Source organism: Mangrovivirga halotolerans (assembly GCF_026241165.1).
GTDB classification, from domain to species: Bacteria; Bacteroidota; Bacteroidia; order Cytophagales; family Cyclobacteriaceae; genus Mangrovivirga; species Mangrovivirga halotolerans.
Genome location: NZ_JAPFQN010000003.1, coordinates 288,358 through 403,700, shown reverse-complemented (window position 1 = coordinate 403,700; position 115,343 = coordinate 288,358). Strand labels below are relative to the sequence as shown.

The 115,343-nt window shown below is 34.5% G+C and carries 128 protein-coding genes (2 of these 128 only partly in view); 106 read left to right on the top strand and 22 right to left on the bottom strand.

Going from position 1 to position 115,343, the window contains the following annotated elements:
• The 5 genes from OO013_RS05790 to OO013_RS05770 all read left to right on the top strand — a co-directional run.
• On the top strand, positions 1-151 hold the 3' end of the coding sequence (locus OO013_RS05790; protein ID WP_266055745.1) for a metallophosphoesterase family protein. It extends 515 nt beyond the left edge of the window; the window shows 151 of its 666 coding nt (coding positions 516-666); its start codon lies off the left edge, out of view; its stop codon occupies positions 149-151.
• Positions 152-256: 105 nt separating this feature from the next.
• The gene (gene trxA / locus OO013_RS05785; RefSeq protein ID WP_266055744.1) at positions 257-613 is read left to right on the top strand and encodes a thioredoxin; all 357 of its coding nucleotides are present in this window, start codon (positions 257-259) and stop codon (positions 611-613) included.
• Between the two features lie 220 nt (positions 614-833).
• The gene (locus OO013_RS05780) at positions 834-1,322 is read left to right on the top strand and encodes an MlaD family protein (RefSeq protein WP_266055743.1); all 489 of its coding nucleotides are present in this window, start codon (positions 834-836) and stop codon (positions 1,320-1,322) included.
• A gap of 55 nt (positions 1,323-1,377) precedes the next feature.
• Positions 1,378-2,136, top strand: a complete 759-nt coding sequence (locus tag OO013_RS05775; RefSeq protein ID WP_266055742.1) for a hypothetical protein — start codon at positions 1,378-1,380, stop codon at positions 2,134-2,136.
• A gap of 228 nt (positions 2,137-2,364) precedes the next feature.
• A complete protein-coding gene (locus OO013_RS05770; RefSeq protein WP_266055741.1) occupies positions 2,365-3,063 on the top strand; it encodes a hypothetical protein in 699 nt (232 codons plus the stop codon).
• Positions 3,064-3,142: 79 nt separating this feature from the next.
• On the opposite strand, the gene OO013_RS05765 is transcribed toward OO013_RS05770, so the two are convergent.
• Positions 3,143-4,354 carry an alpha-hydroxy acid oxidase gene (locus tag OO013_RS05765; RefSeq protein WP_266055740.1) on the bottom strand — a complete coding sequence of 404 codons (1,212 nt, stop codon included), beginning with the start codon at positions 4,352-4,354 and terminating at the stop codon, positions 3,143-3,145.
• 262 nt (positions 4,355-4,616) lie between these two features.
• Between OO013_RS05765 and OO013_RS05760 the strand changes: the two genes are divergently transcribed.
• The 9 genes from OO013_RS05760 to OO013_RS05720 all read left to right on the top strand — a co-directional run bounded on the left by OO013_RS05760 (position 4,617) and on the right by OO013_RS05720 (position 11,807).
• Complete coding sequence (locus OO013_RS05760) at positions 4,617-4,946, top strand: DUF6249 domain-containing protein (protein WP_266055739.1); 330 nt, start codon at positions 4,617-4,619, stop codon at positions 4,944-4,946.
• Complete coding sequence (locus OO013_RS05755) at positions 4,946-5,458, top strand: RNA polymerase sigma factor (protein WP_266055738.1); 513 nt, start codon at positions 4,946-4,948, stop codon at positions 5,456-5,458. The genes OO013_RS05760 and OO013_RS05755 overlap by 1 nt, the downstream gene beginning before the upstream one ends.
• Positions 5,455-5,760: a hypothetical protein gene (locus OO013_RS05750; protein WP_266055737.1), complete on the top strand. Its 306-nt coding sequence runs from the start codon at positions 5,455-5,457 to the stop codon at positions 5,758-5,760. The genes OO013_RS05755 and OO013_RS05750 overlap by 4 nt, the downstream gene beginning before the upstream one ends.
• A gap of 87 nt (positions 5,761-5,847) precedes the next feature.
• Positions 5,848-7,497 (top strand): DUF4932 domain-containing protein, encoded by a 1,650-nt coding sequence (locus OO013_RS05745; RefSeq protein WP_266055736.1) that lies wholly within the window; start codon positions 5,848-5,850, stop codon positions 7,495-7,497.
• Positions 7,498-7,746: 249 nt separating this feature from the next.
• The gene (locus tag OO013_RS05740; RefSeq protein ID WP_266055735.1) at positions 7,747-8,232 is read left to right on the top strand and encodes a hypothetical protein; all 486 of its coding nucleotides are present in this window, start codon (positions 7,747-7,749) and stop codon (positions 8,230-8,232) included.
• A 50-nt stretch (positions 8,233-8,282) separates the two neighbouring features.
• The gene (locus OO013_RS05735; protein ID WP_266055734.1) at positions 8,283-8,876 is read left to right on the top strand and encodes a hypothetical protein; all 594 of its coding nucleotides are present in this window, start codon (positions 8,283-8,285) and stop codon (positions 8,874-8,876) included.
• Between the two features lie 40 nt (positions 8,877-8,916).
• Complete coding sequence (locus tag OO013_RS05730; protein ID WP_266055733.1) at positions 8,917-9,741, top strand: SMI1/KNR4 family protein; 825 nt, start codon at positions 8,917-8,919, stop codon at positions 9,739-9,741.
• 457 nt (positions 9,742-10,198) lie between these two features.
• Positions 10,199-10,624, top strand: a complete 426-nt coding sequence (locus OO013_RS05725; RefSeq protein WP_266055732.1) for a hypothetical protein — start codon at positions 10,199-10,201, stop codon at positions 10,622-10,624.
• A gap of 508 nt (positions 10,625-11,132) precedes the next feature.
• Complete coding sequence (locus tag OO013_RS05720) at positions 11,133-11,807, top strand: hypothetical protein (protein ID WP_266055731.1); 675 nt, start codon at positions 11,133-11,135, stop codon at positions 11,805-11,807.
• 168 nt (positions 11,808-11,975) lie between these two features.
• Here the strand turns inward: OO013_RS05720 and OO013_RS05715 are convergent, their stop codons facing one another.
• The gene (locus OO013_RS05715; protein WP_266055730.1) at positions 11,976-12,194 is read right to left on the bottom strand and encodes a hypothetical protein; all 219 of its coding nucleotides are present in this window, start codon (positions 12,192-12,194) and stop codon (positions 11,976-11,978) included.
• Positions 12,195-12,331: 137 nt separating this feature from the next.
• On the opposite strand from OO013_RS05715, the gene OO013_RS05710 reads away from it, so the two are divergent.
• From OO013_RS05710 to OO013_RS05695, 4 genes are all read left to right on the top strand, one after another.
• Entirely contained in the window at positions 12,332-14,458 is a 2,127-nt protein-coding gene (locus OO013_RS05710) for a penicillin acylase family protein (protein WP_266055729.1), read from the top strand.
• A gap of 340 nt (positions 14,459-14,798) precedes the next feature.
• A complete protein-coding gene (locus tag OO013_RS05705) occupies positions 14,799-15,101 on the top strand; it encodes a hypothetical protein (protein WP_266055728.1) in 303 nt (100 codons plus the stop codon).
• On the top strand, positions 15,101-15,580 hold the full coding sequence (locus OO013_RS05700; RefSeq protein WP_266055727.1) for a hypothetical protein: 480 nt from the start codon (positions 15,101-15,103) through the stop codon (positions 15,578-15,580). The genes OO013_RS05705 and OO013_RS05700 overlap by 1 nt, the downstream gene beginning before the upstream one ends.
• A gap of 192 nt (positions 15,581-15,772) precedes the next feature.
• Positions 15,773-16,096, top strand: coding sequence for an NIPSNAP family protein (locus OO013_RS05695; RefSeq protein ID WP_266055726.1), 324 nt, complete (start codon positions 15,773-15,775; stop codon positions 16,094-16,096).
• A 69-nt stretch (positions 16,097-16,165) separates the two neighbouring features.
• Here OO013_RS05695 and OO013_RS05690 read toward each other — a convergent pair whose 3' ends face one another.
• Entirely contained in the window at positions 16,166-16,321 is a 156-nt protein-coding gene (locus OO013_RS05690; protein ID WP_266055725.1) for a hypothetical protein, read from the bottom strand.
• 110 nt (positions 16,322-16,431) lie between these two features.
• Between OO013_RS05690 and OO013_RS05685 the strand changes: the two genes are divergently transcribed.
• Positions 16,432-17,388: a calcium/sodium antiporter gene (locus tag OO013_RS05685; RefSeq protein WP_266055724.1), complete on the top strand. Its 957-nt coding sequence runs from the start codon at positions 16,432-16,434 to the stop codon at positions 17,386-17,388.
• A 355-nt stretch (positions 17,389-17,743) separates the two neighbouring features.
• Positions 17,744-18,217, top strand: coding sequence for a nuclear transport factor 2 family protein (locus tag OO013_RS05680; RefSeq protein WP_266055723.1), 474 nt, complete (start codon positions 17,744-17,746; stop codon positions 18,215-18,217).
• Positions 18,218-18,235: 18 nt separating this feature from the next.
• Here the strand turns inward: OO013_RS05680 and OO013_RS05675 are convergent, their stop codons facing one another.
• Positions 18,236-19,288, bottom strand: a complete 1,053-nt coding sequence (locus tag OO013_RS05675; protein WP_266055722.1) for a flavin monoamine oxidase family protein — start codon at positions 19,286-19,288, stop codon at positions 18,236-18,238.
• A gap of 345 nt (positions 19,289-19,633) precedes the next feature.
• Between OO013_RS05675 and OO013_RS05670 the strand changes: the two genes are divergently transcribed.
• The 9 genes from OO013_RS05670 (at position 19,634) to OO013_RS05630 (ending at position 26,872) form a co-directional block, all read left to right on the top strand.
• On the top strand, positions 19,634-20,080 hold the full coding sequence (locus OO013_RS05670) for a hypothetical protein (RefSeq protein WP_266055721.1): 447 nt from the start codon (positions 19,634-19,636) through the stop codon (positions 20,078-20,080).
• A 53-nt stretch (positions 20,081-20,133) separates the two neighbouring features.
• Complete coding sequence (locus OO013_RS05665) at positions 20,134-21,045, top strand: PD-(D/E)XK nuclease family protein (RefSeq protein WP_266055720.1); 912 nt, start codon at positions 20,134-20,136, stop codon at positions 21,043-21,045.
• 12 nt (positions 21,046-21,057) lie between these two features.
• On the top strand, positions 21,058-21,567 hold the full coding sequence (locus OO013_RS05660; protein WP_266055719.1) for a hypothetical protein: 510 nt from the start codon (positions 21,058-21,060) through the stop codon (positions 21,565-21,567).
• Positions 21,568-21,752: 185 nt separating this feature from the next.
• Positions 21,753-22,592, top strand: coding sequence for a class D beta-lactamase (blaOXA, locus tag OO013_RS05655; protein WP_266055718.1), 840 nt, complete (start codon positions 21,753-21,755; stop codon positions 22,590-22,592).
• 158 nt (positions 22,593-22,750) lie between these two features.
• Positions 22,751-23,440 carry a helix-turn-helix transcriptional regulator gene (locus OO013_RS05650; protein WP_266055716.1) on the top strand — a complete coding sequence of 230 codons (690 nt, stop codon included), beginning with the start codon at positions 22,751-22,753 and terminating at the stop codon, positions 23,438-23,440.
• 52 nt (positions 23,441-23,492) lie between these two features.
• The gene (locus tag OO013_RS05645; RefSeq protein ID WP_266055715.1) at positions 23,493-24,491 is read left to right on the top strand and encodes a BtrH N-terminal domain-containing protein; all 999 of its coding nucleotides are present in this window, start codon (positions 23,493-23,495) and stop codon (positions 24,489-24,491) included.
• A gap of 298 nt (positions 24,492-24,789) precedes the next feature.
• On the top strand, positions 24,790-25,212 hold the full coding sequence (locus OO013_RS05640; protein WP_266055714.1) for an SRPBCC family protein: 423 nt from the start codon (positions 24,790-24,792) through the stop codon (positions 25,210-25,212).
• 48 nt (positions 25,213-25,260) lie between these two features.
• Positions 25,261-26,352 (top strand): carboxypeptidase-like regulatory domain-containing protein, encoded by a 1,092-nt coding sequence (locus tag OO013_RS05635; protein ID WP_266055712.1) that lies wholly within the window; start codon positions 25,261-25,263, stop codon positions 26,350-26,352.
• 169 nt (positions 26,353-26,521) lie between these two features.
• The gene (locus OO013_RS05630) at positions 26,522-26,872 is read left to right on the top strand and encodes a DUF7670 domain-containing protein (RefSeq protein WP_266055711.1); all 351 of its coding nucleotides are present in this window, start codon (positions 26,522-26,524) and stop codon (positions 26,870-26,872) included.
• Positions 26,873-27,269: 397 nt separating this feature from the next.
• On the opposite strand, the gene OO013_RS05625 is transcribed toward OO013_RS05630, so the two are convergent.
• Positions 27,270-27,929 carry a hypothetical protein gene (locus OO013_RS05625; protein WP_266055710.1) on the bottom strand — a complete coding sequence of 220 codons (660 nt, stop codon included), beginning with the start codon at positions 27,927-27,929 and terminating at the stop codon, positions 27,270-27,272.
• 277 nt (positions 27,930-28,206) lie between these two features.
• Here OO013_RS05625 and OO013_RS05620 point away from each other — a divergent pair, with 277 nt between their 5' ends.
• The 5 genes from OO013_RS05620 to OO013_RS05600 all read left to right on the top strand — a co-directional run bounded on the left by OO013_RS05620 (position 28,207) and on the right by OO013_RS05600 (position 32,538).
• Positions 28,207-29,154 (top strand): alpha/beta fold hydrolase, encoded by a 948-nt coding sequence (locus tag OO013_RS05620; RefSeq protein WP_266055709.1) that lies wholly within the window; start codon positions 28,207-28,209, stop codon positions 29,152-29,154.
• On the top strand, positions 29,151-29,792 hold the full coding sequence (locus OO013_RS05615) for an alpha/beta fold hydrolase (RefSeq protein ID WP_266055708.1): 642 nt from the start codon (positions 29,151-29,153) through the stop codon (positions 29,790-29,792). Before OO013_RS05620 ends, OO013_RS05615 begins: the two co-directional genes overlap by 4 nt.
• A gap of 142 nt (positions 29,793-29,934) precedes the next feature.
• The gene (locus tag OO013_RS05610) at positions 29,935-30,852 is read left to right on the top strand and encodes an AraC family transcriptional regulator (protein ID WP_266055707.1); all 918 of its coding nucleotides are present in this window, start codon (positions 29,935-29,937) and stop codon (positions 30,850-30,852) included.
• Between the two features lie 29 nt (positions 30,853-30,881).
• Entirely contained in the window at positions 30,882-31,514 is a 633-nt protein-coding gene (locus OO013_RS05605) for a Crp/Fnr family transcriptional regulator (RefSeq protein WP_266055706.1), read from the top strand.
• Positions 31,515-31,581: 67 nt separating this feature from the next.
• Positions 31,582-32,538, top strand: coding sequence for a ketopantoate reductase family protein (locus OO013_RS05600; RefSeq protein ID WP_266055705.1), 957 nt, complete (start codon positions 31,582-31,584; stop codon positions 32,536-32,538).
• 90 nt (positions 32,539-32,628) lie between these two features.
• On the opposite strand, the gene OO013_RS05595 is transcribed toward OO013_RS05600, so the two are convergent.
• A complete protein-coding gene (locus OO013_RS05595) occupies positions 32,629-33,846 on the bottom strand; it encodes an OmpA family protein (RefSeq protein ID WP_266055704.1) in 1,218 nt (405 codons plus the stop codon).
• Positions 33,847-34,064: 218 nt separating this feature from the next.
• On the opposite strand from OO013_RS05595, the gene OO013_RS05590 reads away from it, so the two are divergent.
• The 13 genes from OO013_RS05590 (at position 34,065) to OO013_RS05530 (ending at position 43,633) form a co-directional block, all read left to right on the top strand.
• A complete protein-coding gene (locus OO013_RS05590; RefSeq protein ID WP_266055703.1) occupies positions 34,065-34,709 on the top strand; it encodes a class I SAM-dependent DNA methyltransferase in 645 nt (214 codons plus the stop codon).
• 45 nt (positions 34,710-34,754) lie between these two features.
• Positions 34,755-35,408 (top strand): DUF998 domain-containing protein, encoded by a 654-nt coding sequence (locus OO013_RS05585; protein ID WP_266055702.1) that lies wholly within the window; start codon positions 34,755-34,757, stop codon positions 35,406-35,408.
• Entirely contained in the window at positions 35,374-35,745 is a 372-nt protein-coding gene (locus tag OO013_RS05580) for a nuclear transport factor 2 family protein (protein ID WP_266055701.1), read from the top strand. Before OO013_RS05585 ends, OO013_RS05580 begins: the two co-directional genes overlap by 35 nt.
• Position 35,746: 1 nt before the next feature.
• On the top strand, positions 35,747-36,100 hold the full coding sequence (locus OO013_RS05575; RefSeq protein ID WP_266055700.1) for a hypothetical protein: 354 nt from the start codon (positions 35,747-35,749) through the stop codon (positions 36,098-36,100).
• A gap of 304 nt (positions 36,101-36,404) precedes the next feature.
• The gene (locus OO013_RS05570) at positions 36,405-37,133 is read left to right on the top strand and encodes a CPBP family glutamic-type intramembrane protease (protein ID WP_266055699.1); all 729 of its coding nucleotides are present in this window, start codon (positions 36,405-36,407) and stop codon (positions 37,131-37,133) included.
• Positions 37,134-37,519: 386 nt separating this feature from the next.
• Complete coding sequence (locus OO013_RS05565) at positions 37,520-38,692, top strand: acetyltransferase domain-containing protein (RefSeq protein ID WP_266055698.1); 1,173 nt, start codon at positions 37,520-37,522, stop codon at positions 38,690-38,692.
• A gap of 153 nt (positions 38,693-38,845) precedes the next feature.
• Positions 38,846-39,343: a DUF2703 domain-containing protein gene (locus OO013_RS05560; RefSeq protein ID WP_266055697.1), complete on the top strand. Its 498-nt coding sequence runs from the start codon at positions 38,846-38,848 to the stop codon at positions 39,341-39,343.
• The gene (locus tag OO013_RS05555) at positions 39,324-39,878 is read left to right on the top strand and encodes a sigma-70 family RNA polymerase sigma factor (protein WP_266055696.1); all 555 of its coding nucleotides are present in this window, start codon (positions 39,324-39,326) and stop codon (positions 39,876-39,878) included. The genes OO013_RS05560 and OO013_RS05555 overlap by 20 nt, the downstream gene beginning before the upstream one ends.
• 33 nt (positions 39,879-39,911) lie before the next feature.
• On the top strand, positions 39,912-40,706 hold the full coding sequence (locus OO013_RS05550) for a cation efflux transmembrane domain-containing protein (RefSeq protein ID WP_266055695.1): 795 nt from the start codon (positions 39,912-39,914) through the stop codon (positions 40,704-40,706).
• A 67-nt stretch (positions 40,707-40,773) separates the two neighbouring features.
• On the top strand, positions 40,774-41,403 hold the full coding sequence (locus OO013_RS05545) for a DKNYY domain-containing protein (protein ID WP_266055694.1): 630 nt from the start codon (positions 40,774-40,776) through the stop codon (positions 41,401-41,403).
• Positions 41,404-41,546: 143 nt separating this feature from the next.
• Positions 41,547-42,248, top strand: a complete 702-nt coding sequence (locus OO013_RS05540; protein WP_266055693.1) for a DUF2490 domain-containing protein — start codon at positions 41,547-41,549, stop codon at positions 42,246-42,248.
• Between the two features lie 42 nt (positions 42,249-42,290).
• Entirely contained in the window at positions 42,291-42,992 is a 702-nt protein-coding gene (locus OO013_RS05535) for a DUF6624 domain-containing protein (RefSeq protein ID WP_266055692.1), read from the top strand.
• Between the two features lie 170 nt (positions 42,993-43,162).
• Positions 43,163-43,633 carry a hypothetical protein gene (locus OO013_RS05530; protein ID WP_266055691.1) on the top strand — a complete coding sequence of 157 codons (471 nt, stop codon included), beginning with the start codon at positions 43,163-43,165 and terminating at the stop codon, positions 43,631-43,633.
• 70 nt (positions 43,634-43,703) lie between these two features.
• Here the strand turns inward: OO013_RS05530 and OO013_RS05525 are convergent, their stop codons facing one another.
• Positions 43,704-44,006, bottom strand: coding sequence for a hypothetical protein (locus OO013_RS05525; RefSeq protein WP_266055690.1), 303 nt, complete (start codon positions 44,004-44,006; stop codon positions 43,704-43,706).
• A gap of 165 nt (positions 44,007-44,171) precedes the next feature.
• On the opposite strand from OO013_RS05525, the gene OO013_RS05520 reads away from it, so the two are divergent.
• Positions 44,172-45,005: an FkbM family methyltransferase gene (locus OO013_RS05520; protein ID WP_266055689.1), complete on the top strand. Its 834-nt coding sequence runs from the start codon at positions 44,172-44,174 to the stop codon at positions 45,003-45,005.
• A gap of 170 nt (positions 45,006-45,175) precedes the next feature.
• Here the strand turns inward: OO013_RS05520 and OO013_RS05515 are convergent, their stop codons facing one another.
• Complete coding sequence (locus tag OO013_RS05515; protein WP_266055688.1) at positions 45,176-46,186, bottom strand: fasciclin domain-containing protein; 1,011 nt, start codon at positions 46,184-46,186, stop codon at positions 45,176-45,178.
• 426 nt (positions 46,187-46,612) lie between these two features.
• Between OO013_RS05515 and OO013_RS05510 the strand changes: the two genes are divergently transcribed.
• The 4 genes from OO013_RS05510 to OO013_RS05495 all read left to right on the top strand — a co-directional run bounded on the left by OO013_RS05510 (position 46,613) and on the right by OO013_RS05495 (position 51,894).
• Positions 46,613-47,533 carry a hypothetical protein gene (locus OO013_RS05510; RefSeq protein ID WP_266055687.1) on the top strand — a complete coding sequence of 307 codons (921 nt, stop codon included), beginning with the start codon at positions 46,613-46,615 and terminating at the stop codon, positions 47,531-47,533.
• Between the two features lie 115 nt (positions 47,534-47,648).
• A complete protein-coding gene (locus OO013_RS05505) occupies positions 47,649-48,332 on the top strand; it encodes a DUF4919 domain-containing protein (protein ID WP_266055686.1) in 684 nt (227 codons plus the stop codon).
• Positions 48,333-48,446: 114 nt separating this feature from the next.
• Entirely contained in the window at positions 48,447-50,177 is a 1,731-nt protein-coding gene (locus OO013_RS05500; protein WP_266055685.1) for an FAD/NAD(P)-binding protein, read from the top strand.
• 283 nt (positions 50,178-50,460) lie between these two features.
• Positions 50,461-51,894 carry a S41 family peptidase gene (locus OO013_RS05495; protein WP_266055684.1) on the top strand — a complete coding sequence of 478 codons (1,434 nt, stop codon included), beginning with the start codon at positions 50,461-50,463 and terminating at the stop codon, positions 51,892-51,894.
• A gap of 12 nt (positions 51,895-51,906) precedes the next feature.
• On the opposite strand, the gene OO013_RS05490 is transcribed toward OO013_RS05495, so the two are convergent.
• Positions 51,907-52,905 (bottom strand): DNA topoisomerase IB, encoded by a 999-nt coding sequence (locus tag OO013_RS05490; RefSeq protein WP_266055683.1) that lies wholly within the window; start codon positions 52,903-52,905, stop codon positions 51,907-51,909.
• Between the two features lie 143 nt (positions 52,906-53,048).
• Between OO013_RS05490 and OO013_RS05485 the strand changes: the two genes are divergently transcribed.
• Positions 53,049-53,756 carry a ZIP family metal transporter gene (locus OO013_RS05485; RefSeq protein WP_266055682.1) on the top strand — a complete coding sequence of 236 codons (708 nt, stop codon included), beginning with the start codon at positions 53,049-53,051 and terminating at the stop codon, positions 53,754-53,756.
• Between the two features lie 39 nt (positions 53,757-53,795).
• On the top strand, positions 53,796-54,167 hold the full coding sequence (locus OO013_RS05480; protein WP_266055681.1) for a hypothetical protein: 372 nt from the start codon (positions 53,796-53,798) through the stop codon (positions 54,165-54,167).
• Positions 54,168-54,498: 331 nt separating this feature from the next.
• On the opposite strand, the gene OO013_RS05475 is transcribed toward OO013_RS05480, so the two are convergent.
• From OO013_RS05475 to OO013_RS05450, 6 genes are all read right to left on the bottom strand, one after another.
• Positions 54,499-55,194 carry a DUF4253 domain-containing protein gene (locus tag OO013_RS05475; RefSeq protein ID WP_266055680.1) on the bottom strand — a complete coding sequence of 232 codons (696 nt, stop codon included), beginning with the start codon at positions 55,192-55,194 and terminating at the stop codon, positions 54,499-54,501.
• Positions 55,195-55,354: 160 nt separating this feature from the next.
• The gene (locus tag OO013_RS05470) at positions 55,355-56,050 is read right to left on the bottom strand and encodes a DUF1963 domain-containing protein (protein ID WP_266055679.1); all 696 of its coding nucleotides are present in this window, start codon (positions 56,048-56,050) and stop codon (positions 55,355-55,357) included.
• A 27-nt stretch (positions 56,051-56,077) separates the two neighbouring features.
• The gene (locus tag OO013_RS05465; protein WP_266055678.1) at positions 56,078-56,494 is read right to left on the bottom strand and encodes a DUF3592 domain-containing protein; all 417 of its coding nucleotides are present in this window, start codon (positions 56,492-56,494) and stop codon (positions 56,078-56,080) included.
• 91 nt (positions 56,495-56,585) lie between these two features.
• Entirely contained in the window at positions 56,586-56,936 is a 351-nt protein-coding gene (locus tag OO013_RS05460) for a DUF2200 domain-containing protein (RefSeq protein ID WP_266055677.1), read from the bottom strand.
• Between the two features lie 77 nt (positions 56,937-57,013).
• Positions 57,014-57,526, bottom strand: a complete 513-nt coding sequence (locus OO013_RS05455; RefSeq protein ID WP_266055676.1) for a hypothetical protein — start codon at positions 57,524-57,526, stop codon at positions 57,014-57,016.
• Between the two features lie 158 nt (positions 57,527-57,684).
• Positions 57,685-58,254, bottom strand: a complete 570-nt coding sequence (locus OO013_RS05450) for a GrpB family protein (RefSeq protein WP_266055675.1) — start codon at positions 58,252-58,254, stop codon at positions 57,685-57,687.
• Positions 58,255-58,455: 201 nt separating this feature from the next.
• Between OO013_RS05450 and OO013_RS05445 the strand changes: the two genes are divergently transcribed.
• The 14 genes from OO013_RS05445 to OO013_RS05380 all read left to right on the top strand — a co-directional run bounded on the left by OO013_RS05445 (position 58,456) and on the right by OO013_RS05380 (position 71,856).
• On the top strand, positions 58,456-60,438 hold the full coding sequence (locus tag OO013_RS05445) for a S9 family peptidase (protein WP_266055674.1): 1,983 nt from the start codon (positions 58,456-58,458) through the stop codon (positions 60,436-60,438).
• A 71-nt stretch (positions 60,439-60,509) separates the two neighbouring features.
• On the top strand, positions 60,510-61,142 hold the full coding sequence (locus OO013_RS05440) for a hypothetical protein (protein ID WP_266055673.1): 633 nt from the start codon (positions 60,510-60,512) through the stop codon (positions 61,140-61,142).
• A gap of 6 nt (positions 61,143-61,148) precedes the next feature.
• Positions 61,149-61,916 (top strand): hypothetical protein, encoded by a 768-nt coding sequence (locus tag OO013_RS05435; protein WP_266055672.1) that lies wholly within the window; start codon positions 61,149-61,151, stop codon positions 61,914-61,916.
• A 75-nt stretch (positions 61,917-61,991) separates the two neighbouring features.
• Positions 61,992-62,768, top strand: a complete 777-nt coding sequence (locus OO013_RS05430; RefSeq protein WP_266055670.1) for a TspO-related membrane protein — start codon at positions 61,992-61,994, stop codon at positions 62,766-62,768.
• Positions 62,769-63,478: 710 nt separating this feature from the next.
• Complete coding sequence (locus OO013_RS05425) at positions 63,479-63,925, top strand: META domain-containing protein (protein WP_266055669.1); 447 nt, start codon at positions 63,479-63,481, stop codon at positions 63,923-63,925.
• Between the two features lie 111 nt (positions 63,926-64,036).
• Positions 64,037-64,954, top strand: a complete 918-nt coding sequence (locus OO013_RS05420) for an oxidoreductase (protein ID WP_266055668.1) — start codon at positions 64,037-64,039, stop codon at positions 64,952-64,954.
• Between the two features lie 75 nt (positions 64,955-65,029).
• Positions 65,030-66,373, top strand: coding sequence for a DUF418 domain-containing protein (locus tag OO013_RS05415; RefSeq protein WP_266055667.1), 1,344 nt, complete (start codon positions 65,030-65,032; stop codon positions 66,371-66,373).
• A 2-nt stretch (positions 66,374-66,375) separates the two neighbouring features.
• On the top strand, positions 66,376-66,876 hold the full coding sequence (locus OO013_RS05410) for an SRPBCC family protein (protein WP_266055666.1): 501 nt from the start codon (positions 66,376-66,378) through the stop codon (positions 66,874-66,876).
• Positions 66,877-66,929: 53 nt separating this feature from the next.
• Entirely contained in the window at positions 66,930-67,787 is an 858-nt protein-coding gene (locus tag OO013_RS05405) for a pirin family protein (RefSeq protein ID WP_266055665.1), read from the top strand.
• 169 nt (positions 67,788-67,956) lie between these two features.
• Positions 67,957-68,472: a DUF4199 domain-containing protein gene (locus tag OO013_RS05400; protein ID WP_266055664.1), complete on the top strand. Its 516-nt coding sequence runs from the start codon at positions 67,957-67,959 to the stop codon at positions 68,470-68,472.
• Complete coding sequence (locus OO013_RS05395) at positions 68,469-69,740, top strand: OmpP1/FadL family transporter (RefSeq protein ID WP_266055663.1); 1,272 nt, start codon at positions 68,469-68,471, stop codon at positions 69,738-69,740. The genes OO013_RS05400 and OO013_RS05395 overlap by 4 nt, the downstream gene beginning before the upstream one ends.
• On the top strand, positions 69,741-70,316 hold the full coding sequence (locus OO013_RS05390; protein ID WP_266055662.1) for a helix-turn-helix domain-containing protein: 576 nt from the start codon (positions 69,741-69,743) through the stop codon (positions 70,314-70,316).
• 128 nt (positions 70,317-70,444) lie between these two features.
• The gene (locus OO013_RS05385) at positions 70,445-70,723 is read left to right on the top strand and encodes a TIGR03643 family protein (protein ID WP_266055661.1); all 279 of its coding nucleotides are present in this window, start codon (positions 70,445-70,447) and stop codon (positions 70,721-70,723) included.
• Positions 70,724-70,848: 125 nt separating this feature from the next.
• The gene (locus OO013_RS05380) at positions 70,849-71,856 is read left to right on the top strand and encodes a DUF481 domain-containing protein (RefSeq protein ID WP_266055660.1); all 1,008 of its coding nucleotides are present in this window, start codon (positions 70,849-70,851) and stop codon (positions 71,854-71,856) included.
• A gap of 35 nt (positions 71,857-71,891) precedes the next feature.
• Here the strand turns inward: OO013_RS05380 and OO013_RS05375 are convergent, their stop codons facing one another.
• Both OO013_RS05375 and OO013_RS05370 read right to left on the bottom strand, forming a co-directional pair.
• The gene (locus OO013_RS05375; RefSeq protein ID WP_266055659.1) at positions 71,892-72,560 is read right to left on the bottom strand and encodes a ubiquinol cytochrome C oxidoreductase; all 669 of its coding nucleotides are present in this window, start codon (positions 72,558-72,560) and stop codon (positions 71,892-71,894) included.
• 109 nt (positions 72,561-72,669) lie between these two features.
• On the bottom strand, positions 72,670-73,518 hold the full coding sequence (locus OO013_RS05370; protein ID WP_266055658.1) for a LytTR family DNA-binding domain-containing protein: 849 nt from the start codon (positions 73,516-73,518) through the stop codon (positions 72,670-72,672).
• Positions 73,519-73,724: 206 nt separating this feature from the next.
• Here OO013_RS05370 and OO013_RS05365 point away from each other — a divergent pair, with 206 nt between their 5' ends.
• The 18 genes from OO013_RS05365 (at position 73,725) to OO013_RS05285 (ending at position 88,799) form a co-directional block, all read left to right on the top strand.
• Positions 73,725-74,513 (top strand): hypothetical protein, encoded by a 789-nt coding sequence (locus OO013_RS05365; protein ID WP_266055657.1) that lies wholly within the window; start codon positions 73,725-73,727, stop codon positions 74,511-74,513.
• A 153-nt stretch (positions 74,514-74,666) separates the two neighbouring features.
• A complete protein-coding gene (locus OO013_RS05360; RefSeq protein WP_266055656.1) occupies positions 74,667-75,698 on the top strand; it encodes a c-type cytochrome in 1,032 nt (343 codons plus the stop codon).
• A gap of 26 nt (positions 75,699-75,724) precedes the next feature.
• Positions 75,725-76,417 (top strand): Tat (twin-arginine translocation) pathway signal sequence containing protein, encoded by a 693-nt coding sequence (locus tag OO013_RS05355; RefSeq protein ID WP_266055655.1) that lies wholly within the window; start codon positions 75,725-75,727, stop codon positions 76,415-76,417.
• A gap of 19 nt (positions 76,418-76,436) precedes the next feature.
• Positions 76,437-76,850, top strand: coding sequence for a DsrE family protein (locus OO013_RS05350; RefSeq protein WP_266055654.1), 414 nt, complete (start codon positions 76,437-76,439; stop codon positions 76,848-76,850).
• A gap of 124 nt (positions 76,851-76,974) precedes the next feature.
• A complete protein-coding gene (locus OO013_RS05345; protein WP_266055653.1) occupies positions 76,975-77,640 on the top strand; it encodes a DUF6503 family protein in 666 nt (221 codons plus the stop codon).
• A 139-nt stretch (positions 77,641-77,779) separates the two neighbouring features.
• Entirely contained in the window at positions 77,780-78,310 is a 531-nt protein-coding gene (locus OO013_RS05340) for a GNAT family N-acetyltransferase (protein WP_266055652.1), read from the top strand.
• Between the two features lie 338 nt (positions 78,311-78,648).
• Positions 78,649-79,119 carry a hypothetical protein gene (locus OO013_RS05335; RefSeq protein ID WP_266055651.1) on the top strand — a complete coding sequence of 157 codons (471 nt, stop codon included), beginning with the start codon at positions 78,649-78,651 and terminating at the stop codon, positions 79,117-79,119.
• A 175-nt stretch (positions 79,120-79,294) separates the two neighbouring features.
• Positions 79,295-80,317 (top strand): HAD family hydrolase, encoded by a 1,023-nt coding sequence (locus OO013_RS05330; protein ID WP_266055650.1) that lies wholly within the window; start codon positions 79,295-79,297, stop codon positions 80,315-80,317.
• Between the two features lie 349 nt (positions 80,318-80,666).
• Positions 80,667-81,236 (top strand): hypothetical protein, encoded by a 570-nt coding sequence (locus OO013_RS05325; RefSeq protein WP_266055649.1) that lies wholly within the window; start codon positions 80,667-80,669, stop codon positions 81,234-81,236.
• Between the two features lie 64 nt (positions 81,237-81,300).
• The gene (locus OO013_RS20255; RefSeq protein ID WP_369414879.1) at positions 81,301-81,654 is read left to right on the top strand and encodes an SdpI family protein; all 354 of its coding nucleotides are present in this window, start codon (positions 81,301-81,303) and stop codon (positions 81,652-81,654) included.
• Positions 81,655-81,661: 7 nt separating this feature from the next.
• A complete protein-coding gene (locus tag OO013_RS05320) occupies positions 81,662-82,423 on the top strand; it encodes an META domain-containing protein (RefSeq protein ID WP_266055648.1) in 762 nt (253 codons plus the stop codon).
• 29 nt (positions 82,424-82,452) lie between these two features.
• Positions 82,453-82,914: a 3-oxoacyl-ACP synthase gene (locus tag OO013_RS05315; RefSeq protein WP_266055647.1), complete on the top strand. Its 462-nt coding sequence runs from the start codon at positions 82,453-82,455 to the stop codon at positions 82,912-82,914.
• Between the two features lie 125 nt (positions 82,915-83,039).
• A complete protein-coding gene (locus OO013_RS05310) occupies positions 83,040-84,155 on the top strand; it encodes an LVIVD repeat-containing protein (RefSeq protein WP_266055646.1) in 1,116 nt (371 codons plus the stop codon).
• A gap of 214 nt (positions 84,156-84,369) precedes the next feature.
• Positions 84,370-84,750 (top strand): BlaI/MecI/CopY family transcriptional regulator, encoded by a 381-nt coding sequence (locus OO013_RS05305; protein ID WP_266055645.1) that lies wholly within the window; start codon positions 84,370-84,372, stop codon positions 84,748-84,750.
• A 151-nt stretch (positions 84,751-84,901) separates the two neighbouring features.
• Positions 84,902-86,182 carry an N-acetylmuramoyl-L-alanine amidase gene (locus OO013_RS05300; protein WP_266055644.1) on the top strand — a complete coding sequence of 427 codons (1,281 nt, stop codon included), beginning with the start codon at positions 84,902-84,904 and terminating at the stop codon, positions 86,180-86,182.
• Positions 86,183-86,273: 91 nt separating this feature from the next.
• Positions 86,274-86,744: a GyrI-like domain-containing protein gene (locus tag OO013_RS05295; protein ID WP_266055643.1), complete on the top strand. Its 471-nt coding sequence runs from the start codon at positions 86,274-86,276 to the stop codon at positions 86,742-86,744.
• Between the two features lie 42 nt (positions 86,745-86,786).
• Positions 86,787-87,695: a hypothetical protein gene (locus tag OO013_RS05290; protein ID WP_266055642.1), complete on the top strand. Its 909-nt coding sequence runs from the start codon at positions 86,787-86,789 to the stop codon at positions 87,693-87,695.
• Between the two features lie 54 nt (positions 87,696-87,749).
• Positions 87,750-88,799: an MBL fold metallo-hydrolase gene (locus OO013_RS05285; protein WP_266055641.1), complete on the top strand. Its 1,050-nt coding sequence runs from the start codon at positions 87,750-87,752 to the stop codon at positions 88,797-88,799.
• 59 nt (positions 88,800-88,858) lie between these two features.
• Here OO013_RS05285 and OO013_RS05280 read toward each other — a convergent pair whose 3' ends face one another.
• Complete coding sequence (locus tag OO013_RS05280) at positions 88,859-90,391, bottom strand: SulP family inorganic anion transporter (protein ID WP_266055640.1); 1,533 nt, start codon at positions 90,389-90,391, stop codon at positions 88,859-88,861.
• Positions 90,392-90,676: 285 nt separating this feature from the next.
• Here OO013_RS05280 and OO013_RS05275 point away from each other — a divergent pair, with 285 nt between their 5' ends.
• The 12 genes from OO013_RS05275 to OO013_RS05220 all read left to right on the top strand — a co-directional run bounded on the left by OO013_RS05275 (position 90,677) and on the right by OO013_RS05220 (position 100,250).
• Entirely contained in the window at positions 90,677-91,597 is a 921-nt protein-coding gene (locus OO013_RS05275; RefSeq protein ID WP_266055639.1) for a glutaminase, read from the top strand.
• 76 nt (positions 91,598-91,673) lie between these two features.
• Positions 91,674-92,903, top strand: coding sequence for a hypothetical protein (locus OO013_RS05270; RefSeq protein ID WP_266055638.1), 1,230 nt, complete (start codon positions 91,674-91,676; stop codon positions 92,901-92,903).
• A 46-nt stretch (positions 92,904-92,949) separates the two neighbouring features.
• Positions 92,950-93,318, top strand: a complete 369-nt coding sequence (locus OO013_RS05265; protein ID WP_266055637.1) for a hypothetical protein — start codon at positions 92,950-92,952, stop codon at positions 93,316-93,318.
• A 104-nt stretch (positions 93,319-93,422) separates the two neighbouring features.
• The gene (locus OO013_RS05260; RefSeq protein ID WP_266055636.1) at positions 93,423-94,382 is read left to right on the top strand and encodes an RDD family protein; all 960 of its coding nucleotides are present in this window, start codon (positions 93,423-93,425) and stop codon (positions 94,380-94,382) included.
• A 144-nt stretch (positions 94,383-94,526) separates the two neighbouring features.
• The gene (locus OO013_RS05255) at positions 94,527-94,988 is read left to right on the top strand and encodes an ankyrin repeat domain-containing protein (protein WP_266055635.1); all 462 of its coding nucleotides are present in this window, start codon (positions 94,527-94,529) and stop codon (positions 94,986-94,988) included.
• A 64-nt stretch (positions 94,989-95,052) separates the two neighbouring features.
• Positions 95,053-95,616: a helix-turn-helix domain-containing protein gene (locus tag OO013_RS05250; protein WP_266055634.1), complete on the top strand. Its 564-nt coding sequence runs from the start codon at positions 95,053-95,055 to the stop codon at positions 95,614-95,616.
• A 21-nt stretch (positions 95,617-95,637) separates the two neighbouring features.
• The gene (locus OO013_RS05245) at positions 95,638-96,549 is read left to right on the top strand and encodes an alpha/beta hydrolase (RefSeq protein ID WP_266055633.1); all 912 of its coding nucleotides are present in this window, start codon (positions 95,638-95,640) and stop codon (positions 96,547-96,549) included.
• A 244-nt stretch (positions 96,550-96,793) separates the two neighbouring features.
• Positions 96,794-98,089, top strand: a complete 1,296-nt coding sequence (locus tag OO013_RS05240; protein WP_266055632.1) for a DEAD/DEAH box helicase — start codon at positions 96,794-96,796, stop codon at positions 98,087-98,089.
• 112 nt (positions 98,090-98,201) lie between these two features.
• On the top strand, positions 98,202-98,420 hold the full coding sequence (locus OO013_RS05235) for a hypothetical protein (RefSeq protein ID WP_266055631.1): 219 nt from the start codon (positions 98,202-98,204) through the stop codon (positions 98,418-98,420).
• A 161-nt stretch (positions 98,421-98,581) separates the two neighbouring features.
• Positions 98,582-98,968, top strand: coding sequence for a hypothetical protein (locus OO013_RS20330; RefSeq protein ID WP_439651820.1), 387 nt, complete (start codon positions 98,582-98,584; stop codon positions 98,966-98,968).
• A 204-nt stretch (positions 98,969-99,172) separates the two neighbouring features.
• Positions 99,173-99,661: an RNA polymerase sigma factor gene (locus tag OO013_RS05225; RefSeq protein ID WP_266055630.1), complete on the top strand. Its 489-nt coding sequence runs from the start codon at positions 99,173-99,175 to the stop codon at positions 99,659-99,661.
• Positions 99,645-100,250: a hypothetical protein gene (locus OO013_RS05220; protein WP_266055629.1), complete on the top strand. Its 606-nt coding sequence runs from the start codon at positions 99,645-99,647 to the stop codon at positions 100,248-100,250. The genes OO013_RS05225 and OO013_RS05220 overlap by 17 nt, the downstream gene beginning before the upstream one ends.
• Positions 100,251-100,352: 102 nt before the next feature.
• On the opposite strand, the gene OO013_RS05215 is transcribed toward OO013_RS05220, so the two are convergent.
• The gene (locus tag OO013_RS05215) at positions 100,353-100,823 is read right to left on the bottom strand and encodes a GNAT family N-acetyltransferase (RefSeq protein WP_266055628.1); all 471 of its coding nucleotides are present in this window, start codon (positions 100,821-100,823) and stop codon (positions 100,353-100,355) included.
• A gap of 189 nt (positions 100,824-101,012) precedes the next feature.
• On the opposite strand from OO013_RS05215, the gene OO013_RS05210 reads away from it, so the two are divergent.
• Both OO013_RS05210 and OO013_RS05205 read left to right on the top strand, forming a co-directional pair.
• The gene (locus OO013_RS05210) at positions 101,013-104,177 is read left to right on the top strand and encodes an AsmA-like C-terminal region-containing protein (protein WP_266055627.1); all 3,165 of its coding nucleotides are present in this window, start codon (positions 101,013-101,015) and stop codon (positions 104,175-104,177) included.
• 146 nt (positions 104,178-104,323) lie between these two features.
• The gene (locus OO013_RS05205) at positions 104,324-104,734 is read left to right on the top strand and encodes a hypothetical protein (RefSeq protein WP_266055626.1); all 411 of its coding nucleotides are present in this window, start codon (positions 104,324-104,326) and stop codon (positions 104,732-104,734) included.
• 75 nt (positions 104,735-104,809) lie between these two features.
• On the opposite strand, the gene OO013_RS05200 is transcribed toward OO013_RS05205, so the two are convergent.
• Entirely contained in the window at positions 104,810-105,196 is a 387-nt protein-coding gene (locus OO013_RS05200; RefSeq protein WP_266055625.1) for a hypothetical protein, read from the bottom strand.
• A 400-nt stretch (positions 105,197-105,596) separates the two neighbouring features.
• Between OO013_RS05200 and OO013_RS05195 the strand changes: the two genes are divergently transcribed.
• From OO013_RS05195 to alr, 3 genes are all read left to right on the top strand, one after another.
• Entirely contained in the window at positions 105,597-106,817 is a 1,221-nt protein-coding gene (locus OO013_RS05195) for an ATP-grasp domain-containing protein (protein ID WP_266055624.1), read from the top strand.
• A 92-nt stretch (positions 106,818-106,909) separates the two neighbouring features.
• On the top strand, positions 106,910-108,904 hold the full coding sequence (locus tag OO013_RS05190; RefSeq protein WP_266055623.1) for a hypothetical protein: 1,995 nt from the start codon (positions 106,910-106,912) through the stop codon (positions 108,902-108,904).
• Complete coding sequence (alr, locus tag OO013_RS05185) at positions 108,898-110,064, top strand: alanine racemase (RefSeq protein ID WP_266055622.1); 1,167 nt, start codon at positions 108,898-108,900, stop codon at positions 110,062-110,064. The genes OO013_RS05190 and alr overlap by 7 nt, the downstream gene beginning before the upstream one ends.
• A gap of 48 nt (positions 110,065-110,112) precedes the next feature.
• On the opposite strand, the gene OO013_RS05180 is transcribed toward alr, so the two are convergent.
• Positions 110,113-112,809, bottom strand: a complete 2,697-nt coding sequence (locus tag OO013_RS05180) for a DEAD/DEAH box helicase family protein (protein WP_266055621.1) — start codon at positions 112,807-112,809, stop codon at positions 110,113-110,115.
• A gap of 130 nt (positions 112,810-112,939) precedes the next feature.
• On the opposite strand from OO013_RS05180, the gene OO013_RS05175 reads away from it, so the two are divergent.
• A complete protein-coding gene (locus OO013_RS05175) occupies positions 112,940-113,626 on the top strand; it encodes a Yip1 family protein (RefSeq protein WP_266055620.1) in 687 nt (228 codons plus the stop codon).
• Between the two features lie 42 nt (positions 113,627-113,668).
• Here OO013_RS05175 and OO013_RS05170 read toward each other — a convergent pair whose 3' ends face one another.
• Complete coding sequence (locus OO013_RS05170) at positions 113,669-114,295, bottom strand: DedA family protein (protein WP_266055619.1); 627 nt, start codon at positions 114,293-114,295, stop codon at positions 113,669-113,671.
• A 278-nt stretch (positions 114,296-114,573) separates the two neighbouring features.
• Between OO013_RS05170 and OO013_RS05165 the strand changes: the two genes are divergently transcribed.
• A complete protein-coding gene (locus tag OO013_RS05165) occupies positions 114,574-115,155 on the top strand; it encodes a DNA polymerase ligase N-terminal domain-containing protein (protein ID WP_266055618.1) in 582 nt (193 codons plus the stop codon).
• A gap of 3 nt (positions 115,156-115,158) precedes the next feature.
• On the top strand, positions 115,159-115,343 hold the beginning of the coding sequence (gene ligD, locus OO013_RS05160) for a non-homologous end-joining DNA ligase (RefSeq protein ID WP_266055617.1). The gene runs 799 nt beyond the window's last position; 185 of the gene's 984 nt are visible here — the first part of the coding sequence; the start codon lies at positions 115,159-115,161; the stop codon falls past the right edge of the window.

Sequence of the window (115,343 nt, the reverse complement as noted above, 5' to 3'; positions counted from 1 at the left end):
CAGAAAAGACGGTAAGATCGCTGATTTTGGCCATACGATCTGCATCGACACCTTTGCTCATGGTGGTGGATGGCTCACCTGCCTAAACGTAGATACTAATGAATATATCAAGGCGAATAACAGGAGAGAAATTGACCAGGGTCAACTTTAAAGGTATGCAATCGTGTACTATAGTAAGGATTATGCCTTGCACAATGTAACCAGAGTTACAGAAATGCAGTCCTCTAACAGGTAACTTTACAAAAAACAAAGAGCAATGGCTACAATACAACTAACAACAGAAAAATTTAAAGAAGAAATATTCGATTATACAACAAAACAAGAATGGGAATATAAAGGAGACGTTCCCGCGATAATTGACTTTTACGCAGACTGGTGCGGACCCTGCAAGATGGTCGCTCCGATCCTGGAAGAATTAGCCGAAGAATACGATGGCAAGGTAAACATCTACAAAGTGGATACCGAGGCCGAGGAAGAACTTTCTGCGGTATTCCAGATCAGAAGTATTCCGAGTATGTTATTCATACCGACGGAAAAGCAACCGATGATGCAGGCAGGAGCACTACCAAAAAATACGTTGGAAGAAATTATCAATAAAGAACTTATTAATTAAGTGCTATAACAGTAATAAGAGAAGGTAAGAGGAAGCAAAACTGCTTCCTTTTTTTTTTATTTGAAGGAATTTCAAATCAGTATGAATAAGTTTGAAATTGATCCAAAAACAGGTACTTTCGTACCTTTCATGGGATTTATTCATATCGAAAACTATAATGTAATGAAGTAACAGAAGTGCGGAGTGCTTCATATAAAGTCTTATATCTTCAATTAGAAAAATGAAACGGCATCTAATAACAATATTGGCTTTTACAGGACTATTTTTCTCCTGTATACATGACGAAAAGGCAATTTATCTCAAAGCTGAAAAAATCAAAGGAATCACTACAAAAGCCAATGTGACCTTAAATGGATTTGAAATTGGACAGGTGGATGAAATCAGCCTTAATAAACATGGAAAGTTCTTAATAAAGCTCCGGTTTGACAAACAACCAGAAATACCCATAGATTCAAAATTCTTGATCGAAAATCGAAACTTGCTCGGATTGAAAGGAATTTCAGTTCAACTTGGAGAAGAAAATGAAACTATTGAAATTGGAGATACAATTGAATTAAAAGAAGAGCCACATCTATTTCAAAGTGATTCCATATTAAATAAGGTACAAGAAATTTTTGAACATTTCACTGAACCTAACCAACAGGATTCAATACTGATAGAACTTAGGCGTTTGAACAAAAATTTAGAAGAGCTTAAGAAAGAAAAATAGAAAAAAGGATATCAACATTAATAACTAACCAAATTTCCAGAACTAAGCACAAAAAATGAAAAAACATTTTTTAATATATCTCCTTCCAGTTCTTTTCATCTTTCTTACCGGATGCCATAACAAAAAAGCTGATGAGCAGAAAACTTCTAAACAAGTAAACCTTTCTACTGAGAAGACAACTAATGAAGATAGTTTTATTGTTAAAGAAAATCTATCCGAAGAAAATCCGACTGAGGTGAAAATCCATGAAAATTGCTATTGCAATGGTGTTTATGCTTCTCCTAAAGAACACTTGAAATTCAATGATGATTTAGTTGAATTATGTTCCTTCGATTATGATTCAGTTTCGGGTGTCACATATGAATTTGGTATTTTTGATAAAAACAAAAAATTAATGTTTGAGGGTTCTATACCTTCTTTATTTAAAGTCAAAGAGGATAAAAAAGGCCTTTATTTAATTCAAGAAACCGAATTACCTTCAGGAAAGAGCAATAATTGGAAGTATACACCGGTTATACGACATGATATAGTTGTAGCAGACTCAACAGCCCATATCTCCTCCACAAATATTTATAAAAGATCAAACCTGAAAATAAACAGGGATTCAGTATTGGAATACTTTGAAACTCAGAGCAAAAACCGCCAGCGTTCAATTGAGAACAATTTTGCTAAGCTTTTTATACTGACCTTAGAAAATGACACTAAAGCAATGAAACTAATGGACTCCATAAACCATAACGTTAATTTTGATGCATCTATGGGGCAGTTACAATCCGAATTATCCGGTATCCTGGAATTATTGAATAAAAATTGAATATTAATACCCGGTAGAAAAAGGGTTTGAGTGAATTATTAGGGCTGTTGAATAAATCAGGTGGTTTTCTTAGCTACCAGTCAGCACATTTTCTATACTTTTATCATTTCTACCAAAATTGATTGAAATACAATTGACTTTAACAGATCATTGTATAATATTTATGATCAATTATAATTTTTCGTTATTAAAACACCACTTTCAACCAAATAGCTAATTCAAAAAACTTTGAAGATTAATAAGCAGAACTGGAAAAAATATACAATTGAATTCCTGTCAATATTTATTGCGGTAATTTCAGCCTTCGCCCTTAACAATTGGAATGACAACCGAAGGGATAATACTGCTGAGACTAAAATATTATCGGAAATATTAAATGGCTTAATAAAGGATTCTGAAGATGTTAAGTTGAATGTAACCGGACATCAACAGGGAATTAAATCTGTCATATACTGGAAGGATGTAATCAATGGTAAAAGTTTTAATACCGATTCGTTAGCACAACACTATTACATGTTAACCCGTGACTTTATTTCTCTTCAAAATACATCAGGTTACGAAACGCTAAAATCAAGGGGCTTTGAGTTAATAAAAAATGATTCCCTGAGATCGGAAATCATTTCTCTATACGAATTTGATTACCAGACATTAAAAAAATTAGAAGAGGACTATCCAGAAGCGCAGTTTCATAGCTCCTATTTCAAGCAAATAAACGAAACTATCACTCCCAATTTTATATTTGATCCAAAAGGCAACATTATCGATATCAACCTGCCATTGGATATCAGTGAGAGTGACAAAAAAATTCTTTTAATTAATCTTTGGAAGATTTATGTGAACAGAACTTTTATCCTGAAAATGTATGGTGAGGTGGAGAAAAATATCGAAAGTCTTAAGAAAAAGATTCGCACTGAGTTAAACCAATAACACAGATCTTTTTTCTATCCCTGTCATTTGATCTAATTTGTGTGAGAATGAATTAAGATTTAAGCAGAGAAAAACCATTTTACATCACCAATGAATCTTTATTGATCTCTTCTATTTTGCTCACCCCCGTCTGCTTCATCACCAGCTTAAACTCCTCCTTTAATATCTTCAATACCATTTCGACTCCCGGTTGACCAAATGCTGCAAGTCCCCATAAATAAGGCCTTCCAATACCCACTGCTGTTGCGCCTAGCGCCAGGGCCTTGTAAATATCTCCACCTCTTCGAATGCCACCATCCAGAATAACCGGGATTTTATCATTAGTCACCGACACGACTTCGGGTAAGCATTCAATAGTCGACCGTCCACTTTCAGTCGCCCTGCCGCCATGATTGGAAACGATTAGTCCATCGATACCGGCATTCAACGCTAGTTCGGCATCCTCTCCGGATACGATTCCCTTGATTAAAAATTTCCCCTCCCAGTTTTCTTTTAGCCTCTTTACAAATTCCCAGTCCATTCCCGGATGAAATTGAAAAGTATTTTTGAGGTTATTGACCATCGGTTTTCCATCGACATAGCCTGATTCTGAATCGCCATGACACGATTTACATTCCCGGGTATCCAGTTTGATCGATCGCCAGAGTGCTTCCCGCTTATCGGCATTATCCATGTCAACGGTAAGCACAATCGTATCACACCCTGCCTTCTCTACTCTTTTAATAATTGCCAGGGTGTCATCGAAATCACTCGAAGGATATAATTGATACCAGGCCGGAGACCCTTTCAGTTCATTGACTTTTTCGATGGAAGTATTGGCCACCGTAGACAGCATCATCTGGTGCTTTTCTTTACCTGCAGCACGGCTGGTCGCCTCCTCTCCTTCCTCATGAAATGCTCTTTGACTCCCACACGGGCAGATAATTATTGGCGATGACCACTGCTCACCCAACACTTCGGTTGACATATCCGGATCGAACTGACCGACCAGCCTCCTCATTTTGAGTTTGATCTTTTCAAACCCTACCCTGTTTTCACCAAGGGTGCGATCATCCAGTACCCCGGTCTGGATATAACCAAAATGCGCCGGGGGTAACTTAGACTCGGCAACAGCCCTAAAATCAAACACATTCATGGCCTCTTCGGGATTGCTGATCAATTTATCGACCATCTTTTTGACCTGATCAGATTCCTTATCTTCCGAATCAAAAATGCAGGAAGGGAAACCAAGAGAAAGTAAAGGACTGGCAAGAAGAAATTTGATCAATTGCCTTCGGTGAAGATCTGCCATAATATTAAAATAAGTGTGGTGCTCAATTTAAAATCGCATTATTATTCCGGATAAGCAATTATTATTTTCAAAAGTAGCATTGAAAGTACAGGTCATTAAAGTATTGATTAGCCTGAATATTTACCTGGGGAAAACTGAAATAAGCGGTTTTTACTTCCTTTTCTTTACTAAACAGAAATAAATTTAAATTCATTTGTAACCTTTTGATATTTTTTCTCTCTAAGCATAAACGAATTTCTTTTTTAACTAAAATTCTTTAATTATGAATCAATTTTTAGAACGACTACCGATAGTCTTTGTATTTATATCCGTTGCAATCGTCGTGATCTACTACTTTCGCAACAAGCATAAAGAAAAAATGGAATTGATAGCAAAGGGAGAAAGTATTATTCACCAGGATGCACTAGAGCAAATGAAGCTACAAAGCTTATCCAGGGGAATCATTGCCAGTTTTGTCGGTACCGGTATTTTTGTCGCACACCTGGTGGCAACTTTCAGCTCCCTTGATGAAGTTGTTTCCTATTTCTCGATCATCACCATATTCTTCGGGTTAGGTTCTTTAATCTTTCATTTTATTATTAAAAACAGGTAATGTCGAAGGAGCTGGTCAGAAATGCCAAAAAAGGTGATGTAAAGGCACTGAATACGCTCATTGATAACCACAAGGATTTTGCTTTTTCCATCGCACTGAAATTTCTGAAAAATAAAAGCGATGCCGAAGATGTTGTTCAGAATTCATTTATTACTGTATTAAAAAGCATCAGTACATTCAGAAATGAAGCGAAATTCTCAACCTGGCTTTACAAAATCGTTTACCACGAATGCCTGAAGGCAATGAAGTCGGATAAAAACCTGGTCGAATACATTCCCCAGTACATCAGGGAAGAAAAAATTGAGGATGAACAGGAAGAGCCGGTGGATATTGGTGAGTTATTAGAATCCTTGCAGGCCAATGAGTATGCTGTGATCTCACTGTTTTACCTGAAGGAAAAAAGCATTAGAGAAATTACGCAGATCACCTCGATGAGTCAGTCGAATATCAAAGTGATCTTGCATCGGTCAAGAAAAAAACTGAAGGAGTACTATTATCAGAAAACAGAATGAAAGAAGAAGATTTTTTTAAGAAAGCACTAAAAGAAGATATAAAACCCGTAGACAATATCTTTTTTAACCAGAAAGTGATCCGGGAACTTAACCTGAAAAAACAGGAATCGAGGCAGACAATCTTTGATGCGAAGACCTCTGTTGTATTATTGATCATCTCCGTCTTGGTGTTAACCGCTTTTCTGATCGGTCCAATGGCTGTTTCCTCCACCTATTTACTTATTGGGATATTCGTGATCATCAGCCCGTGTTATTTTATCATTTTCGATAAGATATACCAGGCTTCCAAAAAGAGTACCTAAAATAAATCACCCAACATACTGAAAACCAACTCATTCATTAACTCCGATTAATGAACGCGGGATCGGTATGTCTAAAAAGTTAAACCCATGAAAAAACATATACTACTTATTACAATTATCTTATTCGTTTTTACTAACCGTATTGCCGCTGTTCAATTAAAGCCAATCACCCAAACAGTGAATGGGATTACCCTGACCATCGATCCGTGGATCGAACTATTTAATATCGTGGCGATGCAGGCCGGACTAAATGATATCAACACAGCGAACATCTCATACAAAAAAGAGTGCCTGGATTATTTCGAACCGTATAAGAACCTGGAGGCTCCTTCTATTTTGATGTCTTACTTTCAAAATGGCTGGGGTATCGATGACCCGATCTTTTTCCTTCTGTACCTGGACGAAAATTTTGAGATCAATAAAAACTTACCTTCAGGTATAATTGAACGAGCCGGAGGACTCGAAAAGATCAAACAATTAGCCACTGCATTGAAAAATTACGCTCAAAAATCAGATTTTAAGACGTTTTTCTATAAAAACCAAGAAGGTTTCTACGAGCACATTCTTCACAATACCGCCTATCACTTCAAAGATTTCGAGGCTATATCCATTATGGAGAATTACTTCGGACAAAAACTCGATGGCTACAACCTGGTACTGAATATCAATGGTGGATACGGTAATTTCGGGAGAAAAATAATTTCGAATGGCAAAGAAGAAATGTACGCGGTGATTTCCTCCCGGTCGTACTCCGGAAACCTTTCTGAATTTCCGTTGAGTGTAAGTACCATCGAATTGATCTTCCATGAGTTTGGCCATGGGTTTATTAATCCGGCCATTGACCAGCTTAAGAGCGAAGTTGGACAGTTTCAACACCTCCAGGAACCGATCAGGCAATCCATGCAGCAGCAGGCATACCACAACTGGCACACCATTGTTTGCGAGCATGTAGTTCGGGCTAGCGTGATTCGACTTACCGATATCGCATTTGGCACGAATTACTCGAAAGACATCTTTTATAAACTGATGATCGGTAACCGGTTTATTTACGGTGACCTGATCATAAATAAACTGAAAGATTACGAAAACAACAGGCTTCAATATCCAACCTTTGCTGATTTTGCTCCCGAGCTGATCCGGGCTTTTGAGCAAGTGGATGAAGAGTATATCAATGAAAAGCAACAGTTAGTCAAGCACACTAGATCGTACGGGATCGATGAAATCAAAAAGCCCAACCGGGTGGCATTGGATAGCACGACCCTGTTTATTATCGGTACCCACGAAAAGGACACCATAGCGGAGCAGAAAATGCATTCTTTTGTAAAACTATACCGGGATATGTTTTCAACAGAGATCCGGATCATCACTGATGAAGAAGCACTAGCAAGGGATCTAAAAAACAATGACCTGGTTGTCTTTGGCACCCCGGAGGGAAACCTGTTTTTAAAAAAGCACCTTGAAGAGATTCCGGTTAAGATATATGATGATCACATCATCACCAACAAATTGATTAGAGGGAATGATTTGCAGCTGGTAATGTCATGGGTGAACCCCTATAATCAGAATAAAAATTTAACCATTTACACCGGTCAGCGGACAGAAAATATTAAAAACTTCCACTACACACGACACAAAGACCAGTCCCACTACTGGGTAGCACAGGACCTGATCACCCTCGACCAGGGAAACTACAACCAGTATATCAGCGTCGGTTGGTTTCCGGATATTACTGAATGATTGGGTTGGGGGTTTATTGCTAGTGAATGTTTAATTTCGCACAGTTTGTCTGAACTAGGATGTATAGGATATAAGGATTGTAGGATAATTTAAATCCTGTTAATCTTTTTTAAATTCGGGTCAATCTTGGTTCACCACTTAGTGTTAGCTTTTAACAATTTGGAATTGAACAGGGAAGTGCTATTTTCGTTTATAAAGGAATTTATTGATAGCGAAACAACCTTTCGTATTATTTTTTACCCAAAGCCAATGAAAATAACTATTATACCATATTTGATAATTCTATTGATAGCTTATGGCTGCAATTCAAAAACTGAAAACCAAAGCATTAAAAATCAGATTTTACTCAATGAAGACCGAAATAACCAATCATTAGAACTCCTTAGAACAGTTGTTCATGAATCTGGTGATCGTAAAAGAGATTTGCAAACACTATCCGAAGCTGAAAATATATTTGAATTACGTAATAATTTAAAGATTGATAAACTCAATTTGGATTATCACAAAAGGAATAATTTCGAACATATATCAATATATTTAGACTCGATCTCTTCAAAATTAGATTCTAAAAAAACTCATAATCTTGAGCATATAAAATTGGCAAATGAACTTTTAGAGTCATCCAAAAAAGAAGAACATCTATTTTATCATTTGATGCTACAGACATCATATTTGGAAACACTATTCATAAAACAATATTCCCAATTTTGTATAGGTGATTTGAAATATGATTGAAGGAATAACTAAATTGGTTAATGCGTTAATCGCCTCACCACATTAAATAAATGACTCCGATAATAATCCTCATAGGACTTATAATTGCTCTCAACTGCGTTCCGCTTTTGATAAAAAGGAAGTTTCCAAAAGCAAAGAAAGTTGTAGGGAGAATCTTGGTTGCTACGACTATTTTGTTTCTAATATTTACTGTACTCAAGTTTTATGGATATAATCTAAAGGGAAACTATACCTTTCAGGCAATCGCCTGGTCATTTTTAGTTTCTGCAATCTTGTTTTTCACCCTGTTCAAAAACACTAAAAAGAAATTATTAACCGTCCTCTTGCTCACTCCTTTAGTCACCTGGGGCGTTATGACTCCACTAATCAACCAGGTGGTATATGAACAGAAATTTGACGATCAAAGAAAAATAGTTGTCACTACCGGTGGATTTCTAGCCTGTGGGGAAATTATATTTATCACTCAGACTAAATTTGGAATATTTGACAAGGAAGTCCTTTACCTCGACAACATCTGCTTAACAGGAATAGATAAAATTGAATTTACTTCAGACACAAAACACCTTGAATTTTTAATCCATCACAATGGAGAACTTGATTCTGAAAACCCATATCTCTACACTATTGAAAGGGATGAATATTAATAATTTGATTTAATTAGACCAGATTCTTTAATCTATTAAAATGAGAAGGATTTATATATTTTTATTCTTACTACTATTTCTTTTTGCCGCTTGTGAAAACTGCGCTGATAAAAAAGAAAAAGCTAATAATCTGATATCAGGCTTAGAAAAATATCATAACATAAATGGATTTTATCCTGACAGTTTAAATTATATTGAAAAAACCACTTTCGATAAAAACACTATAAATTTAGAATGGAATTATTTTTTAGACCCGGATGGTCCATTCAATCTGGAAATCAAATGCTATAGTGATATTTATTGGTACAATAGCTCAAATGGTTATTGGGATTATTTAGAAGGAAATGATTTCAATAAGCAATCAACTAGAATGAAGAAAATATTAACTGACTTATTTCTCAATTCAATCAACTCAAAAGATAGCAACTACACTTCTGAGCAATTAGAAAACAATTGGATTGGTAATCCGCCGGCAACTGAAAAAGAAATTAGTGCAGCAGAATCAAGACTTAAAGTTACCTTACCGGAAGATTACAAGGAATTTCTACTAATTGCCAATGGGTATCCAACTTATAACGATGCGGTTGAACCAAGCTTCGAAAAAGTAAATAATATAGAATACTTAAAAGATTTTGACAACGAGGTAATTGAAATCTGGAAAGAAAACGGAAATAAAGAAATAGCTGAAGCATTATCTAAAAGTATAATCATTGCTGGAAAACAGGAAGAACAATGGTTTCTATTAATACCACCTCAAGAAAAATCAGAAAAGTGGAGATATTGGAAGTTCGCAAGCTGGATTCCTGGTGAAATAGAATATAAAAACCTAAAAGATTATTTCTTAGATTCATCAAAGGAGATTTAATAGAGGTAATTAAAAAATATATCCCAGTTTTAGTTATCTACCCCGCTAGCAAAAGTTTAAACGTGTGCTTTTTTGTCTTAACTTTAAAAATGCTGACAAATTTGTTTCGTCAGTGAGGATTTATAAGATGAAAGGATACCAGGATAATTTAAATCCTGGTCATTCCTGGTTCTCCGATTGTCATAAGTTTGTTCAGGTTTTATAACTAGTACACCTGCAGATTATCATAATACATTCGATAAAATCTCTAAAACATATCATATATTTTGAAATCATACCTTTCTGATATACATTCGTAAAATCAACTATGAAGCAACCAAAATCATGTCAGTAAAACAAAAAATAAGTGATTCGGAAAGAGAAAATGTTCAGTAAAATCGCTGAAATAATTAGTTCAATACACATGCAGACGGGCCAATTGCTTAATTCAACTCACGAGTCTATTTTTTTTAAAACTATGAATAAAGTCATCCTATTAACATTATCTATTATTTTAACAAGCTGCTGGGGAACAGATCAAGGCAAAGGAAAGTTTTATGGTTATACTATTAAAAACGAAAGTGGAAAAGATATTCAAATAAATTCTTACAGCACTTTTTATCCAGAAAGGAATACTGCTATCGTTACGGAGTTAGAAAATAATACCGAATTGACTCGAACTTATCAAGACACCTTGCCTCCAAGAGGATATAATTTCATTAGCTTTTTTGAAGGAGATTCTTTGGTAATCATTTACAATAATGAAAGAAAGCAAATTTTCACCTTTAAAAATCAGCAATATAATGACAGAAATCTATATAATTTCACTGGCTCCAATGTAACCTATACTTTCACAGAACAAGATTTTGAAAACGCAGAATCTTGCAATTGGAATTGTGATTAAATCTATAAATACGACATTAATCCTATTAATCTTTTTTAATCCTGGTTCACCCCCGCTGTTTGGAGTGTTCGCAGGACAACTTCAAACTTTTTCATATAATGCAGAGTCTGTAACTCGGTCATTCTACAACAAAATAACATCCATGAATACTTACCCCATTAGCGCAAGTTTAAACTTGTGCTTTTTTGTTTGAATCTGGATTAATGGAAGATTTAAATCCTGTTAATCTATTTTAAATCAGGGTCAATCCTGGTTCACCACTTGGTATTAATTTTTAATATTCAGCCCTCTCAATTCAATCGCTACAAAGCGCTTTAAACTTGAAAATCTTCTAAACAAAAGGTTACAATTGTAAATTCACCGGTATAAACAGGAGAATAAATTGAGCTAAAAAACTAACTATTTTTAAAAAATTATTGATTTTCTAAGTACCCCATCAACAAGCATTAAAATTTAAGCAACACAGCTAACTTCATTTTTTTAAACTTCTAACTAAATACATTTTTTTATGAATACTTCTCCTTCAGTTCAGCCCCATCAAAAAATTAAATTCTTCACACAAACCAATGGCGATGAATCAGAAGGTTCTGGTGGATTTCAGATATTTTTCCTGCTAGTTGGTATTGGAGCGCTTTTCTTTTTCTTTTCCATGGCTGATAGCATTGAAGACATAAAAGAATATGGCTGGCAGCTACTGATTATTTTTGGTATGCTTTTTAGTATTGTATACAGTATGTTTAAAAAGAAAAAGCCTTCAACAAATACCAATATTTATTTTAAAGAAGAAGGCATCTCAATAGCAGACATTGGGGTAATTCCTTTCGAAGATTTACGTCTTGACCGTTATTATACTGACGGAAGTTTTTGTCGATACCATTTATATGATACCAATGGCCAAATTGCCTTTTACTCTGTACTGGAAGATGATCTGGCGAGAACCTTAGTATCTGAGAGAAAAATTAAGGTTCAGGATAGGAAAGAGCGAAGTGTAAAGCTGAAAGATACTACTGTTTACTATGGATTCGATGAGAAAGCCACTTTGATTTATGATCTCGATACTGGAGAATATTCCTTTACAGGAATCGATAAAGAAGCTAAGTCTGTAAAGCCTTCGCTATATGCCATAGATCCAAAGTATAAGGAAGAAGAGGTGAGTGTTCCGCTAGATCCGATAAATTCATAAAACAGTATTTCAACTTGTTTATCCAATGGTAATGAACTTGTACTATCTACCTCACTGTTTGGAGTGTTCGCAGGACAACTTCAAACTTTTTCATATAATGCAGAGTCTGTAACTCGGTCATTCTACAACAAAATAACATCCATGAATACTTACCCCATTAGCGCAAGATTAAACTTGTGCTTTTTTGTTTGAATCTGGATTAATGGATGATTTAAATCCTGTTAATCTATTTTTTATCAGGGTCAATCCCAGTTCTCCAGTTCTCCAATTGATATTCTCAGCATAACTCGTATGGCAGCAAATAGGGCATGCGTATTGCATGCTATGGGCACCAGTAGGGCCAGGCATGCCCATTACCACGCTACGCACCATTAAAAGAGCAATCACGTTATTCGATTTGACTTTAAACCAGTAATACCCTATTTTTCAAATAATCAGGAATTTATTTTCCCAAAACTGATAGTACCCCATTAGGATTAAGTGTCACCAACACCTCTATCCTTCCTTAGATAAATTATTTGGAAATGAACAAAACACCCCTGGCTCTATTAATCTGTTTACTCATTTTAGGATGTAAAGAAAATAATACCTCCTCAGAATACAACCCTGATGAAATGGCTAAGCAAGTGGTGATTTATCGTGATATCTATGGTATCCCACATGTTTATGGTGAAACCGATGAATCCACTATGTTTGGATATGCCTATGCTCGTGCTGAAGATGATTTCAAAAGGCTGGAGAAAGTTTTCATTGAAAAGACCGGAAGAAAAAGCGAATTCGAGATCACGAACGATCTGTCTGATGATTATGTGATTCATGCTTTTGAAATTCCAGAAATTGCCAAAATTCAATATGAATCCATGAGCCCAAAGCTCAAAAAGATATGTGATGCTTATGTCGCCGGATTAAATTATTATTTGAAGAAACATCCTGAACAAGAAAGGAAAGGATTGGAAATTGAGCCCTGGATGATATTAACAACTCAAAAAGGCTGGTGGACGTGGATGCTCAAACAGCAATCGAACTGGAAAGACGTGATCGGCACCAATCCACCTCCTCATATTAGAAATGAAGGGAAGCATGGTTCTAATTCCTGGGCTATTGATGGAAGCAAAACAAAATCCGGAAATCCAATGCTTTTGGTAAGCCCTCATATGACTTCCAATTCTTTTGGATATGAAGTTCATTTAAAAAGCAAAGAGGGATTAAATTTTTATGGCTTTGCCTCTTTGGGAAGCGATTTTTTTCCCGTTGATGGATTTAATGAAAATCTCGGCTGGTCCCAAACTACCAACTGGCCTGATATCGTCGATACTTATCAAATGGTTTTTGACCATCCCTCAGATAGTTTAAAATATAAATTCGGCAATCAATATCGGAAAGCTAAGAGCTGGATTAAAGAAATAAAAGTTAAATATGATAGTGGGATTCATCCTGTTTCACTCACTTTTTTAAAAACCATTCACGGGCCTGTATTAAAAGACAGTTCAGGCAACTATTTCAGTTATAAAATCCCGGATCTGATAGAAGGCAACCTGGTAGAGCAATTCTATAAAATGTGTAAAGCCTCTGATTTTAAAGAATGGAAAAAAGCACTTTCAGGATTAGATATCCCCTATGAAAATTTCACCTATGCAGACAAATCCGGCAATATCTTTTATGTTTACAACGGAAAGATCCCGATTAAAGATAAAAATCAAAAATGGGATACGATCGTCGATGGAACTGATTCTGATCTGGTTTGGGAAGGCTATCTTTCACTGGAGGAATTGCCTCAAATACTAAACCCGGAAGATGGTTTTTTGCAAAACTGTAACTCCTCCCCTTTTAGCACAACTTTTCATAGCAATCCGGATTCGTTGGATTTTCCTTCTTATTTGGTTTTACCTTCATTTTTATTTTCCCATCGCGCAGAGCGATCTAAACAATTACTTTCAAATGCCTCCAATGTAACTCTGGATGATTTTCAAAGGATGGTCATGGATACTTATCTGCATCAGGCAGAAGTATATTTACCTGAGTTATTCAGTCAGATGGATAGCATCAAAAAGGCGAATCCTCCACTCCATGAAAAGCTATCAAAACCTATAAAAGAATTAAGAGATTGGGATAAATACAGTAATAAAGAATCTGCTGCGACCACCTTGTTTACGCTCATGATGGACACACAATTCCGTAATAGTCAGTTAAGAGGCGAAAATCCTGCATTAATAGAATCGCTGGAGGAAGTAGTAAGCACGCTGGAAACTCACTATTCCGGTTGGGAAGTACCCTGGAAAAACGTTTTGCGACATCAACGCTCTTCAGATAACAATTACCAGGTTGATAGCACAAAAGCAAGCTACCCCACCAATGGCAATCAAGGATATTACGGCTCAATTTTCAGAATGGATGGTCCGTATATGGATAGCATGACCTTTCCCAGGAGAGTGATTTATGGAAATGCTTATGTGATGATTGTAGAATTTACTAAAGAAGGGCCTGTTGCCCGATCAATCATGAATTATGGTGAAAGCAGCAATCCTGACTCACCCCACTTTACCGACCAGGCAGAAATGTTCGCCAATGGAGAATTAAAACCAGTTTGGTTCATATTAGAAGAGATTGAAAATAACCTGGAAACCAGGTATCATCCGGGAGAAGAAGAATAAAATTAAAGACTGTTGGTATAATTTAAATCCAGTCAATCCTTTTTAAAACCAGGTCAATCCGGGTTCACCACTTGGTATTAGCTATTTAAACATTCCTATCCCAGACGTTTACGAACGGATATAATTAGATAAAGAGTTTGAAAATTCTCTGGATAGAATTATTTTCAATATACAGTTATCGCATTTGAGACCCTGACATTATAGGCCCTGACAATCGTTGCTTTGTCTTCGGTACTTTGCTTTGTAATTGACTCCTATACAAATCAGAAACGAATGCAATTAAAGAGGTAAAATTGAGTAACTGTTAATTAATCTTTACCCACACCTTAAAATCAATGCCATGAGAGAAGATTTTAAAAATAGGCTTTTGCAAAAAGCTAAAACGAAAGCAAGTATGCTCGGGGTTGAAATAACATCAGAAGCTGAATCAGATTTAGTTTCATTTATCAACCAGGGGATAGACCGAATGTCTTCATCTGAATATGATTCGATCGATGACAGATTAACAGCTGAAAGAAATATTGAGACTCTGATTGAAAGTATGTCTTATAGTGCTAAGTCAAGAAATTTAAATGAAAGTCTGGATGATAGAAGTTTTTCATTCGCCAAATCCAATATTTGTCCACTTTGGCCATTTTGCTAATGAAACCGAACGAACAAAAAGCATTTGATTTTGCTGCCGATACCACAAAACAGTTGATTACTTTATCAACGGCGATTATCACTCTGACAATTACATTTTCTAAAGACATTATCGGGGTAACCAATATTTCAAACTCTTCATCAATCTTTTGGGCCTGGGGAATTTTTATCTTATCAGTAATATTTGGGATTTGGACACTTATGGCATTAACAGGGAGTTTACAACCAATGAAAAAAGGTGAAACTAGTAACGAATCGGAATCCTCAACTGATAAAACAAGCGAAGAAGAGCCGATAAACATAAATGGACTTAATGTAAAAATTCCAGCTGGAATTCAAATAATAAGCTTTATTGCCGGTTTAATTTTAACTGTGAGTTTCGGAATAGCATCCATAAACTCTTCAAAAGAAGAAGAATCTAAAATGGGAAATTGCAGTAAAAAAGACTGCTTAGAAATCATTAAAAATTCAGAATATTAAGTGGTAAAGCCAATTTCTGTAGATCCAGCTAAGGTAGAAAAACAATAGGGATCCCCTCTAGCGCACTTATCTGGTGCAGTATTCTGATAAGGCACTTGTATTGCTTTGGAATTCGCTCCAGAAAGGAGATACATAAAATAGGTTGCCATCTATAGCCAACACCAACAATATTTATTTAAAAGAAACACCAACATGGAACGAATTGTCATTGTCGCATACAAACCATTACCCGGGAAGGAACGCGAACTAAAATCACTGATGAAAAGCCATTGGGAGATTTTACACCAGGAAGGTCTGGTTACTGACAGAAAGTCGATCATTTGCCAGTCAAATGATGGGACCATAATTGAAGTATTTGGTTGGAAATCACAAGAAGCAGTTGAACAATCTCACTCAAATGAAAATGTGCAGAAAATGTGGAAGGAATACTCGAAAGTATGTGAGTATGTACCAATAAGCGAGGTACCCGAAAGCAATAATTTATTCTCCGAATTTAATCCTGTTGAGTTTGAATGAACCACTCGAGCACAAGATTGATCTTGTACTTTTTTGTCTAAATTGAGAATGCTAACACCTGAAAGTATCTTAACCACTATCGAGTGCTTTATCAGCATCAAACAAATAAAAAGGATCAAGATTAAAAAAGATGATAAGATTTAATCGAAGAACTGCAAATAATTGACCATAAGATGAATCTGTTGTAGCAGGCAAGCTTTCACTAATATTCGTTAAGATTAACACAACGAATGGCTGGAATTTATAGCTTGAGAGAATTAGGCAATTACAAATAAATCCCCAAATCGTTAGCGAAAAATCATTATTGAACTACATTTGATCAAAAAATTGACTATATGATAATTCCGATTTTATTGGTAATTGCAGGGTTTTGCGCTTTAATTTTTGGAGCCAACTGGATGGTCGATGGCGCTTCTGCTTTAGCTAAGAAATACAACGTTTCAGATTTGGTTATAGGTCTGACTATTGTTGCATTTGGTACTTCGGCACCTGAATTAGTCGTTAACAGTATTGCCTCTGTTAATGGGTATTCAGACATTGTGCTGGGAAATATCATTGGGAGCAACAATTTTAATTTATTTATCATATTGGGGTTATCCGGGGTAATTTTACCAATAAAGGTTCAATCCTCTACAGCCTGGAAAGAAATACCGATTTCACTCGCAGTTGCAGTATTATCGTTGCTTTTATTAAATGATTTTGTATTCACCGGCAATTCTCAATCTGGTCGAATTGACGGATTGATTATGCTGGTTCTGTTTTGCCTATTTATTTTTTATGTATTCAAGCAAATGAAAACGGACCCTCAGGCAGTTGCATCAACCGAAGTGCATAAATCGTCATTAAAAATCTGGGGTTTAATAATCTTCGGATTAGCAGGGTTAATATTAGGCGGGCAGCTTGTGGTAGATAATAGTGTAAGTATTGCCAACACTTTAGGGGTTAGCAAAAAGATAATCGGATTAACAATTGTTGCTGCCGGGACATCATTGCCCGAACTGGTTACCTCGATTGTCGCTGCATCAAAGAAAAATAGCGATATAGCAATTGGAAATGTGATCGGTTCCAATATTTTTAATATCCTTCTGATATTATCAATCAGTAGCCTGATTAGTCCAATTGACTATAATCCAAAGTTTAATTTAGACTTATATATCTTAATCGGAGGAACAGTTTTTCTATTACTATCTATGTTAACCGGAGAACGAAAAAAATTAGACAGATGGGAAGCAGCAGTATTATTCGGATTTTATATAATATATACCGGGTATTTAGTTATGAAAGAAATATGAGGCCGTAATCACCACTGGAACAACTTTAAACTTGTGCTTTTCATTTTGTGTAAATTGAAATTCAAGTATGCCTGAATAATTTAAATCCCATTAATCATTTTAATCCGGGTCGATCCTTGTTTACCACTCGGTATTAGTTTATTTAGATTTCGAGTGCCCTTCTGATCACTCATATACGAACTGGTATAAACAAAAGACAAAGTTTGATTTCGATCTGTAAATAAACTATTTTAAATCTATCGCTCCTGATGATAAAGATTAACAAACTGTAAAAAATACTTCACAGGAAATAAGAGACATTCACTGGTTTGTATTCCCTGTCTGTATTCAAAGCAAATCAAAAATCAATTCCTGTATGAAAAAAATATGCCTTTTCCTCTTATTGATCGTTGCAATCTTTAGTGGATATTCTCAAGATTCAGAAACTTCTGATGAACAGCAGATCAAAAATGTGATCAACCTGTTTTTTAAATCATTGGAGACTCGGGACACAGTATTAATGAAACAAACCACCATGGTTGAGGCTCAGATCTGGCGCCGTCGAAATTACAAGCAACCTGTGGAGGTGGACATGCGCTTTTCGAAAGACGACCTTCCATTAATGCCTACTGATCCTAAAATAACTGAGATACCAACACGTGTTGATGTTTTAGCAGGCGAAGGAATTGCCGTTGCTTATGCGCCCTATAACTTATGGGAAGACGGTGAGTTCTCACATTGTGGGATTGATGTTTTTACCCTTTTTGAAATTAATGGTCATTGGAAAATTGTAAGTACTGCTTACACTGTTGAAAGAGAAAACTGTGATGAGTCAACTGGTGAAAATTGAAATTCCAGACACTTATTTTCAAACCGAAACAAAATTTGCAGCTTGTTTACCGGCTATCACAGCTCCTTCCATAAAGCCTCCACTATCAGGAGCGGTTTCGGTGCCCGCAAACTTCAATTTCTCATTTAAATAATGCTTTTGATATAATTCATGACCATATAAATGCTTCGATGGGATAAGCTTGTCTCCTTCTACCGAAGAATACTGATCAGAATTCCAGTTCTTCTCATAATACGCAACATATTCTCCAGCCTCCGGGCCAAAAAAACCGACCAGCTGACGGATAATCCGTTTTTCCCTCTCCTTCTTTGACAGGGTCATATATCTCTCTTCAGGACTCACAAATCCCTGGAGTGCATACTTTTCATCATTTATATCTGAATGATCATATACTTCCGTCATCGGACCATCCTGGCTAAAAGCCATTCCCGAAAATCCCATTTCCTTCCAGAAGGGATGATCATAAACAACAGCACTTTTGATATAAGTGCTCATCCATGTATAGGTAGAATGCATCAGCTTTTGAAGATTATCAGGAAGCGCCGGATCAAAAGAAATATTTTCAATAGCCAACCTGGGCGGAAGGGTAACAACAACCTTCTTTCCTTCATATTTATTTCCCTCCTGATCTTTAATCATCAATGATCCATCTTGTTCATTGATTGATTTGACCTCAGTAGATAGTCTGTATTGATCACCATTTAGATACTGACTCAACTTGTCAGTAAGTTGTACGCTACCACCTCCAATTCGATAACTGACAGCCTGACCACCCGGAGGAATGAATGACTGCACCTGTCCCTGCATCTCATACTTTGCAATACCTTCATTGTATTGAGAGAAAACCGGGATTCCAAGGTCTTTTAAAAGCTCTAATAATTCAAAGTGATTGGCATGCACCCAGGTAGGCCCTAATTCTATCGGAAGGGATTCATGATAAAGCGTATCAATTCTACCACCAAATCTGGACTGTGCTTCCAGTAAAAGAAAATTATTTATTCCGTTCTGTTGAAGAGTGTATGCAGCAACCAATCCTGTCAAGCCACCCCCAACAATGATTATATCTTTCATGTCTTACTATTTCTATCTACCATACTTAAAGGTGAGTAATAAAGTTTAGGTTGATCATAAAAAATCAATGTATTTCAACTTAAACTGGTTTAAAGGAAGGGAAAAAATAATCCCTGCTAAATCACTCTTTCGACATTTAACAATTCTAAACATATGATTTTACCTATTTAAAATTTTAATAAACATTTAGGAAGTTATTTAAAAAGATGAAAAATTTGAATTTGAACTGTAAACAGATATTTTGAAACTGAAATAAATTAATATCAACGAAAAATAAGAAATACCAAACGTTGGATAAGAGCATTAGAGTCGGACATATCCCACCTTCGAATTACGTTTATTAAAATGACGGCAAGAAAATCAATATTAATAGCTGCAGCAGTAATAGTCGTTAACCTGCTCCTTGGACATTTTTTCGCTTCAACAGGAATAATGATGACACCAGTGGCATTAATAATAGCTACTGTGTTAGTAGTGTTAAACACTAAAAACTTAAGACCAATTAGTATGACCCTGACAATTATTGGGCTCATAATCATCCACGATATTGGGCTTAAACTATATGCAGGTGGAACTCACGACAGACAAGGACTTGGATGGATTCATTTAATGCTAATAATAGGACTTATCCCCTCCTATATCCTTTTAATAGGGGGAGTAATCAGAAATAAAAAAGCTCCCCTGGCTGAAAAAATAATATCAATTGTGATCTTTCCCTTGATTTTAGCAGGACACCTATATCTATTTAGTGACTTAGGATTAGGAAGACATTATTGGTATGACTGGAATTAATTAGAAATGAATAACTGATCTGATTTAACATCAGGCATTTTAAAATTGCCCCTATGGAAAACACCATTATACCTGTCGAAAGTATACGGGAAAGAGATGTAGACTTAATTTTACTGGAAGAGCTGTATGCTGATAATTCATTCTGTGAATGGTTTGTCGCACAATTAAGTTTGCCTACCTTAACTTCTGTCAATGGAGCCTGGAGAAGTATTTCTGATTTTGGACTCGGGGAAACAGATGTTCTTTTTTCTTACAATTCCAACGACAAAAAAATATTTGTCCTTATAGAAAACAAATTAGATACTACGTTCCAAAATGAACAATTTGACCGGTATCAAAAACGAGCAACAAAATACCTGGAACAAAAAGACTGCCATGAAATTTTCACTGTGTTAATTGCTCCTGAACTTTATTGCGAAAACCAAAATGAATTTGAAGATTACCTGACTTACGAATCGATCGCTGGAAGGCTTGAGTTTACCGGTTCAAAGAGAAATCTGTTCAAAAGTAAGTTGATTCAAATAGCTACAGAAAAATTAAGACGTGGATACCAGCCTGTCAACTCAATTCCTGTTCAAAAATTTTGGCTTTCCTATTATCAATATCTGCAAAAAAATCACCCGTCTCTAACGATGAAAAAACCTGGGATTGTCCCCTTTAATAGCGACTGGCCGATGTTATATGATGATCGATTAAAAAATATAGTTTTCTGTCACAAGCTTGCTCAGGGCAATGTCGAAGCAACATTTAAGGGTTATCCTTTAGAAACTGAGATTAAACTCAAAAATGCTATTCCTGACTGGTCACAATTTAAAAAACACAGCAAGAGTTTTTCAATGAGAGTTTTCTCAGGTAAAATTGACCGAACTAAAAATTTTGAAAATCAAATAGAACATGTAGAAAACGGCCTTCATAATGTTGAACGAATGAGAAATTGGCTAATTAAAAATATACATATTCTTTAAGGATATCATCAGATGAAAATTGAAATAAAACCCCATTCAGGAGCAGGAAAATTAATTTTCGGTATGACCCGAAGCGAAATTCGGGAGGTAATGGGTAAACCTGAATATTCTTCTGAAAAATCAACTATTGATTATGACGACTTTTCAATTCCTGTTCCGGCCAAAGACGGCTATTTTAGCAATTGTATACAAATATCATATGATATTAACAACCAAGCAGAATTTATCGAGTTTTCCGGAAAGGATGAGGAGCAGATAACGATACTTTTTTATGGGGTTGATGTATTTAATACTCCTGCACCACAACTTCTCAGACATATTACTGAATCAACAGGTGCTGAAATCGATATGGAGGATGAAGAAATACCCTATTCATATGTTTTCCCATCGTTAGATCTATCACTTTGGCGACAGGTAATCCCTGAACTAAATGAAGAAACTGATGAAATCCCCGATTCAGATGAAGGGAAATACTTCTGGACGATTGGAATTGGGATCAAGGGTTATTATGAAAATCAATAAATATTTAATAATAGAATTGATTAAACACCCAATGCTATAAATCTTTATTTTGAGCAAAACCAGCGATTCCTTTTCGTTACAATACACAGCATTGACATCACAACTTTTTAAGAGATCTACTGTCTACTTGAATATTTTTAAGGACATTATTCAAACTAACGGATGTATTTAATATCCTTGCCAACATGAAAATAATATACCTTTTACCCTTTCTGGTTTCTTTATATTCCTGCACAAATAAACAAACGCAGAGTAATTTTAATAATGAAAATGAACCACAGCATGAGAAAGTCGTAAATGAATTTCAAACTATTCTGGACTCGGCCTCCATAACCGGTTCAATTTTAATTTATGACCTGGGAACAGGCAAATACTATTCAAACGACTTTGAACGGTCAAGAAAAGGGTTCCTTCCTGCTTCAACGTATAAAATTCCAAACTCCATCATTGCCCTTGAAACGGGAGTGGTTGATAATGAAAATTCTGTTTTCAAATGGGATGGTAAAAAGAGAGGCCTTAAGGTCTGGGAACAAGACCTGACATTAAAAGAAGCATTTCATCTTTCCTGCGTGCCCTGCTATCAAGAGGTAGCAAGAAAAATTGGTGTGAAAACCATGAATGAGTATTTAGACAAGTTTAAATATGGCAACATCAAAGTTGATTCTACTACCATCGATGTATTTTGGCTGGAGGGAGAATCAAGTATCGATCAATTTCAGCAAATCGATTTTTTGCAAAGACTTTATCAGTCAAAACTCCCTATCTCTCAACGAACAGAATCGATTATGAAACAGATGATGGTAATTGAAGAAACTGAACAATATAGAATAAGCGGGAAAACCGGCTGGTCAACAAGACAGGGAAATGATAACGGCTGGTTTGTTGGATATATTGAAGTTCAGGATAGTGTCTATTTTTTCGCAACCAATGTGGAACCCACGATTGAATTTGAAATGAGTTCGTTTCCAAAAATCAGACAAGAGGTAACATATAAGGCGTTGAAGCAAATGAGGTTAATTGAATAAAGATCTTAACACATTTAAAATAATTTATTCAGTTTTCATTTTGGTAGTTTTAGAATATAAATTCAACCCATTCAAAATCTTTGCAAAAAGACATCTGACAACAAGATGCTTTTTGTATTTAATAGATTATTTGAAAAACAGGATTCAACTCTAACAAAATGGACAGACTAACAAGACTAACTTCCATACTCATCCAGCTACAGTCAAGGAAAATTATTATTGCTAAGGAAATAGCAAACAGATTTGATATTAGTCTTCGAACAGTTTACAGAGACATAAAAACACTACAAGAAGCAGGAGTTCCAATTGGATCTGAAAACGGGAAAGGATATTTTCTGGTTGATGGCTACCACTTGCCCCCTATCATGCTTACAGAAGAAGAAGTCAATACATTAGTAGTTGCTGAAAAATTGATAAATAATCAAGGAGATGATTCACTCCGAATTCAATTCAATTCTTTACTATTCAAAATAAAATCTGTTTTGAAAGATTTTCAAAAAGAAAATTACGAGAAACTAGAAAAGAGAATTGCACCTTCTTATCTAAAAGTGCCTTTTGAAAGCAATTCCCTTTCTGACTTCAAAAATGCTATTACAAAAAATCAAAAGGTAGAAATTATTTATCACTCTATTTCAAAAGACGAAATCTCAAAACGCATCATTGATCCACAGGGCGTATATTTCTCCAATAATGCCTGGGTATTAGTCGCTCACTGTAATACAAAGAATGAACAACGAGAATTCAGGTTAGATAGAATCCAAAGTTATAAAACTACTTCAGATAAATTTGTGGAAAAAACTGATTTTGATCTTACTAAATATTTTTTAAAAAAATACAAACCAAGTTGACACAGGGTTGTCATACCCCCATCATAATTTGCCTGAAATAAACAGTGAAATTATGATTATAAAAGATTTTAAACCATTTAACGGGCAGCATTGCGAAACCACCGCTACAGGAAGCCTGCTTTACCAACTTGATATCAATCTTTCAGAACCCATACTTTTTGGAATTGGAGAGGGCTTAGGATACATTTTTTGGAATATGAAAATTATGGATTTCCCCTTTATTGGCGGAAGGGTAAAGCCAGATATTTTGACTGAAAACATTTGTAAAAACTTAAATCTAAAACTTGAAGTAAAAGAAACTTCTTCAATAAAAAAGGCCTGGAAAAATGTGAAATCAAATATAGATAAAGGAAAGGCAGTCGGGCTTAAATTGGATTGCTATCATTTAGATTATTTCACCAATAAAATTCACTTCGCAGGGCACTATGCTTCTATCTACGGTTATGATGATAAAACGGCTTACCTTAATGACACCAATCAGCAAGGCAGAGATGCACGAACCACTTTAAAAAGTCTGGAATTAGCAAGGAATGAAAAAGGACCAATGTCCTCAAGAAACCGCTCGTATACCATTTGCAAAAATGGAGAACAACCCGATTTGAAGAAGGTAATAAAAAGAGCTATCCACAATAATGCAACTGATTTTTTAAATCCTCCCATAAAAAACATTGGTTATAAGGGAATCCACAAGACAAGTTTAGAAATTAAAAAGTGGTTTAAAACAAGTAAAAATATCAAAAAGGACTTTCAAACTTCAGCCTCTTTAATGGAACGAGGTGGAACCGGAGGCTCACTCTTTAGAAATATTTATCGGGATTTTCTTTATGAAAGTGCTGAAATAACAGGATCAGACATTCTTTTCAAAGCCAGTGAGGATTATGGTGAAATAGCTCGCTTATGGAAAAATATTGCTGATTTATTTGATGAAATTGGTGAAACCAAAGACCTGAACGATGTCAATCAAGCCTCAGAAATTTTAATTGACTTATCAGAAAAAGAAAGAAACACGATGGAAAAATTAATGAATGCTACTATAGATGAATCTATTTAAATCCATTCATTTATAAAAAATAGACGGCGGACTAATGTATGAATATTGTTTCATCCCTCCTCAGTAATTCGTAAACGATTAATACCAATCAATATTAGTCAAAACACTTTCTTTTCAAGTGGAAAACTTCTAATTTCATTGCCACTTTTATGGATTTATCACCAGGCACTATCAGTTCTGCATCGATTATAATTTTATACTTCAAGCTGAATAAATCTGCCTGAAATAAAGATTTAAAAACAAAAACATCACAAGTATATTTCAATTAATAAGTAGATAATTATTCATCATTAAACAAATGGTCAACCAAAATAAAATTAAACATCAGTCAAAAATCAAAGCTCCAATAGAAAAAGTGTGGGATGCCTTAACCAATCCTGAAATCGTTAAAAAATACTTTTTTGGAACGGAATTAGTAACTGACTGGAAGGTAGGTAGTCCTATAGTATTCCAGGGAGAATGGGAAGGCCAAAAATACATAGATAAGGGAGAGGTTCTTGAATATGTTCAAAACGAAAGGTTGTCATACTCTTATTTAAGTAGCTGGAGTAATAAAGAAGATGTGCCTGAGAATTATTTATACATAAGCTACCAGGTAAAATCAGAGGGAGAAGATACAGCGTTGACCATATACCAAACTAATTACGATATAGAACGCGCCAAACACTCTGAAGGGACCTGGGCTTCATTAATTGATGGGATGAAAAAAATCCTTGAATAATGTTAATTAAGGTAATTCTTCCACCAAAGATTAAAATAACATCCCCTTATGAAATATTCTTTAATATTAATTTTTCTTGTATTCTACTTACCTGGCATTTCTCAACAACAAAATCAATGGGAAGGACGGATACTTAGTAAAAGAGATTCTACCCCGGTTTTTAATGCGCATATTTATATAAGAGATTCGAACATTGGTACATCAACAAATGAGCAAGGATTTTTTCTTTTTACCTATCCCGGGAATGATATAGAAACTCAAATATCAGTTTCTTGTATTGGTTACAAACCACTTTTAATTAAAAATCCAGGTGCCAGTACCATTTATCTGGAAGAAGATATTTATACACTGCAAGAAATAACAGTCAGGGCAATTGATCCAAAAGAAATAGTAAAGAAAGCACTGGAAAACTACAGTAATAATTATTACAAAAGTGACATTACGAAAAACATCTATTACTACGAATATATTCAAGCAAATGAAGAACCGATACGTAAACTGGAAGTATTAGCAAAAACAGGTTCTAAAGGATTTCAGAGCAATCATAAAAATCCTGCTTTTTACATCTATCAAAAAAGACCAGTGTTCAACAATGACCCTGGCTTTTATGGTGGAAATGGCGTTAACGTTCTTTATTCATTAGCGTGGACCAAAATATATTTAGAAAAAAGGGTATTAAAGAATTTCAGGATTTCTCTGAAGGGAAGGTCAGAATTCCTCGGTTTTGAAGTTTATCATCTTTTATTAGAATCAATAAAGAGACCAGAACATACAACATCAATTTATATTACTGTCAATGATTACGCTATAATCGCTATTAAGGAATCTTTTCATAATAAGCCTAAAAAGGACAAGGAAACAGAACCCGAAGGTTTTTACTTTTTGGAATCCGTGCAATATGTTGATTTCATAAAATCGGAAACCGGTAGTTGGCATGTAAATTCTATCGATGATTACAGAGTTTCCATTCGCAATAATGTTGAAAATAAAATCAGGAGATATATTAAGGTTCTTTCTACAGAAGAAAAGAAAATTGAAACCGAACTACCTGAAGCTGGTAAAGAAACTGATCTATACGACTATGAAGTTTCTTATAATGAAAAATTTTGGGAAGATTTTAATGCTCCACCTATATTTTAATGAAAAAGTAAAGTCATTTTCATTAAATCTATAAGCGTATTTTTCTCTTATATAGACCTCCCTTTTATCGTGAAATACGTATATAATTATATAGACCTTTATAAAATATAAACCAGGCAGTTAGCCGGAAAATAGCTTTCCAAAGCTAGTTTCACTAATGTAATATGCAATGAAGACTTTTCGAAACATATTACGGATTCTTACCACCATCGCTGCTATCATTTATATAATGATTTTTATAGATGAAGCATTCCCTCCTTATGATCCGGATTTTAGAGAATCAAATTTTGGAATCGTAATGGTTTTTATTCTCTTTACCTTGTTTTTTATAGGCTACTATTTTGTATGGAAAAATGAGAAAAAAGCGGGTATAATCTTAATAACGTGGTGGATTAGTCTTTTTTTTACTGCCTGGTTTGTTTGGCTCTATGGAAATATGACTGTAGTTCTGGGATTTCCTGTTTTCTTAATCGGTATTTTATTTTTGATATATTACAGTAATAAGCCTTCTTTAAAATAACCAATCAATAAAGGTTATCTCTTTCGCATTTTTTGATCAGATAAATCTAATCTGATGTATTGGTGAAAATGAGGAGTTTAAACCGGACGAAAAATGGTTTGATAGCATGGATATTCAATCTAAAATTTTATCAGGGAAAGCTCATCAGGTTTACAAAGAACCCGAATTTTCAAAACAATTAAGTAAAAAAAATCTCCTTCACCAGCGTGTGACATGAAGCTAAACTACATAATTACTTAAGAAAATAATTTCCGAAAGCCCACCCTTACCGATGCTTTTAATTTAAATGAAAAGACCCGATCCGGCTGTTATTATTTAATTCATAAACAAAAAGAGCTGAAGAAAAATTCAGCTCTTTTATATTTTGGTTGATGCTATTTTTTACAATACGTTTTAATCACCATGGATTAGATGGTGTACTTAATGCCTGGTATTTATTTAAATATCCATCATTAGAATTTGGCAAATCTGTATTATTACCTGCTTGATAATAATGACTTCCAGCTTCTACCATAGCAATATCTATATCATTATAAACACCTACATACCCTTCATTAGTTCCTGTGAAAGCATCAGCACCTTTCTTTAAGGCGAAATAATAAAAATTACCTCCAGTATGAGAAGGTAATGGTCGTGCTATAGTTTTAAATCCGGTATTATTACTTTCAGTAGATAACTTTACTTCAAAACTTGATGATGTTTGATAATCAAAATATGCCTCATATCTAAATGCAAACACATAATTATTTGGAGGAACAACATCAGGCACATTATTTGCCCTCGTAAAGCTATTCGACCCGTTAGAAAATGCTGTAGTCGCTACATATGCTGAATCGTATAAACCACAAACATTAACATCTACCATTTCGATTCTCAATAAATTATATTCCTCTTCAGTAATCTGCACCCAACGGTCGTCAGCTGCATTCTCATAGTCAGTTAACGAAGTCGTTAATATATCTTGTACTTTAGGCAATGCTTCCACTTCATCATCATCATTACACGATATTGCCATAAATAAAACCATCACTAAGCATAAGTTAATAAGTCTTTCCATCTCTTAAAAAATTAATATTTATAAAAAGTCAAAAGATATGGATTTAAAAACGAGATTCAAAATCGAAGAATATTATTTTGATAAATCAAAATTATTTAAAAGTATAATTGCAATAGACATTTTACGACACCATTTAATTACGTTCAATATAAATAACATTTTCTCAAGTGATGCTCAAGTTGATTAATTCATTACTTTAAAATCTCACTTCCAAATCCACTCAATTTTTACCATATTAGAACCATTATTCATAAAGCATTAACCAAAACATCACCACATGAAAAAACTGGGTAAATTTATCAAACTCGTTTTTGCCACCCTGCTTATTATCATCGCTCTCACAGCCCTTTTCTTTGGGCATTCGAATATTCCGCTTGAGGAACTGAAGGCTAAGTACGCTAATGACGCGTCTGCATTTATCTCCATAAATGGAGCCGATGTACATTATCGTGATGAGGGTAATCAAGCAGATTCGCTACCCATAGTTCTGATCCATGGCACCGGCGCAAGCCTTCATACTTTTAATGTCTGGGCAAATGAGTTAAAATCTGAACACAGGGTAGTTAGAATGGACCTCCCTGGTTATGGTCTTACAGGACCGTTTGCTAACCAGGATTATTCCATCGATCACTATGTCGATTTTCTTAATACATTTCTCGATTCCCTTAATATAGATAATTGTATCCTGGCCGGAAACTCCCTGGGAGGCCACATCGCCTGGCGGTTTACCGATGAATATCCTGAAAAAGTAAACAAACTGATCCTGATCGATGCTGCAGGTTATCCTTTTAAATCAAAAAGTCGTCCCCTCGCCTTTCAAATGGCTAAAATCCCGGTTGTAAACAGTGCTTTTACCTTTATCACTCCCCGGTTTGTAGTTAAATCAAGCATTAAAAATGTCTATGTCAACGATTCCAAGGTTACTGAAGAGCTAATAGACCGGTATTTCGAACTTACCTTAAGGAAAGGAAACAGACAGGCCTTCGTTGATGCATTTGATACACGAAAAAATACAGAAGCATATAAAAACATTCCATCGATTAAAAAAAGAACATTGGTTCTCTGGGGTGCTCAGGATGATCTGATCCCTGTTGATCAGGCCCATCGTTTTCACGAAGACTTACCCAATGATACACTGGTTATTTTAGACAATGCCGGGCATGTACCGATGGAAGAAGTACCTAACAGAAGCCTGACGGTGGTCAGAGATTTTATTTCAGAATGAGGCTCTATGCTATCAGCGGACTAGGAGCCGATAAACGGGTATTCCAACACCTTTCTCTTCATTGTGAATTGATTCCTCTGGACTGGATCGATCCTTTACCGGGTGAATCGATTGAGGATTATGCACTCAGGTTAAGTGAAAATATTGACACAAAAGACCAATTTGGAATCCTGGGAGTCAGTTTTGGAGGCTTGATCGCTGTAGAAATAAGTAAAAAGCTTAATCCGGACCTGACCATTCTAATTTCGTCAGCAGAAACCAGGAAGGAACTGCCAATATTTTATCGACTAATTGGTAAAACAAAAATTTTAAAATTCATTCCTAATCTCTTTTTCAAACCTCCGGATAAGCTGGCAGCCTGGGTATTTAGTGCTAAAGAAAAAGCACTGTTGTACCAGATCCTCAAGGATACAGACTTGAAATTTGCCAAATGGGCAGTATTGAAATTAACCACCTGGAAAAACAATCAGCGCCTAGTTAATGAAACATTAAAAATTCATGGTTCTAAAGATAATCTACTTCCCTTAAAAGCAACTTATGACAAACACGTCATCAAAGGTGGCGGACACTTTATGATCGTTGACCGATCTGACGAAATCAGTAAAGTGATCAATGAAAAAATCAATCCGCGCAATTAAAATAGTATCGTTCTCTAATGAAGATTAAACCATTAATTTAAAAACATAAAATCTCAGCAATAGAACTTTCTTTTCATGATAGGTTCAGTTAGTTTTAAGAGTACAAATACTACTTAAACATTAAATATTCCTTAAAAGCTTAATGCCCTTATCCAATAAAGAAACTCAAATTGATTATAAAATCAGAATCAACAAGGTTTTTCAATTCATTGATAATAATCTTGATGCTGACTTATCATTGTCCAGAGTTTCTGAAGTAGCTGCATTCTCGCCTTTTCATTTCCATCGTATTTTTAAATACATAACTGGAGAAACATTGAATGAATTTGTCACCCGCCGAAAAATAGAAAAGTCCGCTTTAGATTTACTTCACAAAGACCTTACGATAACAGAGATTGCCTTCAAAAACGGATTTAAAGACAACTCCTCCTTTACCAGAGCCTTTAAAAAGTTTTACAGCATTAGCCCTTCAGAATTTAAAAAGCAAAACCCAAACCGGTTTAGCAAGATTCGTCAACTAGATAGCAAGAATGGTCAAGATCTTTCTGACTATGAAAAATACCTTTGTGTTATTGATAATCTTAAAAAACACATCGATATGAACGCAAAAGTTGAAATTATAAACACAGAAAAATTACCACTTGCTTATCTTTCAGTGATCGGTCCGAAAAACCTCCCGGATGCTTTTCAGAAAATAATGAGATGGGCAACACCAAAAGGGCTTATGAATGAACAAACGAAAATGGCCACGATTTACCATGATAGCTTCAAAGTTACCGAGGCTGATAAAGTAAGAATAAGTGCCTGCATGTTAATAAATAAACCTGTGGAGACAGAAGGAGAGATAGAATTGACTGCTATTGAGCCTGGAAAACACATCAAAGGAAGCTTTGAAATTGGATTAGATGAATTTGAGAAATCATGGCGTGGATTATTTGTCTGGATGAATGACAACGGTTACAAAAAAGCTGATAAAGACCCATTCGAGATCTATCATAACAATTTCAATGAGCATCCGGAAAAGAAGGCTATCGTTGACTTTTATATCCCGATTGAATAAATAAAATATCAGGGAGGCAACTCCCTTTTTTGATCAAAGAAAAGACTTTAGCTTTACCATCTGGTAGAACTAATTACACAATGGATAAATCTATTCTAAATCATTATTTCCATTCGTTATTCCCCATCGAAAAGGAGGTGGTAGAAAAAATCACTCACTCGTTTAATCACTTCCATCTGAATAAAAACGCTATTCTGCTGGATGAAAATACTGTAAGCACTAAAACTTACTTTCTTGAAAAAGGATATATGCGTTCTTTTATTTTTAATGAAGAAGGAGAGGAAGTTACGACTAACATCTATTCAGCGCCGTGCTTTGTTAACGATTTCCTTTCCTTTTTTAAGCAACAACCTACCAGACAGATTTACCAGACTTTGAGTCCTTGTTCGTTTTGGGAAACTAGTATAGACCATGTCCAGGCTAACTTTCACAACATCCCGGAATTCAGGGAATTTAGCAGGCTGCTTTTCGTTATCAATTATCATGAGCTAAATGAAAGGTTGATTGAGATGGCCAGTCAGAAGGCAGAAACACGTTACGTGAACCTACTGGAAAAGAAGCCTGAGATATTTCAACATGTTCCATTAAAAATAATAGCTTCTTATTTAGGCATTACCGATAGTTCGTTAAGCAGAATCAGAAAAGAAATCAGTACAGTTTGATTTCTTGCCATTTGTCAAGAACTCTTTCAGGAGGTTTTAATCAAATTTGCTAAAAATAAATTAAGCGATGACCAAAAAAAATATAGCAATTATCGGACTTGGTGGTGTTGGTGGATACTTTGGATTTAAGATCAATCAGTTTAACGAGCAAAGTGAAGAACACCATGTAACCTTTGTAGCCAGAAATAAAACTTATCAGCAGGTAAAAGAAAATGGCCTTCAATTAATTTCTTCAGACCTTGAAAATAATGTCACCAGGCCAAATAAGATAATTGAAAATATTTCAGAATTAAAAAACCCGGATCTGATTTTAATCTGTGTAAAGGAGTATGACCTGGAAAATATTTGCAATCAGCTGACCGGAGTAATAACTAAAGAAACTATTCTTCTGCCAATGATGAATGGTGTAGATATTTATGACAGAATCAGAAAAATAATCCCTGATAATGTCATTTTACCATCGTGTGTGTATGTTGCTTCACATATAAAAGAAAAAGGAATTGTTGAACACAAAGGCAAACCCGGGAAACTATATTTTGGTAACGATCCAATGCACCCTGATACAGATTTGGAATGGATAACCAGGCTACTTGACAACAGTAATATAAACTATACATTCAGAGACGATGCATCTATTGATATCTGGACTAAATTCATCTTTATTGCCAGTTTCGGGCTGGTTTCTGCCAAATATAACTCATCGATAGGTGCAGTTTGTACAGAACCACAGCAAAAAGAAGAAGCCACAGAAATCATGAAGGAAATCAAGCTAATTGCCCACAAGAAAGACATTATGCTAAGGGATGACATTATAGAAAACACCTTTCAAAAGGCTTCCACTTTTCCACAAACAACTCCAACTTCCTTGCAATTAGATGTTAATTCGGGGAAACAAAATAACGAATTAGAACTATTTGCCGGAGCAATTTTAAAGTATGGAGAAGAATTAAATGTGAAGTGTCCGGCAACTCAAAAAATATACAACGAGATTAAAACCAAGCTTGCAAATAAAATAAATACTTAAACTGAAATTAATTCTAATAAATAAAAAGGTTACTTACCTATTCAAATATAACAGGTAAGTAACCTTTATTTTATTTTGAATAGATGATTACTACTTTTTAACTCCTTCAAGCCCCTTTTCATCTGCAGGACTATCACAATATCCCCAGTACATAGTAAAGGTTGAATAGTCTTTACTAAATTTAAGCTTCAGGCTCCCCCAGTGGTTTCGATCATAGACATACGAATCACAAGTTTTTCCGGAATCATTTTCCACCCATTTACCTTCGAAGGTATACGGATCGGTCATTTCCCCGACAATTTCTCCTCCATCGCTCTCATACCAGCCAGCAATTTTATTACCGTACCGATAAATATGTAAATCACCCCATTTACTGGCATCCCAGGTACCAACCACACCTTTCGAATCTTCATTTTCATTAGGAAAAACTATTACTTCTACTCGCCTGTTTTTACTTCGCCCTTCTTCAGTAGAATTATCAGCTACTGGGTTTTTCTCACCAAAAGAATAAACTTTTACTTTCCCTTCATCAATATCGTGGTTATTAATCAGGTAATTTTTAATCGCTTCGGCACGCTCTTGAGAGAGCTTAAGATTACTTTCCTGGCTCCCAACATTATCAGTATATCCTTCAATGATTGTCAGTCCGTTTATTTCAGCTACCTTTTCACCAATAGACTTTAACTCATCTTTGTCTTCACCAAGTGTAGACTCACCAAAATCAAACAACACCGCACTACTTAATTGAAAATTAATGCTTGATCCGATTGCACCAATTGCATCAACATCCGCACCAGGCCAGCGACCACTTTTACCATCTTTAACATCTATGATCTTTACATACCTGAATATATCTGTCGGGCTAACATGGTCTGTTATATCCACTTCAGAAAGTCCTCCTCCTGTTTCACCAACAAAGATCCAGTCATCTCCATTTTTAGAGATGTAAACTTTTACAGGTTCCACATCCGGGCCGATCTCGAAGATATACAAATCAGGCCCCGGTATATCATAAAGAATATTGTCAGTAAATTTTACAGTCAGAGAACCACCATATCCCAGGGTGACATATTTTTTCTCATAATCACCAGTATAATCAGGTATACCAAGGATTGGTTCAGGCACTCCATAACCTTCGATTGGTCCTGGATCACCTACCTGGAAATCAACCACTTCATCAGCGAATGAGATATCTCCAAAAGGGAAAAACACCCGACCTCCATGGCCATCAGGATAAGTTCGTCCTATCTGGGCTGATAAAGCAAATGATAAAACAAATAGTTGAATTATTATTAAAAATGGTTTCATAATGTATGGTTAATAGATTTTATTTTCGGTGTACAAAAAAATTAAAATATTGTTTTAGAATTCAAAATTAAAGACGATAAATACTGCAGATTTTCTTTATTATGATATATAAGCCTAATAAAATCAACCATCAAAACTATTCTTTTAACCACTCACACAAATCACCTCCTTTACTTTATACATATTATCTATATTTATATTATTTCAAATGAAGCGAAATGATTAACATCTCCGGAGAAAAGAAAAAAATAAAATTCTGGGACAGGATAGCAAATAGTTATGACAGAGAAGAAGAACGGGATAATAATGTCAATCAATTAATCATTGAAAAGACTAGAACATTATTAAATCCAGATCAGGTTATTCTTGACCTTGGATGCGGCACAGGAACCTTCTCCATAGCTCTTGCTGATTATGTCAGCCATATTGATGGAATTGATTTCTCTTCAAAAATGATTGAAATCGCTAATAAGAAAAATGAAGTCAAAAACATTCATAAAGTCAACTTCTTTCAATCAACAATATTTGATCAGCACCTAAGACCGGAATCTTATGACGCAATCTTATGCTTTTATTTGTTCCATTTACTAGATGATCATACGGAAGTTATAAATAGAATTAAATCTTTGCTGAAACCAAATGGATTACTAATTTCAGTAACACCATGTATGGGTGAAGCAATCATTAAAGGCTGGGGATTATCATTGTTAAGTCTTACAGGACTTGTGCCGAAAATCAAATTACTAAGGCGACAAAACCTTATTAAATTGCACTCCGGAAATAATTTGCAATTATTAAATAATGAATCTTTAACCAGTGCTGCTAACCAATACTTCCTGGTATCAAAAAAAATCTATCAATAGATCTCATCAATAATTATTTATGAATTCGAGCATCAATCACCACCTATGAATAAAACACTAGTTTCAGCAACAGGAATTGCGGGAGCCTCATTATTTGTGTTCTCGGCAATATTAGGGGGTTTTCAATTACCCAATTACAGCCATATTTCCCAATTCATTAGTGAGTCGTATGCCATTGGCACACCTTATGGGAAGCTCTTAAGGTATTTTGGATATATACCCAGCGGCATATTTTTAACTATTTTCGCTTTTGGTGCAGCTAATTATTTCCCAAAATCAAACTCGATTAAAATTGGCTTTTGGGGTTTGGGTATTTTTTATGGCCTGGCAACTATAATGACGAGTATTTTTCCTTGCGATCAGGGTTGTAATAAAGAAATGATCGATCCTTCTCTGTCTCAATTAATACACAATCTTACCGGATTATTTACCTATCTTTTTGTACCGATTAGTTTGCTTTTGATCGGTTATGGCTTAGGGCAATATGATAAAAAGACAAACTTTTCGAAGATTACAATTGGGGCGGGATTAATTTGTATTTTGTTGGTCGTTGTTTTATTGGGTAATCCATTAACTATTTATGCCGGATTGCTGCAGCGATTAATAGAAGGAACTATACTTCTTTGGATTGTGTTCTGTTCAATTCAATTAAAAAATCAGAAATATGAAACTAAAGGATTTAGTAAAGCAATGGTTTAAGAAATGGGAAACAGGAGATTATCTTAATCTTCCAATTACAGAAAATTTTAAGCACACTAGTCCTATTGGAACTATTGATGGAAAGAAAGATTATCTGGCCCTGGTAAAAGAAAATGAAGATAAATTTCTTGGACAAACTTTCGACATCCATGATATCATTGTAGAGAAGGACAAAGCATGTGCACGTTATACTGCAAAGCAAGGAAAGGAATTTTCTCTGGATGTAAGCGAATGGTATTACTTCAAAGGTAATCTTATTGATAAAATTATTGCTTATTATCACATTGGTGAAATAAGGGAAGATAGAAAGCTAGAGAATCCCAAAAAGAGCTTATGATTTGAAAAGAACCGCGATAAATATCAAAACTGATATTTGGAATGATATAATTTCTGGTCTTAAAACCAGAGGATGGAAAGTTATTGCCAAATACAATGGATTCGATGCTGGAATTGATGATGATTACTTAGTCTTAAGAAAGGGGACGAATAAAATTACTTTCGGATGGACGAACTGGTTTGAAGGGGAAATTCAATGTAATGATGAATTATTTGAATACCTGGAAACTGAATTCAATTTAAACTTCGAGTATGGAAAGCCAACCAGTTTAAAGCCATCAGTAATCATGACCTATAGAATACAATCCTTGCCTACTTTTTTTGAAAGAATAATCAATTTCTTTAATAGAAAATAAGCAATGCATGACAATCAATCTCGTTTGTAGCCTGGAGGTATAAGATTTAGTGAGAAACCTCCTCACTTTAAGTACTATTACTAGATTAAATTTAAGACTCTCTCCAATTTCTAATTATTTTCAATCCCACTACTATCCTGTTTAACTTTATAAATAATTAATTGTATTTTTTGAGTTAAATTTCATTATTTTCGGGCATCCTAATAAATAGGTTTATCAATTATTTAAAGCACCTTATTTCTATATAGGACAATAGGGAGTTGAATTGGCTGAATTACATACATAGTATTAACCAAACATTTTTATGAAAGGTTTTATCACGATGAGCAGAAATAATTTTGTTGAATTATTTCACTTTTTGATGTATCCTGATCATAAAATCCAATCTGACTTAATCGCAAAATCAAAAATAAAGTGCATTCTAAACCTTTTTTTAATAAAAATATTATTGTTTGGAGCGATCATTTCACTAATAAAATCATTCATTATTGATATAGACCTGTATCGAACGGCTGTTCTTAAAAGTGCGTTTAGTTATCAGCAAAGGATATTACTGATGGGTATGCTTCTACCTATAATTGAAGAACTCGGCTTTCGATTATATTTAATCTTCAAACCTGTTTATTTAGCTATATCAGGAGGTTTTCTTTTTTACTATTTAAGTAGTTCATATATTTTCTCTGTTGGCTACCTAGATGTAAGTAATGATACGTTTATTTTAAGGATTGGGCTTTCGTGCTTAGTATTAGGAATAATCTATCTACTTGGTACAATATTCAACAATCAATTATCCTCATTCTGGAAAGTTAATTTCAGATGGATATTTTATTTTTCAATACTTCTATTTGGTCTTTTACATATAGTAAATTTCAACATCCCTCCACTATATTATTTATTAGCCCCAATTTTTACTTTTTCTCAATTAATAGCCGGATTTTTATATGGATTTGTACGAGTAAAATATGGGTTTTTATACGCTTTATTCTTTCATATGATAAATAACCTGTTTGGTGTTTTAATTTCAGGAGGATAAAATTCGAAATCACTCTCATTTACAACGAGTAGGTATAAGTCTAATAATTACATCGCCTTTTAACACTAAAATCTTTCAAAAAGAGCAGTTATTAATAATGGCTCAAAGAACTCATTTCATATGACATGTTTTTTAATTCAATTAAAAATTGATTTTAACATCCAAATAACTATATTAAAATACAATCAGATACAAAGAACTGATAATTAAAAACTTATTGAGGTATCACAATCTCAAAAACTGTCTGAATCCCATATAAACGGACAATCTATTACCCGGTTATACATAAAAAGCCATAATAATAAAGCACACTATCACTTCTCTTTTATGTCATGGTACTTAAAAGCGTCTCTTAGTGCATCAAATGACATAAAAATGAATAATAAATGAACCAACTATCATCGAAGAGAATAGAATCTCTCGACCTGCTTAAAGGATTGGTAATTATCATTATGGCATTAGACCATACGAGGGATTACTTTCATTATGAGGCATTCTACTTTGATCCAACAGACCCGGAAAAAACTAATCTTGCATTGTTTTTCACCCGGTGGATTACACATTTTTGTGCCCCTGCATTCAGTTTACTGGCAGGAACATCGGCTTATTTGGTAGGTAGAAGGAAATCTAAAAATGAACTTTGCCTGTTTTTACTTAAAAGAGGTCTCTGGCTAATTATTATTGAATTTACTGTAGTGATATTTGGATGGAGCTTCAATATCTATTTCAATTCTATTGGTTTGCTGGTGATCTGGTCATTAGGTATTAGTATGATCTTTCTGGCTGCTATTATTTACCTGCCTAAAAAGTATATCCTGGCTTTTAGTTTATTAATGATCTTTGGTCATAACATATTAGACTACATTTCAATTGAAGACAACATGCTATGGTCTATCATTCATGAAAGAGGTCGTTATGTTTTATTTGACACAATCAAAATCAGAGTAGTATACCCGATAATTCCATGGATCGGTGTCATGTCTTTTGGCTATTACCTGGGAACGTATTATGACAAAACTATTGAAGCAAAAAAGAGACAAAAATCTTTTATTATCATTGGTTCAATTGCTATCCTTCTATTCATAATCATCAGGTTAATCAATGAATATGGAAATCCAAAAAGCTGGCATTCCTACGATCAATTTCAGCAAACCATGTTTTCATTTATGGATCCATTAAAATATCCGCCATCAGTAACGTATTTACTGATGACTTTAGGACCAACAATTATATTTTTGGGACTGGCTGAAAACGTAAAAGGCCGGCTGGTAGGTTTTATCAGTGTTTTTGGGAAGGTTCCTTTCTTTATTTATATAATCCACATTTATGTCATCCATTTTTTTGCCATGATCCTGGCTGAAATCACTGGCTTCGGATGGAAATCGATGATACTTGATGATTTCGTTTCTACTCAATCACAATTAGTAGGATTTGGTATTAATTTATGGGGAGTGTACCTGGTTTGGATCAGTATCATATTGATGTTATATCCGCTATGTAAAAGGTTCAGTGAGTACAAATTGGCACACAAAGAAAAATGGTGGCTAAGTTATTTTTAAGATGAATAAATTAATAGTATTCGAAATTTTGAATTAGAGCATTCATGTGGTAATGCCACAATTCAAAAATTAAATCCTCATTCACTGCGTCTTTTTTAAACTTCTCCGTCTACAAGGGTGAAAACCATTTATTAATTAATCAAACTTTCACTTATGGACGTAAAAACAATAACGATCGACTACCTCTACCTGGACAACACAACGTGTACACGATGCAGAGAGACTCAGAAAAACCTGGAAACAACCGTTGATAATATTGGCAAACTGTTGCAATCAGCAGGGTTTGACATTAAATTAAACAAACAGCAAATGGACACCCGGGAAAAGGCAATTGAGTTCAAATTCAGCAAATCTCCAACTATACGTGTTAATGGTGTGGATATCGGATTTGAACAAAAAGAAAATGAATGTACTGACTGTACCGAAATGTGTGCCTGTGATGAGGGTACCACTTGCAGAACGTGGATTATTAATGGCGAGGAATACGAAATTCCCCCGGTAGAATTGATTACTGAGCGGATTTTAAAAGTTATTTTCGGTGAAATAAAACCTGTTGGAGAGGCTTATTCACTGCCCGAAAATCTTGAACAATTCTATACAGGATTGGAAACCCAAAACAAAGAATGTTGTAATGCAAGCTGCTGCTCATAAACTAAATACCGAAGATATCTGGCAGGAATTCTCAGACCAGCTTTATGGTTTCGTTATCCGACGGGTGAACAACCATGAAGATGCGAGAGATATCCTGCAGGATATCTTTTTAAGGGTTCATTCAAAAAAATCTTCACTTAAAGATAATGCTAAGCTATCCAGTTGGCTGTATCAGCTTACCCGTAATGCAATAATCGACTATTACCGCAATTCTAAGAAAATACCAGTTAATATGATTGAAATTGAGGCAGATGAGGATATTCAGTTTACTGAACTGATCGGTTGCATCAGTCCATTTTTAAACAGACTTGATGAAAATGAAAAAGAATTAATCCGCTCAACAGATTTAGAGGGGATTAAACAAAAAGAGTTGGCTTTAAAATTGAACCTGCCCTATTCAACTGTCAAATCAAAAATACAGCGGGCACGTAAGAAATTGAAAAAAATGTTTTTAGACTGTTGTGACAGCAACTTAAATTGTAAGAACAATACCTCAGAAAACCCGCTCCATCAACATTGCCAACAATGTGAATAATTATAAATTGCGAATAACCATTATTCACCATGCATGGAGAAAACAATTTTTAAAATTTCAAAAATGGACTGTCCTTCCGAAGAAAACCTGATTCGGATGAACCTTGATGGCTTTCCTGAAATTGAGTCATTAGACTTTGATATTCCAAACAGGAAATTAACTGTTTTTCATAATGGAGCTATTAATGCCGTGGAGAAATCACTAACTGGCTTAGGTCTAGGCAGTAAAAAGATCCGCACAGAAGAAGCCTCTTCCGATGAAATTGTGGAAGAATCAAATCAAAAAAAGCTTCTTTGGTCGGTTTTGGGAATCAATTTTTCATTTTTCATTATTGAAATGACTACCGGTCTGATCTCAAAGTCAATGGGACTTTTGGCTGATAGTCTTGATATGCTGGCTGACTCTTTTGTATATGGAATCAGCCTTTTTGCTGTTGGAGGAACCCTGGCCAGAAAGAAAAAAATAGCCAAACTAGCTGGGTATTTTCAGATCACCCTGGCGTTACTTGGTTTTGCAGAGGTTTTGCGAAGGTTCTTCGGAGCAGAAAAACTACCGGATTTTTCAACCATGATCATTGTTTCCATACTGGCACTGATTGCTAACGGAATATGCCTTTACCTTCTGCAAAAGTCAAAAAGTAAAGAAGAAGCTCATATGAAAGCCAGTATGATCTTCACTTCAAACGACGTGATTATCAACCTTGGAGTGATTGCGGCGGGATTGCTCGTTAATTGGTTAAACTCAGGTATTCCGGATCTGATTATTGGTTCAATTGTCTTTATACTCGTTATTCAAGGTGCTGTAAGGATACTTAAACTTGGAAAATAATCTTTAATTAAGTCACATGAATTAATTTACTGCTCGATTTAAATTTGAAATAGTCTACCATTGCTCAATGAGGTATCTTTTTATCATATTAATTATTTCTAATATCTGTATCAAAATTGAGGCTCAGGATCAGAAGAATAATTCTTCCAGGCTCCTGGATGACATTAATTGGAAAGACCAAACTATTTGTATAGCTAATCTCAACAAGGTAAATCTGGAAAATGACACTCTTGAATTTGTTCCTCCTTACTTTTATCGGGATATAAAAAACAACAAAGAGTATTACATCACCTGCTCAGAGGGGTATGGCCCCGTACTTTTTACTCTAAAATATGATTTTGATCTTCATTCATTTCAGGACCTCGGTTGTTTCGCCACTGATAAAGATTCTGTTTATTCCATATTTTTAACCTCTGACGGACAAATATTTATTCCAATCAAAGAAGCAGATCGTGCTACATTTGAGACATTCGGTAAATCAATGTATGCCAAAGATAAAAACCATATTTATTACTCCCGGAGCGGAATAATTCCAAATGCAGACATAAATACATTTAAACCGATTTACTTTGACTTTGAGAATAGTACTCCCCCGTTAGCACGAGACAAAAGTAGCCTTTATGTTTGGGACGAAATATTAACGGACACTTTACAAATCAACGGATTAAAAGAATATCTGATTAATACTACCAATTGATAATTAGCCATTTAAAGTAGTCTAAAAAAAACTATTTGTTATTCCCTCATGTCAATTCAGCCGTTTACCTGATAATTATTAAATTTGAACCTCATTTTTTGGTTGCTTTTAAAATAACAGACATTTATAACCTGACACTTTTTATGAATCGAATAAATTCATTAATTATAATTATTGCTCTTTTCATTCTTCCGGGGGTGGTTAATGCACAGATCGAAGACGATAAAATGGGAGCCTGGTACATGTATTTTTTCAACACTACCTTTAAAGAAAGTTCATGGGGCTTCCAGGGAGATATTCAATACAGAAACTGGAATCTGGGTGGAGATCTCGAGCAATTACTTCTCCGCGGTGGTGTAACCTATCAGCCTAAGTCTGCTGACGTAAAATTCACTTTGGGTTATGGAAATATCACTACCGGTCAATATGGTAAAGAATTGACTGAAACTGTAAATGAAAGTCGTATCTATCAGGAAATCCTCTTTCCTGTAGTCTTTGGAGGCCGTGTTTATACCAATCATCGATTCAGATATGAACAGCGATTTGTTGAAAGTCAGGATTTCAGAACCCGTTACAGGTATAATCTGTTTCTAAACATTCCATTGAATAAACATACAATGGATCCTGGAGCTTTATACCTGGCATTGTATAATGAAATTTTCATCAATGGCCAAAGAGAGATAGGCGATGGAAATACAGTTGAAATCTTTGATCGAAACCGCTTTTATTCAGCGTTAGGATATGTGATAAAGAAAGGAATTAAAGTTCAGGGTGGAATCATGAGACAGTCTACCAACAACTGGAATAAAAATCAGCTTCAATTCAGTCTCCATCACAAATTTTAATCTGATACTTTTCCATAAAAACTTTTTAAATAATCTTACCACATGAAACACAATTTCATCATTTTACTTGCTTTACTTTTTATTTCTCAAGGTTGTACAAACACTGAGAAAAAAAAGAACACAGAAACCATCGAAACACAATTTAATCAGGAACTGGCTAACGAATTGGATAAGCTGGCTGATGTTGATCAAACAGCCGCAAATGTACCCCGTGGAAAATTCAAGGACTACAGCAAGGAAGAATTTAATGCTTACAAAGACAGTGTTTTTACTGCAAACAAAAAGAGAGCAGAAGAAATTTTGGATGAATATGGATACCCTGGAATTGATCTTGTTGGTGAAGAAGGTTCTTCTAATTTCTGGTTGATCGTACAGCATTGTGATTTTGACCCTGAATTTCAGAAAAGGGTATTGAAATTGATGAAAGCAGAACTTGATAAAGGTAATGCCAATGGAAAAAACTATGCGTATTTAACAGACAGAGTGAGAAAAAACACCGGTCAAAAATTGCTATACGGAACCCAGGTGGTATATAACAATCAAGGACAGGCGGTTTCAATGCCCCTGGAAGATAGCGCAAATGTCAATGTGCGTCGAGCTGAAGTTGGACTACCTCCATTGGAGGCATATCTTAATAGTATGACGAAATTTCATTTCCAAATAAATAAAGAAATGATGCTTAAAAGAGGAATTGAAGAGCCGATTTTATATGAAGTTCCTGGCCAAAATGATTCTATACAATAAAGATTCGCTCCTATCACAATTATTACTAACCGCTGGTATAAATATCATTAGTCAGGCTTTATAAAAAGCTTTTACTTGTATTATTAAATGGAGAAAACTGTGAATCCTAATAAAACAGGATATGCGGTGACTCCATTTAATTTTACCTAAACTAATATATTTATACCAGCATGAATATCAGCAGATTAGACCTTTCATTAAATAAGTCTTCCGATCAAAAACTATTGAAAGCAGAAATTCAACTCAATTCTCTAATTGATGAACTGAACCAAAGAGAACTACCAGACTACATTAGTAAAAAAATAAACCAGGATATCGTAGAAATTAATTCCACAAAGGGATCCGCTAATAAATTAAGAAGTGTTATAAAAAAGAAACAAACAGGGATTCTAAAATTCATAGAAAAAGAAATCGAAATCGTATCAAAAAATCACTACAGAAATAGCTGGATGTTGCTGGGCATGCTTATGTTTGGATTGCCTTTTGGAATTATTTTTAGTCTCTTAATTGATAACATGGCATTTGCAGGAATAGGATTACCAATTGGAATGGGAATCGGCATAGCCATAGGGACAGAAAAAGACAAAAAGTATCAGAATGAAAACAAGCAGCTAAATTTTGAAAACACCTTCGGATACTAATAAAGTATCCTGAGTTAAAATAATAACAGAAGGTTTATTAACTTAATATTTCGACAGTATCATTTTTCTATCAACTCCCTGCCAAAGGAGTACCAAAAATACCGACAGCCAATTCTACCCACACTAAAAATAAAATTGCCACTATTATCCCACACAAAATCAACCGATATTTTAATTGCCTTACATTTCTTAAAACCAGCTCTATAAGTAATCCGGTTCCAGCCAACAGAATCCCCATAACTGCAAAATCAAACAATGACCAATCCACTTCATTTGTAAACTGCATTGTTATGAATGGTATCATTAGAATTACCACTACTAACCCCATTATATAAACTAATCGTGTGTTTTTCATATCTCTTTTAATTTTCATATTTCAAATTAATAAAAAGTACTTTGTATTTCAAAGTAATTTGAAAAATATTTATCCATATAACCATGCAGGTGGTAGTTCATAAAAGATTATTAAATAATTCTATGTCTTAAAAAGAAATTGTTTTAGCTTGACATTCTTAAAAACACATTACCTAATTCTAAAATGTTTAATTATTTAAAAGAAAGCTTTAAAAGGAAAAGAGCCAGAAGGATAACTCAGGAATACCCACCCAGAGTTGATGAATTTAATCTTTCTGAAGAAGGTCTGGTGAAATTTGCTAACTGGGAGAACCCTTTAGTTCCACAGATTGAACTTACTCAATCTGAAGTCAACTTTTTCAAAAAGTTTATTAAAAGAGGGGATGTGGTTATTGATATTGGTGCTAATATTGGTGACTTAACTGTTCCAATGGCACTAGCTTCCGGTAAGGAAGGGGTTGTTTTTGGTTTCGATCCTAATCCATTTGTTTATAAAATTCTACAAAAGAATGCAGAATTAAATCAGGATAAAACCAACATTGTACCCTTACTCAATGCAATATCATCTGATGAAGGTGAATACTATTATACTTCTTCAGAGGCATCATTTGCTAATGGTGGTATTTCTACATCTAAAAAGAATAGACACGGAAAATTTGTCTATCCTGAAAAAATCAAAGGGATTGATTTAACTAAATATCTTAAAGAAAAACACAGCGATCTTTTAGATAAATTATCTTTCATCAAAATAGATACGGAAGGATATGATAAGGAAATAATTAAATCGATCTCCCCGTTAATCAAAGAATACAAGCCTTATCTTGTTGCTGAAAGCTTTGGTAAAAGTTCAGACGAAGACAAAAAAGAATTATTTGAGGTAATCAAACAGCTAGATTACGATATATTTTATTTCGAAGATTTCATCGAAAACACCAAAACTAAGGAAATTAAAACTCCTGAAGATATGGTATCATGGAAGCAAACAATTGATGTTTACGCCATGCCTAAGGATAAGTAATAATCTTTTACATAAATTATTTTAAGATCTCTCATTCATAAATATTGCTGATAAACCATTTGAAATTGGGGTCTGGTAAATAATTGCAAACTTATTAATACGATAAACTTAATTTAAAAAGCCATTCAGGATTGAATGGCTTTTTAAATTATAACAATTAATTAGTTAAATTAAAGAGTGGGCAATAGTACTCTTTCAATGACATGAACAACACCATTAGTTGCTTGTAGATTAAGTAATGGTAAAACCAGGTTAGATTCTCTACCATTAACATCCGTTAGTGTTAAATTATCCAGATCAACAGTAAATGAATCACCATTTAAAGTTGGTACCATTTGTTCATCAGTAAGTTCGTTACTACAAATTTTTCCATCAACAACATGATATAATAATACGGCAGTCAGGGTTTCATCATCAATTTCATCTAATGAACTATAACCTAATTCACTTAATAGTGCTACAAAAGCATCATTTGTTGGAGCAAAAACAGTAAGATTATCATCACCACTCAATGCACCACCTAATCCTACCCGGGTTACAGCGTCTACAAGGATAGAAAAATCAGGATTTCTCATTGCTAATTCGACAATATTTTTGTCAGGCGGGAAAATCACCTTATCAATTATATGGAAAACACCATTAAAAGCCTTTACATCTGGTTTGATTACCTGAGCATCATTAATAAACACACCATCTGTAAGGTCTACTCGTACTTCCTCACCACTAAGGGTCGGAAAACATCCGAAATTTAGATCAGATGAATACACTTTATCTCCAATAACATGATAAAGTAAAATTTCTTTCAAATTTGGAACATCACCAATATTGGTGGGATTAAGTCCCAATTCTGCAAAAGCTTTATCAGTTGGAGCAAAAACAGTAATATTTGCTCTGACTACTGTTGAAATAAGTTTAGTTTTTGCCAGAGCTACAGTTAAGGTTTTAAAAGTTGGGCGATCAGACATCCACATTCCTTTTCCTCTACCTCTTCTTTCGACTTCGCTAGAATTTTCAATCGCCGGATAGCCATAATACTTTATCTCTTCATCAAATGAAGCCAATGCTTCGTAAATATTTTCCTCCTGGGAAGGAGTTACTTCAACAACTTCCTGATTACAGCTTACAAACAACAATCCTGTAACTGCAATCATCATAAATAAATGCTTTTTCAAACGTTTCATAGTGGTTAATTTTTTTTCATATAACTATGAAAAACCTTATAGTGTTTAATTGCTTTATAACAATGTTAAAAAAGTGCAAAACACATAAAAACCTGAAAACTAAGACATTTAATTACCTTACAGGTATTAATTGACCACTAATTAAAAGGTTATTATATAATAAGTTTAAGTGAATTCAATAGCCACAACCCTGTATTAATTAATGAAAATTCTTTAAATATTAATATTACGCAAAAACTAAATTCAAAGACATAAAAAGAAAAATTGTCAATTTCTACGTGAAAATAAACACTCAGCCTTGAGTAACGAACACGAGTAAGTTATCATTAAAATCATAAGTAATAATTCCTCCTTTATTAATCGTTTATTCTGTTAATACTTTCAACATAATTGTTATTTTTGAAAAACCAGCAATGCATTTTTTAGATGAGTAAGTATCTATTTTTTTTAATTATCCTGATTGGATCTTTAAAGTCATTAGCACAAGATAAACCAACAGGCCCAGCCATTCAAATTCTTGCAAATTGGATGTTGCATGATAATAAAACCTATACTGTTACTGAAAATAAATTTAAAGTTATTGAGACCGATACTGTCGTAAATGAATCTATAAAATATGATGTTTTTGTAGAGGTTTATGATTCAACATCTACTTCATATACTGTGGAGTGGACATATGATAATTTTCTTGTTGAATCAAACGCCTTTTCTTTAAATCAATTAAGTTCGATTTTAACTGGTCTTTCAATTAAATTCAAAACTGATGAATTAGGCATTTTTGATAAATTAATTAACTACAATGCTATTCAAAATTTAATAAAAAACAATCTTAATTCTATCAGTGATCAATTTGAAAGCACAAAGAGTTATGAAAAGTTTAAAGGCTGGGTTGAGAGTGAATATTTAGTGCAAACAAACTTTGAAACTAAAGTAATCAAGGATATTCTTCAATTTCATCAATTTCATGGTACGGAGCTTTATGATAATGAAACCTATTTTGGTGAAATTCAAGTCCCAAACATCTATGGAGGTGAACCCTTTGACACGGATATAACATTTTGGTTAGAAGACAATGACTTTTCATCAGGTATTTTTGAAGTGAAAATGCAAGAGGTAATCAACTCGAAGCAATTAACTCAGGCTACTTATGACTTTATGAAAAATAATTTTTCTGGCCTTGAAGAATTCACACCAGATAATACAGACCTCTTCCCTACTTTGACTAAGGCTATATTTACTACTGCCAGCGTTCATGAATCAGGGTGGGTAATCCAATCCGTTCAGACATCCGAAACCAGGGCTAACAAGACCAGTCGAATAGAGGTTCGTAAGATCGAACTCAAATAATTAATTTACTGTGCTACTATTATTCAGGAAATTTATCGCATTCCAACTCGTTGAATATATACTATACACCTGGTTTTTGGTTCATGGGACAACAAAGTCCTAAAAATACTGACTTATGAGAATAATAATATTCATTATACTATCACTATTCACTATTGCAAAATCTTATTCTCAGCAGAATGATTTTCTAGATCCGGATTATGAGGCCATTCAAAAAAGCATAAATAATGTGGAGTCTCCATTTTATTTTGAGCATCTAATGTCACAATTTGAAAAGGGAGATTCAACCATGAGCCTACAGGAAAAACGGCATTTATATTATGGATACTCATTTCATCCTGATTATAGCCCATATAGCAGATCCGTTTATTTAGATAGTATAAATGTTATTTTGAGTAGATCTGATTCAGCTATTATTAATAACAAAAAGTTTCTGATTTATTCTGATTCTGCGCTTTCAGACAATCCCTTTAACTTATTTATCCTTGATAAACTTTATTATTATCATAAGGCAAAAGGGAATAATCCTATGGCGGAGATAATACTCGCCAAAATTAACATCATCCTGGATGCAATGCTAAGTACAGGTGACGGAATAACCAGAGAAACAGCAATTCACGTAATCTATACTTCGCATGAATACTTTGTTATAAATGTTTTTGGTCTTGAATATGGGGGTAAACAAAAGAATATAGACAACTATGACTTTCTTTCAGTTCAGGACAATGAATTCCAATTGAAGGGATTGATCTTTAATATCACCCCACTTTATCGTTCGACTATGAATGATAAAAATTGATCATTTTCATTTTTTTACCTTATTGATTAGTCTCCATTAAGTTAAATCGCTTATTTTAAATAAGATGCTATTCTTACTTTGTATTAGCATTTGACTGAAAAAATTACTACACGGGTGACTAATTTAAAAACCATTGCAATAGTCGGTTGTGGACCTCGAGGTCTGCATGCAATTGAAAAGCTCCTTCAAAAATTATCCCAAAAAGAAACTGAAAACTGGGTAAATATCCTGGTATTTGAAAAATCCGGCAATTTTGGCAACGGACAAATTTATTCTACAGATCAATCAGTAAATAATTGGCTTAACCTTCCCTTAAGAGAAATTAAGATTAAAGAACGTCCTGATATCTCTCTATTAAAATTGAATATCAAATCCTTTCCCTCTTTCCACAATTGGGCAAATATTGAAAAAAATGACAGCAGAACGCCTGATGAATATCCTACCCGGGCCAAAGTAGGAGAATACCTTCAGGAGAGATTTCAGAGCCTATTTGAAGCTCTAAATTCAGTCGATTTAATCACAAAGATTCCTGAAGAGGTTATAGATGCCAATATTAGTTCTGATAATATACAATTGATCACCAGTTCAGAAAAGTCTTTTAGATGTGATCATGCTGCTCTGGCATTAGGTCATTTACCTGTAGAACCATCTGATCAGATAAAAAAATGGATGGAGCATTGCGATAATATACCTGAAGCAACTCTTTTTACCTCCCCCTACCCGGTTAGTAAATTTGATAATCCTGAAATAATTAATCACCGAAGTATTATCGGAATCAGAGGTTACGGACTATCAATGATCGATGTAATGAGAGAGCTTACCGATACGCGCGGTGGTAGTTTTCACCTTGAAGATTCAGATACAATAAAACTACGGTATCAAAAAGGAAAATACTGCCCAAAAAAGATCGTCCCGTTTTCTCTCGATGGTTTACCACCTGCTCCAAAACCAATAAACAAATATATTGACGATAAATTTAAGCCCTCAGAACGTCAACTCAATAAGCTAATAAATAATATTGAAGCAGAAATATCTGATTCACCGGGAGATCTACAATTTATATTTAAACATTTCTCACCCCTTGTAGCAGAAATTTTTATAGATCTTGATAAACTATGTGCAGGTAAAAAAAATGAAAAGCAGGTTTATTCGTCTCTGATAACAACCTGGTTAAAAGATGATGATCACGAACATGAATTAATCCTTTCTAAAAAAATAGATCCTGTAACTCAAATAGAAAGTTTTATTGATATGGCAACAGGAAATTCAAAGATTTCCCTTGATTACTGTATAGGCCAGGTTTGGAGACATTGCCAGCATACGTTTTATCAACTGTTGTCATATCGAGATCTTCCTCAGAAAGTATATCTGAAATTCATTGATCTAAATGAAAGAATTAAACGATATTCTTATGGTCCTCCTGTAGAAAGCATGCAGCAGCAACTAGCGTTGATCAAGGCTGGAGTAATGGATTTGACATTTGTAAAAAATCCAGAAATCAATTTAACTGAGAATGGCTGGCAATTTGAAAAAAATGGAAAATCGATCTCAATGAATATAGTTGCAGACACAGTCCTCTCTCCTCCTCAATTGATCAAAACTAAATCTCCACTTTTACAAAAGCTTTTAAAAGCTAACCATATTGTACCTTATCATAAAAATTTAGGAGCTAATACAAAAAAAAGCGGTTTAGTTATACCCGGGAATAATGAAAACAATATTCCTTTAGCTATATTAGGCAGACTAAGTATTGGTAAAAACGTAGGAGTAGATTCGATTCACGAATCATTTAACGGGCAGATCTCAAACTGGGCAAAAAGAATGATTAATGATTTGTTGGTTTAACTAACTTTCATCAGTTAGAAAACTTAATTTATTACAATTTAAACTTAACATAATTAAATTCGTTTAACTTAAACGATGTAACCCGAACAAAGCTTTTAAAGGTCAAAAAACAATATTTAGCCCCTTAATTTTGCAATTGGCTGTTGAATAAAATCCCATATATTCAGGCTATTTATAACAAAATAGTATTTATCATATAAGTATTGCTATAAAAAGATCTGTGTTCAAACAACTCTTTGAAGCAAATCGGAATCTATTATACATGAAATACAACTAATTTAATATGAAGTTTTATCTAATCCTGATGCGAATACCATTAGTAATCCTGATCATTTTATCTGGTTGTGAAACTAAAAATAATTACCTGAACGATTTAAAATATAGCACATGGAAATCAATCGGGTATGGACGTATAATAGAAATTGATTCAGTTGAATATAAGCTATACGACCTGACAAAAATCTCTTGTATTCCTGTTAAATCAGGAACACTTTCAGATATACAGGATGTTATCAAAATAAAAAATGACACCCTTTATTATGAAGTAGGATTTGATATTTATTCTTTTAAGAAAATTGACCATACCCCTTATATATGTTTAGAAAATGAGAAGGATTCCACTGATCCAAAAAGAAACTTTGAGGTATTTGCTCAGACTATCAAAGAAAACTATGCCTATTTTGACTTGAATAATATTGACTGGGAATTTATTTATCCGGTATTCGAAGAAAAAATAGCTTATAACACAACAGAAGAAGAGCTCTATTTACTTTTTGACGAATTACTTGATACCTTAAAAGATAACCACGGATATATTCAACCATCTGATGAGGTACTGAACCAAATAGATTCACATGATGATACGGAGGAAGAAATAGGTGATTTTGCAGTTGCCAAAGTAATTGCTGAAAAGTATATGATAAAAGATCTTACTCATGATTCAAACGTTGTCAGATGGGGATTTATGGCTGATAATATTGGTTATATTCAAATCAATGCAATGTGGCTTCACGGTAATCTTCATATACCTGATAGTATAATACAAAGTTCAGGGTATATTTCAGCCTATGTTGACGAAATGGAATCGATTTCAGAAAATGAAATTCTGCAAATGGAAGTAAACGGCATAAGGCAAATAATGAATGATGTGATGATTGATCTTAAAAACACTAAATGTATCATCCTTGATGTTCGCTTTAATGGTGGAGGTCATGATGATGTAAGCCTGGAAATTTTACGATTTTTCAACAAGGAAAAGAAAAAAATCGCAAGTAAGCGAGCCCGAATAGGCAATACCTTTACGGATGAGCTCCCTATCTTTCTTGATAAAAGGATTTCACCCTATACAAATCCTGTGATCATGCTAACATCCCAGCAGTCAGCCAGTGCTACAGATTTTCTTGCTCTTGCATCTTTATCAATGGAAAACATCATTAGAATTGGATCAAATACTCAGGGTGCTATTTCAGATGCCCTGGAAAAAAAACTACCCAATGGATGGTATTTCACGATTTCTAACGAAGAATATTTTGACCTGTATGGTAATTGTTATGAAAACAAAGGAATACCTGTTGACATTGAATTAAACTATCCTGAAGACAGGCAAGAGTTTTTTAGCTCTTTACTCAAAGCACCTGAAAAAGACAAGCAAAAAACTTTAAATGCGGTTGAAACTCTGTTAACAAATAACCGGATAAATGTGGGGATATTCCACTAGTTAGAAAAACACTCAAGAGTTAATTACTTCAAGAAGCTTTTTTTCCGAAGCAGATAAGCTGTACTTACCTTTTCTATGGTTTTGGTATTGCAAATCATCCGCTTTACCTGATTCAATGAGTTCGAGAATTTTTGGATGAATATAATAATCTCTGCAAATAGAGACTGTATTTCCCAATTCTTTTGCTACCAGTTTCACCAGGGTAGTACTTAATTTCAATCGTTTATTTTCATTCACCAATTCGATAGCCTCAGGTAGTTTTTCAATTGCCAGGGTTGAACCTCCCCATGTTCTGAAGTCTTTGGCTGTAAAGTCATGTCCGGATATATTTCTTAAATATTCATTTACATCATTAGAAGTCACTTGGCGGTACCCTTTATCTGATTCGTATCGGAATAATTCGTACCCTGGCAAATCAGAACATTTCCTAATTAGATTTACCAGTTGATTATTATCAATCCTGACTTTTCGATATTTGTTTCTTTTTCCTTTGTAGCTAAATAAGATCTCACCTTTTTTAAACTCCAGGTGCTTCCGTCTTAAAGTGGTGAGGCCATAGGTTTCATTTTCATTCTGGTAACTAACATTTCCTATCCTGACATATGTTTCGTCTAAAGTCAGTATCACAACTCCCACTACCTTTGGCTTGCTCCATTTTTTGAGCGAGGCATCTTTGTGGGCCTTTTTTCTTATTTCCGGCAGGCAACTTCCAAATTCAGCCATTTTCTTGAATTTTTCGCGGTTTTGCTTTTCCATCCACTTCTCATGGTAGATATATTGCTTTCTGCCTTTATCATCGTATCCAATAGCACGAATATGTTTACACTCATCAGAACAAATCATTACATCCTTCCAGTTGGGAGGGATAACCAACGCATTAATCTCTTCTATTAAGGTCTTATTATCGATCTTTTGACCATCAGAAAATTCATACTTGAATCCGGACGAATGTTTTACCCGAACGATATCAAAATCCTCCTCATTGGTATGTTGAATAATTTTTTTTGGCATGCAGTATTAAACTATGCTATGGTTATAGAATAGAAAAATTGATCATTAGTTTATAAATTAATCATTTCACAAGAGACCACACATGAAAATCAATGGATTAAATAGTCCAAAGAGGCATAAAACCGTCATATAATCATTAAAAAATGAATACCAGTTTGATATTATTTGCTACAGGTGCAGGGATTACAGTATTAATAGGAGGTCTTTTAGCCAATACATTTGAACACCATGTCAGAGAAACTCCTGTTAAATATAGTGTCACACATTTTATGATGGCTTTCGGAGCCGGGATTATTTTGGCTGCACTATCATTAGTACTTGTGCCTGAAGGAATGAAAGTATTGACCATCATCCCTTATCTGATAACTTTTATTGGTGGGTCAATTATATTTTTATTCATTGATAAATCCCTGCAATCTAAAGGAGGACAGGTAGCTATGCTATTAGCAATGCTTGCAGATTTTATTCCCGAATCAATCATACTAGGAGCTGTATTTGCATCCGAGACTGAAACAGCCAAACTACTTGCTGTAATTATTGCGTTACAAAATTTACCTGAAGGCTTTAATTCCTTCCGCGATCTTGTATTGAGTGGCTTTTCTGTGAAGAGGACTATAATTATCTTTAGTATTATTAGTTTCTTCGGTATCCCTAGCGCATTAGCAGGACATTACTTTCTTAAAGGTAATCCTGAGCTGACTGCCTATCTCATGACCTTTGCAAGTGGAGGGATTTTATACCTTCTGACTCAGGATATAATTCCTGAAAGCAAACTTAAAAATTCTCATTGGTCCGCTCTCGGGGCTTGCCTTGGATTTTTAGTTGGTATTATTGGAGAAAAAATTATTTGATTAAATTGTTGTACAAAGATTAAATTAATAAAAATAAATATGCCATTATTTGAACCACACCTTAGCAAGATCAGAAGACTGTCCGGACTAATAATTTCTATACTACCCAGCCTGGTGTTATTCTTTAGTGGCATTATGAAACTTGGAGGTGCTGAGCAGTTGGCCGGGAGTTTAGAATCGATCAACCTGTTACAATACATGGAAGTTATTGGAGTGATCGAAATACTTGTGGTAATCGCTTATTGGGTGCCCCGCTTTTCAAACATCGGCTTCTTTCTGGTATGTTGTTTTTGTGGGGGCATTATTGTGGGAGAGCTTTCTATGGGAAATTTCCCTTTACCAGGACTGATGGTAACCACCTTGTTTTTTATCGGGACCTTTTTGAGAAAACCAGGGATGTTTGGATTCTAAAATAACAAGTCAATTAAAATATCAAATATTTAGTTTTCCCAGAATACATATTAAAATAAAAAAACAAATAAATCCTACCGATGTATTAGTTGTGCCATGAGGAAACTCTTCATAATGTTTCGAAGTTTTTTTGGTCCTTTTAAATATTCTTTAAAGGTGAATCTGGGTTTACTCCTTATAAATCTCCAAATAGACCCAAAAAGCCATCTTAAACATGCTCCAATAAAATTAAATATATATTCACCTATTTCAAATAACAGAAAGTCTCCCATTTTTATAACTGGTATTAATTGTGTGTGTAAAAGTCTAATTATAAGCCCTCATTTCTCATTTAATCCCACCACAAAAACAAATACTTTGAATTCTCCATTTCCTTTTCCAATTCTTCAACAGAACCTGTACCCTGATCTACAATATCCGGACAAAATTCATATACTTCTTGAGCATGTTCCTTAACATCACCCGGAATCTTTTGATACTCCCCTTCTATAAAGTCAAATCCCGCTCCAAAGATTTTTATTCCATATTGCTTATCCCAGGCAGATAATTTTTCAATTATATCCTCAACGAAAATATCATAATTGATTCCACTGGTTCCTTCAAATCGTAAAATATCAAACTTGTCTTTAGTCTTTAAAATTGTTATCTCATCAGGTGAGTATCCAAAATTGGATTCAGATACATAAATAAAATATCCATTTTGATTGAACTTGTTTTGCAAACTATTTACAATCGTTGTTGCGTTCTCACTTGATTCGTTGAATTTTAAACCGACAAGATCTTTTTCATTAAACCTCACATAATTTGTAGAATCTTTGAATGCCCAATATTCTTCAGCACTTCTTTTTTCAGTGATTTCGCTGTCTGAAAACTCACGAACCTCACTGATCAATTCCGGATCATAGCCATGGTTAGTGAGCATAGATTTTTCAGATTCTGAAAATCCCTTCTTATTAATACACGCATTCACCAAAACGAAGGATACTATTATCCAGATTGGTGAAAATATTTTTTTATTTAACTTCATAATATTTATGCTCTAATTTACTATTTGAGTTTCTTCTAAAATTTTCAGAAATCAGTTTCTGATTTTTGCTACATCTATAAACCCATCCTTTATATTATCCCAATCTCCAGGAAACTTAAAAAACTATTGCTAAGATTATGAGATTCTTCATAGGTTACTTTTAATAGAAGTCATAATAAATATTCCATTCACCGGTTATTTGATTTTTAGAAAACATTAAGCTTCCGTTATCGACAACATTAAAATTTGCTTTCTGATCGGAAGATATTTGAAATACGAACTCAAAGTGATCACCAAAATCAACTCCGGACTGACAAAAAGAAGGGTAGCCGCCAATTTTGTGTTCATATGAATGATTAATTATATCATAATAACTTTCAATGACTCCAAGATTCTCTAATTCTAATACTTCATCCTCCATCTCTGAAGATAAACCTCCACCATCCCATAACGGATAATCATCTTCTACAAATTCAGGTTTTAAAGGAAATGGTTTTACTAGTGTGTTTTCATTAACTAGACCTTTTAACTGGATTCCATTCAAATCCTGATATTCTCTGATAAGCCAATTATTACCCATTGGCTCAAACTCTTCAGGGAAATCTTCCGAAATAAATACAGTTAATAACTTTGTACTTTCTATAATTGGAGGCACATAGGGTAATTCGGCTAAACTTAGCTGAGCCAGCGGGATCATTAAATTTCCATTTTGATCAACAGGAATTCCTTCCTCCTCCTGATAGGTAAACACCTTGCCAATCCAGCTTTCTTCTAGAGAATTTTGAGGTCTGAATCCCCCGGTTAAAAATTTAGTTGCAGGTTTAGCTATCTGCTTTCGTATTTCTTCTACATTCATTTAAAAAATATTAATCCTTTCCAGGGCTTACTGATTGAAGTTAAAAATTTCCAGAACTTCCAGATAATCTAAAATACCCAATACAAATCCTACAATCCCTGCTGCCAGAAAAATCTTAGGAAGTATTTCCATTAAAAAAGCATTATTGATCTTTACATTTGTTGGGTCTTCGGGATCGTAGATTACCTCGATATTGGATCCTTCTTTCAGCGCAGGTTTAAAGCCTGTATTGAGCTGCTGAGTGATCCACTCTTCATTTTTTGTGGTAAACCGCACCACAGGGTAGTATATTCCTCCCGATCTGGAATATTCATAATTGTTTTTAAAAATAATGGCTTTAGTTTTCCTGCCATGTAAAATAAGATAATCGTTCTCCTTCCAGAGTACAATACCAAAAATAATCAATGCACCGGACATGATGGTTATAATTAATTCAGGAGACATAGTTGATAAAGAAGGTGAAGTTTAAATTTACATTATAGCTCTTAAATTTTATTCAGTAAAAATTAGCAGCCAAAATAAATAGATAAAAATTCTATTTCCTAAGAATGCTCTCCATCTTTTTCCCTCTGGCAAGCTCATCAATCAGCTTATCCAGGTATCGGATTTTCCTCATTAAATCCTCCTCAATTTCTTCTACTCTATAGCCACAAATAACTCCCTTTATTTTTGTGACATTCGGATTGATTTGTGGTGCCTCATCAAAAAAAGTCTCAAAATCCACTTTCTCATCAATCTGCTTTTGTAATGATTGCTGATCATATCCTGTTAACCATTCAATAATTGTATCTACTTCTTCTTTGGTATGTCCTTTTCGCTCTGCCTTGTTGATATAATGAGGGTATACACTGGCAAATGACATTTTATAGACTCTCGAGTTATCCATTTTATTCGTTTAAATTCATTTTAAAATAATATTATAATTAGAATTTATCTGGAATAAAAAAATATAATTGGTTTAAATCATTCCACTTTGTTCAAGGTCATCTCAAAAAATTGAAACCAGTCATTTTCCCTTTTGTATTCACCTACCTCGTACCACTGGTCATTCTCGTTGAGCTCAATAATATATCGCATATTTTCGTTAGGATACCAGTAAAACTTCCCATCGATTAACTCCCCTTTAAATTCTCCTTTTCTTCCATTTTGTAAATAAGATTGAAAGGTGTACGCACCTAAATCTTTATCATAAGAGACTATCGCCATCGCATTATGGACAATCAATCCATTATTTTTTCCTACTCCTTCAATTAGAACAGTAGTACTATCAAGTTTAAATTGAATATTTTCAGTCTGCTCAAACTCAGTTTTTTTTCTGTCAGGGCCTATCATCCAGCCCTTACCTTCCCACTTACCGGTCATAAAGTTAAGTTTTGAAATTTCGGATTTAGAAACAGAATCCGTTTCGAATGATTGGCCATGCGAGCTAACTATAAATAGTATAGAAAATAGTAAAATTAAAATCCCTGGTTTCATAAGAATTGATATTTGGTGAAATAGATTGTTGATATTTATGAAAAATAGCTTTTATCACGTCAAAATCAAATACTTTATTAAAAGAAATAAGTAGGATATTAGTTCAAGCTATATTAAAGAGGAAGATATAAACAGCAGACTAAATTTTGTAATTTAATTTAAGATTTCTCATTCCGTATCATATCCATTGTCTCCTTTATGAAGTCATCTTTTGCAATTCTATATCCTGATCTGTCATTCCTGTATTTTTCTGCCAGTTCAATTTTTAATTGCTCATATGCTTTAGCCCTGCCATGATTATCAATCAAAAAATCCCTGAAAGCTATTTGATCAAGCATCGGGTGATCCGTAGGACATATGTGAAGATGAAAAACCTGATCATTTTCACCACTTAAGTTATAACCTTTAACAAAGATCATATAGTCTATTTTGCTACTTTGCCTGAAATAATGGTAGCCAAGGTTATTTAAAGACCCGATTATATCCTGATCAAACAAATCCTCCTCAGCTATTTCAATTGAAATATCTATATACGATTTAGCCTTGATTCCTGGTATGGAAGTGCTGCCAACATGTTCTATTCCAATTATTTTTTCACCTGCCTGCTTAACAATATCCTGCTTTTCAGATTCAAATATATCTTTCCATACGGAGTTATGATCAGCCAACTCTATTGGAAACAAAGTGTCCCAATCTTGCTTGGTCAGGTTCTGAATTTCTTTACGCATTTCAGCAATTTAATAAGTTCACACCACTCTATCCCGGATTAAGAATGCAAGGCAGAAGAATCACCAGGTGCTGGTATATTCATACAACTAACATTCATTATAGAAACCCACTAATAATCAAGTCTATACATTTATTATTTGATCAATAATCCTTAAATTAACATTAACACTAGCCCATTCACTAACCAAAAACCGATCAATATGAAACGAATAATATTATTGTCATTTTTAATCCTTTACGGAACATTCTCACTGGTGTCACAAAACACTATGACACCTGAAGATGTAGCCAATATAAGGCATGTAAGCGGGGTTGAAATTTCGCCAGATGGAAAGTTCCTGGCTTACCGGATCATTTCCTATCCCGATCCTACAATAGAAAACAAACCAGCTCACTCACATTTATATCTTTATGATATTGACAAGCAAAGACACATTCCTTTTGTTACTCAATATGATGTAGCAAATGTTGCTTTCAGGCCAAACAATTCATCAATAACTTTTACTGCCAGAAGAAATGGAGATAAAAACAATTCAATTTATGAGATCTCGCTATCTGGTGGTGAAGCTATAAAACTCTTCGAACATGAAGAATCAATTTCTTCATATGACTGGCATCCCGATGGAAACTCCTTAGCTTTTGTGGCTAAAACACCTCAGAAAAGCGAAGAAGCTGCATTACCTTATACTCCTGAAATTTATGAAGAAGAACTCAATTCAAATTCTGCCTACGTCATCAATCTGGGTTCTATGGCTTTGGAGCGAGTTGATTTAAATGGCCATGTTACTCATCTTGAATGGAATCCGGCAGGGACACAACTAGCAATATCTGCAGCTCCAACCTCCTTAATAGATAATTATTACACCAGCCAAAAAGTAAATATCATCGATGCTTCTACAAGGGCAGTTAATTCTTTAATTGATCATACTGCAAAACTTGGTGATTTTAAATGGAATCCTGATGGAAATCATATAGCTTTTATAGCAGGTGGGAACAAGCATGACCCGATCGCAGGAAGAATGGTTTTATCAGACGACGAGGGTGGAACTCCTACTGTAATGCTAAACGAATTTGGTGGAGCATTTGAATCATTGAAATGGACGGATGATAATACGATCACCTTTCTTGCAAGTGAAGGCGTGTCAAGCACGATTGGTACGCTTACTATCAAAGAAAAAATTAAAAAGTTGTTTTCAACATCTAAAATGAGCATCAGTGCTTTTGATGTTGGACATGACAAAATAGCAATGGTGGCAAGCACACCCTCCCATCCTTCAGAGCTTTATATTATGGATGTTGGAGATGAGGATCCATTGAGATTAACTATTTCTAATCCATGGATAGACGATCGCACACTTGGCAAGCAGGAAGTGATCACCTATAAAGCAGATGACGGCACGGAAATTCAGGGGATCCTGATCCACCCGGTGGGAGGAATAGAAAATGCACCAATGATCACAGTTGTCCATGGTGGACCGGAAGCTCATTATGATAATGGTTGGCTCACCGCCTATAGCATGCCAGGACAGGTAGCTGCAGGAAAGGGATATGCTGTATTTTATCCAAACTACCGTGGAAGTACTGGCCGCGGAATGGAGTACGCCATGTCCAGCCAGGGTGATCCTGCCGGTAAAGAATTCGATGACATTATTGATGGCCTGGATTACCTAATACAAAACTATGGTGTGGACAGAGATCGCATAGGCGTAACAGGTGGTTCGTATGGTGGATATGCCACAGCATGGATGTCTACCAGGCATACCAAAAGATTTGCTGCCGGGGTAATGTTTGTGGGGATCAGTAATAACCTCTCAAAATGGGGCACGAGCGATATCCCCGAGGAAATGTTCCTTGTTCATTCCAGAAAAAGAATCTGGGACGATTATGAGTTCTTTCTGGAAAGAAGCCCGATCTTTTATGCGGGACAAGCTGAAACACCACTACTGATCATGGCTGGAAAAGAAGATACTCGTGTTGACCCTGGACAGTCTTATGAATTATATCGCCACATAAAAACAAGGACCGACACACCAGTTAGACTGGTTCTCTATCCCGGAGAAGGACATGGAAACCGAAATGCTACTGCACGGTATGATTATAATCTCAGGATGCTCAGATGGTTTGATACCTACCTCAAAGGTTCAGACAATAAAATGCCTGAAGTAACAATCGAAACGAAATAATATAAAAGAGCTGCACCTATCAGTGCAGCTCTTTTCATTACTAATTGTATAGTCTAAAATATGCCTCAAATATGAAGACCTTCTTTCTCAAACTAAAGCACTGGCAGCTGTTCATGATCATTTATGGTGTGCCTTTCATTTTCCAGCTCATTTTTGCAGGATTTATAATAATCCTTGCTGTAAATGATGTGGAACCTGATTTTCAAAATCTATTTTTATGGTTTGTTCTGTTACCAATTTTTTCTTTGATACCGCTTTTAGGATCTTTAGGCTGGTATTGGTCTGTAGGAACAGGCTTGCAGGATAAAATCCCTGAAAAAGAACAAATGAATACCGGTTTTTTTAAAGTCTCGGTGATCTTTCCGCTGATCTATTTCACAATTGTATTGATCGGAATATCGGTATTAGCATCGTTAAATTTTCTTTCCGGAATGGAGCCAGGTCCTGAAATCCTGTTTTTTATTATACCAATTCACCTATTCATGGCTTTTTGCTTATTCTACAATATATATTTCGTTGCTAAAACGTATAAAAGCATTGAACTCCAAAGACGAGCCACTGCATCAGAATATCTGGGTGAATTTTTTCTGATCTGGTTTTTCTTTCTCGGTGTGTGGTTTATCCAACCAAAAATTAATGACCTTGAAAAAGGGGAAAACCCATTTATGCCTCTGGCCAGAATTTACAGGGACTACTCTCAATAAGTAATCATGAAAAGAATCCATTTGTTTGAATTCGAAGATCAATCGTGGTTTCCCGGATGGCTAAGAAAGTGTCTAACCAGGTTGATCAAGGTTTTACATACGTTGGTAAAGACTGAAGATTTACTAACCAAAGAGCTACTAAAACTTTTAGATGATAGCCAATATAAAAATATAGTTGATCTGTGTTCTGGTAGTGGAGGGCCAATGCCGGAAGTATATAAAAAACTGAATAAAGAAGAAAAAATCAGCATGACTTTAACAGATCTGTATCCCGATAAACAGGCTGCTAAAGAAATAAATTCTAACAATTCAAGCCTATATTATCATAAAGAACCAATTGATGCTACGCAGGCTATTGAACTTAAAGGGATAAAAACAATGATCAGCTCCTTCCATCACATGAAACCTCAAAAAGCCCTGGAGATCCTGAAAATATCACAAAATAAAAATCAACCTATTCTAATTTATGAGATCAGTGACAATAGTTTCCCTGCATTTTTATGGTGGGCACCCATACCCTTAAATATAATCACTTGTTTATTTATAACACCCTTAGTCCGACCGATGACCTGGCAGCAATTAGTTTTCACTTACTTTATACCAATAATTCCAATATGCTTTGCATGGGATGGTGCAGTTTCAAATGCCCGGACTTATACAGAAGATGATTTGAAAGAATTATTGAGTGAAATACCGGATAATAATTACAAGTGGGAAATTTTCAAGACAGGAAAAAAATACAAAAAATTATGTCTTAAGGGAGTCCCTAAGTAATTAAAAGTTAAACTGTTATTACTTTGAATTCACTTACAATTTTTGTTATTTCTCTATATAAAAAAATAAGACACCTTGAGAACAACTAGAAAATTAGCCGTACTAAATATACTGGTATTACTGGGAACAATCTACTGGAATTATTTTTCAAATACAGGATTTATTGATGGAAAGACAGTAGGATCAGTTAGCCAGCAATATGATAGCCTTTTCACCCCTGCCGGCTATGCTTTCGCAATTTGGGGAGTGATTTATTTTGCTCTTTTTATTCAGGCTTGTTATCTCATTTATAAAAGTGTAGTAAAAAAAGAAGATTCATTTATTAAAAAACTCGTACCCTATCTTGTGATAGCTAACATTGCTAATTGTTTCTGGATTTATTTCTGGTTAAAAGAAATGACCGGAATTTCAATTTTGATTATGATCATTATTCTTGTGGCATTATTAGCAGCCGTTATAAAACTAAATATGGAACGATGGGATGCCCCTGTTCCATATATGGCAGCGGTATGGTGGCCTATAGACCTCTATGGCGGATGGATCAGTGTAGCGTTGATAGCCAATATTGCAGCTCATCTTAACGGAATTGGATGGGAGGCAGCCTTTTCAGAAATAACCTGGACTATAATCATGATTATAATAGCAACCGCTATTTATCTATTTATGATTTTTAAGAGGAATATGAGAGAATTTGCTGCTGTAGGAATCTGGGCATTTATTGCTATTGCTGTGAGACATTGGGATACATACCTGTCAATTAAATGGGTAGCACTGGCAGGAGCATTTGTTATTTTAATAGCAGCATCGTATCATGCCTATAAAAACCGAGATACCTTACCATTTGTAAGCTAACTTTTCATTAAATCTCAATACTAAATATTGATTCTATTACACTTCTTTTAAGTAGGCTATAAAGATAAATATTACATTTTTTAAAGGATAAGTATGACTTATTCATTGCAATTTTACCATCAAGCTTGAAATTTTTCAATAAAATCTTTCTTTTAATCAAAATTATTTATACTTTCAAAATATTGAGCCAGAAAACTAATAAACAAAACAATTCATGATCCACTAGTAAAAGGATCATATGTAAAAATATAATTGAGCTAAAATTAAAAAGTAAAATTCGGGAGCTAGTAATTACCCGCTGAAGGAAATGACTTTCAGTGGGTAATTCTAATAAAATTTTAAATCGAAATTGTACTAAAAAAAGTAGAGTACTATGTAAGCTTTAAATTCCAATTGCAACTTTTAATTATTCTATGATCACACGGGTCATAATCTGTCATGAATAAAAAAGCTATTAAACTAATATTAATTTGTGTTTTGTGCTTTTTGATTATTTATACATTGGTAATAATAATTCAAACATTAATTATTTAATTCATCATAATTGAAATAAAAATAATGAAATTTGAATTGAATAATTTTAAATGGTATTAAACGATTTTTTAAAAACCTGTCACATTATTGTCGAAATGTTAAATAACAACAGATTGTCGCCGGTGCACTTTTAAATCAAAGTAACCACAAGTAGTTTTACGTAATATTTTTGAACTATGAATTTTTTATCCAAACAAATCACCTTAATCTTTTTAATCTCAGGATTAGTTTTTTCGTGTGGCAACAAGGATAACGATCCTTCGCCGGCAGAACAATTGCAAAGAAAGATCACATCAGAAAACTGGAAAATCACCTCTTTTATTGATTCCGGAGATGAGAAAACCAGTAATTATCGGGGTTATTTCTTCGTATTTAGAGATGATGGCGCATTATCTGCTAGTAACGGGATAAATTCATTTTCAGGAACCTGGAGAATAATTACAAATCCAAGCGATGGAGACGATGACAAACTTGAGGAACTAGATATGGAAATCAATTTTTCAAATGAAAACGAATTTGATGAATTAACAGATGTCTGGGATATATTTTATGAAAGTAATACCAGGATTGACCTGGGAGATGAAGGCAATAGCAATGAATCACTCCGGTTTGAAAACCTGTAAAAATAAAAAACACATCAATAACGGTTAGCAGTATAATAATTGCTAACCGTTTTTTATTTCATTCTATTTACATTTATTAAATTAAGCCTCGAACCCAAACCAATTATAATCGTGGCTGATAACTATTCATATAAAAATATACCTGAACAGAAAGGAAAAATTGCAATCGTCACCGGAGCTAATGTAGGTCTCGGTAAAGAAACCTGTTCATTCTTCCTCGAAAAGAAAATAAAAGTAATTATGGCTTGCCGCAACCCTGAGAAAGCGGAAAAAGCAAAAGATGAATTAATAAAGCACCATCCGGAGGGTGAAATCGAGATCATGGAGATAGATCTTTCCGATCTGGATTCAGTCAGTTCCTTTAGCAGGAATTTTCATTTAAAATATGATCGTCTTGACTTTCTGATTAACAATGCTGGTGTCATGTTTCCGCCATATCAAACGACGGTTCAGGGTTTTGAACTACAATTAGGGGTTAATTATCTGGGGCATTTTAAACTTACTTCATTACTTTTCGATCTTTTATCTCAAACTGATGGTTCCAGAATTGTAACATTAAGTAGTTTAGCACATGCATGGGGTGATATCTACTTTGAGGATTTGAATTTTCTTCAGGGTTATGATAAAAGAAAGGCATATAGTCAAAGTAAACTCGCATGCCTGATGTTTGCCTACGAATTACAAAGAAGATTAGATAAAAAAGAACAATCATCACCTTTATCCCTGGCAGCTCATCCGGGTATTTCATCTACAAATCTCGGAAGACATTTACCCGGTTTTGTGCAATCTGTTTTTAATACTATCGGTCCGGTGATTTTCAATTCTTCTAAACAAGGAGCCGAACCTATAGTCAGAGCTGCATTAGATCCAAACGCTAAAGGTGGAGAATATTATGGGCCATCGGGATTTAGAGAATATAGCGGCAAACCTGTAAAAGTGGATTCAAACGATATTTCAAAAGATAAGTATAAAGCCAACAGACTTTGGGATGTATCAGAAAAGCTCACTAATACTTCATTTAAACCCTGAAAATTAATCATTGATTATATAATCAGCTATTGAATATTTTGTCGTAAATTAATAGAAGGCCATTACCACACTGTTATGAATACACCTTCTATCTCTCACCTGGAGCCTGTTAAGGTCTCAGAGCGAATTCATTCCCTTGACGTCGTACGGGGAATCGCACTCCTTGGTATTTTACTAATGAATATTGTAGGATTCGGTCTTGCATGGTCCTATTCTAATCCATCAATTTCGGGTGGAGATACTGGTGCCAATCTTTATACATGGATTACTACAAACATGCTTTTTGAAGGTACCATGAGAGGATTGTTTACCATGTTGTTTGGTATGGGGTTTATTTTATTAACTCTCCGTGGTGAGAAAAAAGGCGGGGGAATAAAAGTAGCTGATATATATTATCGTAGAACCCTTTGGTTACTGCTTTTCGGAATTATTCATGGGTATCTACTCCTTTGGTATGGTGAAATTCTTTATCCCTATGCAGTAATGGGCTTATTACTTTTCCCGGTTAGGCATGTAAATCCCAAACCACTCTTTATAGCTGGAATAGTGCTTTTAACTATTGGTGTTTTCCTTGATTTCAGAGACTACAATAAAGGTGTGGAAACTTATAAAGCTGGTACTGAAGTACAGAGATTAAAGGATCAGAATCAGACTTTAACTACTGAACAAACCGAACAATTAAAGGCATTTACAAAACTCAATCAGACCCCAACATCTGAAGAGGTGTCTGAATATAGCAGTAAAATGAGAAATAGTGGATACTTCAAACTAGTTGATATAATTGGAGAAAGAGTTTTTCGTAGTCAAACCGTTTTCTTCTATCGATATTCTCCCTGGGATATTCTTTCTATGATGCTCATCGGCATGGCCTTATTTAAGTGGAAGGTATTTAATGCCTCATTAAAATATAAATATTATTTAATCATGATGATTGTCGGGTATGCTGTGGGCTTGACAGTAAATTATTTTGAAACATCAATGATAGTAAACTCTGGATTTGATAAACTAACCACCATGAAAGCAGATAGAACTTATCAGATTGGAAGATTTTTCACTACAATAGGCCACATTGGATTAATTATGATCTTCGTCAAGTCATCGATTTTGAAATTCTTGCAAAATGCATTGGGAGCGGTAGGAAAAATGGCATTGACCAATTATCTGATGCATACAATTCTATGTAACATTTATTTCTTAGGGTTTAATATGTTTGGGAAACTTCAGCGGTATGAGTTATATTATGTTGTCGGTTTGATCTGGATCTTTCAACTCATTATAAGTCCGATCTGGTTAAAATATTTCAGATATGGACCTGCAGAATGGATGTGGAGATCCTTAACTTATTTAGAAAAACAACCATTTAGAATTAATAAACCTGAAACAATTACAAGAAAACAAGCAATACCAAAACCTCTTTAATTATGTCTGATAAGAATAAATTTGACTATAGCCATTTTACTGTCAAATCTGTTGTTGACACTAAGGTTCCTGAAGTATATAAACTATGGACCACTAAAGCAGGACTGGAAAAATGGTTCCTTAGATTAGCTGAATTTGTTAAAGAAGATGGTTCATTTAGACAACCTGATGAAGATATACAAGAAGGAGATACTTATCGTTGGTTATGGCATGGGTATCCGGACAATGTGGTAGAACATGGAAAGATCCTGGAATTAAATGGCAAAAATCATCTGCGATTCTCCTTTGGTAAAGCAGGTATTGTTACCGTAACCATTGGAGTAGAAGAAAATACAACAATAGTGACTCTGACGCAGGAAGACATCCCGCCAGTAGAAGAATCCGAAATTAACTACCATGTAGAATGTAAGACTGGTTGGACTTTTTATCTGGCAAATATGAATTCTATCGTACAGGGAGGTGTTGATCTCCGCAATAAAAATCAAAAACTTAATCTTGATTAATATTTTTTAAACAAATATCAATAATAAGCGTATATTTGTTTAAACAATAAACAATGAAAAAGAAAGTAAAAGCGATACATACCGGAATATATGATCCTATTGCTGACCTGAAAACATGGCGTGCAATGCCCACACAGGATATTAATAACCTGGATCCGTTTTTATTTTTAAACCATCATGGTCCGCAAAAATACGAGCCTGACAATAATGGCTTACCATTTGGCCCTCACCCTCATCGTGGGTTCGAAACACTAACTTTCGTTTTACAAGGTGATATTACACATAAAGATTCTGTTACAGGTGAAAGTGTAATCAATGCAGGAGGAATTCAGTGGATGACAGCGGGTAGCGGATTGATACATGCTGAAGTATCATCTGAAAAATTTAAAAAGGAAGGTGGAATGGAAGAGGTTATCCAGCTTTGGTTTAACCTGCCTTCTAATCTTAAAATGATTGAACCAAATTATATCGGTTTACAAAAAGACAAAATTCCTGCTGTAAAAACGGAAGATGGTCTTGGTACAGTCCATCTGGTATCCGGACATTATAATGGTGAAAAAGGTCCGGTAAAATCATTAACAGGACTATTTACTTCCACAATTGATCTTTCTGAAAATGGTGAGTTTCATATTGAACTTCCGGACGACAATCAGGTTCTTTTGTATGTAATTAATGGTAATATTAATATTGAAGGTCATCAGGCTAAAACACATCAACTAATAGAATTGTCTCTTGAAGGCAACGAGTTGTTTTTTTCCGCTAATGAAGACAGTCAAATAATATTTTGCTTTGGCAAACCATTTAATGAGCCTATATTCGCGCACGGTCCGTTTGTTATGAATACAGCGGAAGAAATAAATCAAGCAATAGAAGATTTTCAGTCCGGTAAACTCGGGACCATGAAAATATAAAATATTTTAAGATTTCTGCATGTAAATACGGCGGCTTCCTATATCAGGGGTCGCTATTTTTTTCCCATATCTTTTAATAGGAAATTACGATCCAGGATATTAATTTATGAGTACCACAACCCTTTAGCGGTATTATTTTAATAAGTACTAATAAAATCTATCACCACACATGAAAAAATTATCTATTGAAATAAAATGGGCTCTGATCTTTGTAATCGCAGGATTGCTCTGGATTTTTCTCGAACGACTCGTTGGTCTTCATACTGTTAATATAGATAAACATCCATATTATACCAATTTATTCGCTATCATAGCAGTGGTAATCTATACCCTTGCATTGCTTGATAAAAGAAGAAATTATTATGGCGGCAAAATGACCTATAAACAAGGGTTCATTTCAGGTCTTTGGATTACCCTGTTTGTCACGATACTCACCCCTCTGACCCAATGGATCAACCATGAGATTATCACTCCGCATTATTTCGAAAATGCTATTGAATACTCAGTAGAAAGTGAATTAATGACACGAGAAGAAGCAGAGGATTACTTTAACATGAAAAATTATATAATCCAGAGCTTGATCTTTGCTCCTATTGTAGGATTTGTTACATCTGGAATTATAGCTTTTTTTACTAAAAATACGAATGTTGCAGAACCCCCAACAGATAAATATGCTAACCCGTGATTAAACATTATTTCATTTTATATCCGGGAATAGTAATGCTGATATGCATAATGACTTGCCTTGATGCGCAAGGGCAATCGGCTTATAACCCCAATATTTTACCGATGGGCGATACGGAACCCCTAATGGCAAATACCGGAACAGGCGGATTAGCCTCAACTGGTGCTGTATTTTATAATCCTGCAGCATTGACTATGCTCGAAGGAACTTCCTTTTCCCTTTCAGGAACTGCATATCTACATTATAAATTTAAGGCTAAGCCCATCGCAACGATCAATGGACAAGACCTGAATTACGAGGCAGCAGGATTTCAAACTATTCCAACGAGTGTTGTTATGGTTAAATCTTTTAAAGAATGGAAAGTGGCATTTTCGGTTCTAGTTCCAATGGATTTCAGGTACGAAGGTCTTTCTTCATGGAGTATCAACGGACCAGACCAGACATTAGATGTTACTTTTCTTCAGAATTATAAGGAAAATATGCTACTAATCGGTCTATCTGCTGCAAAAAAAATCAATGACTATTGGTCTTGGGGAACAAGTTTATACTATCAGGGATTCAGTTTTAAAACCTTTGCCGAAGCAAATACCATTGTCAATAATAATGCGCAAAGATTGATTCTTCAATCATCAAGAACTACTATTAAGCCAAACAACATGATGATTATTGCAGGTATTCATCGTAAAGGTGAAGTACTTAATTTTGGGTTAAAAATAACTACTCCTTCAATTTATCTTTTTGGAAAAGGGGACTATTACGAATACAACTTTTCTAATATTGATCCGAATAACATAGATGCTGATGAGATCAATTTTACAGGGTTAAAAACGCAATTCAAAACACCTGGAGAGATCAGGGCAGGAATAACATATAAACCAGATGTAAACTGGACCATTGCTTCTGACATAGGATATTCTTTTAATTTAGATTATGACATTTATCCTAGTAACGAAATCGAAGAAGTAGAATCATTGAGAGGGAATTTTAGAGTGAGCACCGGAGCTGAATATACGCTATCTGAAAACATTTTATTGTATACAGGTGGATCTTATACTCCCTCTCTTGAAAAACCCGGGGAAGGTGAAAAAGGTGTTACATTTTGGGCATTTTTCACTGGATTCAAATTAAAATCTAAATATTTCCATACTGATCTTGGTCTATTTTATTCCAGAGGTCATGGAGAGCAACCAAAGGCAGTTGGCGCCGGTAAAACGGACATTACATATCGATATTTAGGTGCATTCCTGGGAACCAACTATACGTTTTAAATGTCTACAGGTCAACTTTTATCGAGGCTAAGAAAGGAAAAGAGAATTACACAGGAAGAACTCGCTGAAATATCGGGGATTTCATTAAGAAAGATTCAACAAATTGAGAAAGATCAAACGGAACCAAAACATTATATCCTAAACCAACTGGTTAAAGCATTAGATTGTAGTTCAAAAAAACTAGTAGCTGATTCTTCAAAAAAATATAAAAGAGAGGTGGAATTATTGAAAGTTATGAATCTTTCTGCCTTATCTCTGATCTTATTTCCCTATGGTAATATCATTTTCCAATCCATTATCTTATTTAAAAACAGAAATAAGATCAGATTCTATTCGGTGGGAAAAAAGATTTTCAGTTTCCAGGTGATCTGGACCTTAACAACTTCTATTATCTTATTAATTACCTCATTCTGGCAAATTGAAATTAATCAAATGATAAACCTGAGTCCTTTCCCTGTAATATTAGTAGTTTATTGTTTAGCAATTGTTATTAATTGTGTTGTCATCATTAGCCAGCAAAAAAAATTAAAAGCAGGAAATATTAAGGTTTATAACTCAATACCTGATATTTTTTGAAATAGTCTCGTGTTATAATAATGAAGAAAAATATCAGAAAGAAAAATCGCATGATAAAAGCGGAAATTCTGATCAGATTTCCCGTATGATTAAAATCAACAATTCTTTTAGTTTTCTGTTATATATCCATGGTTAAATTGAATGAACGTGAAAAAGACAGAATAATAGAAATGGCATGGGAAGACCGCACTCCTTTTGAAGCCATTGAGTTTCAATTCGGCATTTCTGAAAAAGACGTTATCAAGATAATGAGAAATGAACTTAAGGAAAGCAGTTTCAAAATGTGGAGAAAACGAGTCAATTCCGGAACCAGCCTGAAACACTTGAAAAAACGTGCCTCGTCAATAGAAAGGTTTAAAAGTAGCAGACAAAAACAAATAAGTAAAAACAAAATTTCGAAGAGATAGTTATATATCAAACTAATAAAATTGACATATATTTATTAATTTATATTAAGGGCAATCAGGAATAACACTTCTAAGCTGAAGGCTCTTATTTTAATTTATTTCTGTCATTCTAATCTATCAGACCAATGAAAAACTTCTATCAAGTTTTGATGATCTTCGTGTTGTCATCTGCAACTATTATCGCTCAGGATTCTTTAGTTTTTAAAAACGGAAATGTCATCGTTGGTGAAATCCAGTCACTTAACAAAGGGGTCGTAACAATTGAAACTGATTATAGTGACGATGATTTTACAATTTTATGGACTGAAGTCAGTGAAGCATATACGGAATCGTTACTCACTATGGTAACAGTGGATGGTGACAGATACTATGGGACATTACGTACAGATAATGGAAATATAATAATATTAAATGATGACGGAACTGAAATCAAAGTAGACCGGAATGATATTGTAAACCTCAAACCTCTAGACAAAGGGTTTCTCGATCGTTTATATGCAGGAATTGACCTGGGCTATACCTTGACAAGAGCTAGAAACCAACAACAGTTCACTTTAAGAAGTCAGGCTGGATATCTAACAGAGAAATGGTCTATTGATATGAATTATAATGTATTGAATTCTTCACAAGATGACACCGAAGATATTCACAGAACAGATGGCAATATTTCTTTCAGATATATTCTTCCACATGAATGGTTTGTAATGGCTCAAATTGATTTCCTTTCCAGTACTGATCAACTATTAGATCTTCGTACAAACTCCAGAATTGGTGTCGGTAAATTTATAAAAAGAACCAACAGATTATATTGGGGAGTACAAGCAGGAGTTTCATACAACGTGGAAGATTATGAAGGTGAAGGAAACGATCGGGAAAGTACTGAGGCATGGGTTGGTACAGAGTTCAATGTATATGACATCGGGGACCTTAGTTTACTGACCAATGTAGTGGTTTACCCAAGCATTACGGAGTCAGGAAGGGTAAGGGTCGATTATAGACTTGATCTAAAATATGATTTACCTCTGGATTTTTATGTTAAAACAGGACTGACCCTCAACTATGATAACGAGCCTATTGAAGGTGGTGTAAAGACAGATTATGTCTGGCAAAGTTCATTTGGTTGGAGTTGGTAAAACCCCCGTTATATAAACGGAGGTTTTGAAAGAAGTTATTTGCTTAAAGTAGAAAGTTCTTTTTTATTAATATAAGGCTTATAGATAAAAGGAAGTGAAAAACATTGGATTAAAGCCATGACCACACCGACCTGATCCGTTATTCCATGGGGCTCTCCAACAGAGAATAATATTGCCTCAACAACAAGCGGACCTAAAATTATACCTAACATCAAATTATTTTTCGATTTCCATTCTATTGCAAGATCTTCAGATGCTGCATCACTTCTTATTGCCATTATAACGACTAACAAGCCTATTACTGAAAGAGGGATTACAATGGCTGAAATAGAAACATGGATATTTAATGTGTCACCATGAAACATTGTGTCGCCATTTTTAATAATATCGAATAAGAGATTCCCAAAGAAATTAATCCACCATAGGATTAAAAGTGAGTAAAAGATTCTTCGGTCTTTAATCCAGAATATTGAAAACATCAATCCTGCATAAAACAGCAATTGCAAGATTAAAAACCCAAAATCACCATTTAAGCCAGCTCCTCTAAACCAAACGCCAAAGTATTGAGTACCCCAAACATAACTTTGGCCATCAAAAACCGACCGGATAAAAGGCAACCAGACAATAATAAACGTCAGTGAAAAAAGAAACATTAGAATCTTTTTCCAGATATCGGGCTTTCTGTGTGAAACTAAATTTTTCATGATTTTAGTGATTTGATTTTTTCAAATTTCCTCTTAAAACCGTTTTTAAGGTAGAAAAACTCACTCTATGGGATGAAAAATCATAATAAGGGATGAATGGATAAAGTATTTATCTATTCACCAGGGACCCGATCTTACTTTGGTGATTTCTTGACACTGGAATTGAGCTGTCAAGATGATTAATCTTGACATACATTTTATTCTTATTAACAAATACCTGGTTCAAATTCATCAAATTAATGATATAAGAACGATGACACCTGATAAGTACTTCACTCAGTGAATCCCCTTCAATACTTTTCAGTGTTTTACGCAATAAAATTTTTCTTACATTATCTTTTTCCAGAAAATGAATACCTATGTAATTATCTTCTGATTCAATCATCAAAATATCTTTTAGATTCACTAAAAGAGTATCCTTCTCATTATCTGATTGAAGTGTAATTAACTGATTCCCTATAACATCAGGATTAGGATAACTGTAGGCTCTTTTTAGGGTGGAGTTTAATGATCGTTGGTATATATAAATGAATATTCCAGCTACAGGGATCAAAAATAAAGCTCCCATATTTATAATAAATTCAACAAAACTCGACAACACCCAGTCATGCCATCCTCCTAGAATATTATAGGCAAGAAATGTACTTACAGAAATTACTAAAACAGAAATTATTATCCAGAACACAAAACCTTTTCCCTTGTATTTCAAAATTAACTTATTGTAGATAATTGTGGTTTCTAAAAAAAATGCAAGGGTACTGATGAAAATCATGAATGCTACAGCTAATAATAATTCCACAGATAATCTTTCCTGAGGATCATAATTATTAACCCCAAACGGTTGAAAAAAGATTAAAAACAAGTACATGTAAAGCCCGGTAAGGAAAACCATTATCAACTTTTCCCTTACCGAAAGAGAAAAATCTATATCAAGATCCTTTGGTTCGTAAACTTCCATTATATCAAAATGTATACTAGGAAATTATAAAAAAAATACAGCTAAAAAAAGCAGTTTCATTCTGATAAATCAGATTATTAAAATATTCAATAGATGGCTTAATCATAAATTGAGCTTCCGACTATTTTAATAATTTGATTCTAACATATCATTTTTATTATATTGCTGCGCATTTAGATATTTTTTTAAATCTTTAATCTAAAATAATGAAGTTTCAATCATTTATATACATCTTTTTTTTAATTGTAATTAGTGCTTGTAGTTCTGAGAATGAGGAAAACGATAACTCAGAGACAGTTGATACTGTTGCTGTTATCGAAGAATCAATCCCACAGATAGACAAGACCAAACCTTCTGATTCGATTGCCGATCTTTTTGCCGGTAACTGGATCAGCAGTTATTATCTCAAAAAAATAAAAGACAGTGCTTCGATTTATCTTAACAGAAATTACGAATCATCACTTTTAGGTTTTAAACTGGATAAAGAGGGAGTGGCAACAGGAGATGCCTGGATAATAACTAATAGCACAAATAATCAGACTTCCGATCGTCCAATCAGATGGAATTACGATGATAGTTCTTTTGTTTCTCTTGATTCTCCAACAATTAAAATTTACATCAACAGACCGGGAAGCATAATTTACCAATATTCAAATGGCAACAAAGCCTATTTCAGGAAGGTAAGAGATAGAGAAAGTGCTTTGCGAAAGACATTATTTAGTGGTACATATACTAATGATGAGGGAAAAGAATTCATCTTCAACACTGATGGAACAGTTAAAGGTTTTAAAGGAAAAGAGCATTATTCTTTATTAAATAACTTTAGTGAAGAACTGGAATTTGATGCCGTTTTCATTAGTAGTAATAAAGACAGAGATAACGAACTAATCTATCATTACGAGATATCCGGAGATACTTTGAGATTATATGACCTGGCAGGCATGTATCCGGAAATGGGTATTGGAGCAGTTGCTCACGAACTAATCAAAAAATGATCGTAACTTCAAGCAACTCACATAAACATCATAAAATTAATATTGTCTAATTGACAGACAAAATCATGCATTTCCTTCTATATATATAAATAATAAATTAAATTAATATAAGCGAAAGTCTCGGGGATCGAAATTTTAATAATACCTCGTTATATGCAAGATCGATTAAAAATATTATCGACTTTGCAGGGACTAACGTATTTGTTGTTATCCATATCACTAATTATGATTATTGGTTCGATCTGGTTTTACACCAAACCACCCAATAAATCATTACAGGAAGAAAACACACCTCTAACATGGATCCCCAGATCCATTGAATCAGATCTTCCGGAAGGTGATCGTGGAAAAATGATAAAATACGGGCATGATATAATTACTAATACCTCGAAATTTATTGGTCCATCAGCTGCAAGGGGCAAATCATTTGCCGGCAATAATCTGTCGTGCAATAATTGTCATTTGGATGCTGGTAAAAAAATAGCATCGGGTTCTTTTATTGGTGTCTATAATCGGTTTCCACAATTCCGTGGAAGAGAAAATAAGATAGGCACATTAGAAGAAAGAATAAATGGTTGCCTTGAAAGAAGTATGAATGGAATTCCAATGCCAGAAAACACGTATGAAATGCAAGCAATCATTTCTTATATAGAATGGTTAAGCGAGAAGGTCCCTGAAGAGATAGAGAAGAAATACAAAGGATATAGAAAAATAAATATCCCTCAAAGAAAAGCCGACACGTTGAAAGGTAAAATTGTATTTATAGCCCACTGTAAAGTTTGTCACGGAGAAAAGGGTGAAGGAAAAAGAAATGAACTAACCTCCGACCCCATTTACATTTATCCACCAATAGCGGGTTTTGATTCCTATAATGATGGTGCAGGAATGAATAGAGTTATTACCGCTGCAGAATTCATTAAGTACAATATGCCCTTTGGAGTAGACCATGAAAACCCGATTTTATCAGATGAAGAAGCCTATGATGTGGCAGCATATATTAACTCTCTGCCAAGACCGGAAAAGAAATTCAAAGAAAATGATTTCCCAGATAAAAAATTAAAACCTGTATCGACCCCTTACGGACCCTGGACGGACACTTTCCCCGCCATACAGCACAAATACGGACCATTCCAGCCAATCATAGTTTACTATGAACAAAAGTTTAAAATAAAAAAAACAAAATAATATCACGAAAATCAAACCATACCATCATGAAAAGTCACAACACTCACTCAAGAAGAAAGTTCCTGGGTAATATAGCTGCAGGAACTGCGGTTGGATTATCTATGATTGCCAACCCCATTGAAGCAAAAATTAATGAAACCTTCCTAAAAGATGAAGGTGTTAATTTTGCAGAGCTAGATATCAAATTAAAAAAAATTGGTAAGATGCAACATCCTGTTGCTTATGATGTATCACAAGCAAATTGGTGGGGCTTCATTTGGTCTAATGTCTATTACATGACAAATGAGGAAACTGGAACATCAAATCCAGATTTGGGAGTACTAAATGTTTTAAGACACCATGGCATCATATTCTCCTTTAAAGATGATGTAATAGAAAAGTACAAACTGGGAGAACGATTTGGATACAATGATCCTACAACAGGTAAACCAGCAGTTAAAAACCCATATATTGATCCGCAGGAAGGTGCCTTCCCATTACCCGGGTTAGCAGGAATAAGAGGACTTCAAGACCAAGGCGCTATGTTTTGTGTATGCAACATGGCATATAAAGTTTATAGTCAGTTTATTTCTCAGGATTTGGGTATTACAAAAGAAGAGGTTTATAATGATTTTGTAAATGGCAAATTACCCGGAATAGATTTAGCTCCATCAGGAGTATGGGTATTAGGCCGACTTCAGGAAAACAATATTGGATATATAGACAGCAGTGTAGGTTAAACCCTTGAACTAATAAAAAATGAAAAAGCAAATATTAATAATAGCAGGACTGTTTATAAGCACCCTTCTATTTGCACAAAGCAATCCAATAAATGTAGTTTTTGATGTAACTGGATCAGATAAGCAAATACATGAAAAAACAATCAGACATGTAAAAGGAATGTCAAATGCATACCCTGACACGAAATTTGAAGTAGTTGTATACAGCGGTGCTCTGGATATGTATTTAAAAGGAAAATCTAGTGTGGCTAATGATATTGAAGAATTAGCCAAAAACCCGAATGTGTCATTCAAAGTTTGTGAGCAAACGATGAAAAGACATAATAAAACTCAGTCAGACTTACTTGAAGGAGTTGAACCAGTACCCGACGGCATACTTGAAATAGTCTCTAAACAGCGGCAAGGCTGGGGGTACATAAAAGAAAGTTATTAATAACATAAACCACCATCTTAGTAAATGGTGGTTTTTTTATATATACCCTTTGCCCATTCTCTAAAGGAACTAATTTTCTTTATATTGACTAAAAATATTATCACAACAAATTAGAGTCTCTATTATGAAAAGATCTAGCCTGACGTTGGTATTTTTAGTTGGTATAATCGTAATCTCCTGTGTCAATAATTCTTCAAAAAATGGAAAGTACATCTTAGCCAAGTCCCTTGCCTATCACGATCCAAAAGGACAATGGCCAGAATTTAAAGGACAACTTAAATTTGAAGAAAATCATATAATAGATGATTCGACAGTTACCAGAAAAACAACTGTCTGGCTTGATAATAAAACTGGCGAATTCAGAATTAACAGGGGTGATACTGAAATTCATGGAGTAGAGAATGATTCATGTTTTATAATAAAAGGTAACGTTGATTGTGAACGTGTCTTTAAACTACGAAACTACTATACTTACCTGTGGGGTCTGCCAATGAAATTAGCCGATGAGGGAACTAATATTAAAGAAAATTATAAAGACACTACTTTTTCAGATATTCCTGTCTATAAGATCACGGCAGAATACGATACAGATACCTGGGATTATTTTATTACAAAAGAAAATTACAGGTTGATTGGTTATCAGTTTGTTAAAAAAGATGGAAGTGGTGAGGTGATTTATTTAGAAGATGAAATTAAAGTAGAAGGCATGAAAATACCTCAGATAAGAAGATGGTATACACTTGATAAAAAATTTTTGGGAGAAGATATTTTATTAAGCCCTGAAAAATAAACCCTGTAAATGATAGAATTTGTTTTCCGACTTCCCAATGATTTAGGTTAATAAAATTATTTCTATTATTTTCAATAAAGTAAATCATATGTAGTCACATATGATTTACTTTATCTATCACCGCTATAAGTCACTGCCAATGAAGGTTAAAATCCGACCGGAAACTCAAAATGACTATGAATGCGTTTCGCAGGTTATTGCTGCTGCTTTTAAAAATGATCCTAACAGCAATCATGATGAAGAATACCTGGTTGAAAGGCTTCGAATGACTAGCAGCTATGTACCAGACCTGGCACTTGTCGCTGAGGTTAAGGATAAAATTGTCGGATTTATCCTATTAATAAAAATCAATATTGTTACGGAGGATCAGATTATTAAAGCGCTAGCTATGGCTCCTGTTTGTGTTCTCCCAAAATTTCAGAAAAAAGGAATTGGTGAAAAATTAATTAAGGAGGCACACATCAGAGCAAAAGAAAAGAACTATCCGGCCATTGTTCTTGTTGGCCATGAAGATTATTATCCAAGATTTGGCTACCAACCAATGAGTGATTTTAATTTAAAAACAACTTTTAACATACCTGCCAAAAATTGTATGGCAATAGAACTCACCCAGGGATCGTTATCAAATATCAGAGGCACAGTGGTTTACCCAAAAGCCTTCTTTGAATAAAAATAATAGTTGGCATTCTTTAAATAATTCAAAATTTAATTTTACCGATTATAGTTATTGCGATTCAAATATTAATTTGAATTATTTTATTCATATATTTTAACGGAATTTTTATATTAAAAAAGGTAACCCCTTTAGTAATAAAATAGATAAGTATTAAATATAATTTTTTCGATTAAATGCAAAAAACTAACTATGAAGCCGAATAAATACAAGATAGTATTTGAAAATTCATAAACTAACACTTATATTTGAAGTGATGTTAATCATAAATTTTAACTTTTATTAAAATACTGACATCAGTTTAATCTTTTTAAAAAGCACTGGTAAACCACAATATGAAAATTTTATCGATCGCATTTTTCTCTGTTTTGTTATATTTTTCTTCATTTAGCCAAACACGAACAGAGATATCCGGAAAATGGATAGTTGAAAAAGCTGAGCTCCCCGTTAAACCTAACATGACTGAAGATCAAAAAGAAATGATGGATCTGATTTTAACTGAATTCAGCAGGTCATCATTTGAATTTGATTCTAAACAACAAGCTAATTTCAATATTAGATTATCTGACTACTATATTTACAATGCCTTTTGGGTATATAATAAAGAGTTAAGAACAATTGCGATAAGAGATAAAAAATCAAAAGCTGTGTTAATGCAATTATTTGTAAGACCTGTTTTTGGCAATACGATGAAGTTCTATGTACAAGACACTCCTTTTGTATTAACTGTTAAAAAGGTCAGTGATCTGGATGAGATAAAATACTCCTATAGACCTAAAAATAACAACAATTCAGTTGCCCCTTAATTAAAATTTAATCTTGTGGTTTAGATAAAATTTCAACTCTTCTCAATAACATATAAATGGCAGGTATTTACCTGCCATTTTTTTTATGCTTAATTATTAAAAATGATTAAATTAATTAAATACACATTACTCAATAATTTAAACATTATTGAAGTCAATTCTACCACAAATGAATATGAGACTACTCCTGATATTACTCACAATAGTTTGTTTTTCATGCTCCACATCAGATTCCCGTTCAAATCAATCAAGTACAGAAGAACAATCAATTATTGATTCTGATCCATTGCCATCATGGAATGATTCGGAGGTTAAAAAAGAAATTATTTCATTTGTCAAGAATTCTATTTCAGAAGATTCAGCTGGTTTTATAGAGAGGGAAAACAGAATAGCCACTTTTGACAATGATGGTACTCTATGGTCTGAAAAACCGCTTTATTTTCAATTATTCTTTGCGATTGATAGAATAAAATCTCTCGCCAAGGAGAATCCGGAACTGTATGATGACCCTTTAGTCCAAAAGTTGTTAACAGATGATCCGAAGGTTTTATCAACTCTGACTCATCAAGACATTTTGGAAACACTGATGAAAACACATGCCGGAATGAATACCGAAGAGTTTGAAAAAATTGTACTGAAGTGGATAAATACGAGTAAGCATCCACGTTTTGACAAACCTTTTACTGAGGTAGTCTTTCAACCTATGCTGGAACTTATTGATTACCTGCATGATAATAACTTTAAAGTTTATATTGTCTCTGGTGGTGGCGTGGAATTTATGAGACCCTGGGTTGAGAACACCTATGGAATTCCAAAAGAAAGAATAATTGGTAGCACTATCAAAACCAGGTTCGGAATAATTGATGGTAAGCCTGTACTAGAAAGATTGCCTGAAATTAATTTTATTAATGACAAAGAAGGTAAACCAATTGCTATCCATCGCATAATTGGTAAAAAACCAGTATTTTCTGCAGGGAATTCCGATGGGGATCTTCAAATGATGCAGTGGACTGACTCTAATGACAATAGCTTTATATTGTATGTCCACCATACTGATGGTGAACGAGAATGGGAATATGATAGGAAATCCTCTGTCGGACACTTTGATAAAGCACTTGATATTGCCAAAGAAAAAGAGTGGAATCTTGTAGACATGAAAAATGATTGGAAGGTTATTTATCCTTTTGACAGTCAATAAGTTTCAATAAATACATTATAATTAACCAAGAGACTACGTTTCATTCAAATAGCAAACACTATCCAAATTAAATGCTTTTGTATTCGAAATTACTATAAACCCTATTGAAATTCAGGTTTGTTATTAGGGGCCAAAACAAAATATAATACAAATTAGTTTTAAAAAAACATACTCGAAGTCGTTAGGTGATCAAATGATTGATTTGAAATTCAAATAGTAGCAAAAGTTTTCTGATTAACCCCTTCACTTAATAGAAAATACAATTAGATGAATTTCAAATGAACAATTGAACTAAAGTATTCATTCAGAATTTTATTGTAACACGGGTTAAAAACTAAATTTCACTTTCATGATCAAGTATTTTAAATACATATTCCTTCTATGTTTATCATCTTGCCTTACATTATCGGCCCAACACCAGGAAAATAGCGATCAACCGGAAAACCTACAACATCGCGTGTATCATCATAAATTAGGAGCAGGACTTGGGCATACCCATATTTCAAGGGGTAAAGATGCTGATGGTATAAAATGGCGAAATGTGCCTTCATTTGCTGTAATTTATGATTATCACTTTAATGGTCGCTGGAGCCTGGGAATTCATACAGATATTATAGTTGAGACCTTCGAAGTAGAAACTAATCTTCGAAATGAAAATGATGAGGAATTCATTGAAAGGAAAAACCCGATAGCTCCAACTCTGATGGCTACTTATAAATTTACTGATCACAGTAGTGTAATTTTTGGTGGAGGTTTTGAATATGCGCCGGAAGAAACCTTATCAATTTTTAGAGTAGGTTATGAATGGAGTACTCACCTCAACGAAAAATGGGAACTCGCTATTCCTTTCACTTATGATTTTAGATTAAATGCCTATGATAGTTGGAGTCTTTCGCTAATTATTGCTAGAATGTGGTAGTTCCAATGGCAACATTTCAGGAATTTAAATTTTCTTTTTTAACATTTTTCGAAGCTATTTAATTATGAATTTTCGCTCACCATTTTTCCTTATTTTATTTATCTCAGGAGTGATAATTATATGCATAGGGCTTATACTTAAAAAATGGCCTCCAAAAACGCCCAATTGGGCTTATGGTTACCGTTCGAAATCTGCTATAAAATCCCAGGAAAGGTGGGATTTCGCGCAATTGTATGCATCGAAAAAATTAACCAGCACAGGTATTATAACTGTTTGTTTAGCATTCACTGATTTACTGTTTGAAATCTCTGAAACAGGAGGGCTATTCTTGTCACTGGGATATTTATTTGTTATTTTCTTTGTTATATACTTTAAAACTGAAGCAGCAATCAAAAATAGATTCCCACCTAATTACTAATTTTAGTATGATGCATTTAAAATATATTTCCTATTTAGTTTTATTTCTTTTTATGTGTGGATGCACAAATAGTAAAAAGGAAAGTAAAAATCACAATACCGTCGACAAGAGAACTGGATTCGAAGCCAAAGGAAACGAACCATTCTGGAGCCTGGAAATAGATTTTGAAGATCGAATTAAATTTAAAACTATCGATAAGAATGAATTTTCTTTAACATTTCCAAAAGCAAATACAGTACAACCACAAGATATAAATGCTATCACGTATCAATCAAATAATAATGATTACCAAATAGATATCATGGTTGTTGATAAAAAATGCCTGGATAATATGTCTGGAAAAGAGTCTGATTATTCTGTTAAAATAAACTTGACAAAGAAAAACGGAAATCAGACAATTCCTTATTCCGGTTGTGGAAATTACACCGGAAAAGCACTATTAAATGGTATATGGCAATTATCTGAAATCAATAACAAACCAGTAAGTAAATTTTCAAAACCACCAAATATTCAATTCAGATATGAAAAAGGAAATGTATCTGGTTTTACAGGCTGTAACAGATTTAAAGGTAATGTAGAATTTACTAATCAGTTTATTAAAACGGCACGGATATCAGTAACCAATCTTGCATGTGAAAACAAAGATATTGAAAAGGAATTCTTAAATTCTATTAAGAACAAAACACTTACTTACGAAATTAATGGTGATTCATTGACATTAATAACTAAACAAAAGAATCTGTTTTTTACCCGACTTAAATTCCAGTAGACTAATTTTAGGATATATTTTTTTTTACAATGACTATTGACTTGAAAGTAAAATCTGACATTCATCAACATTGCCTGGCTGAAATTCGTAAAAAAATAGCTTTATGTGAAGCGGGAATGAGAGAGGCACAGGAATCTGCTAATAATGAAACTAAAAGCAGTGCTGGAGATAAATATGAAACTGGCCGTGCTATGGCCCAGCTCGAAAAAGATAAATATGCTACTCAATTATCAGAAGCCAGAAAACTCTATCGAGCTTTAGATAATCTTGATCCTGCAAAAGTAAAATCAAAAGTTGAACCCGGGGCTTTAGTTTACACCGATTCAGGTAATTATTATCTTTCAGTCAGCGTGGGTAAGATTATTATCGATGAAAATGTGTTTTTCGCCATATCTCCATTAACTCCATTAGCAAAATCAATTATAAATAAGACAATTGGAGAAACAGGTGTTTTCAGAGGTAAAAATATCAAGATCCTCAAGATTAAATAAACTTAAAAGCCGGGCTTTTACATAAAAATTAGTACCCGATTATATCTCCCTGCAGATCAATATCATACTAATATTTTATTTGATAAATTTTGATTATTTTTAAAAATTCAATCAAAAACAATTTCATGAAAAACAACCTGAAACTATTAGCTTTAGCTTTACTTCTCTGCTTTGGATGTTCTGAAGATAAAAAAGAAGAAATAGCCCCCATCACACCTACCCCCGATCCTCAACCTGATACTCTCGATTCAAATCCTACTTCCCCATTGCCTAATGAACTTTTAGGCAATAAGAAATTTAATAACACGCTAAAAGATATTTGGGCCTTTCAGTCTCCATCTATGGAAAAGGAGTATATTCTAATTGGATATTATGACGTTGAGAATACTGATGGAATTTATATTGTTGACCCGACAAATGTTAAGCAACCAGAAATTGTTGGGACTGTACCAGGAGTCGGTGGTTTTGATATAAAAACTTATGGAAATTATGCCTACAGCGTATTCGGGTCAGATAAGTATCCTGGCTATGTGATTGACCTGAAAGATCCTGAAAATCCTGAAATAGTCAATGAATTTACCGGCTCTCATAATATTTATACTACTGAAAGCGGGTTATTAATCAGTAACACTCCAGGGCTTAAAATTTATGACATCCAAACTGACCCGACATCACCAACCCTGCTCTGGTATGATAGTTTACAAGGTGGGCATGAAACACACGTCAACGGGAATTTCCTGTACGATTTCCATGGTTATGCAGGAACGATTATTTATGATATAACAGATCCATCTAACCCGGATTCTATTTCAACAATCATTAATCCAGATGTTACTTACCATCACAGTGGCTGGACAAATGCAGATCAAACAATTTTGGTGTTGTGTGATGAATTAGCATTTCAACAAGACCCTACCGGTCAAGATTTTTATATCTATGATATATCAGACAAAACAAACCCAATCCTTTTGTCCTCAATTGGTGACGATACATCAATACTTCACAACGTACATATAGTAGGCGATTATGCGTATTTCTCATATTATACTGCCGGATATAAAGTTTATGATATATCAAATCCTGAAAATCCTGTAATTGAATTTGAATATGACACCTCTCCTACAGAAACAGGCGAGTACTTTAGTGGAGCATGGGGAATATATGGACTTTCAAATAGTGGAAATAAATATATAAGTGATATGGACAATGGCTTGTTTATTTTTAACGGTCCTGAAGAATAAAATACACCCACTTAAATTAAAAGGCGGCAATTAATGCTGCCTTTTTTTATGCTTAATTTCTGATAATCAACTTTTTAACTACCAAGAATAGTGAATAATACACTCTAAAAGACTTGCTCTCAATAAAAAGTATTGCATAAATATTTTGTTATAAAAATCTATTTAACTACAATTGTAGTAACAAAACTATAAATGTAAATATATAACTACAGTTGTGGACCAAAAACAATTAAATAAATCAGAGCTTCAGGTAATGAAATACCTGTGGAAGATAGAAAAGGGTTTTTTAAAAGATATCGTTGATCAATTCCCTAAGCCCGGACCAGCATATACCACCATTTCCACTCTAATTAATAGAATGGTTAATAAAAACTACATAGGATACACCAAACTTGGCAGGGACAAGGAGTATTATCCTATTCTTAAAAAAAATGAATATTTTAAAACACAGATAAAGTCCATTGTTTCAGACTTTTTCAATAATTCTTCGTCTCAGTTCGCCTCCTTCTTCACCAAAAACTCTGATTTATCTGTAGAAGAGTTAAAAGAGCTTGAAGAAATGATTCAAACACAAATTAAACAAAAGAAAAAGTAAGATGATAAATTATTTCTTCTATTCCGCTATTTGCACTATTGCCATTTACCTGATATATAAATACCTTTTAAAGAAAACCCGGCTATTCTCTTTTAATCGATATTTTTTATTGATAGGAATCATTCTGTGCCTTATTACCCCAACCCTTGATTTGAATTGGGGTCTATATGCTGAAGCACCAAGATTCGAGGTTCCTGACCTTAATAACACAAAAATTGTAGTAGAAAATCCAGACCACAATACTATTGCCACAATCAAACCTGAAAGTTCAATTTTTATTTATCTGTCAGGCATCTTTTATTTATTAATCAGTAGTATTTTTTTATTCAGGTATTTTAAGAATTTAATGACCATCTCTAAAAATATCAGAAAGTCTTCTAAAGTAAACCAAAGCACTGGTTACATTCTACTAACAAATCAGTTTCAAAAATACTCCTTTAGCTTCTTTAACTATATAATAATTCCTAAAGAGTCTCTACTTAACAAAAAACTAACAAATACTATAATCCAACATGAATTAACTCATGTTAAAGAATTGCATACCGTTGATATCCTGTTAATAGAATTGATAAAATGCTTTTATTGGTTTAACCCTATGATTTGGTTCATTAAAAATGAGATATCTGAAAACCATGAATACATGGCTGATAATAATGTCATTAAACAGAACACCAATGTATCGGATTATATCAAACAGATTTTAAGTAGCATTTATCACTCAAGATCAGGATTGAGAAGTGGCTTTAGCTTTGTAACAACTAAAAACAGATTAAATATGTTAACATCCAACAATCATTCAACGAAAAAAAAATGGGTCAGATTAATTCTGGCAATGTTCTTAATAGCCTTTACATTTTCATTTACTTCTTTCAATCCTGACAAAAGCGATAAAGACCCTTTTATTGTAATTATTGATGCCGGGCATGGAGGTAAAGATCCTGGTTCACCTTCTGAAAAAGAGATAAATCTAAAGATCTCTAAAGAAATCCTGAATTTGAGCCAAAATTCAAATATAAAGATCATTCTAACACGTGAAAATGATGAGTACATTACTCTATCTGAAAGAATATCCTTTATTAACAATCAAAAAGCAGACATGCTTTTAAGCATTCATTGTAATAATTCGGAAAATATAACTAAAAATGGTCCTGAAGGATATTTCTCTGAATTAAATAATAAAAAAGCAATATCTCAAAAAGCAACTGAAATACTTATAACTAACCAGGTGAATAAATTCAGTAAGGAGGGTAGCATTAAGTCTGCTGACTACAAGATCTTAAGAGAAATTAATATACCTGGTGTTTTACTGGAATTAGGATATATGTCTAATAAGGAGGATGCCGATTTCTTACTAAACCCTGTTAATCAAAAAGATATCGCTAAAAACATTCTTCAATCATTAAATGAAGTTGAAAAAGAATTAAGAAAATAGTAAAATCATACGATTTTGAAAGGGGTATCTATTGATATCCTTTTTTTTATTTAACTAAAATATAGCGATATTAGCCCTCTAATTATCATCTATGAAACCAGAAATAAAGAATTTATCGTCTAGAAAACTTTTAGGTTTAAAAACCAAAATGTCTCTTGCAGATAATAAAACTGGTCAACTTTGGGCCAGATTTATCCCAATGATCAAAAAAATTGAAAAGAGCCAATCACAAGATAAAATTTCACTTCAAATTTATCCTCAAGATTTCTTCACAGACTTTTCACCATCAGCAAATTTTGAAAAATGGGCAGGTGTATTTGTTGAGGGTCATGATCCAGATTATGAGGATCTTGAATTACTGAATATTCCAGAAGGAAAATATGCAGTTTTCAATTATAAAGGTCCCGCAGGAGACCCAAAAGTATTTCAATACATTTTTGCAGAGTGGCTTCCCAAATCTGGTTTTATGTTAGACGATCGCCCTCATTTCGAAGTGTTGGGAAATAATTACAGTAACACCTCTCCTGAATCAGAAGAAGAGATCTGGATACCAATTAAATAATTCTAAATAATATTATTTTTTCAGTTGATTAAAGAAAACACCATGATCAAAAGACTATGTTTTATTTTCTTAATTGCCCTATTTTTTGGTTGTAGCAATAATGACCCAGTTGGACAGTGGGAGATCCATACGATATATGATCACAAGGGCTTAAATGAGTATGTCGATAATATGTCAAGAGAAGAAAAGCTTGCTAAAATTAAAACGGCCCCAAAAGATTCAAGCGTATTACGCATTGTATTTTATGATAAAGAATCACTGGATGATGAGACATTGGACAATATTATGAAAGAAGCCCATTTCGAAATGTTTTCAAGCAAAGTTTCCAATTCTTTTATAGCTCTATATGAAGATAAATCATTTAGTTATTATATCGAACCATACTATTTCGAAGGCAGCTGGCGAAAAAAAGGAGAGTCAGTTGTCCAGCTAAATATTGAAAATAATAAATTCTATTCATCTTCGATAGATCTTAAATTGCACGAAAATAACGGTAATTATTCATTTCAAAATTTAACTCATGATGAAACAACTCTATGGGTTTATGACCGTGTGAATGTCTCAAGGAGTAATGAAGAACCCAAATACCGATTACCTGAAAATAATTTATGGAGAAAGAAAGATCTTGAAGCCAGAAAAAAAGTAAAGAATTTGCTTAAGTTTTGGACCTATGTTTTTGATGATGCGATTATCAATAAAAAGACTATAAACAAAAGTTCTAAATACTATCAATGTCCGTTCAGATTTTACAGTATCGGCCTTACTGTTTATTCAATAGATAATCAGAAAATCAATCAGTGGAAAGCAACCTTTAAAAACCAGGAAGAATTTGAAAAAGGACATCAGATACTTATACAAGCTTTAAAAGATGCTAAATTCCCCACAGAGAAAAACTTATCTAAATATGAAAGAAATCTAAAGTTTTTCCAGGACGCATATAAAAAGATATAATGGCTCTTTTAAACATACTGTATTTTGAGGTGTTGTAAACTTTAAATAAGATAAATGATCAAACTATCGCAATTTGGTAATTCGGTAAGAGATAAAGATCTCAAAAAGTTTAAGCAGTCTGATAACTGGGATGGCGATAAATTTATAAATCAATCTAAAACGACCATGGATATTAATTTATCCACTATACCTAAATTATTAAAGCAAAATTTCACAAATCGTAAAGAAAGAAGACCCGAAAAACCAATAGCAGTAAATACATTTGATTTTGAAACATTTCATTCGTCGGAACAAGATCCTAAATTTATCTGGTATGGTCATTCGGTGCTAATGGTCAACATCAATGGCATCAAGCTCTTAATAGACCCGATGTTTGGTAGTGATGCAGCTCCAATCTCTCCCTTTGGTTCCAAAAGATTCAGTAATGACACGTTATTAATTATAGATTCATTGCCTGATTTTGATGCAATCCTGATCACTCATGACCACTATGATCATCTGGATCTTGACAGTATCTCAAAGCTTAAAAGTAAGTGCTCAACCTGGATGGTGGCATTAGGAGTTTCCAGACATTTAGAAAGCTGGGGCATTCCCTCTTCTCAAATAACTGAATTTGACTGGTGGGATAAAATCATCTTCAAAGAAATTGAGTTGACTTTTACTCCGTCTCGTCATTTTTCTGGAAGAGGTCTTTTTGATCGGGCAAAATCATTATGGGGAGGCTGGGTAATTAAATCTCAAAATCATTCAATTTACTGGAGCGGTGATGGCGGCTATGATGATCATTTTGAAGAAATAGGAGCAGAAATGGGCCCGTTTGACATCGGGTTCATGGAATGTGGTCAATACAATAAACACTGGCATCAGATTCATATGTATCCAGAAGAAGCTGTAAAGGCTGCTATGGTCTCAAAATCAAAACTCGCTGTACCTGTACATTGGGGTGCATTTGCTTTAGCACTTCATAGCTGGAAGGATCCGGTGAAGAGGTTTACAAAAGAAGCAGCTCTGAAAGGACTACCATTTTATATTCCTTCACCCGGAGAAGTATTTAATACCGAAATAAATAAGCCTCAAAACAATTGGTGGAAAGAAATTGAATAAAAAAAGCCGGAATTGTATTCCGGCTTATATATCGTATATTTCATTATCTTCAAAAAAGATTATTCTACTTTATCAACAACCACCTTATAAGTCGGATCTTCCAAAACGTTCACGTCAATCAACTTATCGGCATTATTTAAAAGTTTTCTGCAATCTTCACTCAAATGCTTCAAATGGATGGTTTTACCTTCCTTCTGGTATCTTTCCGTTAGCTTGTTTAATGCCTCAATTGCTGATTGATCCACAACCCTGCTTTCAGCAAAGTCAATGATCACTTCATCAGGATCATTTTTCACATCGAATTTTTCATTAAACACACTCACAGAACCAAAAAATAAAGGCCCGTAAATTTCATAATGTTTAACACCATCATTATCGATATGCTTTCTGGCACGGATTCTTTTAGCATTGTCCCAAGCAAAAACTAATGCTGAAATGATCACTCCAATCAATACTGCTAACGCAAGATTATGAAGGAATACCGTAATTAAAGTTACCAGTACCATTACAAACACATCTGATTTAGGCATTCTTCGGAAGGTTCTCAAACTTGCCCACTCAAACGTTCCGATAGCTACCATGATCATCACCCCGGTTAGCGCTGCCATTGGCAATTGCTCAATTATTCCGGCTCCAAACATGATAAAAACAAGTAACATTACGGCAGCTACAATTCCAGATAACCTTGCTCTAGCTCCTGAACTGATATTGATCAAACTCTGGCCGATCATAGCACATCCTCCCATACCTGAGAACATACCCGATAATATATTTGCAGTACCCTGTGCTACAGCTTCCTTGTTGCCTCGTCCACGAGTTTGAGTGATCTCATCAACAATATTCAGAGTAAGCAAAGATTCGATTAATCCCACACCCGCCATTACCAGCGCATAAGGGAAAATCAATTTTAACATCTCCATATTAAAAGGAACATCGGGAATATGAAATGGAGGAAACCCACCTTCAATTGATGCTATATCACCGACTGTTTTTGTATCAATTCCGAAGGCTGCCACCAACCCAAACACAGCTAATATCCCGGCAAGAGAAGAAGGAAATACTTTTGTTAATTTTGGTAGGCCCCAGATTATAAACATAGTGATCAACACCAATCCTAAATTCATATATAGTGCCATTCCGGAAAGCCAATCTCCTGAATCATTTTTAAACTGCCCCAACTGAGCCATAAAGATGATTATTGCCAGTCCGTTTACAAAACCAAAGATCACAGGTTGGGGAACTAACCTCATGAATTTACCTAACTTGAACACTCCGGCCAATATCTGGATTATCCCTGCAAGAATAACAGTCGCAAAAACATATTCGGCACCGTGAGAAATCGCAAGAGCTGCAATAACAATCGCTACTGCTCCTGTGGCTCCTGAGATCATCCCGGGACGGCCCCCTAGAATAGACGTCACCAACCCCATAACAAATGCAGCATAAAGACCTATCAATGGAGACAAATTAGCGATCATGGCAAAAGCTACAGCTTCCGGCACCAAAGCAAGAGCTACTGTCAAACCAGATAATATTTCTGTTGGATAATTAACCTTTTGCCTCAGGTCGAACAAATTAAAAATCTTCTTCATTTAAATATTTTTTTAAAAGGCTTAACACCCTCACCCGAAAAAACGATCACCCTATCGCTTGATTCCGAGCCTTTTAAATTTTAAGGGTGCAAAGGTAGTACTATAAAAGTGAAATCACACTCTTGTCAATACAAAAAGCATCCTTTTAATATATTTTCAATATAGTATTACCTAAATTATAAATTACATAGGTTTGACTGACCTACTTAAATATAATTTAGAATATCCCTCACAAAGGTTTCCAAATGAATTCAGGCATCTTAAATTGCGCCAAAAACAGGAACTATGGTGTTTGACTACAGAAAAATATTCAGAGAGATAGCTGACGAGATCACTGACATGAACGATCTGGGTCAGGTAGCTGATTATATACCTGAACTTAAACATATTGATCCTGATAAATTTGGTGTCCACCTGACAGATATAACTGATCAGCATTATGATTTTGGAGATGCCAGCGAAAAATTTAGCATTCAAAGTATCGCCAAAGTTTTTTCATTGATACTGGCCTTTAAAAATGAAGGGGTAAGTATTTGGAATCGCGTTGGAGTAGAGCCCTCAGGATCGCCATTTAATTCATTGGTACAGTTAGAATATGAAAAGGGTATCCCGAGAAATCCCTTCATCAATGCCGGTGCGCTGGTAGTATCAGATATTTTGATCAGTTACCTGGAAAATCCGAAAAAAGAGTTTATCAATTTCGTCAGAGAATTGGCCCAGTCTGAAGATATTCATTTCAATCCACAAGTAGCAGAATCAGAAAAAGCTACTGGTGAAAGAAATTCTGCCCTGGTGCATTTCATGAAATCATTTGACAACATTGAAAATGATCCCGAAGAAGTTCTTGATTTTTATTTTTATTTGTGTTCTGTAGAAATGAACTGCAGAGAACTTTCCAGAGCATTTTTATTCCTTGCAAATTATGGTACGGATCCTTTAACAGATAATAGAATATTGACACCCAGTAAGGCCAAGCGTGTGAATGCTATTATGCAAATGTGTGGATTTTATGATGAAGCAGGCGATTTCGCATTTAAAGTCGGTTTACCTGGAAAAAGTGGCGTAGGTGGAGGAATTGCAGCAGTTCTACCCGGTGAATATAGTATCGCTGTTTGGAGTCCAAGACTGAATAATCGAGGAAATTCGTATAAAGCAATGAAGTTTTTAGAAAAATTTACGACTAAAACCAATACCTCTATTTTTTAATCGAAAATTAGCATTGTTATTTTGGGTTAATTAAAAAGGACTATATTTTTGCCAGCAATTATCAACTATATTTTTTATGAAACCCTTTTGCACCACTTTTTTTGTTCTGATTGTAAGCTTTTTAGGTTTTTCTCAGGAAGATTTCAAACAAGGTTATTTTATAAACTCTGAAGGACAACGTTTTGACGCTCTGATCAAAGATATTCTCTGGGATTACCCCCCCGAATCGATAACTGTTAAACTGCCTGATTCCCAAAATCTAAGAGAGGTTCTAACAAAAGATATTCGAGAAATTGGAATTGGTTCGGAGGCAAAGATGATATTCAAAACTGTTAAGGTAGATAAGTCTAGTTCGGAAACAAATAAACTGAATTTTGATGAAGCTCCTGATTTTTCAACCGAGGAAGTGATGCTTCAGGTATTAATTGAAGGAAAGGCTAACCTTTACAAATATCAAAAAGGTAAATCTTTTATTAGATTTTATTTTTCAGATGGTAATGGGGATATTAAACCCCTTATTTATAAAAAATATATGGCTAATGAAAGACAGATAAAAGAAAATGATGAATACCGCAGGCAGCTCTGGAGAGAATTGAAAAACAATGATTTATCGGTTAATTACTATAACAACATCCTTTACAGAGAAAAAGATTTAATTCAGTATTTCACCAAATATAACCTGAAGTTTACAGAGCCTATTAAAGTATATGAAAGAGAAACGAAACACAGATTATCCCCGATAGAAATTAGCATCAGACCGGGTATTACAATATCGTCATTAGACGTAGAGAATAGCCTTGCAAATAATAACAGGCTTATTTCATATCAGAATACGATTGGATATCGGTTAGGAATAAATATTTCATATAAACTACCTTTCACTAATAACAAGGGGGCTATGTTTATTGAACCTACTTTTTCATGGGTGAATTTTGAGGGAGAAAATAGTTATCAGATAATTAAACTAGAATACACTTCAGTAGAGATGCTCATGGGAGGAAGGTATCACATTCCACTTTCATCCAACAATTCTATTTTTTTAAGTGCAGCAGCAGTAATCAAACTTGGACTGGGATCTACCATTCAATATGAATCAGGAACAGTTCTTGAAACTTCTGATTATAATTTCACTCCTGCTTTGGGACTAGGGTATGAAAATAGAAATTTTAATATTGAGATTATATACCAATTCCCACACAATTTATTACACAACTATGGCTTTTGGAAGGGGACCAAAACATCTCTTGAACTAAACGTCGGTTACAAAATTAAAAAAGCCTCGAAATGGCATTCGACTAAAAATTAACTGGTACAATTATTGCACGATTATTTAAGTAAAAAAACTTATAATAATGAGTAGAAATTTCATCTATTATTTAGTCATATTACTTATATTGCCAGCATGTAATGAAGATGAAAGCCCGGAAACTGTTAATATAAGATTGAAAAATACCAGCAAATATGACTACACAAACATTGTAGTTTACGATACAAAATTTCAGGATTTAAACAGTGGTAATACAAGTGAATATCATCAATTTGATATTGCTTATAGATATGCATTTGTGGAACTAGAGATTAATGGTAACGTATATACAATACAGCCCATTGATTACGTTGGCGAAACACCTCTGAAAAATGGTTTTTATACTTATAATATAGGGGCTAACGATACTAATGACCAATACGGCAGGCTCTCAATTGATTTGGTTAAAGATTAGTCTTATTGATTGCTTTGCTAAGAGGCGACTGATTAATTTCAGTCGCTTTTTTTGTTTACCTTTTTGATTAAACTGGTATTCACCTTTATACCAACTTTTTAATTATGAAATCTAATAAACTTCCTATTGTACCCATAGCACTTTTTATAGGAATAATCGGATTGGCTACTTCTTTGTATTCTTATTTTTTTTCTGTCCCTCTGGAAGAAAGAACAGTTCTTACACAAATGATTTATTGGTTTTCTCCTTACGTGGATGTTTGGCTACCTAATACAAGCATATTTACAATATTCAATGATTCTGGTATGGGATATCTCAATTTAGCAGCTATTTTATTCTGGATTCTCATTCTTACAGGAGCGTTAATCTATCAAAACTCGAATGGCACCAAATCAAACTTACTAAGACTATGCTTTTCTATTATATTAATAACAGCCGGAATGGGTGTAGTTCATATGCCGCTAGTAATTATTTTCGGTTTAATATTTGATTCAGACTCAGAGGTTGGATGGTCCTGGATACCATTCTTTATTAGGAATATATTATTTGTAGTAATAGCATTCAAAGCGATTAAGCAATTAAATGAGCTAAATGACAATAAAGTTATTTCACATAGCCAGAAAGGATCTGTGAGTAAAGGTACACGATTCCTGAACTACCTGATGGATATTGTAATAATTTCCTTTTATGGTGCTCCTGCGGTATCTAACTTATTTCCCAGCTCTCATTTTTTTGACTATTATTATGAATCGATGGAATTAATATTTCAAATCTCATTATATGTAGCCCTAATATTATACTATTTATTTTTTGAATCTGTTTTTAAAAGAACACCTGGTAAAATGATAACGGGGTCAAAAGTTATCGCTGAAAAGGGAAGTTTAACTTTTGGTAAAGTTCTGGGAAGAACATTTTCCAGATTTGTTCCCTTCGAACCACTTTCATTCTTTGGAGATAAGGGGTGGCACGACAAATGGACAGATACCCAAGTTGTGAAAGAAGGATCTAAAGCAACAGAAGAACATAAAATATCCTATGAAGAACTTGGTCTGGTAGACGCATAAATTTAAAGCCGGTATCTTATACATTTACCGGCTTTTTTTATTTTATACTAAGTTGAATCCTCCCTGATTTTTCAAAAGTCCGTTTAAACCATTATCTTATTAGATAGTTCCTATTATTAGTTTTTACTTTTTAAAATAATGACTATGGATTTAAACGACTTCAATAATGCTATCCGCTCTGGAAATGAGGAATTGGCAAAACAATGCATAAATGATAACCCGGAAATAGTAAACCATATAGACGAACGAGGTTTTACTCCTCTCGTAATGGCAGCTTATTTTGATCAGGACAAAATGGTTAAACTGCTTGTGGATAACGGTGCTAATGTCAATGCAGTTGATGCTGCCGGAAACACCCCACTTATGGGAGCATCTTTTAAGGGATTAAAATCAATTGCAGAAACCTTAATTGATGCAGGCACGGATTTAAATAAACAAAATGCCAATGGTGATACAGCCCTGACCTTTGCCTGTAAATACGGTCAGGAGGAAATCGCAAAACTTTTAGTGGAAAAAGGGGCTAAAAAAGACATTAAAGATAAAGATGGGCTAACTCCTGTCGACCATGCAAATCAGGAAGGTTTTACCTGGGCAAATGAACTTTAAAAAATAATCATCATTTGATTAAAATCGTCATAACCAATTTGATTCAGCTTCCTATATTTACAATATGTTAACTGATGAAAACATATTAAATGCAGTAAAATATATTGAAAGCAATTTTGATTCAGATCCTGACATCAATATTCTTTCAGATATTGCCTGCTATTCACCTGTCCATTTTCGGAGATTATTCAAAAATCAAACCGGATACTCACCGGCCAAATACCTGGAAATGACCAGAATCAGCAAAAGCATTGAGCTGATAAGAGCAAAAGCTCCGGTTAGAGAAATTGCATTTGATACCGGCTTCAATAATTATGAGACTTTCATCAGAACTTTTAAAAAATATTCTGGCATTGCTCCAGGTGATCTGATTAACCTTTTGAAAGTGCTGGAACAGGATACAGATAAAGATCAGCCAGTGATAATTGTCCATCAAAATGTCAGCCTTATTCAAACGCGTTCTTTGCTGAAAAATTCACTCGAGGAAAATCTTTTTTCAAAAGATAAGATCCAGGATCTTAAAGTATTCAGGATTACTGAATCCACTTTAAGTGCGAGAAAAATAACCGATAAGTTTTCCTTCCACGATGATCTTGTAACAGCCCAAAAAATCCTCCAGTCATATTAAAAAAGATTTAAAAGAATAAAAATGGAAAAAACTGAAAAAATTAATCGTAATAAAACTATAAATAAAAACCTGATATTTAATTTACCTTCAGGCAGAAAAATTGGTTATGCCTTTTATGGAGCCCCCAACGGGAGCCCGGTATTCGCATTTCATGGTACTCCCGGATCACGGTTGTGGTTTACAGAAGATGATGATGAATCAAAACTACAGAACATAAAATTAATCACGGTCGACAGGCCGGGCTATGGGTTATCTACACCGGTAAAAGGGCGGAGTATATTAGATTTTGCTGATGACGTCAATGCCCTTGCAGATCACCTGAACATACATAAATATGCTGTGCTTGGAATATCCGGCGGATCAGTTTACTCATTGGCTTGCGCATATAGATCCCCGGACAGAGTAATCAAATCATCAGCATTAAGTTCAATCGTTCCATTTATTAACGGTCGTCCTCCCAAACAAATGTGTGCTGAAAACAGAAGTGCCTTTTTCCTGTCAAAACATTTTCCTTTTCTATCAAAATGGATTTTAAATAAAGGTAAAAAAATGATATCTAAGGATCCTGATAAATACATTCACAAAGTTAAGTCTCAAGTTGGACACCTATGCCCTTCAGACCGTGAACTCATTCAAAAGGAAGAAGCAGGTAATATTATATTAATTAACATGAAAGAAGCCACGCGACAATCTGCAAATGAAGGAGCGACAGAACCATCTTTGCTATCAAAACCATGGGGATTCGAACCAAGAAATATACAAATACCAGTTGAAATTTGGCATGGCATAGATGACACCTTAACACCAATAGACCCTGTTAAAAATTACTATCCTGATAAAAAGAATTTTAATCTTCATTTTTTACCTGGAAAAGGTCATTTTCTTGATGGACATAGTGATACATGGCGGGAAATACTTAAAAACGCAATATAATTTGAGACACAATAAAAAGATATCATAAATTTTTGATCTCTTTATACTGATATACAATTTCAATCGTTAAATAAACAGGTAATTGAATTTACTTTAATGCATCAGTTCTCATTATTGTTAAGGCATGGGGTATAGCATACTCCATGCTTTTATTTTATATATAAATTCAGTCAAAATTTAGATAATCTACTTTTGGCGAAAATCTAAGGTAAAAGGACTACCTTTGCAGTCTAATTAAGAATATATGACATTTAATGAATTAGGGCTTAACAAGTCTATTCTTCATGCTTTGAATAAGCAAGGATATACTAACCCTACCCCAATACAGGAAAGAGCCATTCCTGTTTTATTACAAGGTAAAGATCTTTTAGGATGTGCACAGACCGGAACTGGTAAGACAGCCGCTTTTACTATTCCAATATTGCAACACCTGGAAAATGAACCTTCTCCTGGAAAGGGAAAAAGAAAAATAAAATCGTTGATAGTTACGCCAACACGTGAGCTTGCAGTTCAGATCGGTGAAAGTATCGCTGCTTATGGTGAATTCACCCACCTAAAGCATACAGTAATATTTGGTGGCGTAAAACAAGGTGCTCAAACTAAAGCATTGCATCATGGTATTGATATCCTTGTTGCAACACCAGGCCGTCTTCTTGACTTGATTAATCAAGGGTTTATTTCTCTTGATCATATAAAATATTTTGTGCTTGATGAAGCTGACCAGATGCTTGACATGGGTTTTATCCATGACATCAAAAAGATCATCAAAATGCTTCCTAAGAAAAGACAGTCTCTATTCTTTTCTGCAACCATGGCACCACCTATTGTGGAACTTTCCCAGCAAATACTTGGTGAACCGGAGCAGATCACTATTAAACCTGAAAAGCCAACAGCAGAAAAGGTTACCCAAAAAGTTTACCATGTTAGCAAGCGGAATAAAAACAACCTCCTTTTACATATACTAAAAGAGGGTTCTGAAGAATCTACTCTGGTCTTTTCAAGAACTAAGCATGGAGCAAACAAGATAGTTAAAAAACTTAATCAGGCTGGAATCGAGGCGGATGCAATCCATGGAAACAAATCACAGGCTGCTCGTCAAAATGCACTGAATAAGTTCAAAAAAGGTGACTCATCAGTATTGGTTGCTACAGACATCGCTGCAAGGGGTATTGATGTAGATGGTCTTGAATTAGTAATAAATTACGACCTGCCTAATGTACCGGAAACTTATGTTCATCGAATTGGAAGAACCGGCAGAGCTGATAAGGCAGGTATAGCTTTATCTTTTTGCGATAGAGATGAAAAAGCCTACCTGAGGGACATCCAAAAGTTAATTAAGCAGGAAGTAACAGTTATAGAAGGTCATCCATATGAAAGACCTGACGGTGAGGAAGAACCTGAAAAGAAACAGGATGGTAAAAAACCGGAACGTAAATTCAGCAAGCGTCATCAGCACCATAATAAAGAAAAAAATCAGCGGAATTTCAGAAGAAAAAAACATCATAAGGGAGGTAACCCCGGCAGGAAAAAAAACAATTAAAAATATTTAGCTGATTGTCATTTAGTTAGACATTTTTCGACGAATGAAGTAAAACAATTGGTTACCAAAACCGGTCTTAACCTATACATTTATAGAAACAAAAAGATCGTGTATGTATTCTTTAGCCGAAAGACCGAGAATAGAAACAGTTAACAAAATTGTCCAGTATGTTCAGGCCAATGACCTTAATAAAGGGATGGTTTTACCAAACATTGGTACGATTCTTACTGTCGAAGAATGTCTGAACAATGTAAAAGTGACCCTTACCAATAGTATGATTAATACCAATGAGGTATATTTTTCAAAATTTGAACGAATAATGGTCGAATAAAATTTTCATTGATGCTAAATCAAAAGGGATGTGAAATTATATCACATCCCTTTATTTTTACAATCTCATTCTACACATTTCAGGATATGATTTTATTGATTGAAGAGAAAATGTTAAAATTAGGTTTAAACAAAATACTATTTTTATAGCATTCAAATATTATGAATTTTTTTAGCGAACTAGGTCCTTATTCAACTCCATTTTACTCCATTGCTTTTATTATTTTATTAACCGCTTTTTTCAAGGGGTGGAAAATCTGGAATAACAATAGTGACAATATCAGTATAAGATTAATTTGGGTATTAGGTCTAATGGTACTTTTATTAAGCCTTGGTGGATATGTTTATGAAGTCAGAGCTGCTTTTGAACTGATTGAAGCTGCCGGAGATATTCAACCGTCGCTTGTTGCCAGTAGCATTAAAGAGGCATTAATTGTTCCATTGGCAGGAATATTTCTTTTGGTGTTCTCTGTTGGACTATGGGCAACGTTACACGAGCTGAAAAAATTCAATCAAAAGAAATCTTTCGAAGGAGATGACATTCTTTAAACCCACTTAAATCAAGCAGATTTTAATCCACGTTTTTAAAATGCTTATTTATCATTAAATGTGTATGAAGGAATTTAAACCACAAACAAAAAGTCCAATCCGATAAATCATAAACTGAATTAAAATTATTTTAAAAAAAAATCAAATTGGGTGTAATGATTTTCATTTTTTGCCACTAACCAGGTAAACCTAATAGTTAGTAACGTGAGTAGAGATTTTTACCAACAAGAGATTTTACCCTTTGCCGGTATCATAATCAAAATATGCCGGGCTTATACAGACACTGAATCTGATTTTGAAGATTATTATCAGGAAGTATGTTTACAAATTTGGCGAAGCAGAGCACAGTTCCGTGGTAGCTCTGAATGGTCAACATTTATTTACAGAATAACATTAAATGTCTGCCTGACTCTTTTCCGCAAAGACAAAAAGAAAAAAGTAGAAAGGGCATTTCCTGAAAATTTAAACCTTGAAACAAGCAATGATGCATTTCAAAATGAAGATGTCCAGATGTTATATAGTGCCATTAAGCAACTAAAAGATGTAGACCGGGTCCTGATATTGCTCTATCTCGAGGATAAATCTTATAAAGAAATTGGTGAAGTACTCAACCTGAATGCTAACAATGTAGGTGTCCGTGTAAAACGAATTAAAGAACGACTAAAAAAAATTATCGATGGAAAACTCAATTGAAAACACCTGGAAAAATGCTTTTGCAAACAATGAATTATTAGCTCCAAAGCTAGTGGGTCTTTATGAAAAAAAGTCTGAAATGATTGTAGATAAAATGATGCGTCGTTTAAAGATTGATAATTGGTCTTTAATAGCTACCGCAGCTGTGGTTATTATAATCGGGTTTGTATATGACTACCTTTTAGAAGGAATTTATGGCGCTATTGTGATATTATCGATCTTTGGATTAAACAGCTGGATGATTAAAAAAGCAGATAAGATAGACCTGACAAATGAGCCATTAGTTTATCTCAAATCCTTTATGAAATGGATCAAATCAACTATGAAATTTTATAAAGTGTTTCTTGGAATCGTATTGCCAATTTTCCTGGCTCCAATATTTTACTTTATTTTAAGTTCATTAGATCCCATTCAGCAATTAATTCAGAAAAACGGTTTAAAACCTGTAATAATTTTAATCTTTTTTCTTTGTGTATTTCAATCAGTAATTTTACTTCTATCATATAGCATATCTACTAAAGTGATATATGGTAGCTTGATAACCAAAATGAAAGAAATCATTAAAGACCTGGAAGAGTTGAAGAGTTAATAAAGTTTTTTACATGTCACTAATCCAGTCTAAGATGCAGTATGCTGTATTTATGGCTGGATTTTATTTATTTTCCAAGGCTTCAAACTTCCTTTTGGGCTACTAATCAAATTTCACCCATCTGATTTTTACAGCAGAAATTTTGTCAAGCTCCAGTCGGATGCCAGGCAATTTTTTAAAATCATTTTTTAAATAGAAATCAATTGGTGAAAAATACGGATGTCCATTCTTCTTAATCTCCGAATCATTGTCAATGACCCAGCCATTTAAAATGTTTTGTCGTTCTTTTGCCCTATTCAGTAAATCAGAACCAAGTCCCCGTCCCTGACATTGTGAGTCTACTATAATGGCAAACCACCTTTCACCATCACGGATAAAATCGAAATACCATGCTTTGACATATTGATCTTCATCAAATACCAGTATATGAGATTGATCTTCCAAAGTCCTGAGGTAATTCTCAAAATGAGCCAGATCCTTAATAATTAATTTTTCAGGATATTCACTATTCCATAATTGAATAAGCTGAATTTTATCGGACTCTGAAAGCTCTGATTTTTCTGTAATTTTCATTTTATGGTTATTCCCGGCTTCGGAATTTAAGGATAAGTTTATGGTACAATTTGGATGCATAATCATAAATCTTCTCATCAAATAAAACAATTGTCTATTAAAAAGCACATTTCGCAATCAAGCAAATTATTATACTTGATACAAATACCTTTTTTTTATAAGTTGCTTGTTCCAATTTTTTAAAGATTCATGACTTCATTTTTTAGTAAAAAATCCTGGAAAAAATGGATAGCTCTTTTTGCTATTTTATTCATTTTTATCCCAATCATCGGTATTAGTGTGGTGTATGCTAATCAGCAACAGATCGTTCATGAAATGGTCGATTATCTGAACGAAGATTTCCAGGGAAAGCTGGAAATTGAAGGTAGTCATATCTCTCCATTTGCCAATTTCCCATACGTTTCTATCGATCTGGAAAATGTTAAAGTGTACGAAGGTAAAGAAAAAGATAGCCCAATACTCCTTCACCTGGAAGACACCTACATTGGATTTGATATCTGGTCAATGATGGGTGGTGAATATGACATTAAAGCTATTCGATTGGAAGGTGGGTTCATTAAACTCGTTCAACACGTAGACGGGACTTTCAATATTGCAAATGCATTAACATCTTCTTCAGACAGTATCACACATGAAGAAGATCATTTGCATTTAGAGCTCAATGCAGTAAACCTGAAAAATATTGATCTGATGAAGCTAAATGAAGAAAATAATCTTCTGGCTGAAGCATTCATCAATGAGGCAAAATCAAGTTTTAAAACTTCAAGTGAGCATACCTACATAGAATTAGACAGCAAGTTTCTTTTTAACCTGATTGCTGACGGAGACACTACTTTTTTACACGATAAGCATATCGACCTTCATACAACCCTGGATCTGGATGCAAAGACTGGCAAATTAGAAATACTTCCCTCTGAACTCAATATTGAAAAAGCACTTTTCGAAATGGAGGGCAGTGTGGATTTTGAAAATGACATGTTTCTCGATCTTCACTTTAAAGGAAACAAACCTAACTTCAATCTTTTTCTTGCCTTTGCACCACCGGAAATAATGCCGGTATTAGAACGGTATGAAAATGGTGGACGGATATATTTTGACGCAAGAGTAAAAGGGAAATCTATAAATGGACACAACCCGGCTGTTAATGTGGACTTTGGTTGTCAGGAAGCTTTCATTAATAATAAAGAAGCAGATAAATCTGTTAATGAACTGTATTTCGAAGGACATTTTACGAATGGAGAAAAGCAAAATGCAAGTACCATGGCTTTGGATATTCTGGACTTCTCTGCAAAACCAGAGGCCGGTAATTTCAGTGGGAAACTTAATGTTGTGAATTTCGATTCACCTGATATTGACCTGCAATTAAAATCGGATTTCAATCTCGATTTTCTTGCTGAATTTTTAAATATTCAAAACCTTCAGGATGTAACTGGTAAGATTTCACTTACGATGAACTTCCATGATATTATTGATCTTGAACATCCTGAAAGAAGCATCGAAAAACTTAATGAATCGTATTATACTGTCCTTAAAATTGATAATTTAAATTTTAACAGTAGTCAATATCCATTGCCAATCAATGATGTAAATGTTGACATTACAATGGATGGTCATGCTGCTGAAATTAAAAAGCTTGAAGGTAAAATTGGTAGCTCGGATATTAGTATAACTGCGAGTATATCAGATCTACCTGCAATTTTACATCACACAGACTTGCCTGTAGAAGCTATTTTAGACATTAACTCATCAAAAATTGACCTTAGGGAGTTAACATCTGTAAATGAAGACAGTGCAAAAATAAATGAAGTCATAACAAATCTCAGAACAAGATTTAAATTTAAAAGTTCTGCAAGAGCATTTACCGAATCTCCAAATCTGCCTGTTGGTGAATTCTTCATTGAGAAGCTTCACGCCAATTTAAAAAATTACCCTCACGAACTGCATGATTTCAATGCGGATATTATGGTTGATAATGAAAACTTTCAGATCATCGATTTTACAGGCATGATCGATGAAAGTGATTTTCATTTTAACGGACGATTGGAAAACTATGATTTGTGGTTTGAAGAAGGTCCAAGAGGGTCAACCAAAATAGACTTTCATCTTAATTCGGATGTATTACAACTTGACGATCTTTTTGCCTACGGTGGTGAAAACCATGTACCTGAAGATTATCGTCATGAGGAATTCACTGACCTCCATCTCAAAGGCATTGCTAAACTGGAATTCAACAAAAAGTTGCTCTCATCGCATATAACCATTGAAGCATTAGAAACGAATATGAAAGTTCACCATATGCGTTTTGAAAAATTCAATGGAGAATTCTTTATTGACAGCACTGCTATTAAAGCAACTAATGTGGGAGGAAAAATAGGAAATTCGAATTTCAAAATCGATTTTAATTATGACCTGTCAGAAGATACGGTCAACCACCATCATACTTTTAAATTAACCGCTCCTCATCTGGATTTTGACCAGCTCTTTGCTTACAATCCATCTCCTGAAGATCAGGAAATGACACCGGAAGATCATGAGGCAGGTTTTAACATCTTCGAAGTTCCTTTTAGTAACATGGATTTCTCTTTCGATATCGGGCATTTGAATTACCACCGATATCTTCTTGATGACTTTCTGTTAAAAGGACGTATGAAGAAAAACCACTATATCTATGTCGACACAATGTCATTAAAAGCTGCTGGTGGAAAAATTGACTTGAATGGATATTTTAATGGTTCAAATCCAAAAGCGATCTATTTTAGCCCTAAAATGCAGGTTAAGAATGTTGACCTGGACCAATTACTTTTCAAGTTTGAAAATTTTGGACAAGATCACCTGGTTTCAGAAAATCTTCATGGTAAGTTAAGTGGTTCGATCAACGGAAAGGTTCACATGCATGCAGACATGGTTCCGATTATTGACGACTCAGAATTACATATCAATTTAAAAGTGGTGAATGGAAGCCTTAACCACTACCCGGCATTTGATGCCTTATCAGATTATTTTGGAGACAAAAACCTGAGCAATGTGCGATTTGATACCCTTCAGAATAAACTTGACCTGAAAAATGGATATCTGAGTATTCCATCCATGAATATTAACTCCACAATCGGATTTTTCGAAATATCCGGAAAGCAAAACATGGATATGGATATGGAATATTATCTAAGAATTCCACTAGAAGTCGTGACTAAGGCTGGTATGCAAAAGCTTTTTGGCAAGAAGAAGGAAGCTACTTCAGACCAGGTTGATGAGATCCAGTACCGTGATGAAAATAAGAATGTTCGTTTTATTAATATTAAAATAGAAGGCACCCCCGATGATTTTGAAATCTCATTGGGTAAGGATAAAAGCTGAAAGATAAGCTAGATAGTTTAATGCTGTCAGGATTAATTATTCAAAAACTTAAAAAGTATAATATTAAGAACTAATAATAAAGTTTGATTTTAATTCAATTGATGCTAAATTATATTAAGGATTCATCTTTCAACTATAATTTAGCCATGCAAAGAAAACTTTTATTTATTGCATTGATTTTAATGCCTTTTTTTACAAAAGCACAAGTAGGGGCAGGATTTCATTATTCAAATCTTCCTTTTCTAGGGATCAACTATGAGATAAGCGATCGATTTAGACCTGAATTAAGAATCGGAACAGATACTTTCCTAGAGGATGTTTCCTTAGAAGGTGTTGTTACTTACGATCTGCTCGATAAACCAGATTATGAATTGTATTTGGGATTAGGAGCCAGGTCAGAAGATTTTTCAGGATTGGTAATACCCTTTGGATTAAATCTTTATCCACTAGATAATAAGAATTTTGGATTTCATTTTGAGGTGGCCCCTATCGTCGGTGATGTTGATATTTTGAGAGGAAGTCTGGGTTTCAGGTATCGGTTTAAAGGTGAAGAATAATCAAAATAAAAGTCAGTAATTTTTCAAATCACTGACTTTATCTTCAATTTCTTTTAAATTTTAAAATAGCCAATCTTATTCAATACTATGAGCCTCATCAAATCCGACATATTCATTTCGGTTTAACACGTAGAGTGCTTTTTGGCTATTACTTTCCAGGATTATTGCACTTGTGCTATCAGATGGGTTTGAAAATAAAATATCATAGTGACGACCATCTTCTAGCTGAATACCATAGGTTACAACACCATTCTTATTACTGATCTTGTTTTGGGTGTAACCAATCGAAGTAGCCTTCTTAGTTGAGTCACTTATTGTTAAAGTCTCAGGTTCAAACTTGAAGACAAACTTGTCTCCTTCAGAATTAGTAGCCTTCCATTTTCCGGCATACTCGTCAGATCCTGAACAAGCGATAAATCCAATTAAAAGAAAACAAAAAAAGATTTTGGTTAAATGATTCATAGTTTTATAGTTATTTAAAAATGGTTCTCCCAAATGGTTTGGGCTTTAAATTTTGGCCAAAGCATTGTTTGACTTCCTAATGTCAATATTTGACAATCCCTTAAAAAAATTCGAAAATAAGTGTTTTTAATTTTTTATCAAACCCGGCTAGCAAAACTTTGATCATTTACAGGGTTATTGATTAATCTTATCCATTCAGATCGAGACCAAATCTGCCTTCAAAACATCACTTTAACGTTATAATAAAATTATATGCCTCCTGACTGTTAATTACAGGACTTGACAAATTTGTCCAAATCGCACGCCAATTTGTCAGAAATGGCTTTTTAAATGGGTAAAACATTGATTTTTAAGCAAATATTTGTTATAACTAAGGTAAACCAAAAAACGAACACTAATTATGGCTAAATGCTTTGCATTATTAGGTTGGAGTTTACCTGTCATTGAAAGTATGCAAAAACTCAACAAACCTTATGTGGTAGTATCGTTTCCGGACTTTGAGCCGTATGCGAAAGAAAATGATATTCCCTTTGTTCCCTATCAATTGAACGAATGGAGTGATTCATCAAATTCGCTCGACCTGCTCGAAAAACTTAACCAGCATAATGTTGATGTGGCCGTTCCACTGTTTGAGGAAACTGTAGAATGGGCCGGAGCACTCAACTCCATTTATCGTGGAGACCCACGGGTACTGAACAGAGCATTTCTATTCAGAAACAAAGCTATGATGAAAAGAAAGGCACTAATCGGCGGACTCCGGGTAGGTCTTTTTGAAGAAGTATACAATAAAGAGGGTGTAAAAGCTTTCATGAAAAGACTCAATGAAGCAAATCTTCAGGTTGAAGGAGAAGAAGATAGTTGGGTACATATCAAACCGTTTGCCAGTGCTGGAACAGTTGGGCACAGGTTGTTACGAACTATGAATGATGTAGACGAAAAATGCGAAGATGAAGATTTTCCTTGTCTGGCGGAAAGCCACTTACCGGGAAGAGAATTCTCTTGTGAGGCATTTGTTCATGGCGGTAAGATCCGTTTCCTAAACATCACTGAATATGTGAAACTGGGATATTCTAACTTTATCCCCGAAGGAAATTACCTCCACAGCAAACGAGATATGATCATGAAGGAAATGCAAAAAATGGTCGATCTCTTTGGTATCGAATATGGCATGGTACACCCTGAGTGGTTCCTTACTGAAAATGACGAAATGAGTTTTGGTGAGGTAGCTTGCCGTATACCCGGTGGGCACATTCTTGAACTTTGTGGTAAAGCATATGACTTTGACGCTCTTGGAGCATTTGTATTATGCCACGATCCTGATCTTTCAGAAGAAGAACTTAAAGAAATTCTTCCTCCGATCGATGCAAGACCTAAGAATTTCTATGGTAATGTGATGATCTATCCACACAAAAATCAGATCTCCAAATTAGAAATTCCAGAAGAGCTGAAAGAGGAACCATATTTTCTTGATCACAACCTGGTACCACCGATGACCACCCAGAAAATAAGTGACAGAGATGGTTTTGGTAACCACTTTGGTACAGTTAACTTTAAAGGAGAAGATCCGGATCGAATGACAGAACTACTTCTTCATTACGAAAATGTGGATTTCTATCATTAATTAATTAAATCAGTAAAAGAGAATTTCAATAAAGCCTTTCAGTAAAATTGAAAGGTTTTATTGTTAATTAAAATTTGTGAAGAAGGAAGATAATGGACGAACAACTGATTACTAAACACCAGCATCATAAAATTAATGAGCTTTTTACCGAATTCAGTGAGGCCACAAACCTCACCAGACCGGATAAAGCAAATAAACTAATGGCACAGATCGACATGATGATCGATACCGAACAAGGTATCGAATACGTCTATGATATGATCGATGACCTGACTAAAGAAGGATTATTTCTGGATTCCCCCTGGTCAGATCCCTCAAAACTGGTTGCAACATTAGTTAATGGGACTCTTAAAAGCGGGCATCCAAACTCAACGATAGAAATACTCAGTGAATTAAGGTTACTGGCAATTGCAAAAGGCAAGATCAACAATGCCACTGTCAACAGAGATGAGGCTGAGAATTATATCCAGGAAGTGATCGTTTCAAACCTTGAATTTGTTTTTAATGAACCACTGGAAGAAACAAGGCTTACCATGAGTGATCATGAACTTTTAAAAGTTCACTCATTCTTTAAGTTTGTTTCTGATAGAATCCATCTTGATGGTGTAAAAATGAAGCTTGCTGAAGAACTCACTCTTATTTGTGAGCAACGACCAGTGGTGACGGAAAAACAGCGAAAGATCATCGAATTAATTAAGGAGAAGATCGATCTTGATCCGGAAAAATCTGAAGATGCCAAATTATACAAGTTTCAGCGTTCGATCTACTCCCCAACTAACAATTCCAAAGGCAAGTCGATTGATGAATACAATGAGTTTCTGAATGACTTAAGTGATGAAGAACTTAAAGATGAAGCTAAGGAAATGGGTCGATCAATGAATGAATTCGGCCTTGTCAGCAGACATCATGCTGTACTATTGCTCCATATTTTAGCTAATAATCATTTCCACCTGGTTCCTCCGTGCCTGGGATTAAATCCGGTCGGCAAAGCAAAATGGAATGAGTATTCCAGCTCATTATCGAGTATAATAATGCAAACTGTCCATCCATATAATACTCAATGTATTTACGGGTTGGCAAAAATGCTTGAAAAAGGAATTATTTCCAGGGAGGCAGTCAGATCTGGTCTCTTCAACCTGGCGACGATCAAAATACATCCAAAGGTTGAAGATCGTATAATCAAATCTACCCGGTCACCACATAAAGACGTTACTGCCAGACAATACCTGATTGGAGCGTTGTTCAGAATACTTGGTCAGCCTTTGGGAGTTGGCCAGGGCAACAACCCAACTTGCCAGAGTGCAAGAGGAATAAGCATGTGGAGTGAACATGCGCCGGCAAAACTGATCAATATGATCCAGACAGCTGCAGTTCACAATGACTTGATGTTTAGATTTGAAGGTCACGAGATAAAAGCTTCATTAACAGGTAAAGGACTAGTACAGAAATTAGACCACAATCTCGATGCAGTATCAGTTACGCTAGTACCGATGCTGGATAAAATATATAATGAAATGATGCTTCGTGCTTCCGGAAGAGGTGAAGACCCGCACAAATGGGTTAACCCTGCTCTTTACGGACAGTGGATCCAGATCGGCTTTGCCTCGGCCTATGATTATCTGACAAATGCAATTGTGGATTTTGATGGTTTTGTCAGAGTATTTTATTCAATGGCTCATCCGGAATATAATGGTGGACATCGATTGATCTATCCAAACCCTGTAGGTATATTCATTACATCAAACAAAGGTGAAATGCTTGGCTTCCATGCAGTTTCACTTTTAAGAGTCGAAAAAGCACCAAATGGTATCATGCGAGCATATTTTCTAAATCCTAATAATGAAGGCCGACAAGATTGGGGTCAGGAAATAAAACCTTCCGTATTTGGAAATGGTGAACTACATGGCGAATCCTCACTTCCTATCCACGAATTTGCTGCCCGTACTTATGCATTTCATTTCAATAGTCTTGAAGTGCACAGTAAGATGGAATTAATACCCTCTGCTGAGGTAAGAAAAGTAAAACAACTGGCTCAGGAAAGCTGGGGTCAGGCATATAATTGGTTAGACACTAAAAAACAATGGTGAAAAAGGTAAAACACTCTTCAAGAATACATTTAAAACAATCTGCGTATAAAGCAAATTTAAATTTTATAAGAAAGAAAATAGGAGATCATCCTGTTTTCTCCTCCGTAGTAAAAGCCAATGCCTACGGACATGGTATTGAAACATTTGTACCGATGGCAGAAAAATGTGGTGTCAGACATTTTTCTGTTGCCTCTTCATTTGAAGCCGAAGAGGTATTGAGCGTTTGTAAGGAGGATACTCATATCATGATTATGGGTATTATTTATGAGGAAGACATTCCATGGGCTGTTGATCATGATATCGAGTTTTTTGTATACAACTACGACAGGCTACCTGTTGCATTGGAAGCTGCAAAAAAAGTAGGTAAACCAGCTAAAGTCCATATTGAAGTAGAAACGGGTGCAAACCGTACGGGCATGCAATCACAGGAATTCCCAAAAGCATTGAGATATCTTAAGAAGCACCCTGAACATCTGATATTCCAGGGATTGTGCACTCATTTTGGAGGAGCGGAAAGCTTTTCCAATCAGTTTAAGATCGACATGCAGCATAAGCGTTATAAGGAATTCCTCAAGATCTGCAAAAAAGAAAAAATTGAACCTAAAGTCAGACACATTGCTTGCTCAGCTGCGGCACTTGCAATGCCAGACACAGTATATGATATGGTGAGAGTTGGAGTAGCTCAATATGGTTTCTGGCCAAGTCCGGATATTTACTATCATCATTTACAAGAAGTAAACAAGACTTCAGACTCTGCGCTAAAAAGAATATTCACCTGGAAAACAGACATCATGGATATTCGTGATGTGAAAGAAGGTGAGTTCATTGGTTACGGTACTGCCTATCAGGCGACACATAAAATGACCATAGCAGTAATGCCTCTTGGGTATTCTAATGGGTATCCCAGGGCACTATCAAACCGTGGGCAAGTACTGATTCACGGCAAAAAAGCACCAATCGTTGGCTTGATTAATATGAACTTATTCATGGTTGATATATCACACATTCCAAATGTAAAAGTGGGTGATGAAGTAGTATTAATCGGAAGACAAAAAAATAATGTGATTAACGTATCAAGTTTTACAAATACCACTCAACTTCTTAATAATGAGATGTTGAGTCGACTGCCGGCAGCAATACCACGGACCGTGGTTAAGTGATTACCTGGCTAACCAATAAAGGCTGAGATCAAATCTCAGCCTTTAGTTTTATTTCCAGATGTTTACGTGTTCAATTCTTTCATCGAGCAGGTTAACCGATAAGGAGTTTACCCTGGCCTTTAATAACAATTTTCTGCCTTTGGGATTCCTTGTATAGATCAATTGACTCTTACCTACATATTTTCGCCATTGGTCAAAAAATATTTGAGCATCCTTTTTTCTTCTTCCAAGTTCTTCGGGTACATTATGATAATCTATCTGTTCATATAACCCTTTGAATTTTCCTTCCCTTATAATCAGGTAACGAGGATTATCAATTCTACTTAGTATCTCTTGTATAGAATTAATAAATGCTGAACTTTCAAAAGCTGTACCGCCTTCAATGTGACAATAAATACCCCCGAATTCATCCTTACTAGTTTCAACTTTTATGTCATCAATATTAGTTTTAATAATACCGGTTTTACTCATAGTATTCACCAGGGCAACTCCAATACGATCGAGATCTTTTTCTATATCTCTATATTTCAGATATAATAATAAGGCATTTATCGCACGGGTTCCAAAAAATAAGATTCCCAGACTAATGATAATGGTTATTCCCCATATTAACACCCCTTGATTCGGAACCTTGTTCAATATCCTTGCAAATAAATTAAGTGAGAACTCGAGATAAGCCAAAACAGAGGCCCCGAGAGCTCCCGTGAAATTACGGATAGTATTTCTAAAATAAAGTGTGCGGTCTTGTTTATAGTTTCTTTCGTCAGGATAAGGAACGCGTATTTCCTCGACCATCTGAGTGCCATCCTTCAATGAAGAAATCCATTTTGCTTTCAATCCCTTTCTATTTGCTGCACGATTAAATGAATTTTCGTTGTACTTCTCAACATCTTTGATATTTGTAATGGGCTCGGGAAATTCCAATCGGTCGAATCCATTCTTTATTTTTCCGTTTCCGTCAAAAGAAACTCCGACAAAACTTCTGAACCTCCTTTTCATCAGATCAATATCACTTCCTCCATCCTTAACCGTAGGATCAACACATGCCAGGTGCCATATATTACTGGTCTTCTCCGGATCCTTCTTACAAGTCCTGATCGCACGCCCTCTCATTTGGTTTGACAAGACAAATGATCCGACAAAACTTGCAAGGATTAATGAATTTATGGCCGGAGCATCCCAACCTTCACCCAATAAAGATTTTGTTCCAATAAGGATATTGACGTGGCCTTCTTCAAAAAGCCGGGTTATGATTGTTACTAAACGATGCTTCACCCCTTCAGAAAGGTTTAGTTCAAGATAACTTCGATCATAAGATAAAGGATTAAAAGCAAGTTCATTGAGCTTATAATCAAAAGCTATTTCTATTAATCTTTCCTTTGCTGATTCGGGGATTATAACCAGTGAACCGGTAAGAACTCCGAGTTTTTTATTTTTATCTCCCTGTCTTCTCAATGTTTCGAAGACTGGAATTACTCCTATTTTATTTAACTCAATGGCATTTTCATCTGAATCAACCAAAAACTCTTTTCTTATATAATCACATAAGATTACTTGCCTTAAATCACCCTGAAGATTATCATACTCAAAATCGGCAATTCGCTTAATTCCTTCCAGTTTGCTAATACTTGAGGAAAGTGACTTTTTTATCTCATCATTATCAGAAAAACTAACCTTACTGTGGCTTAAGGCTCCTGATTTACGCAATTGCTTTTCAACTGATTGTTGATTTTCTTCATACCTGCTAAATATAACTCTGTTTTTAAACAGATAATTTTCGAGAACTATTTCTACCCAATATTCATTCAATACCGGAATATGATATTCCTTGTTCCCAACAATTTCTAAATGTTCTTTTGGCACTTCCTTCTTATTACCATACAGATAGATTAGAGTAGCAGAATAAAATTCGATATTTGAATAGATCCATTCATAATGAAGCTCAGGTTCCTTCCACCAATTGCTATTTTCAAGTGCTTCAATAATTGTCTGGTCATGCTTCAGATGCTGATAAACAGAACGAATATTATGACGTATCTTTTCAATTTTATTTCTCTCATCCAGCTTTGGAATTGTTGCCAAAACATAATCCTGATGTGGACATAAGTCTCCTGCATTGATAAGTTCAGGTACAAAAATTTCTGCATCGACTGGCCCATTGAGCTCCAGGTACCTTTGCCATTCACTATAAGATACATCATATGGAGGAGTAGCTGTTAATCCCACAATGACCGGATTGATACTATCTTTCAAATCCATCAAGGATTTCCACCATTCGTTTTTGAGATGGTGAGCTTCATCAACGACAAAGGTGCCTACTCCTATTCCTTTTAATTTAGAGATGATTTCTTCTGCTTCTTCCTTGTCCTTCCAAACAGAATGAATACTTTGATAGGTAGTTACAGTTAGAAATTCCGGATTGCGAATATCCGTTGATATCCAGTCTGGAACCCGATTTTTCTGAAGAAACAATTCACAAAAACGAGTAATCCATTGATTCTTTATTGCAATGGTTGGGGCAAGAATCAATGTTGGTCTATTTAACCTTAACATTACCTCCAATCCTAAGACGGTCTTCCCGGAGCCGGGAGGGGCTACAATATGTAAATGATCATCAGAGAGATGATCTTCCAACTGCTCCAAAACCCGCCTTTGGTAATCTCTCCAGGGATATTTAAACTTTATACCTGCATGAAATTCAGATAATTCATTAGGTGATTCCTTCTGATTGGTAGCCTTTTCCATAAAAACTTAAAAAAATGACCTCAAATATGAAGCAAGTGAAAATTCATGGCAAGATAGCTACCCACTTTCATTAAATGAAAAAAAATATTACCTTCGGATCATCATTTTTTAAACATCTATTTTTTCAACTATGAATAATGATAACATCACCCTTGATGAAAACTTAGTTAGCAGTAAAAGAGAAGTAGCTAACCTATCGGATTCAGATATCTTTAAAAAAATATGGACCAAGCCCAGAATGGTTATGGAGTTCATTGATAAGAATGAATATGATAAATGGCTGTTTCCTATTCTTATAATTCTGGGGATTAATACTACGCTAGGCAACTTTATTGATAATGACTTTGGAGGAATATTTACTAATCCGGCTGTTTCCATAACCTTTGGATTAATAATAGGAGCTTTACTGGGATGGATATCTTATTACATTTTTGCGGCAATTTTAAAAATCTCAGGATCATGGCTTGGAGGCGAAGCAACTACTTACGAACTACTGAGAACAACAACATATGCAGTAATTCCAACCTTGATTACAGCTATCTTATCGTTAGCCTTTCAAGTCTTATCTTTAATGGAGTGGGGAGAATTTTTAGCCAATTATACTCAGCTGATTGTATTCATAGCAGCTGTATTTGTAATTATTGCTATAGTATTATTTATCTGGTCGATAGTTAATATTATTGTAGGAATTTCGGTTACTCAAAATTTCTCTATAGGGAGATCAATAGCTAATTTCTTTCTGGCTATTATGATGATATTAATACCTATTGCCTTCTTTATTTATTATCTGGTTTGGACAAAAGTCCAATATCTATAAAAGTTAAAAAAGAACTTATTCTAACAATTAGAAGGATTCTGATCATTCAGAATCCTTTTTCTTTTTCTTTTTCTTTGACCTGAAATACTTAACTACTACAGGTGAGATCAGTAACAAAACAAGCGCAGGCAAAATATACCCAAGATAATCTTGTATAGAAGGGAATTGACCTCCAAGGAAATATCCCAGCAATACCAGTGCAGATATATATATTGTTACTCCAATAACCACATAAAGTAAAAAGTATTTTGACCTGATCCTTCCTGCACCACTTAGCAAGGGGTTCATGGTTCTTATTACAGGCACAAAGCGTCCTAAAATTAAAGCCATTGCACCTTTATCCTTATAAAACTCTTCTGCTCTCTCTAGATATCGTTTTTTAAAGTACCACCGGTCATCCATTTTATATAATCTTGGACCAAGTTTCCTTCCTATAAAATAGCCGGTCATATCCCCTAAACACGCACTAACAATCAAAATTGGGATAATCCAATATACACTAATGTCAAACACACCGGTGGAAGCAAGAACACCGGTAGTAAATATCAATGTCTCACCTCCAGGTACAACCAGCCCAATCAAAAAGCCGGTTTCGACGTAGGTCAAACCAATTACAATTGCAAGCCCACCCCATTGGATAAGCTCTTCATTATTAAATATATCTGGCATATATATTACCTGATTTTAAGAGCTAAATTTATTATATTTATATAGTTCACAATATGAACTTGAAAACTGAATTCGCCCTGATTTCTAAGATTCATATAAGATGATTCTAATGAACAAATGAAATCATTAACCAAAGCAATTCTTAACAGTTTTGGTATCTGAATTATAGTAAACTGCCATATAAATCAGATATATACAAGTTTCGTAACTTAAAAACTAAACTTCAAAGGAGTTCAGATTTATCATTATTCTACATCATCTATTTAAATTATTCGATTATGGGAAAAGAAAAAGATGATCTCAAAAATTATAAAGAAAAGAGAAATACCAAAAAATCCGGTGAGCCTGAGGCAAAAAAATCAAAATCCGATAAAAATCGCTTTTCTTTCCAAAAACACGATGCCCAAAACTTGCATTATGACTTTAGATTAGAATGCGACGGGGTACTAAAATCCTGGGCTATTCCTAAGGGACCATCAACTGACACAAGTGAAAAACGACTGGCTATTCGAACAGAAGATCACCCCGTAGATTACATTCATTTTGAAGGCAAGATCCCTGAAGGCGAATACGGAGCCGGACCAGTTCTTTTATGGGACAAAGGAACATATAAGAACATCACCGAAAAAGATGATGAAATCAAGGACTTAAAAAAAGCAATTGAAGACGGACATTTCATGGTAGATCTTGATGGTGAAAAGATAAAAGGCGGATATGCTTTTACCAGAACTGATAAAGATGAAGGCCAATGGCTAATGGTAAAAATGGATGATGATAAAGCAGATGCCAGAAGAAACCCAACAAGCACAGAACCTGAATCGGTCAAATCAGGGAAGAAAATTGAAGATATTGACGATTAAGAAATGGACCTTTCAGAAGAACAAAAAGAAAAAGTTAAGAAAAAAAAGCAGCCTGACTGGATGGAGCCTTCACTGGCGAAACTAACAGAGGATTATTTTTCCGATCCAGACTGGATCTATGAGCGAAAGCTGGATGGGGTAAGATGTCTGGTCTTTAAAAAAGGTAAAAATGTAAAGCTATTATCCCG

What these genes read in the sequence shown, in the direction of transcription:
- OO013_RS05460 (WP_266055677.1), bottom strand. Translation starts at nt 56,936, where the DNA reads ATGGATAACTCGAGAGTCTATAAAATGTCATTTGCCAGTGTATACCCT.
- OO013_RS05545 (WP_266055694.1), top strand. Translation starts at nt 40,774, where the DNA reads ATGAGGTATCTTTTTATCATATTAATTATTTCTAATATCTGTATCAAA.
- OO013_RS05660 (WP_266055719.1), top strand. Translation starts at nt 21,058, where the DNA reads ATGAAAATTGAAATAAAACCCCATTCAGGAGCAGGAAAATTAATTTTC.
- OO013_RS05565 (WP_266055698.1), top strand. Translation starts at nt 37,520, where the DNA reads ATGAACCAACTATCATCGAAGAGAATAGAATCTCTCGACCTGCTTAAA.
- OO013_RS05725 (WP_266055732.1), top strand. Translation starts at nt 10,199, where the DNA reads ATGAATAAAGTCATCCTATTAACATTATCTATTATTTTAACAAGCTGC.
- OO013_RS05515 (WP_266055688.1), bottom strand. Translation starts at nt 46,186, where the DNA reads ATGAAACGTTTGAAAAAGCATTTATTTATGATGATTGCAGTTACAGGA.
- OO013_RS05215 (WP_266055628.1), bottom strand. Translation starts at nt 100,823, where the DNA reads ATGAAAATTACAGAAAAATCAGAGCTTTCAGAGTCCGATAAAATTCAG.
- OO013_RS05415 (WP_266055667.1), top strand. Translation starts at nt 65,030, where the DNA reads ATGAATACACCTTCTATCTCTCACCTGGAGCCTGTTAAGGTCTCAGAG.
- OO013_RS05370 (WP_266055658.1), bottom strand. Translation starts at nt 73,518, where the DNA reads ATGGAAGTTTACGAACCAAAGGATCTTGATATAGATTTTTCTCTTTCG.
- OO013_RS05360 (WP_266055656.1), top strand. Translation starts at nt 74,667, where the DNA reads ATGCAAGATCGATTAAAAATATTATCGACTTTGCAGGGACTAACGTAT.
- OO013_RS05310 (WP_266055646.1), top strand. Translation starts at nt 83,040, where the DNA reads ATGAAAAACAACCTGAAACTATTAGCTTTAGCTTTACTTCTCTGCTTT.
- OO013_RS05445 (WP_266055674.1), top strand. Translation starts at nt 58,456, where the DNA reads ATGAAACGAATAATATTATTGTCATTTTTAATCCTTTACGGAACATTC.
- OO013_RS05600 (WP_266055705.1), top strand. Translation starts at nt 31,582, where the DNA reads ATGACCAAAAAAAATATAGCAATTATCGGACTTGGTGGTGTTGGTGGA.
- OO013_RS05630 (WP_266055711.1), top strand. Translation starts at nt 26,522, where the DNA reads ATGAAGACTTTTCGAAACATATTACGGATTCTTACCACCATCGCTGCT.
- OO013_RS20330 (WP_439651820.1), top strand. Translation starts at nt 98,582, where the DNA reads ATGAATTTTTTTAGCGAACTAGGTCCTTATTCAACTCCATTTTACTCC.
- trxA (WP_266055744.1), top strand. Translation starts at nt 257, where the DNA reads ATGGCTACAATACAACTAACAACAGAAAAATTTAAAGAAGAAATATTC.
- OO013_RS05365 (WP_266055657.1), top strand. Translation starts at nt 73,725, where the DNA reads ATGAAGTTTCAATCATTTATATACATCTTTTTTTTAATTGTAATTAGT.
- OO013_RS05435 (WP_266055672.1), top strand. Translation starts at nt 61,149, where the DNA reads ATGAAAAGAATCCATTTGTTTGAATTCGAAGATCAATCGTGGTTTCCC.
- OO013_RS05175 (WP_266055620.1), top strand. Translation starts at nt 112,940, where the DNA reads ATGAATAATGATAACATCACCCTTGATGAAAACTTAGTTAGCAGTAAA.
- OO013_RS05495 (WP_266055684.1), top strand. Translation starts at nt 50,461, where the DNA reads ATGAAGTTTTATCTAATCCTGATGCGAATACCATTAGTAATCCTGATC.
- OO013_RS05670 (WP_266055721.1), top strand. Translation starts at nt 19,634, where the DNA reads ATGACGGCAAGAAAATCAATATTAATAGCTGCAGCAGTAATAGTCGTT.
- OO013_RS05375 (WP_266055659.1), bottom strand. Translation starts at nt 72,560, where the DNA reads ATGAAAAATTTAGTTTCACACAGAAAGCCCGATATCTGGAAAAAGATT.
- OO013_RS05745 (WP_266055736.1), top strand. Translation starts at nt 5,848, where the DNA reads ATGAAAAAACATATACTACTTATTACAATTATCTTATTCGTTTTTACT.
- OO013_RS05200 (WP_266055625.1), bottom strand. Translation starts at nt 105,196, where the DNA reads ATGAATCATTTAACCAAAATCTTTTTTTGTTTTCTTTTAATTGGATTT.
- OO013_RS05190 (WP_266055623.1), top strand. Translation starts at nt 106,910, where the DNA reads ATGGACGAACAACTGATTACTAAACACCAGCATCATAAAATTAATGAG.
- OO013_RS05285 (WP_266055641.1), top strand. Translation starts at nt 87,750, where the DNA reads ATGATCAAACTATCGCAATTTGGTAATTCGGTAAGAGATAAAGATCTC.
- OO013_RS05195 (WP_266055624.1), top strand. Translation starts at nt 105,597, where the DNA reads ATGGCTAAATGCTTTGCATTATTAGGTTGGAGTTTACCTGTCATTGAA.
- OO013_RS05265 (WP_266055637.1), top strand. Translation starts at nt 92,950, where the DNA reads ATGAGTAGAAATTTCATCTATTATTTAGTCATATTACTTATATTGCCA.
- OO013_RS05585 (WP_266055702.1), top strand. Translation starts at nt 34,755, where the DNA reads ATGAATAAAACACTAGTTTCAGCAACAGGAATTGCGGGAGCCTCATTA.
- OO013_RS05595 (WP_266055704.1), bottom strand. Translation starts at nt 33,846, where the DNA reads ATGAAACCATTTTTAATAATAATTCAACTATTTGTTTTATCATTTGCT.
- OO013_RS05675 (WP_266055722.1), bottom strand. Translation starts at nt 19,288, where the DNA reads ATGAAAGATATAATCATTGTTGGGGGTGGCTTGACAGGATTGGTTGCT.
- OO013_RS05270 (WP_266055638.1), top strand. Translation starts at nt 91,674, where the DNA reads ATGAAACCCTTTTGCACCACTTTTTTTGTTCTGATTGTAAGCTTTTTA.
- OO013_RS05470 (WP_266055679.1), bottom strand. Translation starts at nt 56,050, where the DNA reads ATGAATGTAGAAGAAATACGAAAGCAGATAGCTAAACCTGCAACTAAA.
- OO013_RS05570 (WP_266055699.1), top strand. Translation starts at nt 36,405, where the DNA reads ATGAAAGGTTTTATCACGATGAGCAGAAATAATTTTGTTGAATTATTT.
- OO013_RS05260 (WP_266055636.1), top strand. Translation starts at nt 93,423, where the DNA reads ATGAAATCTAATAAACTTCCTATTGTACCCATAGCACTTTTTATAGGA.
- OO013_RS05530 (WP_266055691.1), top strand. Translation starts at nt 43,163, where the DNA reads ATGAATATCAGCAGATTAGACCTTTCATTAAATAAGTCTTCCGATCAA.
- OO013_RS05400 (WP_266055664.1), top strand. Translation starts at nt 67,957, where the DNA reads ATGAAAAAATTATCTATTGAAATAAAATGGGCTCTGATCTTTGTAATC.
- OO013_RS05240 (WP_266055632.1), top strand. Translation starts at nt 96,794, where the DNA reads ATGACATTTAATGAATTAGGGCTTAACAAGTCTATTCTTCATGCTTTG.
- OO013_RS05775 (WP_266055742.1), top strand. Translation starts at nt 1,378, where the DNA reads ATGAAAAAACATTTTTTAATATATCTCCTTCCAGTTCTTTTCATCTTT.
- OO013_RS05205 (WP_266055626.1), top strand. Translation starts at nt 104,324, where the DNA reads ATGCAAAGAAAACTTTTATTTATTGCATTGATTTTAATGCCTTTTTTT.
- OO013_RS05525 (WP_266055690.1), bottom strand. Translation starts at nt 44,006, where the DNA reads ATGAAAATTAAAAGAGATATGAAAAACACACGATTAGTTTATATAATG.
- OO013_RS05650 (WP_266055716.1), top strand. Translation starts at nt 22,751, where the DNA reads ATGGACAGACTAACAAGACTAACTTCCATACTCATCCAGCTACAGTCA.
- OO013_RS05780 (WP_266055743.1), top strand. Translation starts at nt 834, where the DNA reads ATGAAACGGCATCTAATAACAATATTGGCTTTTACAGGACTATTTTTC.
- OO013_RS05705 (WP_266055728.1), top strand. Translation starts at nt 14,799, where the DNA reads ATGAGAGAAGATTTTAAAAATAGGCTTTTGCAAAAAGCTAAAACGAAA.
- OO013_RS05165 (WP_266055618.1), top strand. Translation starts at nt 114,574, where the DNA reads ATGGGAAAAGAAAAAGATGATCTCAAAAATTATAAAGAAAAGAGAAAT.
- OO013_RS05765 (WP_266055740.1), bottom strand. Translation starts at nt 4,354, where the DNA reads ATGGCAGATCTTCACCGAAGGCAATTGATCAAATTTCTTCTTGCCAGT.
- OO013_RS05355 (WP_266055655.1), top strand. Translation starts at nt 75,725, where the DNA reads ATGAAAAGTCACAACACTCACTCAAGAAGAAAGTTCCTGGGTAATATA.
- OO013_RS05485 (WP_266055682.1), top strand. Translation starts at nt 53,049, where the DNA reads ATGAATACCAGTTTGATATTATTTGCTACAGGTGCAGGGATTACAGTA.
- OO013_RS05720 (WP_266055731.1), top strand. Translation starts at nt 11,133, where the DNA reads ATGAATACTTCTCCTTCAGTTCAGCCCCATCAAAAAATTAAATTCTTC.
- OO013_RS05450 (WP_266055675.1), bottom strand. Translation starts at nt 58,254, where the DNA reads ATGCGTAAAGAAATTCAGAACCTGACCAAGCAAGATTGGGACACTTTG.
- OO013_RS05710 (WP_266055729.1), top strand. Translation starts at nt 12,332, where the DNA reads ATGAACAAAACACCCCTGGCTCTATTAATCTGTTTACTCATTTTAGGA.
- OO013_RS05735 (WP_266055734.1), top strand. Translation starts at nt 8,283, where the DNA reads ATGACTCCGATAATAATCCTCATAGGACTTATAATTGCTCTCAACTGC.
- OO013_RS05685 (WP_266055724.1), top strand. Translation starts at nt 16,432, where the DNA reads ATGATAATTCCGATTTTATTGGTAATTGCAGGGTTTTGCGCTTTAATT.
- OO013_RS05320 (WP_266055648.1), top strand. Translation starts at nt 81,662, where the DNA reads ATGATGCATTTAAAATATATTTCCTATTTAGTTTTATTTCTTTTTATG.
- OO013_RS05580 (WP_266055701.1), top strand. Translation starts at nt 35,374, where the DNA reads ATGAAACTAAAGGATTTAGTAAAGCAATGGTTTAAGAAATGGGAAACA.
- OO013_RS05700 (WP_266055727.1), top strand. Translation starts at nt 15,101, where the DNA reads ATGAAACCGAACGAACAAAAAGCATTTGATTTTGCTGCCGATACCACA.
- OO013_RS05380 (WP_266055660.1), top strand. Translation starts at nt 70,849, where the DNA reads ATGAAAAACTTCTATCAAGTTTTGATGATCTTCGTGTTGTCATCTGCA.
- OO013_RS05280 (WP_266055640.1), bottom strand. Translation starts at nt 90,391, where the DNA reads ATGAAGAAGATTTTTAATTTGTTCGACCTGAGGCAAAAGGTTAATTAT.
- OO013_RS05275 (WP_266055639.1), top strand. Translation starts at nt 90,677, where the DNA reads ATGGTGTTTGACTACAGAAAAATATTCAGAGAGATAGCTGACGAGATC.
- OO013_RS05405 (WP_266055665.1), top strand. Translation starts at nt 66,930, where the DNA reads ATGAAAAAGAAAGTAAAAGCGATACATACCGGAATATATGATCCTATT.
- OO013_RS05505 (WP_266055686.1), top strand. Translation starts at nt 47,649, where the DNA reads ATGAGAATAATAATATTCATTATACTATCACTATTCACTATTGCAAAA.
- OO013_RS05645 (WP_266055715.1), top strand. Translation starts at nt 23,493, where the DNA reads ATGATTATAAAAGATTTTAAACCATTTAACGGGCAGCATTGCGAAACC.
- OO013_RS05390 (WP_266055662.1), top strand. Translation starts at nt 69,741, where the DNA reads ATGTCTACAGGTCAACTTTTATCGAGGCTAAGAAAGGAAAAGAGAATT.
- OO013_RS05755 (WP_266055738.1), top strand. Translation starts at nt 4,946, where the DNA reads ATGTCGAAGGAGCTGGTCAGAAATGCCAAAAAAGGTGATGTAAAGGCA.
- OO013_RS05335 (WP_266055651.1), top strand. Translation starts at nt 78,649, where the DNA reads ATGAAAATTTTATCGATCGCATTTTTCTCTGTTTTGTTATATTTTTCT.
- OO013_RS05510 (WP_266055687.1), top strand. Translation starts at nt 46,613, where the DNA reads ATGAGTAAGTATCTATTTTTTTTAATTATCCTGATTGGATCTTTAAAG.
- OO013_RS05610 (WP_266055707.1), top strand. Translation starts at nt 29,935, where the DNA reads ATGCCCTTATCCAATAAAGAAACTCAAATTGATTATAAAATCAGAATC.
- OO013_RS05475 (WP_266055680.1), bottom strand. Translation starts at nt 55,194, where the DNA reads ATGAAGTTAAATAAAAAAATATTTTCACCAATCTGGATAATAGTATCC.
- OO013_RS05170 (WP_266055619.1), bottom strand. Translation starts at nt 114,295, where the DNA reads ATGCCAGATATATTTAATAATGAAGAGCTTATCCAATGGGGTGGGCTT.
- OO013_RS05535 (WP_266055692.1), top strand. Translation starts at nt 42,291, where the DNA reads ATGAAACACAATTTCATCATTTTACTTGCTTTACTTTTTATTTCTCAA.
- OO013_RS05250 (WP_266055634.1), top strand. Translation starts at nt 95,053, where the DNA reads ATGTTAACTGATGAAAACATATTAAATGCAGTAAAATATATTGAAAGC.
- OO013_RS05210 (WP_266055627.1), top strand. Translation starts at nt 101,013, where the DNA reads ATGACTTCATTTTTTAGTAAAAAATCCTGGAAAAAATGGATAGCTCTT.
- OO013_RS05740 (WP_266055735.1), top strand. Translation starts at nt 7,747, where the DNA reads ATGAAAATAACTATTATACCATATTTGATAATTCTATTGATAGCTTAT.
- OO013_RS05330 (WP_266055650.1), top strand. Translation starts at nt 79,295, where the DNA reads ATGAGACTACTCCTGATATTACTCACAATAGTTTGTTTTTCATGCTCC.
- alr (WP_266055622.1), top strand. Translation starts at nt 108,898, where the DNA reads ATGGTGAAAAAGGTAAAACACTCTTCAAGAATACATTTAAAACAATCT.
- OO013_RS05235 (WP_266055631.1), top strand. Translation starts at nt 98,202, where the DNA reads ATGTATTCTTTAGCCGAAAGACCGAGAATAGAAACAGTTAACAAAATT.
- OO013_RS05640 (WP_266055714.1), top strand. Translation starts at nt 24,790, where the DNA reads ATGGTCAACCAAAATAAAATTAAACATCAGTCAAAAATCAAAGCTCCA.
- OO013_RS05245 (WP_266055633.1), top strand. Translation starts at nt 95,638, where the DNA reads ATGGAAAAAACTGAAAAAATTAATCGTAATAAAACTATAAATAAAAAC.
- OO013_RS05520 (WP_266055689.1), top strand. Translation starts at nt 44,172, where the DNA reads ATGTTTAATTATTTAAAAGAAAGCTTTAAAAGGAAAAGAGCCAGAAGG.
- OO013_RS05290 (WP_266055642.1), top strand. Translation starts at nt 86,787, where the DNA reads ATGATCAAAAGACTATGTTTTATTTTCTTAATTGCCCTATTTTTTGGT.
- OO013_RS05665 (WP_266055720.1), top strand. Translation starts at nt 20,134, where the DNA reads ATGGAAAACACCATTATACCTGTCGAAAGTATACGGGAAAGAGATGTA.
- OO013_RS05440 (WP_266055673.1), top strand. Translation starts at nt 60,510, where the DNA reads ATGAAGACCTTCTTTCTCAAACTAAAGCACTGGCAGCTGTTCATGATC.
- OO013_RS05325 (WP_266055649.1), top strand. Translation starts at nt 80,667, where the DNA reads ATGATCAAGTATTTTAAATACATATTCCTTCTATGTTTATCATCTTGC.
- OO013_RS05480 (WP_266055681.1), top strand. Translation starts at nt 53,796, where the DNA reads ATGCCATTATTTGAACCACACCTTAGCAAGATCAGAAGACTGTCCGGA.
- OO013_RS05635 (WP_266055712.1), top strand. Translation starts at nt 25,261, where the DNA reads ATGAAATATTCTTTAATATTAATTTTTCTTGTATTCTACTTACCTGGC.
- OO013_RS05590 (WP_266055703.1), top strand. Translation starts at nt 34,065, where the DNA reads ATGATTAACATCTCCGGAGAAAAGAAAAAAATAAAATTCTGGGACAGG.
- OO013_RS05540 (WP_266055693.1), top strand. Translation starts at nt 41,547, where the DNA reads ATGAATCGAATAAATTCATTAATTATAATTATTGCTCTTTTCATTCTT.
- OO013_RS05680 (WP_266055723.1), top strand. Translation starts at nt 17,744, where the DNA reads ATGAAAAAAATATGCCTTTTCCTCTTATTGATCGTTGCAATCTTTAGT.
- OO013_RS05615 (WP_266055708.1), top strand. Translation starts at nt 29,151, where the DNA reads ATGAGGCTCTATGCTATCAGCGGACTAGGAGCCGATAAACGGGTATTC.
- OO013_RS05410 (WP_266055666.1), top strand. Translation starts at nt 66,376, where the DNA reads ATGTCTGATAAGAATAAATTTGACTATAGCCATTTTACTGTCAAATCT.
- OO013_RS05255 (WP_266055635.1), top strand. Translation starts at nt 94,527, where the DNA reads ATGGATTTAAACGACTTCAATAATGCTATCCGCTCTGGAAATGAGGAA.
- OO013_RS05220 (WP_266055629.1), top strand. Translation starts at nt 99,645, where the DNA reads ATGGAAAACTCAATTGAAAACACCTGGAAAAATGCTTTTGCAAACAAT.
- OO013_RS05750 (WP_266055737.1), top strand. Translation starts at nt 5,455, where the DNA reads ATGAAAGAAGAAGATTTTTTTAAGAAAGCACTAAAAGAAGATATAAAA.
- OO013_RS05340 (WP_266055652.1), top strand. Translation starts at nt 77,780, where the DNA reads ATGAAGGTTAAAATCCGACCGGAAACTCAAAATGACTATGAATGCGTT.
- OO013_RS05620 (WP_266055709.1), top strand. Translation starts at nt 28,207, where the DNA reads ATGAAAAAACTGGGTAAATTTATCAAACTCGTTTTTGCCACCCTGCTT.
- OO013_RS05695 (WP_266055726.1), top strand. Translation starts at nt 15,773, where the DNA reads ATGGAACGAATTGTCATTGTCGCATACAAACCATTACCCGGGAAGGAA.
- OO013_RS05490 (WP_266055683.1), bottom strand. Translation starts at nt 52,905, where the DNA reads ATGCCAAAAAAAATTATTCAACATACCAATGAGGAGGATTTTGATATC.
- OO013_RS05730 (WP_266055733.1), top strand. Translation starts at nt 8,917, where the DNA reads ATGAGAAGGATTTATATATTTTTATTCTTACTACTATTTCTTTTTGCC.
- OO013_RS05625 (WP_266055710.1), bottom strand. Translation starts at nt 27,929, where the DNA reads ATGGAAAGACTTATTAACTTATGCTTAGTGATGGTTTTATTTATGGCA.
- OO013_RS05555 (WP_266055696.1), top strand. Translation starts at nt 39,324, where the DNA reads ATGCAAGCTGCTGCTCATAAACTAAATACCGAAGATATCTGGCAGGAA.
- OO013_RS05295 (WP_266055643.1), top strand. Translation starts at nt 86,274, where the DNA reads ATGAAACCAGAAATAAAGAATTTATCGTCTAGAAAACTTTTAGGTTTA.
- OO013_RS05385 (WP_266055661.1), top strand. Translation starts at nt 70,445, where the DNA reads ATGGTTAAATTGAATGAACGTGAAAAAGACAGAATAATAGAAATGGCA.
- OO013_RS05560 (WP_266055697.1), top strand. Translation starts at nt 38,846, where the DNA reads ATGGACGTAAAAACAATAACGATCGACTACCTCTACCTGGACAACACA.
- blaOXA (WP_266055718.1), top strand. Translation starts at nt 21,753, where the DNA reads ATGAAAATAATATACCTTTTACCCTTTCTGGTTTCTTTATATTCCTGC.
- OO013_RS05345 (WP_266055653.1), top strand. Translation starts at nt 76,975, where the DNA reads ATGAAAAGATCTAGCCTGACGTTGGTATTTTTAGTTGGTATAATCGTA.
- OO013_RS05465 (WP_266055678.1), bottom strand. Translation starts at nt 56,494, where the DNA reads ATGTCTCCTGAATTAATTATAACCATCATGTCCGGTGCATTGATTATT.
- OO013_RS05455 (WP_266055676.1), bottom strand. Translation starts at nt 57,526, where the DNA reads ATGAAACCAGGGATTTTAATTTTACTATTTTCTATACTATTTATAGTT.
- OO013_RS20255 (WP_369414879.1), top strand. Translation starts at nt 81,301, where the DNA reads ATGAATTTTCGCTCACCATTTTTCCTTATTTTATTTATCTCAGGAGTG.
- OO013_RS05760 (WP_266055739.1), top strand. Translation starts at nt 4,617, where the DNA reads ATGAATCAATTTTTAGAACGACTACCGATAGTCTTTGTATTTATATCC.
- OO013_RS05350 (WP_266055654.1), top strand. Translation starts at nt 76,437, where the DNA reads ATGAAAAAGCAAATATTAATAATAGCAGGACTGTTTATAAGCACCCTT.
- OO013_RS05425 (WP_266055669.1), top strand. Translation starts at nt 63,479, where the DNA reads ATGAATTTTTTATCCAAACAAATCACCTTAATCTTTTTAATCTCAGGA.
- OO013_RS05180 (WP_266055621.1), bottom strand. Translation starts at nt 112,809, where the DNA reads ATGGAAAAGGCTACCAATCAGAAGGAATCACCTAATGAATTATCTGAA.
- OO013_RS05315 (WP_266055647.1), top strand. Translation starts at nt 82,453, where the DNA reads ATGACTATTGACTTGAAAGTAAAATCTGACATTCATCAACATTGCCTG.
- OO013_RS05550 (WP_266055695.1), top strand. Translation starts at nt 39,912, where the DNA reads ATGGAGAAAACAATTTTTAAAATTTCAAAAATGGACTGTCCTTCCGAA.